The sequence below is a fragment of the Vibrio lentus genome, assembly GCF_002875945.1.
GTDB classification, from domain to species: Bacteria; Pseudomonadota; Gammaproteobacteria; order Enterobacterales; family Vibrionaceae; genus Vibrio; species Vibrio apostichopi.
The window spans coordinates 57,672-140,333 of sequence record NZ_MCZK01000090.1 but is presented as its reverse complement, the minus strand read 5'-3'; the positions used below and the strand labels follow the sequence as shown (position 1 = coordinate 140,333).

Genomic DNA, 82,662 nt, shown 5'->3' with positions numbered 1-82,662 from the left:
GTTTTACTTGACCACTTCAAAGAGTACAGTTACAATGCTTTGCTATCTGAGCCACTGTAAAACCCTCTGAGCTTACAAGTATGTCTAAGCTAAATTGTACTAACTCTAAAACTAAACCCTCTCTATCGTCCTCATACCAACGTTTTAGTACATTCAAATGGTAAAGTTGAAAACCCTTATTGATTTGAACGCTTGTCATTGCATCAGGGTGTTTTGTGGGCTTAGCCATTACTTACTACCTCCCATACGCTACATTTTGGATACTCGAATACGGAGGCGTACAGCTTGGCGAACAGTCAATAAAGGACAGTGATTGATAAATATTAAAGTCTCTTCTGGGCTTGCTGTGTGGGGTACAGGCTTTTGAGATTGCCTAATACCTTGGGTTTTAAGCATCGGGTACCTTCCTTGTTAATTACTAGGGATAGTTAAAACTATCGGAGGGGCAACTATACGATTAAGTCAAAGCCAAACGGGGTTTCCTTTTTTGTGACGTTTGAAATCAAGCCGATTAACGTTACAAAATAATGTTCATCAGGAACATCGCACCAAAGGCATTCAATACCGAAATCGCGATCATCACTGGGATGTAGCGACCTTCAGTACCGATTGGACCCATAATACGACCCATGTATTGCACCTGAGAGCCCATCAAGTAGATAGCAGGCGCCAAGATAGCAATATGAGTTCCGTTCAAGATACCTTGGTCAAACAGCGTAATAACCACACCAACCGCACCACCCATCGACATCCACGCGCCAATCAATACTGCTGCCGCTTCGCCCGGTAAACCAAATACCGCCATGATAGGTGCAAACACACTGCCCATCAGGTCAAGCGCACCCGTAATTTGTAATGCTTTGATGATGACGAATGCCATTAGAACATTAGGCACTGTAGAGGTTGTCGCAATGACCCAGCCTTTCTTAGCACCTTCAACGAAAATATCAGTAACCATTGGTTTCTTTGCTTTAACTTCGCTCATTATGCTACTTCCTCTTCCAGTTTTTGTTCTTTATCTGCTTTTGGTTTGTCTTCTTTGCCTTCAGTAATATTGAGGTAGATACGGAATAGGTTCGCACCAACAAATTTGAAAACAAACATCACTGCAACCGCTAAGCCAATAGACGAAGTCACAGCAAGTGAACCATCCATCGCCGTCAGCGTGAACAACACCGCGCCCGAAGAGAAAAAGTTAACGATAGCCGCGCCAGCAGTAAACTGAAACATAGTGAATACATCGGTTTCACGCTTAGTCAGGTGCCCTTCATCTTTGAGCTGCCTTGTCATCGCCGCGCCCGCATCGGTACTTTGCAGAGAAGCGATCAGTGCCAAGCCTGAGTTACCCGGAATGCCCATCAAAGGACGAAGTAGAGGGGTAAGCAGTTTACGAGCAGCATCCAGCGCGCCGTAATGCTCAAGAACGTTGATCATGCCTAGTGCAAACATCACGGTCGGAATAAGTGTCAAAGCAAAAATGAAACCGTCACGAGCACCACTACCACCTTTACCACGTAAAGAAGTAGTTGCTGCTTGAACGCCATCGGCTGTCTCACTGACATCGTAAGCGACTTGGCCAAACGAACCGTTGAGCGTCGTAAAATCTAATACGCCATACCATTCGTTGGACTGCATTAAGCCTGAAAAGAACACAATCGCGAAAGCGAGTGCGATGTAACTACCGATCGTGACTTTACGATCGGTTTTGGTTGGATTAGTCATAAGGACCCCTATACATCTCGTTTATGTGGAACAGAACACGTATAGATAGTGCAAACTAATGAGCAAAAGGTTACTGACCAAAATCAAATAGCGTATCGGTTTGAATAAAAGAACAACAGCAACATATAAAACTGTGACACTGCTTAAGATATAGAAATATCCACTGACAAAATCCGCATATTTCACATACAAAACTAATCAAAATTCACTTCAACAACACAACCGAAAACATACATAATCGCCACACAAATCAAGCTTCAGGAGAGAATCGCTCATGCAAGCCAATCTCTGATAATTACGTAAGAGATATCTCACAAGGGTTTATGCGCTCAGTTTTAATTCGATTATAATACAAATACTTAAAAGGTGATTTCGCTTCCAAAATGCAACCGTTTGCTTCTCGTTGATTAAGTTTTGAGCCAAGAGAAAACGATGAGCCATTTTATAAAGGATTTGAGCTTAATTCGAAATTCCGGCAAATAGAGGTGCTATAGACTTCGCGCTGCCAATATTGAAGGAGAGCAGTGGTTAATATGGAAATGAAAACACTTAAGTATCAAGTAATGGGTAAAGGTATGTGGATCACAGCAACGGTTTCTCGCGCAGTTGCGGACCAACTTGCGATGGAATACCAATCCTACGGCTGGCCTGTTGAGGTATGTGCTGTAGAGCAAACAATGACGTTCGCTCAAAATGCAGCATAGTGTTGGCGATTTAGAAGGGGCTCTATCGACATAGTGTTCGATAGGGCTTTTTCACTTCATCGCTATTTTCCAATGATCGACGCGTTTGGCTTTGTTTACGGTTTTCACTAGGTTTCCGGCTTTCGCCATGATCTACGCGTTTCACTTTAGTTTACGGCTTTCTCCCTGATCTAAGCTTTCCATCATAGTTTCTGCTTTTCGACATAATCTATTGAATTATTAAGATATCTATCACGCTCCACATGGTTATTTAGGTCTACGCTTTTACCCGTGTTAATGACTTATTAACTTCGGAGCGTAATCCATGCTAGGTATCCAGCTTTCAGTTGTTCTCTCTTTCTTGTTTTTTTCTACTGTGGCGGGCGCTGCTACTGCTCAGTTGGGAGAACCTCTCAAGCTCACCAATTCATTTGTTGGATATCTATCCCTCACCATTTTCGTTGTCGCCTACATAGTCGTGATGATGGAAGAATACCTGAAGCTCCGAAAATCCAAGCCGGTTTTACTTGCTGCTGGTCTCATCTGGATCATCATTGGCTTCACCTACCAAGAACACAACCTCACTGAGGTAGCGAAACAAGCACTCGAACACAACCTACTCGAATACGCTGAATTACTGCTTTTCCTATTGGTCGCGATGACGTACATCAGCGCTATGGAAGAGAGAAGACTGTTTGACGCGCTTCAGGCTTGGATGGTAGGTAAAGGCTTTAACTTCCGATCTCTATTCTGGTTAACCGGTATTCTGGCCTTCTTTATCTCGCCGATTGCCGACAACCTCACCACTGCTTTATTAATGTGTGCCGTGGTCCTCAAGGTAGCAGGATCCAATCCAAAATTCGTAAACCTTGCTTGTGTGAATATCGTGATTGCGGCCAATGCTGGCGGTGCATTCAGTCCATTCGGGGACATCACAACACTGATGGTATGGCAGGCAGGCTACGTGAGTTTTAGCGAATTTCTCCCCCTATTTATCCCTTCAGTCATGAACTACGTTGTTCCAGCCTTGATCATGTCTTACTTTGTTCCGACATCTCAACCCGATACGGTTCACCAACATATCGAGCTAAAACGCGGCGCGAGAAGGATCGTATTTTTGTTCATCATGACGATTGCCACAGCGGTCGCTTTCCACGCCGTGATTCACTTCCCTCCCGTGATGGGCATGATGATGGGGCTCGCCTACCTGCAGTTCTTTGGGTACTACTTGCGTAAGACCTTGCCCAACTCACTCGCTAAGAAAAAAGCGGTGGCGATTGCCAATAACGACGAGGGCGCGCTCAAGCGATTAGGCTCAGTGGTGCCATTTGATGTATTTAGAAGAGTGTCACATGCCGAGTGGGACACATTATTGTTCTTCTACGGGGTTGTAATGTGTGTGGGTGGTTTAAGTCTGCTTGGGTATTTGGAACTCGCTTCAGGGGTGATGTACAGCCAATGGGATCCAATTTGGGCCAACATCATGGTGGGGATCTTGTCTGCAATTGTCGATAACATTCCGGTTATGTTCGCGGTGTTATCAATGGAACCTCAAATGTCGATAGGTAACTGGTTGTTGATTACCTTAACGGCTGGTGTAGGCGGTAGCTTATTGTCGATTGGTAGTGCAGCAGGCGTGGCATTAATGGGGGCGGCGCACGGAAAATATACCTTCTTTGGTCACCTAAAATGGATGCCAGTGATCATGATTGGTTACGTTGTGAGTATTGCGGCACACCTTTGGTTGAACGGAGATCTTTTCTAATAAGAGTCTGTTTAAGGAGAGTCTGTTTAAAGAAAGTGTCTAGAAGGCCGTATCATCCAGCGGCTTCTCGACTCGTGTCCAGATATTGCTTAACTGCATGGCTGGACACTGATTGCACGTGAGCATCGCACCTTCTTGATGAATTCGCATGACCAACCCAGGCCCCTTACGACTATTGCCTGAATTAAGCTCAATGCTGATCAGGTCATCTTCGACATGATAGCTGCGGGTAACACTGCTGTTTACCGATTGATAAATGACTTGTCCCGACTCAAATTCGAGATAACTGTCATTGTCCGCGTTCTCGTACATGCCGCTGAATAAAACAAGCCGCGGGACTTCGAAGGGACGAGTGGTATCGGTTAAGCAACCCGTCAACAATAGTGCGCTACTGCAACCGATTATCAGAGAATGATGGCGATTCATTTGGGCATCCTTGCCTAGAGAGCATGCTTAAAGGATATGCAACCAAATAAATATTTTCCAGAAAGCGGCCGTTTTATTGCAAAGTCACACTTTAAGAACCGTTAACGTTGACCAGCCATTAATACGTAATCATCAACAAACATTCCGACAAAAGACTCTTTAATCTTCTTCTCTTCCCTCAATAACCAACAAGCGTTGTTTGCGTTCTACGCCGCCCGCATATCCAGTCAATTTGCCATTTTTACCAATAACTCGATGGCACGGCACAATCACTGATACCGGATTTTTACCATTGGCTAAACCAACGGCACGAACGGCCTTTGGATTACCAATCGCGTCCGCCAATTGCGCATAGCTCCATGTTTCTCCATAAGGAATCGTCATGAGCGCTTGCCAAACCGATTGCTGAAATGGCGTGCCCTTTGCGACGATCGGCACAGAAAACTGGATAACCTCACCAGAAAAATAGCGATTGAGCTGGTCGGCAACCAATTCAAAGATCGGAAAGCTATCATCTCGAACACCTAATTCTTCAGGCTTGGTGGTGTATATTTCAAACCAAAGACCTAGCAACCCTTCATCGTTCGCCTGTAAAGTCACCGTGCCCAACGGGCTCTCATAATAAGTAAAACGGTTAGCCATAATATCTCCTAGCTTAGCATTCCGATTAAGATTGATTCCAACAATGGAACGTTGCGTAGCTTCCCCAAGGTGAAACGCTCTCCGCATTAATGGCAGGTCGATGCTCAATGAACTTCTTCACCACCAAATCACCAACCAGTAAGTGGTTAGGCTCGCTTAACCCTCGAAGCAGCGCATATTGAATCGTCCAAGGTCCAATACCCTTTAGGTCAATCCACTTAGAAGGATGCTCGGATTCGTTATCGACCATGTACTCTGCAAAACGCTTTAAGGTTTCCTTACGGCTTCCCGGCATTCTTAAAAAGCTCACATCCGCCTCAGCTATCTGTTTTGGTGTTGGAAAGTAAAGTTTCTTATCTGTATCAGAAAGCTCACGAACCAATAAATTTAGCTGATTAATTGCCGCCGTTACCGAAACTTGTTGGCCGAGAATCGCTCTGACTCCGGCCTCCCAAGCACTCCACACACCCGGAATGCGAATGCCGCTTTTAGCGACCAAGTTAGGGTCAATGGTGGTAAAGAAAGCTTCAACCTTGCTGATGTCGACATCAAGGTCGAACATGCGTCGAATGTTGGCGGTCAAGCTTCTTAATTGGCTCATATCATCCAACTCAAATTCAATATCAAGGCTGTTTTCTTTGGTTAAAGTGGCCTTGAACCAGCCTTTTGAACCGTTCACGTTCACTGTGCGCTGGTAATAGTCTTCACCCACTTCTTCTAAGCCTTCAATCATTCGTCGTCGATAAAAACCCAACAAATGATTCCAATCCAACGGGCCATGAAAACTTAATTGGATATGATTACTTAGGTTGTTATTTGGCTTGGATCTTCGGATTTGGCTTGGCGAAAGCTGTAATTCTTTTAGGAAAGCATCGTTGAAGCGACGAGTGCTGTTAAACCCACTCGCAAAACCCACATCGGTAATGCTCATGCTGCTGGTGTGCAGTAACTGCTTGGCGAACATCAATTGGCTATAAAGGCTATATTGCTTCGGTGACACCCCGATGTAATTGTCGAATAGGGTTCGTAGATAACGATCTGAAATACCTAATCGAGTAGCAAGGTCGACAATCGAACCTGAATTCAGTGCGCCGTTATCGATTAATTGCATAGCTCGCAGAAAGGTGGTCTCAACCCCTTTCCATGCTGGAGAGAAAGGCGCGCTGTCTGGGCGACAACGTAAGCAAGGGCGATAACCCGCTTTCAAAGCCTGAGCTTGATGAGAAAAGTATTCGACATTTTCTTCTTTGGGCGGGCTTGCCGGGCAAATAGGTCGACAAAAAATACCCGTGGTTTTCACTGCGGTAAAAAACATCCCATCAAAACGAGCATCTCTTGCATAACGAGCTAGATGGCACTGTTCACTCGTTAATGTACTGTTGTGATGAATGTTTTTCGACATGTTGTGCTCTTCCCTTTGCTCATAACCTTCACTCTGATAACTAAAAGTTTACCGTGAACTTCCATTGTCGCTAGCCATTTTCGGAAGCGAAGGTCAGATAAATCACAAAAAAGGTTTTAATTTTATCCAATTCGACTAAATTTAACCTAGAGAAGGTATTCTTCTCACAACGTCAACGATAGGTACTTAGCACGCCAAGATGCAGAGACCTATTGAATAATAAGGAAAAAGGCTATGGTTTTACACACGTGTCGTATTGTTTTATCAAATCAACAAGTTCTCACCAGTCAATCAGTCGAACAATCTCTCAGCTTTCTTGAAGATAAAGCGAGCAACGGGATTTCTAAGATTGAAATAGACGCAACTGATGGGCATCAGATCCATTCCTATCTATCTCACTCTCTTGAAGAGTCCATTGAGAACTTAATGAACCTATAGCTTGTTGAAAGCATAACGCTTTGAAATAGCTTACAGATACCAGGCTTAAACTGGTTTAAAACAAAAATGGCTCCCGACTATATAAATAGTTAGGAGCCATTTTTTATCGAATCAACGTTTTAATTCATCAGTATGGTAACAGCGGATTCCACTACTCAGGAGCTTGTTCAGCGGCTTGTTGTAACGTGTAAGCGGTCGATGGGTCAATCTCGTTAACCAACTTCTCAACCTGCATGATAGCGTCAACCGAGGTGCTGCTTTTACGGTAGCTTAGGTAGATAGGACGATACCAGTCTTCGACCCCTTTCACCTTGTGCAGCTGACCAGAGTCGATAAAAGGCTCAACCATCGAAACAGGTAAATAAGCACTGCCCCCTTTCTCCAAGATAAAGTCTAAAGCGATACGAGCTGTTGAGGTACGTAGATACGGCGCAGGCACTTTTGGGTGACGCTCGGCATGTTCAGAACCAAAACGTGTTCCCCAGTCGACATAAACGTATTTATGTTGGAATACAGATTCCAAGTCATCTTGCTGGGTTGATACCAACACCAAAACCAAGTCAGCGACTTTTTTACAGTTCAGTTCTTCCGCTTTGATCTGATCGAAAGCGAACGCCATGTCTAAGGTTCGCTCTAGCAAATTACGGTTGAGTTGCTCGCGCCCCATCACCTCTGCCATGAAGCCGTAGCCGCCGAAGGAATCGGTCACCACACTCAAACAGTTTTGTAGATACGCATCCCAAATATTGGGAGTGCCGCCCAGTGTTAACTGCAGGGCTTTACCACTCTCTAACGACAGCTCAAATTTGGCCTGTTGTAAGGTAGACACCATCACTTCCGCATAACCAATCAAACGTTCACCGGAAGAGGTGAGCTTGATGTTATTACGATCACGAATGAAGAGCTGAGTATCAAAATAGCCTTCAAGCTGTTTAATTCGCGCACTCACCGCCGCTTGCGTTAAATACAAGTTTTCAGCTGCACGCCCAAAATGGCGCACCCTTGCAACCTCAAGAAAGGTTCTAAATACTTTCACATCCATCAAATACATCTCTGTAATAAATCTGCTAACTAGCCGATCTAGGATTGTTTATCGTAAAGGCAAAAACGTTTTGTTTCCTATTTTAGCCTTTTAACAATATTTTCGCGTGAGCAATAAACACTAATTTCTATCTAACCACATTACTGAGGCTGATATGTCTGAGACCGAATTCCGACACGGAAAAAAACGTTTTTATGACACCATTAAATTCCCACGAGGGTTCGCTAAGTCAGGTAATTTTACTCTGTCAGAAGAGGAAATCCTAACCTTGTTTGGTGACACTATGCTTGCACTTGAAACTGGTGAACTAACACCAATCAATGCAGAAGAAAGACACTTCATCAAAGTGTTGTCTCACCCTCATAAGGCAAAGTCCAAGTTAGACCTTGTTTGGTTGAAGTACATTCAACTAGCTCGTGGACGCCGTCGCTTTCATACCCTAAACGGCTGCAAACGCGGTGAAGTGCCAAGGGAAGAATACGAAAGCGAGTTAGTGTTAGAAGATTAGTAAAATAGCTCAAAGTGATACATCATTACTTTGGGCTTTTTTTTGCTTCAAACACACTTTACTTCGCCAGTTCTAAGTCTAGCTAAAGTACACCTTTTTACCAATATGTATATAAAATTCATAGCGATAGAATGTATGGCAATGACTAAAATGTGATTGCCTTGCTCTGCATCGACTCGCTGACACCGCTTCACCTATTAAGCCACTTCATCGTCTTTCTCTTCAGCTACACTTATTTAGCTCTAAATACATAGCCGAACCAAAGCTATAGCTACCTAAACATAACGCCCTTTCGGTAAACATCTCGTGATAACTCCAGTTCTCGACGCGTATAAGAGAACGCAAACCAGCAGGTTAGATTGTTGTTTTCTGCGGCTGTATTGGATTGACCTTAGGGTATATGACAAACGTATTAATCTTGTTTAACGACACCAAATATCCATACAAAAAATGTGCAATTTTGAGAGTTCTAGTCACAGGTATCATTAAAAAAGTAAAAACTTGACCTAAAACAATAGCGGAAGTGGATAGCTTATTTTATAATGCAAATTAATGTTTCAGAACACTATAAAATTTAATTTCTAGGGGCAAAATCAATGAGACTTATTCCTTTAAGCAACAAAGCAAAAGTAGGTAAATGGGCTGCTCGTCACATCGCAGATTCTATCAAAAAATTCGCTCCAACGGCTGAGCGTCCATTTGTTCTAGGTCTTCCTACTGGTAGCACACCTCTAACTACTTATGCTGAGCTGATTGAACTTTACAAAGCGGGCGAAGTAAGCTTCAAGCACGTTGTAACATTCAACATGGATGAGTACGTTGGTATCGACCCTAACCACCCAGAGTCTTACCGCACATTCATGCACGAGAACTTCTTCAACCACGTTGATATTCAAGCAGAAAACATCAACCTGCTAGACGGCAAAGCTGACGACATCGATGCTCACTGTGCAGCATACGAAGAGAAAATCCGTTCATACGGCAAAATCAACCTGTTCATGGGCGGCGTAGGCATCGACGGTCACATCGCATTCAATGAGCCAGGTTCTTCTCTATCTTCACGTACTCGTATCAAAACGTTGACTGAAGACACTCGTATCGCGAACTCTCGTTTCTTCGATGGCGACATCAACCAAGTTCCTAAATACGCACTAACTATCGGTGTTGCTACTCTTCTAGATTCTGAAGAAGTAATGATCCTTTCTCTAGGCCACAACAAAGCACAAGCGCTTCAAATGGCTATCGAAGGTTCTGTAAACCACATGTGGACTGTTACAGCTCTACAGATGCACCGTAAAGCTATCATCGTTGCTGATGAGCCAGCTCAACAAGAGCTTAAAGTTAAGACTCTACGCTACTTCCAAGAGCTAGAAGCTGAAAACATCCAAGACCTATAAACTCAGGTTTTGCTGAAACAAAGAGCCACTTTATGTGGCTTTTTTTGTGCCTGAAATTCACGGTCTCAATACAAAATAAACAACTGGTTAAAGCGAGAAGAACAGGCAGCAATCGGCAGAAGGGGAATGAAGCGTTTAATACTCAGATAAGAAGACATTGAGACTGAAAGCAATACAAAAAAGCGATTCCTCTAATAAGAGAAGCCGCAATAACTGTAAATTCTAGGATGGGTAAAACAGATTAAAACGAGATAGTTCGAGGGAAGTATTTAAGTAAAGCACTTCACGTAAGCTTTAAGCTCAACAGCGGTCGCTTTCACAAAAACTGAGAACTAAGAACTCAGGTCTAAGAACTAAAAACTAAGAGCTAAGTGCGTTATCTCGGCACAAGGTGTTGATGATGTCTGTGATAGCCAAAACGATCGTCGACTTCACTTTCTGATTGTGTCGCCCCAAGAACATTTGAAGCATTGGGCCAGACATGGTTTCCACCATCTCCGCATCATATTCGATAGGCATAATACGCTGAACCGCGTGCACCTTGTTAAGCTCAAATATAACGTCGACTTCAGTGAAGCTGGTGTCTTCACCCTGGATTTTCGCCCACTCTTTCAAGGTCACGAAAACCTCTAAATCATCATAGAGCTCTTTGCTGATCACACCAAGCCCCAATAGAAGCTTACCGCGAACCATAATCTCGCCTAAAGGCCCGCCACTGTTGAGAAGTGGCTCTACAACGAACTTAATCGCCGTATCATCTTTCTTGAAAATGTTTTTTAAAACCGCATCCACCGTGTCATCCAAAGCATCATAAGCAGCCATTAAGCAGGCGCTAGCACTCTCAGCTTCTGATAAGGCTTCGAGTAGTTCAGTTTCGTGACTAGGATGTATTGGCATAACGGCTCGGTAATAAGAAAGTGCCACAGGTGTGGCACTTTGATGGTTTATCATTTCAATGCTAGATAAGCTTGTTCCGCTAGTTTAACAACTTCTGAGTTACTATTCAGCTCAGAATAATGCGCTAATGTCTCAGCAAAACCTTTTTCTGCGAACATTGCCTGAAGTTCAACCGCTTGAGGGTCATCTTCATTCTTGTAATGGAACGCAGCTGCGATCGCTTTTACTAGGTGAGCATTTGGAAGACCGTATTCTAGCGTACCGTTCAATGGCTTGACTAGACGATCTTGTGGGCTCAGTTTACGAATAGGTTGACGACCAACACGGTCTACTTCATCACGTAGGAACGGGTTAGCAAAACGACCGAGAATTTTTTGGATGTAAGCCGCGTGCGCTTCAGGATCGAAGCCGTAACGCTTAATCAGAACCGCGCCACTCTCTTCCATCGTTGCGGTTACTTCAGCGCGGATTACGTCATCCTCGATAGAGTCTTTGATTGTCTCGTGACCCGCAAGCACACCAAGGTATGCCGTGACCAAGTGCCCCGTGTTTAGCGTGAACAGTTTACGCTCAACGAAAGCCATTAGGTTATCAGTACATTCCATACCTGGGATGTTTGGAATCTCACCTTTAAATTGTGTTTGGTCTACGATCCACTCGCTGAACGTTTCAACCGTTACCGCTAGAGGGTCTGTTTCGCCCGCTTCTGCCGGTGGAACAATACGGTCAACCGCTGAATCAACAAAGCCAATGTGCTCTTCAGTGAACGCTTTCATTTCATCAGAAAGGTGCTCTAAAACCGCTGCTTTCAATTGGCTAGTACCGCGAACCATGTTCTCTGCCGCGATGATGTTCATTGGCGCTGTGTTGTTTGCTGCAGCGCGCTTTTCAATGCCTTGAGCAATCGACTTAGAGATGATTTTAAGAACCGTCGGGCCTACTGCTGTCGTCACAATGTCAGACTCAGCAATGCAATCTACCACAGCGCTTGTTGCTGAGTTTACTGCTGTCACGTTCTTAACAACTTCAACAACACACTCTTCGCCAACAATCTTAACTGGGTATTCTTGGCGTTCAATTAACGCATTTACAACCGTTTCATTTACGTCAGCAAACGTAACCTTCATACCAGCGTCAGAAAGAAGCTTACCAATGAAACCACGACCGATATTACCTGCACCAAAATGTAACGCTTTCATAATTTTGACCTTATAAATATTTGAATCTAGATAGCTAACTGCTCAACAACATGCCTTGACGATGTGCCCTAGGCATTAAGCAGTAAGCTATTCAGACTGAATCTTCTTAGAGAGATTAAGACCGAAAATGAGGCCAGTAGGGGGATACCGGCCTCCTTCACTCAGGAGCTTGACTAGAGCTTTTTAGTTTCCGTTGAGAATACGTAGAACATCAGCAGGGTTTGTTGTGTTCTGTAGGCATTCCACAGCTTCTTCATCATCAAGTGAATTGGTAATAGCCATCAGCACCATGTTGTGCTCATCGCCTTGTGCGGCAATACCGATAACCATCTTAGCGATATCATCTTCATCTTCGCCCCACTGAATACCTTCAGGGTACTGACAGAAAACGATGCCGGTTTTTTGTACGTATTGTTTCGCTTCGATTGTGCCGTGTGGTACTGCGATAGACTCACCTAGGTAGGTAGACACAAGCTCTTCACGAGCAAACATGCCTGCTACGTATTCTGGAGATACGTTGCCCAGTTTGACCAGTTGCTCACCAGCGAACTTGATTGCGTCTTCTTTTTGAGTCGCTTTAAGGCCAAGGAAGATGCTGTCGTCAGTCAGTGCAAGCTTGTTGCCTTCTTGTGCTGGAGCCGCTGCAGGAGCCGGAGCTTCTACTTTTGCTTCACCACTTTGATCATTCGTAGCCTGAGCGTCGGTAAGCTCTGCAACTAGCTGGTCGTATACGCCGCCGTCTAGGAAGTTGCTTAGAGACATGTGCATTGCACCTGGTACGGTGTTACGAGCACGGTCTGTTAAGTCTTTATGCGTGATAACAATTTGCGAATCAGCTGGTAGGTTGTTGATTGCGTAGTTGGTTACCTCGATGTCTAGGCCTGCTGCTGCTACCTTTTTGCGAAGTAGACCAGCACCCATTGCACTCGAACCCATACCTGCATCACAAGCTACATAGACAGCTTTAACATCCGCTAGATTTACGCCAGCTTCTGATGCTGCACCTTTAGAAGACGCTTTCATGTCTTTCATTTGAGCAGAGGCTTTTTCTAGTGAATCTTCGTCATCACCTTGAGCTGAAGTCTTAAGTAGGTTGAAGCTACGATGAAAGACACAGCCGTTGCAGCGATAACAGAAAGAACCACACCGATGTAAGAGCCTTTAGGCGTCATCAATAAGATAGCGAAGATAGAACCCGGTGATGCTGGAGAGATAAGGCCAGAATCGAACACTACGTTAGTGAATACACCCGCCATTACAGCAAGGATTAGACGTGGGTTCATTAGAACGTAAGGGAAGTAAATTTCGTGGATACCACCTAGGAAGTGGATGATAGAAGCACCAGCAGCAGACTGCTTCGCGCTACCTTTACCAAACACCATGTAAGCAAGTAGAAGACCAAGACCAGGACCTGGGTTAGCTTCGATTAGGAAGAAGATTGAGCGACCAATCTCTTCAGATTGCTGGATACCTAGTGGAGAGAAGATACCGTGGTTGATTGCGTTATTTAGGAATAGGATTTTCGCAGGTTCAACAAAGATAGATGCAAGAGGTAGTGCACCCGCTTCAACCATTACGTTAACGCCAGCCGCTAAACCAGAAGACAGAACTTTAACTGCAGGACCAATTACGATGAACGCGATGATCGCACAGATCATGCCGATGATACCCGCAGAGAAGTTGTTCACTAGCATTTCGAAGCCACTCTTCACTTTACCGTGAACAGCTTCATCGAATTTCTTAATTGCGATACCACCTAGTGGACCTACAATCATTGCACCCATGAACATTGGGATATCAGTACCAACGATAACACCCATTGTTGTGATAGCGCCGACTACCGCACCGCGGTCACCACCAACCATTTTACCACCGGTGTAACCAATCAATAGTGGTAGTAGGTATGTAATCATAGGACCAACCATTGATGCTAACGTTTCGTTAGGCCACCAACCAGTTGGGATGAATAGTGCAGTAATGAAACCCCACGCAATGAATGCGCCGATGTTTGGCATTACCATATTAGATAAGAAACGACCAAAGTTTTGAACCTTGATCTTCGCTTCTGGTGATAACATAGGTAGAACCCCGTAGTGTATTGGTTGGTCAAATGACCGAAAGTGTGTGCTCAAAAGTTGATTAAAATGTATCACAACATTTCCAAAATGCACCCCAGCCCAACTTTCGTGACAAGAGTCACACACAAAAAACACTTTAGGGTTAACAAGAGCACTTTAGATCACAAAAACACCATGAATTTAAATTACAAAGATAAATTGGTGAGAATGACTCTCATTTAATGACGATCAAGATCACACTTTACATCGTGACCATAAAAAATAAATAGCGATCAAAATCACATTTAATAAAAGTTCGCTCCATAAAACTATAAGACAAGTATAAAAGAACGCCATACAAAGCGTGAAATATACGCACACCCTTGAGTACCAACCGGCATTGTGTAATTTAATTACAAAACCAGTGAGATATAGATCACATTCAAAATAATCCAATCACACCTTCTCGATTACACCATTAGCTTATGCATCATGAGCACCTTCATCATCGTCCCTTCACCACAAGCTAGAGGCAACGCACTGCGGTTAGCATCAAGAGATGTGCTATTGTATTGACCTATTCATATTCACCGTGTCCCCTACATAAATCAGCAGATCGCTCTGCTTTTGAGAAAAGACTATGTCAGACAAAATTTCCACCTCAGCACTCGCGAAACAAAAAGGTATAGAAGCTAAAGCGCTATTTAGCGATCTAAAGACCGCTGGCTATATTGTGCGTTCACAAGAGCGCTGGGTTCTGACAGAGCGAGGAGAAAGCTTTGGTGGAGAGTATGTAGAACACAAAAAGTTTGGTGTCTTTATAGTATGGCCAGAAAAACTGCTCATCGACTTAGACTCATTCTCAGGAAAAACGCTAACCGCGACTCAGCTGGGTAGTGCCTTTGAGCTCAGTGCAAAGAAAATCAATTTATTGCTCAATGAGCTTGGCTGGATAAAAAAAGAAGAAGACGGCTGGCACGTCACCTCAACAGGCTTAAAAGCCGGAGGTGAGCAGAGAGAAGATAAAGCGACTCAAAACTTATTCGTGGTATGGCACGATTCGTTAGTCCGCAATAAGCGATTAAAGCAATCTGTTGTCGAGTTTTTAGGACACGATGCTGAAAGCCACTCTACTGATGTGTCGTTTTCTAGCTTCCGTCAGAAGTTTGAGGCCAAACACCGAACCTTAGATGGGCACTATGTTCGTTCAAAAGGAGAGCTGATCATCGATAACTGGCTTTATATGGCGGGAGTCGTTCATGCGTACGAGCGTCCACTGCCAATATCCAAACAAGTGATTAGTGATTTTTATCTGCCAAGTGGCAAGGTGTACATCCAGTTTTGGGGAACCGATTCTGCCCCCATCGCTGAAGACAAACGCATTGAAACGAGAGAAACATACGATGAGCATGGCTTTAGCTTAATCGAACTAACTCCGGAAGATATCCCGAACCTCGATAGCGTACTTCCACCATTATTGCGTCAATATGGCATAAAGGCATACTAAGCCACTGATCTTGGCTTTCTACAGCATATCAAGATCACACTTAATCACTCATTATGGACATTAAACACCATAGTGATTTGATGTGCTCGCTATTTTTCCCAAGCCAATCTTCTATTATCTTACACCCATCGACTTGAGCTACCGCAGATACTCGATTTATTGGGGCATGTTCGATAACCATTTAAGCGTTCAGTCTTTTAGAGACTTACTGGTCTTCTATAGATATAGATATAGATATAGATATACAGCCTAAATGCGTTATCCGTTTATTGTTGACGTTACCGAACATAAAACCCTACAACATTTATATTGATAGATATTAGGATTCAACATGACTCATCCAATCATTACTGATCTAAACACTCGCTACACAGCTAAAAAATACGATGCAGAAAAACGCATCTCTGCGGAAGACATGGAAGTAATCAAAGAAGCACTTCGTTTGTCTGCTTCTTCAATTAACTCTCAGCCTTGGAAATTCATCATCATTGAGAGCGACGCAGCTAAACAGCGCTTCCACAACACTTTCGAGAACATGTTCCAGTTTAACCAACCACATGCGAAAGAAGCGTCACACACGATCCTATTTGCTCATGATCCTAAGTACACTAAAGAGAAATTTGCTAAGCGTGCTGATACAGAAGTAAGCTCTGGTCACCTACCAGCTGAAATGTACGAGCAATTCTTAGGTGCTTACGCATTCGCAGACATGAACACAGACGAAACAGGTTTCAACGGTAACTGGACTAAGTCTCAAGTTTACATCGCACTAGGTAACACACTGCACACACTAGCTCGTCTAGGCATCGCTTCAACTCCTATGGAAGGCGTAGACGCTGCTATGATCGGCGAAGAATTTGCTGACGAACTAGAAGGTCACGTTGTTGATGTAGCACTAGCTATCGGCTACCACAAAGACGGCGAAGACTACAACCACGGCAAACCAAAAGCGCGTCTAGCTCTTGATGAAGTAGTTACTACGTTATAACAGCTACTACGCTATAACAGTCACTACGCTGTAATAGCTAAAACGAACAAATCGCACTGCTTTATTTGGCCAGACTCTCGTCTGGCCTTTTTTATTCCTGCTGTTTAACGGCCTTAAGTCGCCTTAAAAATGCATAGTCATAAAGACTCTTAGAAATCATTTTGATTACACAAAACAAACAGTCATAAAGACACAAGCAATAGATTGAAATAAAAACAAAATCATATAATACAATCAGTTAAAAACATGGCACAACTAGTGCAATGATGACCTTAGATATTTAAATAAGGTATTATCATTATGACTATTCACGTTAAATCAAATGTTCATTGGGTTGGTGTCCACGACTGGGAAACCGAGCACTTCCACGGTAAGGAATACCACATGAACAAAGGTACCAGCTATAACTCGTACCTGATCCGTGAAGAGAAAACGGTGCTTGTCGATACCGTTGATCATCGCTTTACTGAGCAATTCCTTGCAAACCTTGAGATGGAAATCGATATTAATGACATCGACTACATCATTTGTCAGCACGCCGAAGAAGACCACTCTGGTGCCCTTTCTGCGCTATTAACCAAAATTCCAAACACACCTGTTTACTGCACAGAAGCTGGTGTTAACTCGATTGTTGGTCATCACCATCAACCAGACTGGAACTTCAGAACCGTTAAAACTGGCGATACGCTCGATGTGGGTAACGGCAAACAACTTATCTTTGTTGAGATGAAAATGCTGCACTGGCCAGACTCAATGGCGACCTACCTAACTGGCGATGAAATCCTGTTTAGTAATGATGCATTCGGCCAACACTACTGTGACGAAAACCTGTTCAACGATCAACTAGACCAAGTAGAACTGCACGATCAATGCCTGCGTTACTTCTCGAACATCCTGACGCCTTTCGCACCTTTGGTGAAAGCGAAAATAGAAGAAGTGTTGAGTTTAGGTGTGCCGATCGATGTGATTGCGACTTCTCACGGTTGCATTTGGCGCGACAACGCGACTCAGATCGTTGAGCAATACTACGAGTGGTCGAAAGCCTACAAAGAAGATCGCATCACTATTGTCTACGACACCATGTCAAACAACACTCGCATGATGGCCGATGCTATCGCTAAAGGGATCCGTAAAGGCAGCCCAGAAACGGCGATCAAGGTCTTCAACATCTCAAAGCACGATAAAAACGACATCCTTGCCAACATCTTCCGATCAAAGGGCGTACTTGTAGGCTCGTCGACCATGAACAATGTGATGATGCCGCAGATCGCAGCTTTGCTTGAAGAAATACATGGCCTACGTTTCGCAGAAAAAAGAGCCGCTGCATTCGGTTCTTCAGGTTGGACAGGTGGCGCAGTTAAACGTATCGATGCTCGCCTACGTGAAGCCAACTTCGAAGTCAGCGCACCACAACACATCCACTGGAAACCAGACACAGACGCCCTGCCAATGTATCGATTACGGCATGACACTGGCTGAGGTGTGGCGTGCAGAAGCCGATGAAGTGAGCACACCAAAACAAGTATCACGCAATGTAACACCGCTCGAAGCCACACCAGCACCGGAGAACACCATTACCGAGCTCAAAGACACGACAGAGCAGAAGTTAGAAGAAGCGCAAGACAAGTCAGTACACTGCGCAGACTGCACGTGCTGGCGTTGCACAGTATGCGAATGGGTGTACGACCCACAATTGGGTGAACCGTACCAAGGCGTTGAACCAGGAACACCTTGGGCGCAAGTACCTGATGATTTCCTTTGCCCTGAATGTCATTTAGGCAAAGAAGTGTTTGTGGAGAAGTAGCATGTCGAACATTGTTATTGTGGGTGGCGGTTTCGCTGCCCTACAAACCATCAAGATGGTACGTAAGCTTGACCAAGATATCGCAATTACCATGATCACCGCCGATGCCGGAGTTGAGTACAGTAAGCCAAATCTTTCACACGCGTTCAGTCAGGCGCAAACACCAGAAGCATTATCGATACATAATGCTCAACAGTTGGCTGAACAATACAACGTGGTCATCAAAACCAAAGCACTCGTGAGCGAGGTAGATACTGAGCAGCAGTGTGTTCATGTTGATGGCCAAATCATCCACTATTCAAAGTTGGTATTAGCGACAGGCGCAACGCCCTTCATACCACCAGCGGAAGGGTTAAAACGCAGCGCGACCATTACTCTCAATAGTTTGGAAGAGTTCGAGAAACACAAAGCTCAGGTTGATGACGCACAACGAATCACCGTGATTGGTGGAGGCTTGATCGGCGTTGAGCTCGCCTTCGACCTTCAAACCGCAGGCAAAGATGTCACCATCATCGAACCCGCGAGTTACTTGCTAAATAACTTGGTGCCACCTTTCGTGTCCCTAGAGTTAGAAAGAGAGTTAAGAAAAGCAGGCGTCACCTTTGAAACCGATTCTGCAGTGTGTCGCGCAACTTATCTCCCTGATGGGGTGAGGTTGCAAACCACTTCTTCTCGCTTGATACGAACCGATATCGTGATTGCCGCAGCAGGGCTAAGACCAAACACGCAGTTAGCCACACAAGCGGGAATAGAAGTAAATAAAGGGATTGTGGTCGATAACACCATGAGAACCAGTGCCGAGAATGTGTATGCGATTGGTGACTGCGCCGAAATCGAAGGTCGTGTGATGGCCTATCTGCAGCCCGCTATTTTGTCTGCAAACGTGTTGGCTAAGCAGCTGGCTATGGGTAAAGGAGAGATCAAAACGGGCGAAGTAAAGCTCAGCTTGCCTCACATCATCACTAAGGTAAAAACACCGAGTTACCCGATTCAACTGGCAGGGCGCGATATTCAAACCGCTCAGAGTTGGGAAACGCGATTCGACCCGAAAGGCATTATCGCTAAAGGCTTCAATGAAGATGATCAGTTGGTTGGATTCATTGTCACAGGAGAACACATCAAAGCCGCGTTCCCTCTGCTTAAAGAGCTACAAGCAAGCTCACCCGCATAAGTTCTAGATGCGTTAAAACAAAAAAAGCCAGTCAACTGACTGGCTTTCTTGTATTCATCTTAGTGCGATTAGTTTATCGCATTTAAGCATAGACGAACATTAACCGATATACGAGATGTACCCTTGCAGGATAATCAGGTTAACAATATCGATAAAGAACGCACCCACGATTGGCACAACCATGAAGGCTTGTGGCGACGGGCCGAATCGGTTCACCAAAGAACCCATGTTCATTACCGCTGTTGGTGTTGCACCTAGGCCGAAACCACAGTGACCACCCGCCATAACCGCTGCGTCGTAGTTAGAACCCATTACTTTAAAAGTCACAAAGTAAGAGAAGATACCTAACACCACCGCTTGAACGCCAAGGATAACCAAGAATGGAATCGCAAGGTCAAAGATGTTCCACAGTTTCAGGCTCATTAGCGCCATCGCTAGGAACAGTGACAATGACACCGTACCAAGAATATCGACCGTTTCGCTGTCGGTTTTATGCAGCTTAGTCACTTCAAAAACGTTGGTGATAAACACACCAATAAACAACGCGTAAACGAAGTCAGGAATCATCAACCAAGAAATTTCAAAGGTCGCAACCCATTGCTCTAAGTATCTCGCACCCGTGATACAAAGAAGAAGAATGAACAAGACTTCAATCACCTTCTTCGCCGTCACTTTGTCTTCTTCGTACTCGTTATAAGTAACGAGTTCAGGAAAACGTTCGTGCGTTTGTGTGCCAGTACCGTATTCAGATTCGAGCTTGTTCTTATCAATCAGCTTTTGCGCCACAGGGCTACCGATGATACCGCCAATAATCAAACCGAACGTGGCAGAAGCCATCGCGATTTCTAGGGTATTAGCAATGCCGAACGTGTCTGCGAAGGTTTGCGACCAAGCCGCACCCGTACCGTGACCGCCAGATAGCGTGATAGAACCAGCGATTAAACCCATCAAAGGCTCAAGGCCAAGGGCGGTAGCCAGTGTCACACCCACACCATTTTGAATAATGATGTAAACCGAAGCGACGCCTAAGAACAGAAATACCTTTGCGCCACCCTTGATAAGCTGGGTGTAGTTAGCAGCAAGGCCAACCGTCGCAAAGAACATCAACATGAATGTGTTCTGTAAGGGCAACGAGAACTCAAGGTCAACGCCGTTAAAGTGTAGGGCTGTAATAGCAAAAGCGACGATCAAGCCGCCGACGATGGGCTCTGGGATGTTGTACTTTTTGAGAACCGGTAGCTTTGCATTTACAAAATGCCCTAGAAACAAAACACTAATCGCGATTAGGAAGGATTCTAGTGGCCCTATTGAAATTAATTGATTCATATAACCTCTATTTTTTTACGTTCTCATCTTCCTTAATGAGTCTAGTTTTATCTGTAATTGTGTGTGCTGCTCTACCTGTGTTTATACAAATTGGTAAGAAATTGTGGATTAGAAAGCCGAACACATTACTGCGTCAACCTAGCGCCATGTTAGTGGCACGTTAACTTTTATAGGAGATAGAAGGTTTTGTGACAACAATCACCAACAAAAAAAGTTAAAGCTGACGTAAATATTATGGCCTTTCGCTCTCTTTTTGAATGCCTAAAAAAGCAAAAAGGAGCTATTGCTAGCTCCTCTTTTATCACCATCGCTGGCAATTAGAATTTTTTCGGGGCATACCCTGTCATAACCTCAATGCGAAGCTCTTTACCAATCTTCGTCATTGGGTGAACAATCACTAATCCTTTTACAGACTTTTTCAGTTTACCCATATCCGCTTGCTCAGCTTTTGTGATTTCACGGCTAAATGGCATATCAATCAGCGATTTACGCTCTTGATTCACATCAAAGCTTTCTTTGTGTTTAAGCTGGGCAATTTTCTTAGTAAGCTTCTTAATCTCGTCTTCAAATTGACGAACAACAGGACGATCATTACGAGTTTTAGCAGCCGCTAACTTGTTGCGACACTTGTCTAGACGGTTGTTAATTTGTTGAAGTTCGTTTTTAACACTCATAATAATTTCCTAAGATTTAACAAGCCAATTCGGATTGGGGCGCGGAGTATAGCATAAGGCTTTACCTGAACCGAAATTTATCTGACAAATAGCCCATCGAATGAAATATGGCCTAAACTGACTACCAATCACTCACCGCTCGACTGTTATTCATTCTAAGCGACATGGCTGACCATGGGATAGCTATTCACTCAATCATAAGGACATATGATGACATTATTGAAACAAGCACTGACTTACAGCCTAGTGATGGGCTCGGTGTTTGCCGCACCTTATGTATCCGCCGATGGAAACATTAATGAAATTGAAAACAATCTCATTATCGAGTACTCCACACCTCAAACTGAACAAGAAAAACAGCTAAAGCAAGAGATTGAACTCAGCGGTATCAATGACACGGTCGTCGACCTATCCAATCAGCTATTTCTGTTCAGGCAACCATTGGTCATTCAATACGGCGGAGATGAAGGCCCACTCTACGACCCACAAACGCATCACGTACTCATCCCATACAGTTTTTACGCTGAATCACTCAATTACTTTGAGAAGAACCAATACGAAAAAGAGTACGGGAAATCGGCACAAACTGGGGCCATCGATACCTTGCTGCATACGTTGTTGCACGAGGCAGGACACGCCTATATCGAAGACCAAAAGATCGCAATATTGGGTAAAGAAGAAGATGCGGTTGATAACCTAGCAACAATATTGCTGCTCAATTACGTAGAACATGGCGGAGATGCCGCAATCAGTGCAGCCGATATGTTTGCCTTCGAGTCAGAAGATCGACCTGAATATTACGATTTGGGCGAATACATTGATGAACATAGCTTCGATCTCCAACGCTACTTCTCAACGCTATGTCTGGTGTATGGCAGCGATCCTGAAGCCTATAAAAACTTACTTGATGAAGTGGAAAACGACTATTTAAAAGATAGGAAAGAATTCTGTATTGAGCATTTTGATGTCATCAATAGCAATTGGCACCTATACCTCAAAGACAATGAAGATAATCAAGAAAGCTAACCATCGTTATCGACTCTAATCAGAAATAGAGGCAGAGGCAGAGTCTGAAGTAGAAGTAACAGTCTGCCCGATACATAAGCTTCGAGTTTAGGGCTAAAAGCAGCGGCTCAGATACCATTCACTGCAGCCGCCATCAGGTAAATCAAATCTTCAGTCCTGAAGCTAAAATCTAGACCTTCACTTTGTACTTGAGGTCTTGGGCTTCATCACCGGTCATGCCTCGAAAGCCCCAACAGTGTGATGGCTGTTCTTTGATGGTGATCTCGATATCAATGGGAGAGATAGCTAACTGCTTCTCTATTTCAGAAAATATCTTCTTAATCAGGCGCTTTTTGGTGTTCACCGCTCGCCCTTCCATCATATTGATTTCTATAACGGTATAAGCTTCTGTTCGCCCTTCGGGATAAAAGAAATCATCTCTTTCTAATGGCACAAACCGATGTGCTCGTTTGTCATCGGGTAACCCCATCTCACTGTTCAAACATTGCTGTAAGACATTAGAAAGCTGTAACTTAATCGGATTTAAGCACTCTTTGATACCATAAATAACGATCATGACCATTCCTTTGATGTGATGTCAGATAAAGCAGAACTAAGAGATAAGCAACGTAAGATAAGCATGTCGCTTGTTATCTATCCATTGACTAATTCTTAACCTATATTACCTAATGACGTAAGTTAAAAAAGGTTAAACCGATTAAATTGCGAATAAACGCCACAAAAAACCATGCCTCGCCCTCTCTAACTTCCTGTTCAATATCATCACCCCACATTGATCGAACTTCAACGAGCACGCGTATACATCTCTGAATTACGTACGAATCAAATCCGTACAGACTCAACCATGTATGAACTAAGGAGTGCTATGTGCCGAATTCAGCTGAGAAGATCACACGGATAGAAACCGAATCAGAAACACCCGTAGAGACTTCTCACGAGCTTGCGGTGTTCCCTCTACCGTTATTCATTTTGCCAAGGGGCAGACAAAGACTGCGTATTTTTGAGCCCAAGTATTTGAAAATGGTTGCGCATGCGGCGCAGGGAGACGGCTTCATCATTGCGACTCAAGACGACACCAACTCCGAAAGACTGAGTTCTTGGGGGACAAAGGTGTCTATTGTTGATTTCAACATGTCCGATGACCAAATTCTGGAAATCGATGTTGAAGGTGAACAATTGGTGCAACTTCACTCGTCCTTCCGCGACACTGATGACCTCATCAAAAGTGATTTCCGCCCACTGCCGCACTGGCCACAACACAGCTATAAGGTGCCGAACGTGGTTACCGCGTTTCTCGTCGAGTTGTTTCGAGAACACGATTCAATCAGAACACTCTACCCATCTCCTGACTTTGAAAGCCCTCAATGGATCTGTGCTCGACTCCTCGAAATAATGCCTATCCCATTGGAAAAGAAAACCAAATTCACAGAACCCGCTAGTTTTCCTTCGTTAGTTCCCTTTTTGAATCAAATCATTACAGGGCAATAAGCACTTTTATTCACTATAATTTTGTATAGTAGAAATTAATTTAAAATAAAGTGATCCCCACCTTCACTCTCCACGTAGTGTCTATCAAATTCGCATGATGGTTAATTACTATGCAAGTGGAAAGCAGAAGAACAGGGAACGGCAAGGAGCATGTCATTATCCCCGACAACAAACTACCTACTGAAAGTAAGGTACCTACAGAGCTCTCAAGCTGGCTAATTTTGGTTGGTTCAGACAGAGATAAGCAAGCATTTACGTGTTTGTTTAAGTTCTTTGCTCCCAAAATTAAGCGTTTTGGCATCAGTAAGTTAGGCGGTGAAGCCGCTGCCAACGAGCTAGTCCAAGACACGATGACTAACGTTTGGAAGAAAGCGCATCTCTACAACGAAGAGAAAGGCGCAGCGACCACTTGGGTATACACCGTGATGCGAAACGCTGCTTTCGACATGTTAAGAAAGGTAAAAGCTAAAGCAGAGCAAACCATTGCTGACGATATTTGGCCGATTGACGCTATGGTAGCCGAATCACAAAGTGAGCAGCTTCCATTTGGCGATCATCTAATGAGCCGCCACGTCATGACTCAAATAGAAAAGCTACCTCTCGCTCAGAAAACCATTGTGAAAGGTGTCTATTTCCAAGAGTTATCGCAAGAACAGCTCGCCCAACAACTCGATGTCCCGCTTGGAACTGTTAAATCACGTCTAAGACTCGCACTCGCCAAACTAAAAGTTCACATGGGGGAACAAGACCATGATTAAACATCACCCAAATGCGGCAATCTTGAAAGATTTTGTCGATGGCAACCTAGCGGATTCGGTTTCACTGATTGTTTCTAGCCATGTAGAGCTTTGCGAACACTGTCAAAAACAAGTAAGCATGTTGACAGCGCAAGCCGCTGACACAGTCTTTGAAAGCGATACATCTGCCTTTGAAAATGACCCAGCAGGGCTAAAACTGTCTGACAGCGAAATGGATGCGTTCCTATCTGACGATGGGGAGTTCGATTTTGATGCTATTGACCAGATCACAGCTGATTTGTCTCAGGCTGTCGAAGTCGTTGTTGAAGCGCAACAAGAGACTGTATCTAACACAACATTCACGATTCCTCGCGCACTCAATTCAGTCGCAAGAAAAGACTGGTTGAACTTGGGCAAGATTTCTCGCGCACGTCTCGATTTTGATGACGAATCACACCACACCAGCTTGCTGCATATAGATAAGGATGGACAGGTGCCTTGTCACACTCACAAAGGCTTCGAGATCACGCTTCTTTTAGAAGGCAGCTTCGAAGACGAAATGGGTGTCTACAACAAAGGCGATTTCATCTGGTTAGATGGAGAACACACCCACCAACCTGCGACTAAAGAAGGCTGTGTGTGTTTAACCGTTTCAAGTGATGCCTTGTATTTCACTAAAGGGGTGAGCCAATTGTTCAACCCACTGGGTAAATACATTTATTAGTTTTAAAAGATTTATCGGGTACGTCACAAGACTCATAGAGTTGGCTAGTAAGAGAAGTAAAAACCGAACTAAAGTAATGTTTAATAGGCAACAAAACACACAATATAAGAATAACAAAGAGCAATGAGCGTAAGGAATTGACCAATGGATAAAAAAATAAAAATAGGCATTAGTGCATGTGTCGCCGGTCATAAAGTTCGGTTCGATACTGGCCATAAGCGTTCTCGTTTTTGCACAGACGATCTTGCAGACTACGTAGAGCTTGAGCCAGTTTGCCCAGAGATGGGGGTTGGACTTCCAACGCCTCGTCCTACAATCCGTCAAACAAGAATGTTAGACGACATTATTCATGTTTCTCGACCTGATGGTTCTGGCGATGTCACCGATGAACTGATTGAGTTTGGGCAAAACTATTCAAAGAATAACCAACACATCGCAGGGTTCATTGTGTGTCAGAAAAGTCCAACCTGTGGCATGGAGCGAGTAAAGGTTTATCACCACCATGGTCGTGGTTCTGAGTCGACAGGCGTTGGCTTGTTCACTCAGCAAGTAATGCAAGGCAATCCCCTCCTTCCAGTAGAAGAGAATGGTCGCCTCAACGATCCAATTCTGCGTGAAAACTTTATGACTCGTGTTTTCACATATCAAAAGTGGCTCGATCTTGTCGATGAAGGCGTAACCAAACACAAGCTGATTCAATTTCACAGCGCTCACAAATATCTAGTGATGTGTCACCACATTGAAGGCTACAAGAGCCTTGGCAAACTTTTAGCGAGTAACGATTTAGAGATCGATGAGTTGGCTGAAAAGTACATCGAAGGTCTGATGACGGCGCTAATGCATCATGCAAACCGCGGCAGTCATGCTAATACTCTGCATCACTTGCAAGGTTACTTTAAGAAACAACTGAGTAGCGCTCACAAACAAGAGCTCACCAATCAGATTTCATCATTCAGAGAAGGCCTAGTTCCTCTGTTAGTCCCACTAACGCTGATCAACCACTATCTGATGGAATACCCAAACGAATACCTAGAATCACAAGTTTATCTAAACCCGCACCCACAAGAACTTAAGCTGAGATACGGATATTGAGCGACATTCTATGGATAAGACGAGACCTGAGGATTCACGATAACCCAGCGCTCGTCTCTGCGGTTGAAAACGGCGTCTCTCTCGCCGTTTTTATTTCAACCCCGCAGCAATGGCAACAACATCACCTTGCACCGATAAAAGCGGATTTCATTTATCGCCACCTAAAACAGTTCGAATCACAACTCGCTGAATTCGGTATCACTCTGCTGCATCTCAAAGCTACTGATTTTAACGATCAAGCCACCCAGCTCATCGACTTGTGCAAACAGAGCGATGCGACATGTGTGTACGCCAATTCAGAGCCGGAAGTGGATGAGCAGTTAAGAGACAAACGCTTAATTGCTAGCGGCATCAAACTGAAGATAACCGACTGCGATACGATTCTGCCATTAGGTAGTGTGCTGAATAAACAAGGCGAGATGTTCAAGGTTTTCACACCTTTCAAAAATGCATGGTTAAAAGAAGTCCAAGCGAAAGGCATCATTTGCAGTCACGCTCCGGAGCATTCATCAGGATCGCCGCAAAAAGGTTCATCTGAAACAGATTCGCCTCAGAACCTATCACCTCAGAACCCGTCACCACTGAATCAATCGTTAAGTGGTTTTTCTAGCGAGTACGATTTCGACTTTCCGCGTACCGATTCAGAGCGTTGGCCACTAAGCCAAGACGTCCTTGAGAGCGTGATCCCCAATTTCTTAGCCAATAAAGTTAACGACTATTCTCGCCTTAGAGATATTCCATCGGTGAAGGGGACTTCTGGTCTTTCGCCGTACTTGGCTATTGGTGCAGTCAGCCCTCGTTGGTTAGCGATTCAATTGATTCAGCAACAGCCTGACTTGTTATTTGATACTCAGTTGCCAGCCTTTTCTTGGCTTAATGAATTGATTTGGCGAGATTTTTATAAGCATTTGATGTTCCATCATCCTAAACTGGTTAAAGGTGCGAACTTTCAACAGAAATACAACGGCTTAGATTGGTATCACGACAACCCGAGCTTCAAGGCATGGTGTGAAGGAAAAACGGGCTATCCCTTAGTTGATGCTGCGATGCGTCAATTGGTTGAGACAGGTTGGATGCACAACAGGCTAAGAATGGTGGTGGCGAGCTTCCTGACCAAACACCTGCTGATTGATTGGCGCTGGGGCGAACGCTTCTTTATGTCGCACCTTATCGATGGTGATTTCAGCGCGAATAATGGCGGTTGGCAGTGGGCTTCGAGTACCGGTTGTGATGCTCAACCTTACTTCCGAATTTTCAATCCAATCACCCAGAGTGAAAAGTTTGATCCGAAAGGAATTTTTATTCGTAAGTACATTCCAGAGCTGCAAAATATTCCTGACAAGCACGTGCATTTTCCACATGATTACATTGCAAAAAACGGAATTAACAGCGAATACTGGCAACCCATCGTTGAACACAAAGAAGCACGATTGAGAGCCTTAGCCTTTTTCAAATAATTAGAGTGAATATTATGGATAACTCTCTATGGCTTGATAACTTTCTCAACATGTATCGAGAACTCGGAACCGACAATTTCGACGTGCTAAAGACGGTTTATCACCCGGACATTGAATTCCAAGACCCACTGCATCATGTCAGTGGGATTGTCGCGTTAACGCATTACTTCGAGAACCTCTACACACAAGTCACTAGCTGTTACTTCCACATCGAACACACCTTTGAAGTGAAAGATGAAGCATCCGTTTATTGGACAATGCAATTCGCTCACAAGCAACTCAACGGACAAAAGCCGATTGAAGTTCAAGGGCACAGTCATATTAAAATGTTGGACAACCAAGTGGTTTATCACCGCGATTATCTGGATGTGGGTTCGATGTTGTACGAGCACATTCCCGTTTTAGGCTGCGCGATCAAATCCATCAAAAAAAGAGCGAGCCGATAATGCGTATTATGATCACAGGCGCGACCTCAGGTATCGGCCAATCACTCGCTATAGATTATGCTCAACAAGGGCATCAGGTGATTGCTTGCGGCCGCAATCAAGACAAGTTGCAAGCCTTAGTTGATTCTCACGAGACAGACTTATCACACTCGTCAATTGACCCACTCTGTTTTGATTTGACCGATTACCACAATTTCCCAGAACTCGACCAGGATAAGCCGCTCGACCTACTGATCTTGAACGCGGGTGATTGTGAGTACATCGATGATCCTGTCAATTTCGACGCAGAGTTGTTCGAGCGCGTCATCAACATCAATCTCATTTCAATTGGCTACGCCCTCAAAGCTTGGCTAAAAAACATCAAGCCCGGCGGACGCTTGGTTTTGGTAAGTTCAAGCGCGAGCTTTCTACCACTGCCAAGAGCTGAAGCTTATGGCGCTTCAAAGGCCGCTCTCACCTACTTGGGTAGAACACTGTCAGTTGATCTCGCCGAGCACAACATTCATGTCTCAATTGTGCATCCAGGCTTTGTTGAAACACCATTAACCGAGCGAAACTCCTTCGCTATGCCTATGATTATTAGTAGCGAGGCAGCAACTCAACGAATCGTAAATGGTATTGCTCAAGGAAAGAGCGAGATCGATTTCCCAAGACGATTCATATTAATAATGAAATTACTAAGAATGCTACCGACTCCAGTTTGGCAAAAACTCGCTTCAAGGATGGTATAACAATGAAAAAAATCGCCATTATAGGTTCAGGCATCTCTGGACTGACTTGCGCACATGTATTAGATAAGCACCACGACGTTACGGTATTCGAGAAAAATGACTACGTCGGCGGGCACACTGCTACGGTTGATATTGAACACCGAGGCACGGCGTTTTCAATTGATACTGGCTTCATCGTTTTCAACGACAGAACCTACCCAAACTTCAACAAACTGCTTGAGCAACTCGGTGTAGAAAGGCAACCCACCGAAATGAGCTTCAGCGTACACAACACCACGACTAAATTCGAATACAACGGCCACAGCATTAATTCGTTATTCGCTCAGAGGAGTAATATTTTCAAACCTCAGTTCTGGTCTTTAGTGTCTGACATTCTCAAGTTCAATAAGTTATGTAAGGCCCAGTTCGAAAGTAACGAATTCACACCAGATGTTACCCTTGGCAGCTTCCTAAACGACAACCAGTTTTCCGACTTCTTTAGTCAGCACTACATCTTGCCAATGGGCGCGGCTATTTGGTCGACAAGCCTAGAAGAGATGGAAGAGTTCGAACTTAAATTCTTTATTCAGTTCTTCTACAATCACGGCCTGTTAGACATTGCCAATCGACCTCAATGGTATGTGATTCCTAAAGGTTCACGCTCGTACGTTGAGATCATCCTTTCATGCTTAAATAAACCGGTCGCGTTAAACACCTCGATTAAACAAGTCATCCGTCAAGAGTCAGGCGTTACCATTGAATTCGAAGACGGCGCTACACAAAGCTTCGACGAAGTGATCTTTGCGTGTCACTCAGACCAAGCCCTGCGTTTGCTGGGCGACGCGACAGAGCAAGAACAACAAGTGTTAGGAGAGATCCCGTATAGCCGAAATGAGGTCGTTCTGCACACGGACACCAACCTGTTACCCGACCGTAAACTGGCTTGGGCAAGCTGGAACTACATGTTAGACGGCAACAGCCAAAGACCTGCTTGCGTCACTTACAACATGAATATCCTGCAAGGTATTGAAAGCCAAGATACCTTCTGCGTAACCCTAAACCAAAGTGACGCGATTGCGCCTGAGAAAATCATTCGCAGCTTCGTTTATCATCACCCGGTACTTAACTCGAACACGGTAGAAGCCCAGAATAAGCGCGAACAGATCTGCGGCAAAAACAACACCCACTTTGCAGGTGCTTATTGGTACAACGGATTTCATGAAGACGGTGTTCACAGTGCACTCGATGTCACGAAGCGCTTTGGCTTAGATTTGAGCACGAGTTCAGTACGATGAACACTCACACCATGACATCCGACATGGAGATCGCATCAGAAAAGAGTGAAGAACTCAGCGGCATTTACTGGGGCAACGTACGCCACCGCCGCTTTGGCGATATTACTCATGAATTCAGCTACCAGTTATACATGATGGGGTTGGATCTCGATGAAATCCCTCAAACAACAACTCGCAGCCGTTTGTTCGGTACTCAATGGTATAACCCGATTCGCTTTGTCGAATCGGATTATCTCGCTGAAAAAAAAGAAAATGTCACAACTGATGAACCTAAAACACTAAAGCAACGTATAGCTTCCAAAGTACAACAACTTGGTGGCGATTGGGCGGTAGAAAACCGCGTCACAATGTTGGCCCAGTGTCGTTGTTTAGGGGTTTATTTCAGCCCAATCAACTGTTTTTTCTGTTACGACGAGACTGGTGATTGTCGCTACATGTTGGCGGAAGTGAGTAATACGCCATGGCGGGAAAGACACTATTATCTCATCGACATGCACAAAGAATTGAAAGTAAAAAAAGAGTTTCACGTTTCACCGTTCATGGATTTAGACATGAACTACTTGTGGAAAATAAAACCACCAACGAAACGGACGTTAGTACACATCGAGAGTCATCGTAGCGACAAGATTTTTGATGCCACACTAGCACTCTCAAAGCAGTCGGTAACAAAAGTAAACATTAGGAAAACGGTACTGCGGATCCCAGCCATGACAATCAAGGTTGTAATGGGTATCTACTTTCAGGCTCTCAAATTATTTCTGAAAAAAGTACCGTTTGTGGCGCATCCAGATTCAGCGTCTAAAACGCCTTAAAGATATCAAAATTGAAGGTTTGGGTAGGCTTAACGAGACAAATAGTTCTAGCCCCAAGTCAGTAAAACTAAATTTAAAACAATTTCTCAGCGAGGTTTCCATGGAACAGCTTGCCAAACAAAACAACAACGTAGAACAACAAGCTAAAGCCGTTGCTGTTTCAAGCAACTGCAAATATCGAGCTCTGATTTTCAAGGTTCTAGAACGTCTGCAATTCGCAAAACTCGAAGTAATAGAACGCGACCAACATTCGGTGTTTGGAGACAGAGAAGCGACTTTAAGCGCTCAAATCGTTATCCATGACTCGAGCTTCTATCGAGATGTAGTAATGAGCGGCAGCATTGGGGCTTCGGAGGCCTACATTGATGGAAAATGGACCAGCCCCGATCTCACTCGCGTCATTCAAATCATGGCGCGAAACCAAGCCCAGCTGGATGAACTAGACGACAAAACACAGTGGATTTCTAAATTCAAAAACCTACTTCTTCGTCGTAAGAATTCCAACACCGAACAAGGTTCTAAAAGAAACATTCTTGCCCACTACGACATCGGCAACGAGTTGTATGAACGCTTTCTTGATTGCTCAATGCAATATTCATCTGCAATCTACAGTGAAGACGCATTAACCCTGTCGAAAGCACAGCAGAACAAGATGAAAACCATCTGTGAACGCTTAGAGCTTTCAGAATCGGACAGCGTAGTTGAAATCGGCACAGGCTGGGGCGGTTTAGCGATATTCATGGCACAGCACTACGGGTGCCACGTTACGACCACGACCATTTCAGATGCTCAGCACGAGCTAGCAGAACAGCGTGTCAAAGCGCTCGGTTTGACCGAAAAAATTACCCTACTTAAAGAAGATTACCGAAACCTGTCAGGCCAATACGACAAGTTGGTGTCTATCGAGATGATAGAAGCCGTTGGGCATGAATATCTGCAAACCTTCTTTGAGAAGTGTTCTTCTCTGTTGAAGCCTTCAGGAAAAATGCTGATTCAAGCGATTACTATTGCCGACAGCCGTTATGATAAATATCGCAAAGGCGTCGACTTTATTCAGAAGTACATATTCCCCGGTGGTTGTTTACCTTCGGTTGCCGTGATGACTCAACATCTTGCCACCAGCACTGACCTTGTGGTTCAAGAAATCGATGACATTGGCCTGCACTATGCTCGCACACTTAACGACTGGAACCTTGCCTTTGAAAACAGTTGGGAAGAGCTCGAATCATTGGGCTATTCAGAAGAGTTTAAACGCCTTTGGGTCTTCTACTTCTGTTACTGCGAAGGGGCATTCCTAGAGCGCGTGATCAGCACTCATCACCTTGTCGCAAGAAAACCTCGTTACTTTGGAGCAAAAGATGAAACGGTTTTGGATTATTAATCTCGTTCTGTTTCAAGCGACCTGGGTTTGCAGCGCATTCTTTACCGCGCAAGCCCCGTTCGTTACTCCACTGATCGTGATTATCCATTTCCTTCTTTCTCCGACTCGCAATAGTGATCTCAAAATCCTCTGTTTGTTACCTTTGGGTCTACTGCTCGATAGCTTGATGCTCCATTTTGGCGTGTTCGCTGTTGATCCTGATATCGCCAATCAAACCATATTCCCAGTGTGGCTTGTTTGCCTGTGGGTCATGTTTTTAATCAGCTTCAATCACAGCCTGAATTGGCTTTTAAAATGCTCGAAAGTGATCTTGTTTGTCATAGGGTTCGTAGCAGGTACTAGTAGTTATTGGGGAGGCATCAAAGCAGGTGCCCTTCTTACTACTTGGCCAGATGCATCGGTGTTAGCTGCCCTTGCAATAAGTTGGGGGATTTTGTTGCCCTTACTGGTGGCCGCCTACTCCAACTTAGTACAACCTAAAATGGCAACAACGAGGTGACTTATGGCTTTTCCACGCAACCCGGCGCAAGCGTTCAAACCTGAGAGCGACTGCATTCGTGCACGCACGCAGTCAAACGATCGTACGCATACAAGTTTTCATATCCAAACTAGCAAGCAAAGAACGACCAAACTTTTCAGCTTTATCACCCTATCCCTAATTTTTGCTGCACTCCTGTTCACCGGGAATGCGAAAGCTTCTGCCGTCGATGATCTCAACAAGCGCGGTCAAGGCGAAATGAGTTACCTGTTTTGGACACTCTACTCTGCGGAGTTCTACACCACGCCAACCAACTCTGAGCGCGCACTTAAGCTTGAGTATTACCGTTCTATCGATAGCAAAGACTTGGTGGACGCGACCAAAGATCAATGGAACAAGCTTGGTTATTCTAAAAACAACATCCAACGTTGGTTGAAACCTTTGTATGCGATGTGGCCTAACGTTGAAGAGGGAAGCACTCTCACCATTCATGTTGCTGAAGACAACGTGAGCCGTTTTTATTTCGACGAACAACCCATCGGCATTATTCAAGACAAACAGTTTGGTGAAGCCTTTTTAGCCATTTGGTTATCGGAAAACACATCCGAGCCCGGCCTACGCAAACAACTACTAGGTTTAAATAAATGAGTTCAAAAACAACAATATTAAAAGCCGCTCTAGCACTGCTTTCTCTCACTTGGCTGGCGGGTTGTGGCTCTGCCAATTTAGAGAACCACGTAGACACCACCCCAGAGCTTAAGTTGGAAAGCTTCTTTGATGGTGAACTGATGGCCTACGGCATGGTGCTTGACCGCTCTGGTAACCTATTGCGCCGCTTTGACGCCAAGCTTATTGCCACTTGGGACGGTAACAACGGAGAGATAAAAGAGTGGTTTACATTCGCAGACGGTGAGCGATCCACTCGGGTTTGGAACCTGATAAAAACGGGTGACAACACCTACACAGGAACGGCCAATGATGTAGTTGGCACCGCTTATGGTGAAACACAAGGCTCAGCTCTCTATTGGAAATACGACCTAGAAATCGAAGTGGATGGCAGCACTTATGAAGTAGTACTTGATGATTGGATGTTCCTAATGGACGACAAACGCTTGTTCAACAAAACCGAGATGTCTAAGTTCGGCTTTAAAGTCGGTGAAGTCATCTTATACATCGAGAAGATCTGATTTAGCGAGTCTTAGTTCGACCTTGTTTTGTTAGCGTTTCTTTTCATCACACAATCGGGGCTAAGTTCACAAGACAATCGCCATCCGCAACAACACAGTCCGTAGCAATACAGTCCATAACAACACAGCCCACAAGGTGAAATTGTGGGCTGTTTTGTTTAATCCCTCGAATAGCGTATCTGCAAGCTCCCCCCTCAGTGCTAAGATGCGCCACCAGCATACAAATGGGCTAAACTCAGTTGAGCGAACGAGATACACAGTTCCACCAATTAAGAGCACTTCCCCATTAGTTTCGCTAAGTGTAGATTCCCTACCATGATTAATTGAAAAGGCTTTAAAGCATGAGCAAGTTGACCTCAGCGGAGCGTAAAGCTCGCGACAATGAACGTTTCTCACAACGTGTAAACGACCGCAGAGAAAAAGGCGAAGACGTAGTTGCTTACGCACTGACCAACAAGAAAGCTGTAAAATTCCTGACTAAGTCGGAAAAGAAACGCTTCAATGAAGCAAAAGTCATTCGCCAAGAAGAACAGCGAGTGAAAGATCAAGAAGAGCTCAACAGAATCGAAGACTCATTCACGACCAAACAGTTCGACGAAGAGTAATCTGATTTCAAAAGCGCTGGCCCTGTGCCGGCGTTTTTACTTTTAGTTCTCCTTCTTTTCCCTCCCGACTTACATCACTTTCTCAATCCTCTGTTCTATCGTTCTAACTCATGGATCTTTGCATCTTGGTCTTAGATCTCAGCAAACAGGCATTCAAAGCCTTACTATCTCGATTCAATTCAACAATTCCGAGTCCCCATGATTTTAATTACCGGATCAAGCAGCGGTTTAGGCGCAGCTTTGGCTAAGCAATATGCGAACACATCGAACAACAGCCAGCGCTTGATGATCACTGGTCGTAACTCACAACGTTTAGCTGAATTAGCGAAAGACCTGCCAGCGAATACCGTTAGCCAAGCCTGTGACCTCTGTGACCCACAATCAGTGAGCGAGTTATTAGATGCGTTGCCAGAAACACCCAAACTGGTGATTCACAGTGCTGGCAGTGGATACTTCGGTAAGATAGAACAGCAAGACCCAGCGGCAATCAGTGACATGCTGAAAAACAACATCGAGTCCTCGATATTTCTGATTCGTGAGCTTGTTCAACGTTACAAGGATCAACCGGTCACCATTGCTGTCGTGATGTCGACTGCAGCCCAAGGTGCTAAAGCGGAAGAGTCCACCTACTGCGCAGCAAAATGGGCAGTAAAAGGCTTTATCGAATCGGTCAGGTTGGAGCTAAAAGGTCACCCGATGAAAATCGTTGCGGTTTATCCTGGCGGAATGGCGACCGAGTTTTGGGGAACGAGTGGCAAAGCGATGGATACCTCAAGCTTTATGACAGCTACAGAGGCAGCTCAGATGCTGCAACAGGCGTTAACCAGTACAGAGCATGGCTTTGTATCAGATATCACGATAAACCGCGGCTAACGCTTAAACAGAGCCACAAGGAAATAGAGTCGCGAGACAATTATTTGTGAGGGTGAGCATGAAAGTGTGCGACAATGCTCGGCGTAAATTCATATTCAAGGTTTATTATGAAACTTCTAGTTCGTAACCTATCGCGCTCTACTGCTGAGCAAGACATCCGTGTTCTATTTTCTGAGTTCGGCTCAGTAAAAGAGTGCAGCCTAGTTTTAGACCAAAACACTGGCGAATCTAAAGGCTTTGCTTTTGTTGAAATGCCAGAGCATGAAGAAGCTAAAGCGGCACTAAACAAGCTGAACATGTCAAAGCTTGGTAGCAACACGATTCGTGTAAAAGTAGCTAACTCTTAATTAGAGCAAGCACTTAGCAAAGGCTGGTTATTAGCTTATAGCTTAAGATTGGTTGTTAACATCAGATTGGTCGTTGGTAGCAGGTTGGTAGTTAATAGCAATCGTCAAATGACTGGCCTCTTTATCTAGCTTCACCGTAAGCTCAGATAATAAAGCCCGTAACGATATTCCGCTGAAAAAGCATAATATCGTTACGGGCTTTTTGCTGCTCGCGATTCCTTTTTACAATATTTCACAACACAACCTATTCACTTATAGTTTGCGCTTACAACCCTTCAGACTCATCAATAGCGCGCCTTGCTTCTGCCATTGAACACCCTGATTCCATCACTAACTGCGCGACCGTCATCGAGGGCGTAGCGGCTAACAACGATGCCAAACACACCACAGGCTTAGGCAATACTTTGTCTATTGCGGTTGCTATCCAATCGTCTTTTTCATGAATTAACATGGCTTTAAATTCAATAAGTTGATGATCTTGAGCCACCAACAACCAGTTGCGTGAACGACGCACTCGCTTCAACTGGCATCCACACTCAGTCGCATTCGCCATCACTTGGCTTTTATCACTCACACGATGTACAAAACTATTCAGTGGGACGCTAAACATAACTCTCTGCCAACCAACCTCTACCAATCATTCAAGTATTCTCGAACTACCACTCAACACTTCAACCACACCTCAATAAAATCATGCTTAGGATTACACAGACACAAAAAAACCGCCAGTCATGCACTAAGCAGCCTCGCGGTTTTTTGTTCTTTAGAGCCTAACGCTCGATATCAGCAACAGCTTTTTGAAGTGCCATTATCGCAGCAGTTTGAACTCACCTCAGCTCCTCGCTCAAAACCATCAATCGCGTCGGCTAAAGCAGTAAACGACTTCTCGATATTGTCACGTGATGTGGCGATGTTCATTCGCATGAAGTGATAACTCTCAGCGCCAAACCAACCGCCCGGCGTTAACCCCATTTTAGCCTGCTCAAACACCACGTTCTTTAGCTCTTCTTCCGAAAAGCCCAACTCTGAAAAATCAAACCACACTTGATAAGTCCCTTGTGGCTGGAAGACTTTCAATTGAGGAATGCGCTGCTCAGCAAACTCAGTGATCCACTTAACCGTGTCTTGCAGATAAACCAACATACCGTCTAGCCACTCTTCACCTTTTTCAAAGGCTGCAACCGTCGCAAAGGTCGTCAAGGCATTGCCATGGTCAAGATACATCGCTGCTACGTTGGTTTTGAACGCTTCAAATAGTTCATCATTGTTCGTGTACACATAGCCGTTTGAGATGCTGTGCATACCAAAGGTTTTTGCCGGAGAACCAATTAAGGTAATAACCTTGTCGTAATCAAAGCTGGTTAAGCTCGTGAAAGCGTGATCTTCAAAGATAATGTCTGAATGAATTTCATCGCTGATGATCAACACATCATGGCGCTTGGCGATCTCGATAACTTGTGTCACTTCTTGCTGCGTCCAAACGCGGCCTGTTGGGTTGTGTGGATTGCAGAAAATCATCGTCTTCACTTTTTGTTCGATGATCTGCTGCTCCATACCATCGAAATCAATGCGGTAACCTTGCTCATCATTGATAAGTGGGCTCTTCACGACCTGACGATTTGCTTTATTCACCAAGTTAGAAAACTGGTGATACGCCGGCGTATGGATAAGCACACCATCGCCTTCATTGGTGAATTGGCGCAGTAACAATGCAATGCCAGAAAGTACACCCGGCACCTGGACAAACTTGTCCGCAGAAAGGTTCAAACCATGACGCTTTGAGTACCACTGTGAAAGGGCTTCAAACACCGCTTGCTCATGAAACTCATAAGAGTACACACCGCGCTCAACCAAACGATTCAGCTCTTGAGTGATCGGTTCTGCTACCTGAAAATCCATATCAGCAACCCAATATGGGAATACATCTGTGGTGTTATAAATGTTCTGTAGCATCTGCGGTTTGCTTTTGATAAACGCATTCTCACCGTAGTTAGATGTACTCTTAAACGCTGTCATGGAGGAGCCCTCAAATAGGTTGTTCGGTCTTTTTTACAATCCACTGGATTGCATGAATACCCTTAAGACGATGGCATAATCAAAAAGACGAAGCTTTTAGAAAATAATCTGAAAAGTACAAACTAATTTCGTGTTTCTACCTTTATCTCAGTCTTGACCGAATTAGCGATAAAGCAGTTTTTGTGCGCCAAATGATGAAGCTTGTCGAGTTGTTTAGCGGTGGGTTGTTTAGTACCTAAAAAAACAATCTCAGGTCGTAGAGTCACCGTGGTAACCGATGAGCGGCCTGATTCATCTTCCTCAAGCACACCAATAGCATCATCCACATAAGAGTCGATCACGTACTTCTGCTTGGCGGCAATGCCCAAGAAAGTCAGCATATGACAGCTAGAAAGTGCCGCGATAAAGGCTTCTTCAGGGTCAACATTCGCTTCAACCGACAGTGGAAGTGGCACAACATGAGGAGAAGACGAAGCTGGCACCGTAACACCACCATCAAATTCCCATGTATGTCCGCGGCTGTACTGATTGTCGCTAAAGGTTTCGTTTTTCGCTTTTTCCCAGCGAATGACTGCTCCGTATTCAGACATAATTCCTTCCCTTTTTAATGCTCAATAAATTAACGGTCAGCTGGATGATTGACACCATCGTTAGTCACTACATCTCCAATATCAAAAGGGTTTACCCCTTCCAAACAACCGATATTAAAACCGTATTCATTTGGGCTTGATCGGCGTTGATGATGGGTATAGATACCACAGTTTGAGCAGAAGTAATGTTTAGCGGTATTAGTATTGAATTGATAAAGCTTAAGATGCTCAGCGCCTTTGAGGATCTTAATACCATCCAGCGCCACAGAGCCCGCAATCGCGCCTCTACGACGACAGATAGAACAATCACATCGGCGTGGCTTTTCTATTCCGTTAGGTAGGCTGAGTTCTAATTCGACTGCACCGCAGTGGCAGGTTGCCTTATGAAAAGGTTGGATAATAGTGTTACCGACGACTTTCATTTATATCTCCAATCACGTCCTTATGTTGCAGATATCATAACCAGATTGATGATATCTGTCCGTAAGCTGGCATTGAGTTCTAGAGATCCGTCATGGGTTGGGAAAGGTAACTCAAAATGACGTGGAGAGTTTGAGGTAAGTTAAACATCCACGTCATTCCATATTGAAAAAGGAACCAAGTTACTTAGAGTAAAACTCCCAGATAAGTAATAGCAACGACACCCAGAATCAGTCCAGAGAGCGACTTGCTAATTATTGGCAATTGAATAAAGTCGCTTAATCGATTTGATACAGCGAAATCCTTCCCTCCCCAATCTAAACGCTTAAAATCGAAACATAAGCTGAGAAACAGAAGGTGGCAGGCTGTCACGATACGAGCATGGAAAAAATCCTCCGCACCCATCGCTATCATAAAGGATGCAATATGGCAGATAGCGAGAGTAAGTTTCGGCAAAACTGAGCGATACTCTACCAACAGCAATTGAATTAACCAAAAGCCATAAATCACTTTTAATTGCCAAGGTACCACTTCACCAAATAAGAAAGTCTTACCCTCTCCTAACAGCAAGGTTTGTTCACCCATATAAACCCAATACCCGATTGTCGCCGCGAGCACCATCGAGATAAACATCGACAGGTAGGCCTGTTTTTTGAGCTGCACCAATACAAAACCAACAGACTGGAGAACAAAAAACACGACCAAACCTTTATCGACAGACTCGACACTCACCCACTGACTCATCGCCATAAAGCACAGTAGGTTAAACCCCATTTCGAGACCAAGAATTCGCTTTATCTCACTGGCGTTTTCGACTGGTTTGGTCAACGGCCAGAACAACACAGGCAAAACTAAAGTCAGAGCCAGTGCAAGCCAAATCGAGCTTTGCACAAGTAGATAGAAGCCACTGCCGTACACTAGGCAAAGAAGTAAAAACAGCCCAGATGATAAAGGAGAATAGACACTTGATTTCATCGACGCTCCTCACGTTCAGAAGAGACACGCTCAACCAGATCTACAGCACATAGATTGGCCGTTTCAATGCATCGCTCCAGCGTAACGGGGACTCGCCAGGTTTGTCTTGGATCAGACAGGTACTCACCGCTAAAAAAAACGTTAGAAAAGTTATTCATCGTTGTTGATAGCGAATTCTGAGCAGTCGGCTGAGTTAATGCGTGTTGCAGAACCCAATAGCGAGGTTGCCCACTCTCATTGGTCACCATATCGCCATAAAAGTAATCGGAATATAACGTTTCCAATTCTTGAGGTGTCACCATTTTCGCACCCAGACCAACCCTGAAACCTTGGTAGGCGGAATGTTCCAATAGATCTAATTGTCCAAAAAGCTGGAACAACAATTCATCCTTTACCTGCTCCTCTGTACAAGACAACATCGGCTTTTTGTAAAGTAGACCGATCGCATTATTAAGCTCAGTTGCTGTTACTGATAGACATGTTGTATCTCCTTGAGACGTACTTCGTGTCGTCACGTGATAACTCAAGCCCCAAGGAGAATCGAGAACTAATCCCACCGTCCTGTTCTTCAATACCGAAGGGACTTGAGAGAAATAGAACTGAAACCCGTGGCTCAGTACATACTCATAATTTAATACTGAACTGATCTCTGAGAATAAAGATTTGATAACGTGAGCGGGAAGCGCGAAGACGTAATAATCAGCTAAGACACGACAATCATTATGTAGCAGCACACTATCAATCCGAGTTCGTTTTTTATTGGGACAAATAGCTTTGGCTTTGTAGCCTAAGTGAAATTGAACGCCTTGCTTTTTAAGATGGTGAGTCAACGGATTAATAAGCGCATCACTAATCGGTTCTTTCATTCCCAAACTGTACGCGTCGGGGGCAGAGGCATGCAGCTCTCCATCTTTATTGTTGAGCAAATCCAAAATTGCCAACGCTGGCGTATCATCGGTTGCTCCAATCCAACCTAATAAGACCGAGCGAAGGAAATCGGCAAGTCCTGGCCGAGACTCATAAGCAAAAAACTCACTAACAGGAACCCCCAACAACTCCTCCATAGAATACGGTTTCTGTAACCTTTGCTTAAACCAAAGCGTGTCCTTTATGGGGACTTGAGCGTAAAGCATTGAATAAGCAGACTTTGCGTTGTCCCATAGCTTTTCAAAGCGGGAAAAGTATCCACGTTGAAACTGTATCGTTTTATTATTTTGTGCCCAAGAAAACTGAACCATATTCTGGGGATACAGTGAATCTAAACAATTGCCAGACTCACGAGGAACCTCTTTAAGGAAGTTTATCAAGTTGTAGTTTTTGGCGAAAAACTGTCGATGGGTAAGCTCATGAACCACGCCTCCCTCATCCACCGTTCCGACACATTTTCCTCCGGTGTAGAGTTCCTTATCGTAAACAGCCACATCGAAGCCTTGTTTTACACAATTATGAGCCACTGCTAAGCCAGAAATCCCAGCACCGAAAATGGCAACTTTGGGCCGCGTAGGGCCGGTGCTAACACCGACCTCACTTTCACTCTCATTGACATAATGACAGGTCATGTTTTCTCCTAAAACTATCGGTTCAAGATGACATGATTCGCGAGCTCTAAACGATATAGGTCGTGATTCGGAAGCTGATTCAATACTGGGTTGATGTCTAATTCAAACGGACTATTAGCCAGTGAACGACACATAATTAGGTCATCCCCAACAATCATCACTTTCGGTGTCGCCCCCTCCCAGACAAGTTGTGCCGATAGGTTTAGATCACTGATATTAATTCCACAATCGTAAGTGCGAGAATGCAAAATACCATTTTCTATTTCGTATCCACCAACTAACGCGATTGGATGCTGAACGGTCGGAAAGACAATCGCCTCATTCACCTCAGTAGCTGGTTGAGTTGGGAAAGTTATAGCGTCTTCGGCGTAAACAAAAGAAGCAGCAAGAAGGGTCACGAAGCCAAGAACGTTTTTCATTATATTTCTCCATTATTATATTTATTAGCGGGAATGTTCCCAAATGAGAATCTATCTCAAATTCAATGTCACAACTATTGGCTTATGTATTTTAATTCTGTGAGAGATACACCATTGATAGGGAAGGCGCCAAAAAAGAAAAAACTGATAAATATTAGATGGTTAAATAGATAAAAAAGACAACAAATGACCAATTGGGTAGAAAAAGAACTCTACGAGAGTTTCTTTGATGTCGTGATTTATTCAGGCTCTGGATGAAGAAATTAATAAACCTTAATAATTACATGAGCTTTAAATCATAAAAAACTCAAATAACAACTCAAAGGCTTCCTTACTAATATATTGATTATTAATATTTTATAAAACGGGACAATCTCTCACCTAAACTTGCGAGAAGACAGCTTGATCTTTCCTTCCGACATCTATTTTTAGCGGCATAAAGGGGATTACATAGACGGATATATTTCAATATGGATGAAGCACGAGCGTGTGACGAACAGAGAGGAATGGTGTCACCTTCGATGAAGAGGTCTTTTCACTGACAGACCTTTTCATCATAAACATTTTCCGCCTGAAAAAGCTGGTCAGCATTGAGGCTTCACTATTAATAAATTAACAATAATTGTTATCAGCCTGACCTCTCAACCAAACCATTAAAATTCTCAAGAAGATAATCTAAGAAGAGTCGAATACGCTTTGGCTGATATTTCTTGCTGATGTACACCACATTCAATTCGGCACTTGATACGGAAGTCGAGGTATTGAAGTTCTTCATGTAACCATTGAGCAAAGTCACAAGGCGTTGGTTATTGATGTCATCTTGCACATCCAGTACCGATTTAAGGGCAATACCCTCGCCTTTTAATGCCCAGTATCGAATCACTTCACCGTCATCTGAAAATCGCTTTGGAACAACGGTAATCGACTTCTTCATGTCGTGGTCTTGGAAATGCCATGTCTTAAGTTCTTCATTGCTGCGCAGCATCGCCAAACAATCATGTTCGACCAAATCTTGTGGCGTCAACGGCGTTCCATGCTTGGCAAGATATTCAGGCGAGGCACACAGTACACGTCGGCTTGGCGATAAGCGCCTGGATATCAAGCTGCTGTCGACCAATTCCCCATAGCGGATCACGATATCCATACCTGATTCCGCAATGTTCGACAGGTTATCGTTCAAATACAGATAAGGAATCACATCAGGATACTGCTGACAAAACTCCGACAAGATTGGCAGGATGTACTGCTTGCCGATGTCTTTCGGTGCTGCGATCTTTAATGGACCTTTAACTTCTTTGACACCATTTTGAATCAGGTTTTCAGCCTCGCTGACATTATCCAATATCTCCAGACACGCCTTGTGATACAGCTCGCCTGAGTCAGTCAAAGACACATGTCTTGTGCTTCGATTCAACAACTTCACACCATAACGCTCTTCCAACGCCTGAAGCCTTGCTGTCATGGTCGCAGGAGAAAGCCCTAACTCTCGTCCCGCCGCTGCTAACCCATGATGCTTAACGATACTGACGAACATCGCCATATCTGAAAACTTGTCCATTCACCTCTCCTACTATTCAGCCATTCATTATTCAGAAATTCCGAATAATGAATTTATATTTTAGACAATTATCAAAATTAGTCGAACAAATATAATGGCAACCATCAGCAGAACACGCAGGAATTCAGACAATGAACAACACACTAGCGAACCAAGAAAAGAGCACTTTCGTCATTATTGGTGGCACGTCAGGTATCGGTAAAGCACTAGCGATGCAATTGAGAAACGCAGACAACACAGTACACATTGCTAGCCGCCACACCGGTGTTGATATCAGCAATGAAAAGTCGATTTGCGAATACTTCGAACCCATTGGTCCATTCGATCACTTGGTGGTCACGGCAGGCTCATCCGCTCCGGCTGGAAAAGTGACAGACGTTGCTATCGATGACGCAAAGTCGGCATTTGATACCAAGTTTTGGGGCAGCCTAAACGTTGCTAAGCATGCTGCGCGTTACATGAAACCCAACAGTTCTATCACTCTCACCACAGGCATGTTGTCACGCAAAGTCGTCGCTGGCACTTACGTAAAAACCGCCATCAACGCTGCACTTGAAAGCGTAACTAAGGTGCTTGCAAAAGAACTCTCGCCAATTCGAGTGAACGCCGTAAGCCCGGGCTTAACCATGACGACAGCCTACAAAAACATGGACGACACCGCCCGCTCAGCCATGTACGACAACGCCAAAAATAACTTACCCGCAGGCAAGGTTGGCGAAGCTTCAGAGATCGCGATGGGTTATTTGTTCGCAATTAATAACCCATACGTGACTGGGTCAATCATCGACATCGATGGTGGCGCGCAGCTCGGCTAACACTCCGTAAAGAAGCAAAGAACAATCGTTAGGACGTGTATCTCAGCGTCCTAACAAACAAGAATTTAAATAGGTAACTCATCATGAAACAAGAACAGATCCCATTCCAAGTTTGGATACTGACACTCGCGGCTTTTGCGATTGGCACCGCTGAGTTTGTTATCGCAGGCATTCTTCCACAAATTGCGACCTCCCTTTCGATCACAGAAGGCCAAGCTGGCTACCTAATCAGTGCGTATGCGCTAGCTATCGTTATCGGCGGGCCAATCTTAACCATCTACCTTGCACGCTTTAACAAAAAGATGGTGCTGATTGGATTAATGGCGCTGTTCATTATTGGCAATGTCTTGTCTGCACTCGCACCAAGCTATCCGCTACTCCTCGCGAGCCGTGTTATCGCAGGCTTAGTTCAAGGTCCTTTCTATGGTATCGGAGCGGTTGTTGCGACCAATTTGGTATCGGAGAAAATGGCAGGTCGCGCCGTTGGTCAAATGTTCGCAGGCTTAACGCTCGCCAACGTTCTTGGAGTTCCAGCCGGTACTTGGGTGAGCTTGCAATTCGGTTGGCACACCACCTTCTTTACCGTTGCGGCACTTGGCACAGTTGCGATGATTTCAATCTTAACGTCAATCAAATCAACAGGTCACAGCGAAGCAAAAGACATCAAAACTCAGCTTATGGCTTTCAAAAATCCAATGCTGCTTATCAGCTTGGCGATCACCGCTTTTGCTTGGTCTGGCTTCATGACGCTCTACGGATACCTAGCACCTATCGCCATGCACATCACGGGTTACGGCCAAGAGTCTGTTACTTGGATCTTAGTAATTGTGGGTGTTGGTTTAATCATAGGTAACACCTTAGGTGGTCGCTCTTCAGATAAAAACCTCGGCAAAGCTTCAATGTTTTGGGCAGTCGCGATGATCGCTTCATTGGTTGTGGTTGGCCTTGTGGTAGACAACAAAATCCTATTCGTTGCAGCCGCATTTGTCTTTGGTATTGCATCATTTGCCAACGTTCCTGCCATGCAACTTCGAGTGATGAACCACGGTGGCGAAGGCCAAGAGCTAGCAGCAACAGCTAATATCTCAGCGTTTAACTTGGCCAATGCCTTTGGTGGATTCCTTGGTGGCATGGTGCTCGACAGCCAACTAGGCGCAGGAATGATTCCATTCGCAGCCGTTGTTGTCCCTGTCATTGGCTTACTGCTTATCGCCAAAGCCAACCGAGCTGACAAACCACAAAGCAACTCGATTTTCAGCCCAGCAGAAAGCAAGTAACGCGACTTGTAGCCCGAACACAAAACTAAAAGCACTGAATTCAAGAACACAAAATTAAAAAACACTGAATTAAAACAAGGTAGATACCATGAACAAATTATTCGAAACATCAGAACTGAAAGGCCTAGAACTGCAAAACCGCGTCGTTATGGCACCCATGACACGCGCTCGTACTAGCCAACCTGGAAACGTGCCAAACGACATGATGGCAACCTATTACCAACAACGCGCAAGTGCAGGTTTAATCATCACCGAAGCCACGCAAATATCCGACGACTCTCAAGGCTACTCATTCACACCCGGCGTTTATACCGATGCACAAATCGAAGGTTGGAAGTCAGTAACTACAGCAGCAAAAGACCAAGGCGCTGCGATATTCTGCCAGTTATGGCATGTCGGCCGCGTCTCTCACCCTACCTTTCAAAAGGGCGAACTGCCGATTGCACCGTCAGCTTTGGCTCCAATAGAAACTCAGGTTTGGATTTCTGACGAGAATGGTAATGGCAACATGGTCGATTGCATCCAGCCAAGAGAGATGACTCAAGCAGACATCGATCGTGTAGTTCAAGATTTTGCGAACTCAGCAAAGAAAGCTATCGAAGCAGGGTTCAACGGAGTAGAAATCCACGGTGGTAATGGCTACCTCATCGATCAATTCCTAAGAACCAATTCAAATAAGCGCACCGACAACTATGGTGGAAGCCGCGAGAACCGACTTCGCTTTCTAATCGAAGTAATGGATGCCGTGATTGACGCAATTGGTGCCGACAAAGTGGGCGTACGTTTAGCCCCATTCATCACATTCAAAGACATGAACTGCCCAGACATCGTGCCAACGATTTTAGAAGCCTCAAAGGCACTGCAAGCGCGTGATATCGCTTACCTACATCTTTCAGAAGCAGACTGGGATGACGCGCCAGTTATTCCTGAAAGCTTCCGTGTCGAGCTAAGAGCCTTGTTCTCCAACACCATCATCGTCGCTGGCAGCTACACACCACAACGCGCCGAAGAAGTATTGAGTGAAGGCTACGCGGATCTCGTCGCATTTGGCCGCCCATTCGTCTCTAACCCAGATTTGGTAACACGTCTACAAAACGGCAGCGAACTATCTGAACTCGACGGCGCGACTCTGTTTGGTGGTAATGAAAAAGGCTATACCGATTACCCTGCGTTGTAGTGGGTTTTGAAGTGCTAACAATGCCTTAAGTTTTCCTTCAGGCAAAAGAAAGGCTCGCATGACTAGTGCGAGCCTTATGCAGTTTAGGGGGTAAACCACAATCTGATATTAATTTGGGACTAATTATTTAACTTATGAGCCAGTATGCACTTGCGCGCATTGATATTCTATTTTTAAATGATTCACTGCAATTAATCAATCGATAAAAGTTAGCGTTTGGTCAATTTAAACCACATAAATAACAGTGATTTAGTGAGCGCTGTCTAGAAAATCATCATAATTCCCATATAAATCAGATTTATAGGCTTCTCATTTGCCAATAACCCTCACCATTGGTTGCGAGCTGACTATGTAAATAATCAAGCGTGTCAGCAACCTGTCCAGCAATGCCTTGTGGCGGATTAAACAATAATAAACCGCTGCCGATGAGGCGATCATCACCCTTGGGATCGCGCAGTCGTAATTCCGATTTAATCGGGCTTGGTAACAAGCCATCTTTCACTGCAGTCACGCAGTGGTTCAAAATCAGTGAGCTTTTGTCATCCGTGTAGAGCGGATACCAGATCAGAGCAGACACTTTCTCAGATTGCTGATAAGCCTTAACCAAGGCATCAATTACTGCGAGATATTCAGAATCGGTTTCGTAAGGTGGATCGATAACAATCAGGTGGTGGTTATCGTGCTTGGCCACATCATCAGGTAGCGCTTTAAGCCCGTCGCCTGCGGTAATGGTGAGCTTACTTGAAACATCAAGGTCGCGTTGCAGCTTCTCAATATTGGTTTGCAGTAAGTCGGCTTCGTCTTGCTGAATATCTGAAAAATAAAAGCTGTCTTGGCTGCGACCTTGTTGATATGCGATGGCAGCAGAGCCGGGATACAAAGAGATAAGCCGATCCGGATTGTAGTATTCCAGTACCGACATAAAAGAAGCGAATGACTCTGGAAGGTAAGCCTTATTTTGCCAAAGATACCCGACCCCTTCAGCAAACTCGCCCGCGTGATTACTTGGCGCGGTGTTTAGGTCGTAGCACCCTGTTCCTGAGTGCGTGTCGATAACATTGAGGCGTGAGTGTTGCTGCATTAATGATTTAACCAGTGCACTCAATACCGGATGCTTGAGTGCATCCCCATGATCGCCTACATGACATTGATGTCGATATTCCATTCCCTTGCCTCATTTCTACTGACGTCATCTAAACATACTTCATATCACACGCAGTTGCCTATTCAATCCATCGTTTTTTGAAATAGCTTCTCTTTTCGCTAACTGTCTGACTCTTATAAAAAATAAAGCCCTTCGTTTTATTACAAACGAAGGGCTTTATTGACGTTACTTGCTAACTTGTGCTGCTAACGAACAGACAACCTAAGGGTACTCGCCCTCAACTTCTACTGGAGCTTTTACTTTGTAGTGACAAGGCTGCAGGCCAAGCAACTTAGGCAGAGTGATGCCGACGGAAACGGAAGACCAAGTACCGCTGACAATGCCGACAACCAATGCAATCGCAAAACCTTGCAGCGCAGCGCCACCCAGTAGCCAAAGCGCCGATACCGTGATCAACGTGGTTCCGGATGTCACCATGGTGCGCGAGAAAGTCGCTTTAACCGATTCGTTAAGCAGGTTATCAGTGTCACCGTTAGGGTTGCCACGCAGCATCTCACGGACACGGTCGGCGATGATGATTGAGTCATTGAGTGAGTAACCCAAAATCGCTAGCACGGCCGCCAATACGGTCAGGTTGAACTCAAACTGAGTAAAAGCGAACAATCCCAAGATAAGCGTGACGTCATAGATGATCGCGGCAAGTGCACCCAGAGCCAAACGCCATTCAAATCGTACACTTAGGTACAGCATGATCATTAGGAAGCACACCAACACCGCCAAGCCACCTTGGTCAACCATGTCTTGACCTACTTGAGGGCCAACCACGCTGCTGTTAAGCACTTTCACTTGGTCGCTCACCGATGACAAAGCATCCACTAAGTTTGGTTGTGGAGCATCAGTCAGCTGGCTGTAACGAATCGTCCAGCGATCTTGTTCTGCCATACCAACCACTTGCACGTCTTGTTGGAAAGCCGTATCAAGCTTGGTTTTCAACGCGTCTTTTGTTACTTGATCAGAGAGCTGAACCTCGGCAACCACACCGCCAGTAAAGTCCAAGCCCCAGTTAAAACCTTTCACTGCCACCAGCATCACAGAGCTCATGAACAGCACAATAGAAATCACAGACATCACCTTACGAAGGCGAGTCATATTGCTGTCTGTAATATAGCGGTCTGAAACATAGCTGTTTGAATTAGTCATATTTGAAATACTCATGCTTAAATCCTTACGTCGTGGCGTTGGTCACGCCCCCAAACCAAATTGATGATCGCTCGCGAAGCAAAAATGCCCGTAAACATACTGGTTAGAAGACCTAAGCCCAGTGTCAAAGCGAAGCCCTGAATCGGGCCATTACCAATGGTGTATAGAGCCACAGCAACAATCATGGTAGTGACGTTGGCATCGAAAATAGAAGAGAACGCACTATCAAAGCCACGGTCGATGGAGCTAGCAAAGCTGCGTCCTTCTTTCATCTTGTCTCGAATACGTTCGAAGATAAGCACGTTGGTATCTACCGCCATACCGACGGTTAGTACCAAGCCCGCAATACCTGGCAAGGTTAAGACTGCACCCGGTAACAAGGCAATCAAACCAAACAATGTGGTCATGTTGACGACCAATGCAGCGTTCGCAACCCAACCAAGACGGCGATACCATAGCGCCATAAACGTTAGAGTTAGACCAAGGCCAAGTGCCAAAGCAGCAAAGCCGTTAGTGACGTTTTCAGCACCCAAAGATGGGCCAATGGTACGTTCTTCAATGATGGTCACGGGCGCAGTAAGTGAACCCGCACGCAGCAGTAACGCAAGCTCTTGCGCTTCTGCCAAGCTGCCAGCGCCAGTAATTCTGAAGCGGCTACCCAGTTGAGACTGAATGTTTGCCACACTGATCACTTCACTGTCTTGCTTGCTGTTGCCCGCTCTATCACGACTGTATTCGCTGTACACCGTTGCCATTGGCTTACCGATGTTATGACGTGAGAACTCAGACATTTTCTTACCACCAGAAGAATCTAGGGTAATGTTTACTTCTGCGCTGCCCATCTCACCAATGCCACTGCGAGCATCGATAATGTGTTCTCCGCTCAGTACCGCTTTACGGTCTACAACCACACGGTTGCCGTCTGAATCTTTGAGGGTTTGAGTGCTGCGCGTTGGGTTGTCGTAAACAGAGTAGAACGCCAAAGATGCGGTTGCACCAATCACGTCTTTCGCAGCTGCAGGGTCTTGTACACCCGGCAATTCAATACGAATACGGCTTTCACCTTGACGTTGGATCGATGCTTCCGTGATGCCTAACTCTTCAATACGGCTGCGCATGATTTGCAGGTTTTGTTGAACGGTAAGGTTGCGTAGCGTTCTTTGTTCTTCTTCAGACTGAGTTAACGTCAGTGATTTATCTGAACGATCACGTAGCCAATGTGGGAACTCTTCACGAATCAGCTTCTGAGCTTTTTCAAAATCAGCGTCGGTACGGAAATCAAACTGAACTTGGTTGTGCACCACTTTACCGCGGGCATAACGCACTTCGCTGGTGATCTCGTCGACCATCGCTTGTGCTTGCGCGTGATAAACCGGCTCCATATCCACTTCCAACAAGAACTGCACACCACCACGCAAATCAAGGCCTAGCTGAATCGGTGCAAAGCCCATGTCAGTCAGCCATTTTGGTGCTGCAGGCTCCATAGCAAGCGCAACCGTCGCGTTGTCGAGGAAGCGCTCATTAAGCACTTCTTTGGCTTTCGCTTGTTGCTCAGCATCTTCTAAGATCACCACTAAACGTTTGTCTTTTTGAAAGGCTGATTTGGCTTGAATGCCTTCGCTAGCAAGGTATTGCGTCACTTGAGTGGCGTCGATCGTCTGCTCAGAGCGGTTACTGATTTGAACCGAGGCGTCCTCACCAAACCAAGAAGGTAAGGCACTTAGAATCATGATGATGATGGTGGCGATAAGCACCACGTATTTCCACTTTGAGTAGTGGTTAATTTGTTTTCTTGGAATGCGTTTTTTCACAGTCAAGATCTCTTCTTTTTACCAATCACCGTAAATACGTGCTCAAAAATAGAGCCGGAAAAAAGCAGTGATCGAGCATTTTAACCAGCTTGGGTGACCAGTTATTTACTACGATTGGTATAACTAATGTTTTGCGAACACGAGCGATGACTAGTCACAACCAGAAAAAGCTGATTGAGTAATAGTGAGGCTAATAATTGTGTGTCGCTATATTGGGTTAATTGGTGCGCTCAACGGGCACAAGTGACCATCGATACGACCAATTTAAGGTCAAACGATTAGCTAAGAAGATCTCGGAAATGCGAGTATTGAATATTGCCCTCTTTCCACCCCGAAAGCCGGGAGGACGGGGAACTCACAATACTGGTCCAATGCTGTTTGGAATCCAACAGAGGTGTGTTGACCAACAGGGAGGCCAGCAAAGAGGGAGGTGCGAAGTCAATCAGCAGATGATAAGCCGGCTCAAGATCGGCCGAATTTTCTTGCTCATTGGTTAATATACGTCGAAAAGTAGCAGCTTGAAGGCTCGATTCAGAATCATGGTAGTTGGAGCTGTCACCTACAGACGAGGTGTCCAACTGAACCTTATCGCACTCTAAATAGGCTGATGGATTATCCGCAGTTGCCTGTTTACAAAGATTAGTCTGCGAAGACTGCTCTTGAGCCGAATGAATTTGAAATGGCTTAGAAGGAAACGAATAGCCGTTAGAATTCACTAAGCCAAAGCTCAGTAAAAATAACATTAAGACTAATCGAGTACCTAGTTTAAGCAATTAACAAGAATCCTGAATGGTAGAAACAGCGACAATATATAACAGCTATGAAAGTTACAATTGATTTAAAATCACAACCGCGCATATTTGACACTGCGCTGACAATCGCTCACCTCATCGCGCAGTGTTCATGCATCCACAATCGCCAGAAAACAAAAAGCCAAGCAATAACTGCTTGGCTTTGATTTGGTCGCGTGAACAGAGATTTAAGCTATCGTTTCACGTTCTACCCTAAGCCTTGGGCTTTAGGCTTTAGGCTTTAGGCTTTAGGCTTTAGGCTTTAGGACGCATGATGTTCTTAACCTTACGGCTATTTTTACCAAAGATGCGTTGAACTAACGCATTCATATCTTCCGCAGTGATCGACCTCGCAACACGCTCAACTTGAGATAAAGCTTCGATGTCGTAACCATGAAGCAGATAACGAGACACGTACCACGCTTGGTCAATAGAGCTCATCTCAAGAGGCGTGAAGTCAGCTTCAAACTGTTTCACAACCGCTCGCATTTCCTCTTCAGAGACACCTTGTAGAAGGTCTGCAATCACCTTATCGATCGCCACTTCCACTTTATCCACGTTCTCTGGCGCGATCATCGCACCAATAACCCACTCACCACTCAGCTCACTATCTGCGGATGCTGAATACGTATAAGGCGAGTAATCTAAGCTCAACTCTTCACGAATATAGGTATCTAAACGAGTCGCCAACAGACGTTCCAGTAACCCTTCCATGAAGATCTCTTTTGCCGTAAAGCCTTCTTCGGTTTCAGGCTCTGAGATGACTCGTAAGACGTACTCTGCACTATCCACATTATTGATGGCTAAATCAATGCGTGGTTCTGATGGCTGTTTGAAAGCCACCTTAAAGTCAGGCACAACTGCTTTTTCCAATGGAATCGAAGCCAAATATTGCTGAACCAAAGGCTTCAACACGCTTGGGTCGATGTCACCTACGATCACCAATTGGTTATGTCTCATTTGACCAAACAGCTGCTGATGAAGGTTAGCGATGTCTTCCACAGAAACCGCTTCAACACGCTCTTTATCTACAAAATGGTGACGACTCTCCTGACGATAGATATTCTGATTTATTGCGCGTTCAAACTGGCCAACAGGGCTACTCAAGAAAGATTCTTGACCCTGTACAAACTCCTGCCTCACCGCAGCTAATTGCTCGGGATTAATTTTAGGCGCAGTGATGAAGGTATAAAGCGCAGCAAACGTATCTTTAAGCCCATCTTTTTTGATATTAAATTCAATACCATGACGAGTATTACCAATGAAACTGTCTGCGCGAATATCTTCACGATCAAAATACGCTAAAAGTTCAGAACCCGTAAACTCACCGACGCCGCTTCGAGCGAAAGTGGGTAACGCAACCTCAACGGCGGGGTACAAGCTCGGATCCAACGCGGCTTTTCCGCCGAGGCTCATGTACATCACGCCAACATCATCACCTGCAACATAGTCACGCAAGTACCACATGTCGATACCATTGCTTAACGTCCACTTTTGGATGTATGGGTCTACGGACACTTGTTCAGCCAGTACAACCTCGCCCGTCGAACTCGGTACAGCAAAGGCACTCGCTGTTGCAATCGTGAGTGACTGTGTTCCAGTCTCACCGTACGTCGCTTTTAAGCTATCGAGGGAGTTAATGACAGCAGCTCTGTCTTCAGAATCGTCCAGTCCAATAACAAAGAAGTAATCATCAGAGAGCAGATTTTTGATGTTGTCGTTGATCGCTTCCAGGCTTAGGTTAGCAATGAAGGCTTCCAAACTGGCTTGATAGTCTTTCTGTGATTGAACGATTCGGTCAGTCACTAACGAACTTGCTTTGTAGTTCGCGTGTTCAACGCTGTCCATTTTATCCCAGTCATGCTCGATGTTATCTAGCAAGTCTTGGTAGTAGTGCTGCTCGCCGACGATATCCGTTTCCGAAACACCAAAATCACGCAGTGATGCCAAGGTAGAAAGCAGCTCTTGTTGGATGACTTCACGACCACCTGCGGGGAAACCAACGCTTGTTGATGAGTAATTCAGAGAGCCCATCTGATAGTTATCAGACGCTATCCATTGAGTCGGCAACGCTGCATCATTGAATACCGCTTCGAGTCGCTGGCGAATGAGTTGTTGCGAGGTTTCATCTAACCAACGTTGATGCTGTTGAGCATGATTTTCAATGCGGTATAAACCGCGATTAAACGTCAGAGTGATGCTCGGCGCTTCTCTTCCTGCGTATTCAACATAATCATCTTCATTGAACGAGGTCGTTTTCTGTTTTTCTGGTCTTGGTGTGTCACCACGCTCCCAGCTCGAAAATTTCTCTTCAATCAATGGGATCAAGGTTTTGATGTCTACATCACCTGAAATGACTAACTCAGCGATTTGAGGTTGGTACCAAGTTTGGTAGAAGTTAGATAGGCCTTGAGAGGTTGCATCGACAACCGACGTTTTGGTGCCCAATGCGTCTTGAGATTCGTACGGACCGCCTTCAATGAAGTGGTCATAAAATACCTCTCCGAATGACTTGTCATCAAGGCGAGCCATTCGAAACTCACCAAGAATCACGCCTTTCTCTTTTTCAACTTCTGAGCTTGCGATGTCTAGGCCGTCACCCACATCACGCATCCACGTCAGAGCAGACTGCAATTGAACGTTATCTGGCAAATCTAACTGGTATACCGTCTCTTCATAAGAGGTGTAAGCATTAATATCAGCACCAAAGCTAGCGCCTGCATCTTCAAACAGACGAATCACATCGTTCTGAGAAAAGTTTTTACTGCCATTGAATGCCATGTGCTCGACGAAGTGAGCATAACCTTCCTGTTGAGAAGTCTCCTGAATCGAACCCGCATGCACGACTAAACGTACAGAGACTGACTCTTCATGATCAGGGTAAACATGGTAGGTAAGACCGTTTTCCAGTTGACCTGAAGTCCACGCAGGATCCGGTTGGATTAAGTTTTCGGTAGTTTTTGATGTTGAGCTACAGCCAACCAAAGTTAGGCATAGTGCCGTCGCTAAATAATATGTTTTCATAACAACCTCTTAATGTCATTCATCGACAATATACAGATTGAGCTAATGATTATTATTTAATATTTAACCCGATGAATATCTTTGTGATCTGGATCTTTATTTTATAAATCACCATGCGCTATGTAAGATCGGCGGTGTTCATTTAAAGTGGCGTTTTAATAAGAGCCTATTACATCCATTTAAACTCGCTAACTACATCCATCTAAAATCAATAGCTACATACCCTTAAACAGGACTTGCGAGGCGCGGCTGATAGGTAACTTCTCGCCTGACACATACGCCGACATCTGGCCGGAAAGGCCTTTCTTGACCTTATCTATTGCGGAGACTTTCACCACTACGGAACGGTGGATCTGCCAAAACTCATCCGGATTGAGCTGAGCGATCAGCTCTTTTAGAGACGCGCGAAGAATAAACTCTTCTAGCACACCCCTTTGGCCCTTTTTAAATATAGACACGTACTTATCTTCTGCTTTGAAGTACGCCACATCATCGACGGCAATCAGGTGAATGTCTTCACCGACACTGGCTTTGAGCCATGTGAGGTGCTTTTGCTGCGGTCGATAGGGAGGTTGCTGCGAGGTTGACTGGGATAACTGTTGAAGCTGGTTCATTAGCGCCGCAATATCAGGCTGTTCCGGCGTGCTAGCTGATTGCGTTTGATTACTCGACAAGCGTGCTTGAACCTTCTCGCATGTGGCCAGTAAGCGCTCTTCGTTGATAGGTTTCAGCAGGTAATCCATCGCATTGTGTTCAAAGGCTTTAACTGCGTACTCGTCGTAAGCCGTAATGAAAACCACCAATGGCGGCGAATCTAGCTTGTTGAGTTGTTTCGCCAGCGAGATCCCATCCAGCTCAGGCATACGAATATCGAGAAACGCCACGTCGGGCTTAAGCTGCTGAATACTCTGCATCGCCTCCAAACCGTTTTGTGCCTTGCTGACGATTTCTAGCTCCGGCCAAACCTCAGCCAAGCTCTTGTCTAAGTGATGCCTTAACAGTGCTTCATCGTCTGCGATAATCGCCGTTACGCTCGGCTGGATTACTGAGTTGTTCATGGTTAGTCCTTTAAATTCACACTGTAAATCGTCTATTTTTCGTCACGGTTCTGTGCTTTCTGGTGTGTCGTTCTAGGCAGCTGCGTCAGTCAACGGTAACAAGATCGTCGACACTACCCCACCTTCAGCGTGTTCAGTAATCGTTAGACTCGCCTTATCGCCATAAAGGGTTTCGATTCTTTGACGAATATTGCTCAACCCAACACCGTGGCCCGTATTCGCAGAAGGTGTTTTCAACCCAGCACCACTGTCTGACACTTCAATCTTCAACTGCTCGGCTTGTTGAGTAATACGAATATTCACTTGGCCACCCGCTGCTTTGGGTTCGATGCCGTGCGTGAGTGCATTCTCGACCAAAGGTTGAATCAAGAACGGTGGAATCACCTGCAAATCGCTAATCTCGTGTGTTTCAATCGAGTACGCTAAGCGCTCCCCCAAACGTATCTTTTGGATATTAAGATAAGCATCTAACAAGTCGACCTCTTGTGCGATGGTCGATTGCTCGGTGCGGCTGTTTTTCAAAGTCACACGTAACAAGTCAGTCAGTTTTTCGAGCATCAGTTTGGCTTTAGCGCTATCACTCTCAATCAACACATTGATGGTCGCCAGCGTATTAAATAGGAAGTGCGGTTCGATTTGGCTTTGCAGCTGTTTAAGCTGACTGAGTACCACCACCTTCTCTTGATCGGCTTGACGGCGCTTAGCGACTTCTAATTCGTTGTCGGCACGCAGCTGTTGCTCTCGTGTATAGAAGTAGTAATAGCAAACGGAACAGAAGATCACACCGAGCAACACGACAGATTTAAGGTCCGAGATATTGGCTCCGAAATGTCCATTCAACCAATAGTGCGCGTTCAAGGTACCAAAGGTCATCGCGATCACCATTGAGATGCCCACTTCTAGCGTTCGGGATGTCCTCTTAAACAACTTAACCAAGATGAAAGAAGAACCCACCGCGCTGTAACCAAAACCAAAGCTTATCGCGAGATTGACCACAAGATCCCCGCCCCAAATAGTTTGAGTGGTGACGGCAATGATAAAACAAAATAAGGTCGTCAGCGTGAAGCTTTTAATCCATGAAAACCGACTGTTTGAAGAAGTGTTCATTAAAATCGTCCTTTGATATTTAAAAGAATCATATGACTATCCGGTAAGTTGGCGTAAGCAGAATCACTTTTACCGCCTAGAAAGCGTGCAGCAAGTTCCAAATCCAACGATGAATCGCCATTATCTAATGCCTGATAGTTGAGCCACTGAGTCACAATAAAACCGCCATCTTGGGGAGACAACATGACGTCGAATGTTGGCGTGATATCTTCAAGCCAACCATGTGTCGAATCCAAGGACCAGTGAAACATGATGTTGTGTTGAACCAAATTGGCGTGCTGATAGCCTTGCGCATAAGAACCTGCCAACGAAGCGGTCATTGGATTAACCGACAAAGACTCAGCACTTTCTATTGCGCTTTGCCATTCAGAGTTGCTCCAAGCACGACTATCAAACCAGTATTCCAATACCACATTATGGCCAGTGTCATTCGCCCATGTTAATCCAGCTAACGCTTGATAGGCCTCGCCCTGCTCTTCGAGATAAACCGGTTTAAACATTGAATTAGGCTGACTGTAGCCAAGGCTTTGTCGTTGATAGACCACAGAGCCATGAAACTCCCACGCGAGGTTTAATACTGAAACCAAACTCGCCCCAAGCAGGCCATGGCGCACATCGTCATAATAGGCGACCCATTGATATTCGTGATCGCCCACTAAATTGTAACGACGCAGCCCAACGCCTTGTTGCTGGTTCTGCTTTTCGAATTCATTTACGTCTTGGGAAGTCCATGACGAATCGCTATAAAGCAGTGTCCACTCGCCCGTCATATCGAACAGTGATGCCGATGCAACACCCGCGCCCTCTTCTGCGACAATGCCCACAGGGTTCTGGCGGTAAGGCTTGATGATGTCTAAAGGTCGATAGCCATAACCGACACCCCAATCCAAACGAACCTTGCCAAGCGTCACATCAAGATAATGGTCTCCGATTACTGAATTAGACAGCTCAACACCACCTTGCCAAAACAACTCACGCACGATGAATTCCGATTCAAAACTCGCGTCTTGTTCTTGAGGGGTATTGCTCAAAATATCATTGGCTTTCACTGCGAACAGACCAAGCCAATTGTTATATCCAACCTCTAGATCCAGCAAGCCATTTAAAGACTGACGATTATCAGACGCTAAAGGGCTGAATGGCGACCCTCGCGACTCAATCGCTTCTGCACTGAGTTGCCAGTCCCATGCCAAGCTCAGATCGTCCGCTTGAATCGTGTTACTCACACAAGACAAGGCAAGCAAAGTAGCGATTGAAGACTTTATATGGAATCGGCGATTGGGCACTCTCATAAGCTCACCTACAGCCCAGATACGCTGTTACGCGATAGGTAGGCAGGGTTGTAGTATTTGTCTTCCAAGCTTTGTTCAATCACTTCGCGATACTCAATCACAGTTTTCTTACTCGGCTGAATCTTATCGAGCAAGGTCATCGACACCACTGTGGGTAATCCATCTCGCACGCCTTCAGTAAACCACGCTTGCTTGGCTAGCTTTCCTGAGCGCAGATACAGATCCGCTTTAACTGGAAATGCACGGTCTGCCGTTAACCACAGGTCAATCGATTGATAACTGGCACCCTTGGTTTTCGCCGCTAGCTTTAGGTGATGGGTATCGAGTTTCTCGCCAGTCGGCATCTCAACCTGTTGTTCGGCAACCCACTCACCTTGGTAATCTTCACTCCAAGTGAGCGTCGAGATATCCCCTACTGAAGCTTCACCCAACAGCTTTTGCATCGGGGTGATACGAATTGGTCGGCGCGATTTCGGCATCAACAACCAATAGTTGTCTTCAATCATCAGCATCTTTTGCCCAGCCTCGACGGCTGATTCAAAGACCACTAACGACTCTCGGTTTGGCCTTGTGTAGACGTTGTATTCACGGGTTTTATCGAGTTGCTCGTCTTGGTAAAGCGCCACCAAAGACACTACCTTAGAGGCTTGTGCGCTGTTCAAGCGATAGCTGTCTGCCTTAGCGATCATCTCAGTGACTTGTTGTGAATCGACTGCCCAGCTTGGTATCGATGTTAAAGCTGATGCTAAAACAAAAACCGAACCCAACGTATTAATTGAACGAGTTAATTTAGACATAAACCAACGCCTCCGTGATTGGCTTATTCACGCCTTTGCGAGCAGAAAAATAAGCGGCTAGCAAACATATCGTCAGCACACCTAACGTGGCATAGCCAACCAATTCCAATGAGAAGTAAATGTTGAGTGGGTAACCTTCGGTTCGACCCGGAGGTGGTGGCATTTGTATATCAACCACCAGCAATAACACCGACACTAAGCCACTCACTAGCGCGCCAATCGCGCTGCCAATCAGTGCCAGTAATCCCGCTTCTTTTAAGAAACCCGCCACGATTTCAGAGGGGTAACTGCCGAGTGCCGACAAGGTGCCGATTTCACGAGTACGTTCGGTCACCGACATGGTCATGGTGTTAAACAGCGACACAAACACCACCAATGCCATCACTGCACCCATGATGCCGAAGATCCGGTCGTAAAGATCTTTAACCTTGGTGTAGAAAAACGCACGATCTTGCCATGGGGTGATCTCGATCTTTGTACCTTGATCGCTTTGGCGAGCGCTATTTCGATCTAAAGCAGTTTGGATACGCTGTTGAACGGTCGAGGTCTTGCTAGTTTCGAAAAGAAATACCGACAAGGTGCTCACTTTGTCTGAAGCTAGAAGCTCTTGAGCTGTGGTGATGTGTACGTACAACTGACGTTTATCCAACTCAGGAACACCAGTCGAGTAGATACCCTGCACCTTAAAATCAAAGGCATTCAAAGCGCCATCGCTAGTGGTGGCGAGCAATGTGACCCAATCGCCAACCGCAACTTTGAGGTTACGAGCAAGGTCGGTTCCCAGCATCACTTGTGGTTCTTGGCTGTCGTATCTTGGTGATTTCACATCTGAAAGGGTTTGCCCGCTGCGCACATCAAGAAACGGCCCTTTCATATCGAACTCACGCTCATTGACGCCCGTTCCCATAAAGATGGTCGACTTACTGCCGTTAGACACCAAACCGCTGAAGTAGACTCTTGGCTGAACGCCACGCACATCACTGTCACCAATAATGATCTTGGTTAGCGCTTGAACATTATCGAGGCCATTGCTTAGAGGCATGTCTTCGTCTTGTTCAAAATAGCCCAGAGTGCTCAAAGTAAGATGACCAGTATCTCGCGCAGTCGATTCACGTAGAGATTCGTAAGTGTAAAGCCCATAACCACCGGCACTGGTGAGTGCAAATACAGCAATGGCGATGATCAACACCGACAACAAACTGCGTCGACCATTCCTTAATAAGTTAAGCCAAGCCAAACGCACCGAGGTTGGAAGTAAAAACGTGCTCATTCTTTGTGTTAACTTGCCCATGAGATCGCCTCCGTTGCTGTGACTTGTGGTGCCAGTTGTCCATCGATAAGTTCAATCACTCGATCACAACGCTGCGCCATTCTTGGGTCGTGCGTTGCGACAATAAAGGTGGTTCCCATTTCGTGGCCAAGCTCTTTCATAATGTCGATCACAAGGTTCGCAGTGTGGCTGTCTAAGCTGGCTGTAGGCTCATCGGCAATCACTAGGCTTGGGTTATGGATCAGTGCTCTGGCTATCGCGACACGTTGTTGCTGGCCACCTGAAAGGTTGTCTGGTCGGTGATGAACGTAATCCCCTAGCCCAACACGCTCTAACATGTCTTGCGCTCTGCTCTGCTGTTCTTGTTTCGAATATTGGTTCAACATCAATGGGTATGCGACGTTTTCTAGCGCTGTCATTACAGGAACCAGATTGAAGCGCTGAAACACAAAACCCAACGACTGACGACGAAAACGCGCAGCAGCAATCTGCTCTGTTGGATACGCTTTTCCATCAATATGAATCTCGCCTCGATAGTCCATATCCAACAAACCAAGGATGTTCAACAGTGTGCTTTTTCCCGATCCCGACGGGCCGCACAGAGCCACCATTTCACCACGTTTAATCTGACCATTGACTCCCTTGAGTGCGTCTACACTTTGTCCACCCGTGAGATAAGACTTGCCGATTCCTTTAAATTCAATCATTCCGTTTTCCTCTGATTACTAACCAACTGTTTAGCTTCCATGCCCTTTATTTCGCTTTCGCAACTATTACTTGGCTTTCGCTATTAGGGCCTTTGCCGTCATGGTCTCGATGTTTCCGGCATCAGCCGTTTCCATTTTTTCAAGCCACACCTGTGCTTGCTCGAAGTCTTCAGCACGAATCGATGCGGTAATGGCATAACGGTAAATCCACGAGGTCGCAGCGAAATGTTGTTGTTGGAAAGCGTCTTCAGCCAGTAGCGAGAGGAACAGGTCATAACCACGATCAAAATGGTTAAACATGTCTGGAAGAGAGGTGTAAGTCACCGCAGCCATTGCGCGAGTCAGGTATGAATCAGGGAGCCCTTGAACACGAGGTTGTTCATGAATGGGTTGATCTTCGTCTTTAAGCAGAACCAGTGATTTATCAATGGTCGATAAGCCCTTCTCCACATACTTCATCTTGTTCCAAGGCAAGAACGCATCACGCCCCATCAGGGTTTCTGTGCTTCCTAGGTAAACCAAAGTCAGTGGCGTAGCGCCGTCTTGTTGCAGCGTTTCGTTAAGGCGTTCATAAGCCACCTCAACCAAATCTTCATTGCCTTGCGCGGCTTGGTTGTAGATTTCGAGCACGTCTGAACTCGGGTTGGCCTGAGCCAAAGTGGGAGCAAATGAAACAAGAGCAATCAGCAATGAACGCTTAAGCAGAGAAGTGGTAGAGCCTGAGTTTAATGAGTGTGAAGTAGTCATGATTTCTAATCCCTTTCAAATGTTGACGTTGAAAGGTTAACCACAAACTGTCACGCCGTTTTATCAATGCGACGAATGGTAATAATGAGGAATGAACGGTTGAGAGAGGGTGTGAGTGGAAAACGAAAAGCAAAGTAGCGAACTTTCCCCCATCCCAACCTGAGGCTATTATTACGGCTAAACATAAATAGGTTGCAGCACGAGAGGAACATATTCGCCATTCAAAAAGAGACTCCAATGAGTCCCTTTTCTATTTCAATTTATCTGAGATATTCGCTAGCTTTTTATAGCTCTACTTTGTTCTCTTTATCAAACTGGAACATGATGTTCTTCCACTTTGACTTTATGAAGATGGCTCATCTTATGATTGTTAACGAAGTCTTTTCCGTCCACAAATTTCGTTTTCGTACCATTAGTAATTGTTGCAATGGTATTACCAAAGACGGCGTCAGTATGACGGGCATATTCACTCATCGTGGTCTTAACGCCGCGCTCAGCAAACTTTTTCTCCATCATTCGAGAATACGTAACGAATTCAGCAGGTGTGATTTTTTCGTTCAGTTTCGCGTTGCTTACAACCTCGTTCACAACATCTGATCCCAATAACGATTCATCAAGGTTGTTTAAGATCTCCACTGCTTTCTTGGGATGTACCGTCGGTGCCCTTTCACAGGTATACAACCCATAAAGGAACTCGACAATCATCTCAATACTTTCTTTCTCGTGTCCCCCCATCAAATAACTACCGTTTCCTACTGAGCCTCCCTGATATTTGCTCTCGCCATTGAGGTGCTTAGCTAAGTTGCCATCCGGCTTTATGCCGACACCTATGTCGAAGAAGTAATCCCCTTTATTTAAAGCCAATAAAGAGACCATGTTCTTTGCAAAAGCTGGACTACCGTGATTGATACTCGCCTCATACAACTCAGTCATCTTCTGAGCAATTTCTGGCGTTGACATATTTTTCTTAGCTAGCAACTCATCAACGGAAACGAACTTAACATTCGCAGGAATCTCAACGCGTGAGTCGTAACATGTTCGCCCTTCAGTGCGTCTATCGACATAAATGATGTGTTTTACCTTCGGGGTGATTTTTGCATTACTAATCACATTTAACAGACCATGTTCCTTTTCAACACTCGGAATAATATTGTCTTCGCCACTTTCGGCTTTAGTGTTTACCCAACAATAAGCAATGGTCTTGGTTGGAAGTTTAGAAAAGGTCGGTTTCGCGCACAACAAAGAACTGAATCCACGCTTTTTCTTGTCTTCTTTTAATTGAGTTAATGTTATGTCGGTATTTTCGTTGTTGCGTTCAGCAATGACTCTTTCTCGATTTTCTGCCCAACGCTGATTATCGGCTTTAGTAACTGTAAGCTCTTCCTTTCGAGCCAAACGCTGTTGATTAGCTCGCTCTTGGGGAGATTGTTGTGTTTGTTCTGTGTGGGTACTTGGTGAAGATTGATATCGCATTAAATTGCCTCTAACCATCAAAATGTAAGCAATTGTAACAATATGATAAATCTATCAACCAAATAAAGAGTGGCGATAAAATAACCATTGAAATGGATGTTTTTACTAACAAAAAGCTCATCATGAAGGATTAGTGTGCGCACGTAAGTGAATGAGTTAGTTCCTCATTCTTACAATGAAACAAGTAAATCAATATTAGATGACTTTTTAGTCTCTTCTGCTTCATCCAAACTGAAGCCGGATCCATTGATACCTATTCCGCGTCAACGAACAAGCCCCATCCATACCTATAAAAAGCGCTCCAACTATAGTTGGAGCGCTTTTAACGACTTTTAAAAAAAGGGACTACTTAATCACGCCACAGACAATGCGTGCACCACCGCCGCCAAGTTTAGCTGGGTGGTCAGAATGGTTGTCACCGCCAGCATGGAGCATCAACGCTCTGCCTTTCACGTCATCTAATGTCACTCTTGGCGCCATTACTGGTTAGTCGGCTACGCCATGAGCATTAACGTAAAGCGACGGTAAATCACCAAGATGATTATCATCAGTCCAAGGGAAACCATGCTTACCCGTTTTCTCTGGGTCATAATGTCCGCCAGCGGCTCCACCGAGTATGATTTTGCCATCTTTGGTGAGGCTGTCGCATGAGCCATTGACGTGTACATGGAAGCCATGTGTACCAGCAGGTAAACCTTTCAATTCCGGCGTAAAAACAGCTCCGTATTCACTTGAGCTTATCATTACAGTTCCGGTTGACTGACCCGAGCCAAGATCGATCATTTCAACATTCACTACTTCAGCAAAAACAGGAGAAGAGATAAGGGCGAGTGCAGCAAGCCATGTTGTTTTGTTCATATTATTACGTCCTTTTTATTGTTATTAGCACACTTCATTTAGTGCGAAAGGGATTTCAGCACATTGGATTGACCATAGATTTCGGCAAATTCTTTCAAATTAAGTCCTGCTTTATTACGCAATTCTGGGGAACACTCCGCTTGGTACAAGTCTTTCGCAATACTGATTTCGCGTTTAATCAATGCTCCCATCAAAGCAGTGTTTCCACGTTTGTCTTGCAGGCATGCATTGGCACCCGAATCGAGTAAAAGCCCCACGGTTTCTCTGTTTCCTTGATAAGCGGCTACCATGAGTGCTGTATAACTTTGGTTATTGCGTTGATCAATAGGAAAACCTTGAGAAACAAATGCATCGATCACTTCATTGTTACCAATACGAGCGGCATCAAAGAACAACCCAACCAGAGATTGGTATTCCTCTTCCAGTTTGTCGTCAGCAGCCAATAAGCTGAGCGAGAAGATCAAAGAGAAAAAAACGGAGCTGAGTAAAAATACGATTTTCATTTATTCCCCCTAACTAACATGATTAGAGAATGGCCTACAGGAGCCCTGATTTTCGGGCAGAAAAGAGCAGATAAATCTCCCGCAGGCCAAAACTTTACGTCTTACATTGTTACTTAATTGTTCGCTTGCGAGAGTTTTTCCACTCGTGACATACTGGTGTCAGTTGCTTTAGCCAAACGCGTTCCATACTGTTTGTCTGCACGATAGAAGTAGCTCACCATCGTCGTTTTGATGTCTTTGTCCGTCACTTTATTCAAGTCACCAGCGAGGTTTGCAATCAAGTCACTTTTGTCTTGTTCATTCATGCTGCGGTACTGCATACCCGCTTGATAGAAGTTTCGTGGATTACTGATCGCTTTTTGTTGAACCGTACCAACAAGCTTGGTTTCTACAGCTTTGAATTGAGCATCTTCTGCTAACTCTAGTTTTCGACTTGGTTCATAGTTCACGGCACCATTAGTTAGCGATGCATTATTGCTCAACCCATTTTGGTTATGGCTGCTCACTGGCACTAACGGTCGGTTAACGGGCAGTTGGAATAAGTTTGCTCCTAAGCGGTAAAGCTGTGTATCGGCGTACGCAAACAAACGGCCTTGCAGCAAACGGTCTTCAGACGGCTCGATACCAGGAATCAGATTCGAAGGCGAAAATGCCGACTGTTCAGTGTCTAGAAAGAAGTTTTCAGGTAGACGGTTCAACGTCATAGTGCCGACTTTTTGATCTTTCACATTCAGCCATACTTTGGTTGCATCCAGCCCGTTGTAGTCAAGCTTGCTTAACGCCTCCGGAGACAAAACCTTCACGTAAAGATCCCACTTAGGGTAATTACGTCGGCCAATTTCAGCGTAAAGGTCATTGGTAAGATGGTTAAAATCTTTACCTTGCATCTCAGTGACTTGATCAGGGCGAAGGCTTTTGATGCCTTGCTGGCTCTTCCATTGGAACTTCACATAGTTCACATCGCCTTGCTTATTGATCCACTTATAGGCATGAACCCCGAAGCCATCCATGGTCCGATAACTCGCTGGCGTACCTAAATTGCTGTACACCCAAGTCAGCATGTTGGTCGCACCCGGCTCACTGCTAAAGAAGTCGAAGAATCGGTTTGGATCCTGAACGTTGGTGACTGGAGACGGTTTTAGAGAGTGCACCATATCCGGAAACTTAATCGAATCACGAATAAAGAACACAGGCAGATTATTCCCTACCAGATCCCAATTACCCTGTTCAGTATAAAATTTGGTGGCGAAACCACGCGGGTCGCGAAGTGTTTCTGGTGATCCTTTAGAGTGAATAACGGTCGAAAAACGAACGAAAACAGGAGTCACCTTACCTTTATTAGTAAAAGGGTCGGAAACCGTTAAATCACTAAAATTACCAGAAGCGACGAATTCACCATGTGCGCCCGTACCACGAGCATGAACAACACGCTCAGGAATACGTTCTCTGGCAAAACGCTGCAATTTTTGGATCAGATGGACGTCTTGCAGTAATACACTGCCATTCTCACCTGCTGTTATGGAGTTTTGGTTATCACCTACTGGTGCACCGTTGTCTCTGGTCAGGGTTTGAGCCTGTAGAGATGTGCTGGCTAAGCCAACTGTAATTAATAAAAAGCTTTTTGACATCTGCATGGTTGCTCTCCAATGCGTGCTAACCATTAAACCAGTCGAGTGGTTAATGGATATTCAAAAGCTCTTTTCTGCCCACCAAGAATATAACTTCAATGTTTACATTTGTTTAATGGGAAATAACGATAGATTCAATAGGTGAAAACGATGGAACGATGACATTTGATTAGGATGCGAGTATACCACTGGCCAATTGTGAGTTTCAAAACCCATGCTTCGCCTGTACTTCTATACAAATCAAACAAAAATAGCCGCTAATCAGCGGCTATTTTTAGTTATCTAAACGAAGCTTCAATTACTTCGATCTTTCTACTTCTTAGTTTCTTCAACGACAGCTTTCATCAATACTGACGTATCCATGCGGCCTTGTCCTTCAGCAGACAATGCCTTGTATGCGTTGTTGGTCTTTTCCGTCAATGGCAATTGGATACCTTGACGCTCTGCTTCATCTAGGCAGAAGCCTAAGTCTTTGATCATCCAATCAATTGCGAAGCCAAAGTCGAACTTGTCTTGCGCCATTGTGGTGGCGCGGTTTTCCATCTGCCATGAACCAGCAGCGCCGTTTTTAAGGCAATCAACCAAAGTTGGGATATCCAAACCTGATTTTTCAGCAAGTACCAAGCCTTCAGAAAGGCCGTTCAGTACGCCTGCGATACAGATCTGATTGACCATTTTCGCGCGTTGGCCTTGGCCGACTTTGCCCATTAGAACTGACGACTTACCGTAAGCTTCAAATACAGGTTGAAGGTCGTTGAATAGCTCTTGTTCGCCACCACACATGATGGTTAACACGCCGTTTTCTGCGCCTGCTTGGCCACCAGACACTGGTGCATCCATAAAGCGAACACCCGCTTGCTTCGCTGCCACTTCAAGCTCTTCAGACAGAACCGCAGACGTTGTGGTGTGATCGACAAGAATCGCGTTTGGCTTCATAGCTGCCAGTGCGCCTGTTTCGCTGGTCGTCATGCTGCGTACGTCGTCGTCGTTGCCGACACAAACCAATACTACGTCAGCTTCGGCTACACATTCAGCCACGCTCTCAGCAGCTTTACCTTGGTGTTGATCAGCCCAGTCTAATGCTTTGCTGTGAGTGCGGTTAAATACCGTCACTTCAAAACCGGCTTTGACTAGGTGGCCAGCCATTGGGAAACCCATTACGCCTAGCCCGATAAAACTTACTTTCATTTCTTACTCCTTTTTATTTAACTCAGCTCATCGTGATGGAATGACTGAACGCTCTCAATCAACGTATCGATAAGCAAAGTCAAAGCCTTCGGCTGATATTTTCTTTCTTTGTACACTAAATACGCTTGGCGATCACCCCGATGATACTCAGGGAGCACTTGAATCAGATTCATTTCCGGAGAAACATGGCGAAAAGGCAGTGAGGCGATACCCAACCCCTTTTGGGCCGCGGCCGCAACAGCATAAATATCATTAACGATGAACTTAGGTTTAATCGTCACCATCTGCGCTAAGCGATCGGATTTGTAGAGCGGTATATCAAACACATCATCGACATTAATCCACTCTTGATGCTCGAGATCGTCCGGATTTTTAATCTCATCACGAGAGTCCAAATACTCTTGGCTCGCAAAAAAACCGTGCTTGGCCTTAAACAGTGGCCGCGCAATCATGCCGTCCATGTCGGAAATTTGAAACGTGATCAACAAGTCACGATCGGTTTCAGGCACCACTTGCTGCTGACTCAGAATGAGATTGAGCTGCACGTTCGGATACTGAGTGAGGTATTGCTCAACCGTTGGCCGAAGAAAACCGCTATAGAAATTATGAGGCACCGCGAGCTTTATCTTGCCTTGAATCGCATCGCGCTCTTCAAGCAGGCTACTAAACCCTTGATGCAAAGATTCCATACCACTGCTCAGCGCTGCAAAGGCCGCCTCACCATCTTTCGTCGCCACCAGCTCTCTGCCTTTCTTTTCCAGAAGGCGGATGCTCAAGCGCTCTTCCAAGGCGGTTAACCGACGTGACATGGTCGACACAGGCAATTGAAGTCGCTTCGATGCCGACAACAAAGAGCCCTCTTCCACCACAGTACAAAACAGGAATAGATCATCAATGTTTCCGAATATGGAATTCATACTTCTATATGTGCCTATTTTTCTCATTTATGGATAAGAGTAACCTTAATGCATTCCAATAATAAAATCACTAAGGAGAAAGGATGAACAACAAACTGCATTGGGTTACAGCGATATTGTCTTCACTGGTCATGGCTATCATGATGTCGGGGATCATATCGGGGTATAAGATGGGTTTCAGCCAAGCATGGCCACCAATTTGGTTAAACAGCTTTTTGATTGCTTGGCCGTGTGCACTCACACTAAGCCTAACCCTATTGCCACAAGTCAGAAAAGTCGCGGAGTGGTTATGTCGCCCGAGACCAAAAACGATAACTAAAGTTAACTTATGCGAAGATTAAGAGCATGAATTCAAGGGTTATTAATAAAACCTCTGGAACAATGATCAAGGCATTTAATCATTGTTACCGACATAAAAAAACCGAGCACTAGGCTCGGTTTTTTAATAACTGTTGTTACTGTAAAGATTACAGCTCAGCGTTGTGGTAAACCTGCTGAACATCATCACAGTCGTCAAGCATGTCTAAGAATTTCTGGAACTTCTCAGAATCTTCTTCAGCTACTGGCGTAGTTGTTTGAGGAACGAAAGTGATTTCCTCAACGTCTAGAGTTAGCTCAGGGAACGCAGTGTGCAGTGCAGTCTTCGTTTTGAAGAACTCAGTCGTTGGAGCGAATACAGTGATAACACCGTCTTCTAGCTCAACGTCAGTCACGTCTACGTCTTCCATCATTAGCGTTTCTAGGATGATCTCGTCATCTTCGCCTGCAAACTGGAATACAGCTTGGTGAGCGAACATGTGAGAAACAGTACCTTCAACACCGATTTTCGCGCCAGTTTTAACGAAACATTGGCGAACGTCTTGGAAAGTACGGTTGCCGTTGTCAGTTAGACAGTCAACGATTACGCTTGTGCCACCAGGGCCAAAACCTTCGTAACGAGCTGGTTGGAAGTCTTCACCGCCGCCGCCGTTCGCTTTATCGATCGCTTTGTCGATAACGTGAGCTGGTACTTGGTCTTTCTTCGCTTTAGCAATCAGGTGCTTAAGAGGTAAGTTCATGTCTGGGTCAGAGCTGCCGTTCTTAGCCAGTACGTAAATCTCTTTACCGTATTTAGAATAAACTTTAATTTTTGCGCCTGCAGTTTTCGCCATTGAGGCCTTGCGCACTTCAAAACTTCTTCCCATCGGGATCTTCTCTCTGATTCAATTAACGGTGCAAATTCTAGCAAATTACTGTGTCATTTCAATTCAACAGCTTTGCTGGGTAAGGTTTATCTGCGTTTATGCGACACCCATTACCCGTTTGTATTTTTCAACAGACTGATCAAACCAAGCCTTTTCTTCTGGGTCACCTAGCTTCATTGCTTCTTCAACAATGGCTTCAGGGCCACATTTCGCTTGCTTCAATTTCCATACAAGAAACGATGCTTGCTTATCCAGTTCGATTTTATTTTTCTCACTGGGTGGAAGGAGTGAAAGGTTGATAGACATTATTAGCCTTCGTCTGTAATACGCTTGGCTGAGAAATATATCATAGAGCAGACTCATAAAACCAATACTATGAGCAATAGTGGGGGTTGTAGGACGAGAAACCAGCAAGTCACTGATGCACATCAAGCTAGTTTGGGAAAAGTGTGTTTGGCTGACAGTGCTGGAACAAGGTGAAAAGTAGAGTATCAATTCATCTATTAAAAAGAGCTAGAGCCATTGAACTGGATGTAAAAGGAACCCACTAGTGAATTTAGGAAGTCCTACTATTTACCACTTGAAAACAACATAGGATATGAAATCGTTTCAAATTCTAATGAATAGCGCTCGTTCAACATTTTCCCTCTTTTCACTACAAGGGAGTCGCAAAAGTTAGGGTTCTTTTTAATAGCTTCTAAAACAGAAAGAGCTTCCGCATCTGTAACTCTACAGCCTAAATATATCCCGCTAATCATACGTTCATGGACGGCATAGAGAAATATTGGATTGTTATCATTATGTGTAACTGAGCTGCATGTAATAATTCTCGAAAACTCTTGTTGTTCTGTTTTTGAAAAGGTTAGTTCACATCTAGCTGTTTGTTTTAAATAGTCATACTTAATGTTGCTTACAGTTAAATTTGGATATAGTTCTTCGCATTCTTTTATATCATTAGAATAAGAGGTTAGTATTTTGTCTGCGTACTCTAAAGGAAGTACTGATCGGTGCTCTTTTTCATAAATCCAACTGTCACCTTTACTGAAAAAATAACTGTCGAAAACTTTCGAATCACCTAAGTCATTTACTACATCTATTGCAAACTCAAAGTTAGGTCTATTTGATCGGTAAACAACTCGATCTGGCATCTCTCTTAAATATCCGAACGGGTTATCCTCAAAACAACGACAAAGAGCAGGACGTTCAGATTTCTTATGTTTGAGCCAAGATACCTCATTAGACAGTTCGACGACCATCCCTCGATGTTCATCAGCATAATGAGACCACATAAGTAAGTTACTGTAATCCTCAGTAAAACTAACAATACCAAATTGTTTTAATTCTGATGTAACACGCTTCAGCTCAGATGCGGCAAGTTCACGATGGTTACTATGAAAAAGTCGTTCTCTCTTCTCATGTTCAATGTACAAACCATCATCCGGTTGATAATCAAAAGTTGATAGTTCTCCTTCATCAAACTGATGAGTAAGTATATCCATCATTTGATAATGCTGGGCATCAGCTTCAAATGGATCGTTTAGCAAATGAATAGGTGTCGTTCTCAACATTGGATCTTCAAAAAAATTGAGACGTAAGGGCATATACTTGTATAACTTTCGAATCATTTTAGAAACCTTCGAGAATAGTCGTCTTTATTTTAGGTAAAACAATGAAGTCCAATAAGATTATCATCCTTTAAAGTCTGATTTTGAATCATAATTTAGAAATTTTAATAACGACAAGCCTCAGATAGGTAGCGAGACATTAAGCCAAAAAAGCTACCAACATTCAGTCTGAACGGTGGCAGCTTTTAAGTATAGAAATGAATGTGGGTATATAAGCCCTACTTCGGCAACAGATACCGCGTGCTTCGGCCGCCAGAACCAGATTTAACCAAGCAGCCATTGCTAAGTAAAGCGCTCAAATGACGTGTTGCAGTGGCACTGCTTACCTTTGCTACCTTTTTATATTGACTGGCATTAATGCCTTCTGAAAAATCCCCATCGAGCATCCTATTCAGCACTTTTACTTGCTCTACAGTAAGCTTGGTTTGATCAACACTTCGCCAATAATTGGTCTTATAAACGGTTTGGTCGACCTCAGAAAAAACACCGGTAAACGTCTCGTCTAAAGTATCTAAGAACCACATCAACCAATCGCTAATATCGAGTCCCCCTTTCTGGGTTTTCTCTAATATTTCGTAGTAATGTTTGCGGTTAGCAAGTATCCCCACCGACATAGCATAAAAACGTACCGACTGCTGCTCGGCTTGTGCTAATGCCAAGTCAGTCAACAATCGAGTAATACGGCCATTACCGTCATCTAACGGGTGTAAGGTGATAAACCACAGGTGAGTGATTGCGGCTCGCAATAGAGGATCAAGTGTGGCGTCGGTAAGTGAATCATTAAACCATGTGATAAACGCATCTAGCTCAGCATCAAGAATGTCTCGGCTAGGTGCTTCAAAGTGCACGGTAGGGCGGTCAATTCTTCCTGATACTACTTGCATCGGAGTGTCGCCTCTTAGCTGACCTCCGACTACAGGGTTAAACATGGTGTAACCTTGAGGAAACAGTCTATCGTGCCAATGTAAGATCCTATCAAGCGCTAATGGCTCAGTGAGATTTTGCACGGCATCCAACATAATTTCAGCTAGGCCATCAGTTTGTTCTGTCGTAGGGAAAGGTCGCTCTTCACTCACGCCGAGTTTGTTGGCTAAAGAAGAACGAACCGAGAAGGCGTTGAGTTTTTCTCCTTCGATCGCACTAGAATGGACAATGTTCGCTAGCAAAGTATCGAGCATTGTTTGCGTTTGGTCTGCGGATTGAGAGGTTATCTTGCCCAATAGGATGCCTTGATTAAGCCGTACTTCTCTTAACCTCACGCCTATTTTCTGATTATCCCAAACAAAGTTTGGCCAATTATCTTGTTGCCAAATCCACATATTACGCCTCATGATGCGAAAGTTACACTTATTCTAATCACATTATGAGCCGTTTAACCTCACTATTCAAATCACAATATGATTCGAATAGTGAGATATTCGAATCATTGAGGCTGGAGAAACACTTCTCCAGCCAAGAAAAACTATTCACTCACCGCAAACACATCGCAGCGTGAGGCGCAGATGAAATCATTTTTGTGTAGACCTTTGATTGAGTGGCTCCACCAGGTGACGGTGACTTTACCCCACTCCAATAAGATCGAAGGGTGATGAAATTCTTCTTCTGCCAACTCTGATACTTTGTTGCTGAATGCCCATGCTTGTTTGTAGTTCTTAAACTTGAACACCTTCTCAAGCTGTGGGATGCCGTCTCTTTCCATGATCTGCCAATCCGACAATTCCAACAGTAAAGATTGTTGATCATCTATACTTAGGGCAATCGCGTCGATACTGCAGGCTTCGCATTTTTGTTCATTCAACATGTGTTGGTTCCTTAGGTTCAAAAAGTGGTGGTAGTAATCCCTCGTCTATCGCGAGATCAGCTTGCTGCAATAGGTTTTCCTGACTGATTTTGAAGAGCTCAGACAGCTCATCAATCACATAATATTTCGGTTGTATAATATCGATACGATAAGGCGTTCTTAGCACGGTTTGCAGGTCGAACCGCTCACGAACGGCCAAGTCCCCTCCCAACGCATACATGGTTTCAGCGGGAGACGAAAGAATACCGCCGCCATAGATTTTCAGCCTATGACCTTCTTTTACTAAACCGAACTCGACTGTAAACCAATACAAACGGGCAAGATACGCGCGTTGCTTGGCTGTCGCTGCTTGGCCTAATTTTCCGTAATGCTCAGTGAATTTCGCAAAATCGGCATTAGTCAGCATGGCACAATGGCCGAAAATTTCATGAAAGAAATCAGGTTCTTGTAAGTAATCGAACTCGTCTCGCGTTCTCAGAAATGTCGCCACTGGGAATTTCTTATTGGCGAGTAAATCAAAGAAACGGTCAAAATCGATCAACGCAGGCACAGGCTGAACTTGCCAACCTGTTGTTTCCTTTAGCACTTTGTTTATCTCTGGAAGCTGGGGAACTCTGTCTAATGGCAGATCCAGCAGGGTCAAACCGTGTAAATAGGCATCGCATGCGCGGTCATTAATGACGTCCAGTTGCCTTTTCACTAAGTCATGCCAAATGGCGTCTTCTTCGAGGCTCCACTCAACCCATCCCTCTTGGCTCACGGGCTTAGAATGATATTGAGTCATTACACACCTCCTTTCGAATGTCTCCCTTTAAGCCTATCTCCACTCCTTATATCCGCCAATTTGCGCGATTTTTCGAAACAAGCGATCGTGTAACATTTTATTTACACAATTCCGTCGTGCCCTTATTTTGCTGATCTTTTGACTTTGTAAAACCTAAATACCAGACTGAAAACGTTAACTTTTTGTTAAAGGTAAAGGAATGCACGAAAGCACTAAGTCAGTTTGGCAGCCCAGCGAGCAGCGCATCGTAGACGCCAACTTAACCCAATTCATGAATCGCCTTGATCAGCAGGGCGTACTCGGACGGAAATTACAAAACTACACGGATCTCCATCAATGGTCAGTGGAACATCCAGAATCGTTTTGGCAGAACGTATGGCAGTTTTGTGGAATGGTCGGCTCGCAAGACTGTATTAATAAGGCACAAGGCGAGCGCATCAAAACTCAAGGTGAGAGCCGCTGGCAGCAGCCTAAATCGAATCGCGATGCGGTGTGGTTCCCGAATGCTCAAGTTAGCTACGCAGAAAACTTGCTGCGTTTAGCGCAGGAGATGCCGGATGAACGTGCGATTTGGTTTGAGAATGAGCGTGGCGAACAACAGAGTTATACATGGAAAACCTTGTGTGAAGCGGTCTCTAGCGTTCAGCAATGGCTTGTCGATAGCGGTGTTCAACAAGGTGATGTGGTTGCTGCATATACGCCCTATCTGCCACAAACCGTGATAGCAATGCTGGCAACCACCAGCTTGGGCGCGATTTGGACATCGACCTCGCCTGATTTCGGTGTCGAGAGTGTGATTGAGCGATTTGGCCAAGTGAAACCTAAGGTGCTATTCACCTGTGATGGCTACACCTTCAATGGCAAGACGTTCGACATGACGGACAAGAACAGTGAAATCATCAAACACTTAACCGAGCTAAAACAAGTGTGTCAGATCGGTTACTTGGGAAGGAATGACTTTGAAAATGATGTGTCGACCCGAAGCTGGCACAGCATCATCAATCATTATGAGCCACAACCTGTACGATTTGTGCGTATCGGCTTCAATGAACCATTGTTCGTACTCTACTCTTCCGGTACCACAGGAAAACCAAAGTGTATTGTCCATTCTGTAGGTGGTACTACCATCAACCACCTAAAAGAGCATCAACTTCATTGCGATATAAAGCCGAAAGATCGCGTGTTCTACTACACCACGTGTGGTTGGATGATGTGGAACTGGCACGTATCTGCGCTCGCCAGTGGGGCTTGTTTGGTGATCTTTGACGGCAGTCCAATTTACCCGCAACCCAATGTAATGTGGGACTTGGCACAGCGTGCCGATGTGTCTCTGTTTGGCACCTCAGCCAAGTACCTAGAAGCGATTGAGAAGGCAGAGCTATCACCTATCGAAAGCCACTCTCTGCCTCATTTAAGAACACTGTGCTCGACGGGGTCTGTGCTTTACCCTGAACAGTTTGATTACGTTTACAAACACATCAAACAAGATCTGCATTTAGCATCTATTTCCGGCGGAACGGATATTTGTGGCTGCTTCGTTTTGGGTAACCCAATCTCGCCGGTGTATCGCGGAGAGTGCCAACAGGCAGGGCTCGGCGTCGACATCAAGGTGTTCAATTCGTCGGGTCACAAGGTCAATCACGAACGTGGCGAACTGGTGTGTACAAATTCCCTACCCAACTTCCCTGTTGGCTTCTGGAATGACACCGGAGAGCGCTATCACAGCACTTATTGGGATAGGTTCGATAATGTGTGGCATCACGGTGACGAAGTCGCACAGAGTGTGCATGGCGGCTATCTGTTCTACGGGCGAGGCGACACCACACTCAACCCTGGAGGGGTAAGAATTGGTACTGCCGAGATCTATCAGCAAGTGAACACCATTGAGGGCATCATCGATTCCATCGCAGTCGGTAAAGATGTCGACCGCAATGAACAGATATGGCTATTCGTTCAACTACAGCAAGATGTGGATCTAGATGAGGGGCTACTGACAGCCATCAAGAGTAAGCTCAAATCATCTTGCTCACCGAGGCATGTACCAAGCCAGATATTTGCGATCAGCGATGTGCCAAAAACACGCTCAGGCAAACTTGTGGAGTTAGCTGTGAAACAGGTAGTGAATGGAAAGCCAGTCGAGAACATCGCCGCGATAGCCAATGCTGATGTGTTAGATGAAATAAAGCGCGTAATTTCGCTTTAATAGTTAGAACAGAACTATTAGATAAAGGGCCGGTTAAAGGTGCAAGTTCAAAAGCATTCAGCCCTTTGCTGTTCTTTCTAATATTTGCGTTTACTGCAAGTTACCCATCACCATGACAGAAAGTCAGTAGCAATTTTCTATTCCCTACTAAACCCAAAAGTTAGAAACTCAGTACAAGTTATTGGATAATCGTACAATTTTTCGTTTATGAAACAACCGTAACAGCGCTTTATAAGGGCTAGACGTTGGTCTAAAACTTGCTTAAAAGCAGGTAATATTAACCTTATCGATTTCGTGAGCCTATGAGCAACCCTCTTCCTCCCAAAACATCCATGCTGTGGAATGACCATCCTTACACGCTCGAAGAAGCCGTTGCTGCGTATGAAAGCGATGGTTCCTTATCTTCATTGACTGAAACTTCAGCAGCACCCTCAAATGATATTGCAGGCTCACCTCCTGAGCGCAGTATGTTTTGGGAAGGAGAAACCAAGAAAATAGACCCGCCCTCAAAACCTGAGCCAAGAACGATTGATATGACGCAGAGGAATGAACCCAAAGAAGTAGGGCCAGCCCATATCATTCCCGTCCGCTACGCTCTCGACCAACTCGATAATGAAGACGCTTCACCATTTGGTTTACCAACTAAATGGCAAGGCAAAGGGCCAGCAAAGCTCAATACTATTGACTATACACTTCGTCAGGTGCGCGATGGTTGGCTTTATGTTTATGATTCGGTTAGGAAGGTCCTTGATGAATATGAAGTGAAAGGGACACAATTCACGCTTCATAAACTCGGGGCAACTGAAGACCCGGAGTCAGAGGCAAGGGGAACACCGGAACCCTCTAGCACATTTCTTACATATACGGACGGTAGTCTTCTGTCCCTCTGCTTCTCTGAGCATCGGTGGACATGGAAAATGTTCCTTGCTGTGATAAATAACCCTAGTAGCCATATTGATCGCATGCAAACCATCGTATTAACGGAGAACGCGAAACAGCATCATATTGCCCCCATAACCCAGCTATCTGAAGTTGCTGACATCGAAGCGTCTGCTGTCGATGATGGGCGTTTTGCGGATTCTGGCATCACCACCAAAGCTGATGAAGATGGTTCTATCTTTAAACCTGTCGCAGCCGAGAGTGATTTAACCTCTGCAATTCCAGAAGAAGCATCGGGCTACTTCGTCGCGATAAAAGATTACGCCGCTGACATTCAAGATATATCGCTGCATTTTGTTGGTGCCGCCAGCCCCTACCGCCTTTTCGTCGACCAGTTCTCGAATCAATGGCATTTGATGCAAACCGCCATGCAGTTATCCATGTTTGGGGCGAGTGATGAAATAGACATGCCATGGAGAGTAAAACGCAATCACCAAGAGCTTGCCTTCTATGGTGACATGGCAGAATATTATGATGCATCGACCCACCTTAATTTAGCTGAAAAAAACAAAGGGGCGATTCAGTCAGGCTACCCTGCCCAATTTTCTTCGGGCGCTATTGAGTCCAGTCAAAATACACAGTCTGCTGTTGCTCAGTCTATCCAAGAGAAATACGGCATATCCGCCAGTCGTTTTGGCTACTACGAACAGTGGATTGCTAGCGACCGCTGGCGCAAGCAGCTCAATTGGAAACAAATGTTGCGCGAAATGCAGGCGCTATCAGAGCAAAAAGAAACCATGCTTGCTCAAGTGACTTCCGTAAAGCGTGACTTTATTTCGGTATTAGAAACGCTCACTCCTCATCATCTCGAACGAGTCTTCGACCTTTACAGCGAAGAAACGCAATATAGCCTCTATCAGCTTCATCTAGCGGCGGTAGAAGCATTTAGCCTTGTGATTGGAGAAGAAGACCGCATTTGGGCAGAAAGCCAATGGGAAAAACCGACCAGCTTATTATCACTCTATACCTCTGGGTTTAGTCGAAGTGTCTATAATGAGTTGAAAAAATCAATTCCCGCCCCCCTATCAACATCGTCAAGCGATGAAGATACATGGTTAGAGCATGTCTCTTCGGTGAGCAATAAAACGGGGATGTATGCGAAGGTCATGGACTTTATTACAAACCCAAACACCTCCGAAACCGACATTTTTAAAGACTTGGCAAAAGGCTTTAAAGAGCTCGATACTCTGTTCAAAGCCTCTATTAGCGCTGCTTTAAAGGGGACGTTAGAGCTGGGTGTGAGTTTTACCTCTCAAGCTTCTATTCTATTGATGCCAACGCTGGCTAAGCCATTGTCTCGAAATGGTTTTGTATGGCGAGCGAGTATAGCTGAGCGTATGGCGCAAACGATGCCAGTGAGTATTAACGACAATTATGCACAAGGATTTAAGGATTGGAAAACGCGCATTGAAGATAATCTTACTGAGCTAAAGAAAAACAACCTCATTATTGCTGAGGTAAATCAAAATCAGCGCAAGGCGACGGCTAAGTATAAAGAGGCGTTAAAGAATCAGCGTCGACTCAAAAAATCATTAGCGGTGGCGACTTTAGAATACCCACAACGCATTATACTCCCGGACGACCTAGCGAAGGCAACGGTAGAATTTAGGACAAGGGTAATCAGCGAGGCCGCAGGTGATTTACACAAACTGTTCGAAAACGCGGGTGGGTTGGGGTTTCTAGCTCTTCTGTTTAACAGCATTGCCTTGACCGATGCCATGAGCAGTATTGCCGATACAGGCTTGATGAATTCAGATGAATTCTTAGACATACAGCAAAAGCTGTTTTATACCGCCAGTGCGTGGACGGGGATTCGGACGGGGAAATTATGGGAGAGTGTAAAGGGGGAGCCTAAATTAAGAGCCTACTCATACAAAGTGTTAAAGAAGTTAGTGAGTAGAAGCGAAGATGGTTTGGAAAACCTGATCCTTGATGACTTAAAGGTCTTCAATAAATGGCTTGCTATCACAGGTGCTTTGGGGGCGCTGGCTTCGGGTATTGAGGCGTACCGTTCTTGGCAACGAGAAGATGAGTTGTATGGTCGCGAGTTAGTGTTTCAAAGGTTGAGTACAGCTAGTTTAGGCGTAACAAGTGCTATCGCTGCGTGGCAATTTGGTGGTGCATTAACAAGGTGGCTCTCACCTAACATAATATTTGGTGCTCCAGTTATGGCTGCTTTAGTTGTAGTAACGATTATTACTTTAGTTGCTAATCACGTCTTGAGTAAAGTAAAACAAGATGATTACCAAAAGTGGTTAGATAAACTGCCTTGGGGTTATCACCCTGCTCGAACTCAGTGGAGCCAATCTGCAAGCTTGCCTGAACGAGAGAAGCATAATTCAGCCTTAATACGTCAAGCGCTGTTTGACTTACAATCTATTATTCAGCAACCTACGGTATACCATCAGCCTATTGAAAAAGTCCAAGCCTATCCGGGTTACACTCATCGTGAATTAATTGGTTTGGACGTGCATATTCAACTGCCACGCCATACAGCAACGAATGGTATTACCGTGAGTACCAATACCAAGGCAACAGAAGATGAGTTGACGTCCGGCTCGTGGCATCAAAACGCAGATTTAGTCACGTTACAAACTCAAGACCAAGCTAGCGCCGAATTGGTGGTGTACAAGGTAACGTTACCGATTAAAGATGCCGATCAATACCTTGCCGTGCAAGTAGCGTATGATGTGGAAGATGATGCCCCAGCTAAGCGTGAGTATTGGTTCCAAAACGGCATAAAACAGAGTGCAACTTATGGCGTAATTTCAGACAATACTAAACAAAACATCATTAAAAAATCACTCACCCCCGTTGTTGGCACATTAGGTTTTCAGGAGTAACCCTTGGCATATTCACCATTTTATATCACCCCAGAAGAGTTGGCAGTTTATCAAGAAGCGCAAGAGCAAGAGACCCTCTCAGGGAAAAATTTAATAACATGGCGTAAATACGATATTGAAGAGCCAAGTCGATACCTTTATTTGTTCATTTCGATTGTGGCAATGTTGCCGATAATTGTATTTTTCTACTTTCTTGGCTTTTGGTCTGGAGGATGGGTTAATGATGCCATATCGGTGCTTGTCACATTTTTTATGTACTCGTTAAGCTACTACATGTATGGACGAGATTATCGCTATGACTATATTTTTTCTAGCAAAGGCTTTGTGATGAAAAAGCGTCGCAATATGCCTAAGTGGGTAAATACCGCCACGCAAGCTGTTGGTTGGATAGGCGCGGTGGTGTGTGTGACAATGGTAACGGTGGTTGGCCCAATGGCATTAGCGGGAGCTGGAGCCCTTATTTTACTCTCATTTGGTATGCTTAAACGCAAGCCTGATGAACCAACAGAAGTGAGAATCGGAGAGCGTGAAGATTGGCTGTTTGCTGACTACAACAAGAAAAGAAAAGTGGTCCAGCTCTACTTTAAACAGGATAGATGTGAATATATCGATATGGAACATGACACAATTTTCCGTTCACACAGTCGATCCGATTGCTACATATTCTTTAAAACTGAAGCGGATTTAGAATCCATGGTCACGCAACTGTCAAAAGTCTACAAACTGAATTGTACAGAGGTCGATGACCATAAAAAGCTGTTTGAAGCGAAGCCAGAAGCTAGACTATTTAGCATCCCCGTTTGTAATAGAGAATATCAAACCGATCAGGTATTTGATTTAAGGACTACGAAAGCTCCATTACCTGAGAGGAAGTACCTTTATAACGGTAAGTGGCAGACCGAGTCTGAGATTGAAAAATCTAAATCTGAACTAACAACAGCCAAGGAGTAACCCTTGGCATATTCACCATTTTATATCACCCCAGAAGAGTTGGCGGTTTATCAAGAGGCGCAAGAGCGAGAGATTCTTACCGGGGACAATTTAACAACATGGCACAAATATGATGTAGAGGAGCCGTTTCGTTACCATTACAAATTAACCGCGTTGCCATTTATGAGCTTCTTATTTGTAATTGTATTTTTGACACACACGAGTGAGACACTTGTCGTAACCTTTTTTGGTCTTATCTTGTCAGTGATGATGGCTGGCGTCTTTTATCTCACGATCGGCCTCGATTATCGGTATGACTACATTTTTTCTGACAAAGGCTTTGTGATGAAAAAGCGTCGCAATATGCCTAAGTGGGTAAATACCGCCACGTAAGCTGTTGGTTGGATAGGCGCAGTGGTGTGTGTGACGATGGTAGCGGTGGTTGGCCCAATGGCTTTAGCGGGTGCTGGCGCCCTTATTTTACTCTCATTTGGTATGTTAAAACGTCAACCCGATGAGAGAACCGAAATTAAAGTGGGTGAACGAGAAGATTGGCTGTTTGCTTACTACAATAAAAAAAGGAAAGTTATTGCTATTTACCATAAATATGACAGCAGTAACTATAGAGATATAGCGAAAACGACAGTAGGTCGATGTAATAATCGAGGTAGAAGTCTATTGTTTTTTAACTCCAACAGCGACTTAGAAAACACATTAGAAAAACTATCTATTGAATATCAAATTAAAATTACTGAGTTGGAAGATAAAAAAGTATTTTTTAACGCTTATTCACCAGATGAATTGCTCTCAGTACCAGCAAGAAGCCTAGAGTTTCCTGTGGGCGATACTTTTGAACTTAGAGCTCAAAACGCACCTACCCCTGATTGGGAATACCTTTACAACGGCAAATGGCAAACCGAGTCTGAGATTGAAAAATCTAAGTCAGAAGGTGCAAATAACCTAAGTAGCAATATCTGATTTCACCTTTGTCACTCGAGCTAGTTGTTAAAGTGTAGAAACCAAGAAGCCTCCAACATCGGAGGCTTCTTTTTACCCAGATAGCATTAAGAGACTAAGCTTCTGATCAAAGACAAAAGAATGCATTCGGACTCTTATTAGAGCAAGTTAAAGGTCTAGATACTCAGTCCAGACTTCTCCCCTCTTTTCAAAAAACATCCTCAATTTAGCAAAATAAATCTTTGTTTCCGTTCACATCGGTGCGTTCGCATCCGCTTGATTCTCTGGCATTGCCTCAATAAACGCGGGTAACTGGTTACACGCTTCGACAATCGAGTTAATGATCGGATAAGGCGACATATCAACGTCAAAGCGAAGCGCGTTGTAGACTTGCGGCACTAAGCAAATATCGACGATACAAGGCGACTCCGTGAGGCTATACACTGAGTCGCCGTGTACTTTTCTGTGCTTCGCCAACTTCTCTTCTAACGCCGAAAAACCTTGGCTCATCCAATAGTAAAGCCAGTCCATTTTCGCCTCTTGCTCGCACGACAATTCCCGCTCCAAATACTGCAACACGCGCAGATTATTAAGAGGGTGAATTTCCATCGCAATATCCTGCGCCATTGCCAACGCTTGATAGCGCAGTGGTGTTTGCTCAGGAATCAACAAGGAGTCTGGGCTGCTCTCACACAAATAGTTTTCATCCAAGTATTGCAAGATCGTCAGCGACTGATTGAGTTGAACTTCGCCATCCACCAGCACAGGCACTAATTCACTGGCGTTGAGCTCGCGATATTGTGGATCA

At 44.8% G+C, this 82,662-nt stretch carries 75 protein-coding genes and 4 pseudogenes (1 of these 79 cut by a window edge); 34 read left to right on the top strand and 45 right to left on the bottom strand.

Annotation, left to right across the window (positions count from 1 at the left end; all coding sequences use genetic code 11):
* Positions 1-517: 517 nt before the first annotated feature.
* Both BCT49_RS06350 and BCT49_RS06345 read right to left on the bottom strand, forming a co-directional pair.
* On the bottom strand, positions 518-985 hold the full coding sequence (locus BCT49_RS06350) for a YjiG family protein (RefSeq protein WP_004732741.1): 468 nt from the start codon (positions 983-985) through the stop codon (positions 518-520).
* Positions 985-1,722 carry a nucleoside recognition domain-containing protein gene (locus BCT49_RS06345; protein WP_102434586.1) on the bottom strand — a complete coding sequence of 246 codons (738 nt, stop codon included), beginning with the start codon at positions 1,720-1,722 and terminating at the stop codon, positions 985-987. Before BCT49_RS06345 ends, BCT49_RS06350 begins: the two co-directional genes overlap by 1 nt.
* Before the next feature lie 533 nt (positions 1,723-2,255).
* On the opposite strand from BCT49_RS06345, the gene BCT49_RS25785 reads away from it, so the two are divergent.
* Both BCT49_RS25785 and nhaD read left to right on the top strand, forming a co-directional pair.
* The gene (locus BCT49_RS25785; protein ID WP_198595829.1) at positions 2,256-2,426 is read left to right on the top strand and encodes a hypothetical protein; all 171 of its coding nucleotides are present in this window, start codon (positions 2,256-2,258) and stop codon (positions 2,424-2,426) included.
* A 304-nt stretch (positions 2,427-2,730) separates the two neighbouring features.
* Positions 2,731-4,170: a sodium:proton antiporter NhaD gene (nhaD, locus tag BCT49_RS06340; protein ID WP_102434585.1), complete on the top strand. Its 1,440-nt coding sequence runs from the start codon at positions 2,731-2,733 to the stop codon at positions 4,168-4,170.
* A gap of 39 nt (positions 4,171-4,209) precedes the next feature.
* Here the strand turns inward: nhaD and BCT49_RS06335 are convergent, their stop codons facing one another.
* The 3 genes from BCT49_RS06335 to BCT49_RS06325 all read right to left on the bottom strand — a co-directional run bounded on the left by BCT49_RS06335 (position 4,210) and on the right by BCT49_RS06325 (position 6,640).
* The gene (locus BCT49_RS06335; protein WP_102434584.1) at positions 4,210-4,596 is read right to left on the bottom strand and encodes a hypothetical protein; all 387 of its coding nucleotides are present in this window, start codon (positions 4,594-4,596) and stop codon (positions 4,210-4,212) included.
* 159 nt (positions 4,597-4,755) lie between these two features.
* Positions 4,756-5,238: a methylated-DNA--[protein]-cysteine S-methyltransferase gene (locus tag BCT49_RS06330; RefSeq protein ID WP_102434583.1), complete on the bottom strand. Its 483-nt coding sequence runs from the start codon at positions 5,236-5,238 to the stop codon at positions 4,756-4,758.
* Between the two features lie 25 nt (positions 5,239-5,263).
* Entirely contained in the window at positions 5,264-6,640 is a 1,377-nt protein-coding gene (locus BCT49_RS06325) for an AlkA N-terminal domain-containing protein (RefSeq protein WP_102434582.1), read from the bottom strand.
* Between the two features lie 234 nt (positions 6,641-6,874).
* Between BCT49_RS06325 and BCT49_RS06320 the strand changes: the two genes are divergently transcribed.
* Complete coding sequence (locus BCT49_RS06320) at positions 6,875-7,078, top strand: hypothetical protein (RefSeq protein WP_065111752.1); 204 nt, start codon at positions 6,875-6,877, stop codon at positions 7,076-7,078.
* 151 nt (positions 7,079-7,229) lie between these two features.
* Here the strand turns inward: BCT49_RS06320 and BCT49_RS06315 are convergent, their stop codons facing one another.
* Entirely contained in the window at positions 7,230-8,120 is an 891-nt protein-coding gene (locus tag BCT49_RS06315; RefSeq protein ID WP_004732733.1) for a LysR family transcriptional regulator, read from the bottom strand.
* A 154-nt stretch (positions 8,121-8,274) separates the two neighbouring features.
* On the opposite strand from BCT49_RS06315, the gene BCT49_RS06310 reads away from it, so the two are divergent.
* Positions 8,275-8,628 carry a DUF413 domain-containing protein gene (locus BCT49_RS06310; RefSeq protein WP_102434581.1) on the top strand — a complete coding sequence of 118 codons (354 nt, stop codon included), beginning with the start codon at positions 8,275-8,277 and terminating at the stop codon, positions 8,626-8,628.
* A gap of 596 nt (positions 8,629-9,224) precedes the next feature.
* The gene (nagB, locus tag BCT49_RS06305) at positions 9,225-10,025 is read left to right on the top strand and encodes a glucosamine-6-phosphate deaminase (RefSeq protein ID WP_102434580.1); all 801 of its coding nucleotides are present in this window, start codon (positions 9,225-9,227) and stop codon (positions 10,023-10,025) included.
* A 360-nt stretch (positions 10,026-10,385) separates the two neighbouring features.
* On the opposite strand, the gene BCT49_RS06300 is transcribed toward nagB, so the two are convergent.
* From BCT49_RS06300 to BCT49_RS06290, 3 genes and pseudogenes are all read right to left on the bottom strand, one after another.
* The gene (locus BCT49_RS06300) at positions 10,386-10,922 is read right to left on the bottom strand and encodes an MltR family transcriptional regulator (protein ID WP_198595828.1); all 537 of its coding nucleotides are present in this window, start codon (positions 10,920-10,922) and stop codon (positions 10,386-10,388) included.
* Positions 10,923-10,972: 50 nt separating this feature from the next.
* Positions 10,973-12,121 (bottom strand): mannitol-1-phosphate 5-dehydrogenase, encoded by a 1,149-nt coding sequence (locus tag BCT49_RS06295; RefSeq protein WP_102434578.1) that lies wholly within the window; start codon positions 12,119-12,121, stop codon positions 10,973-10,975.
* A 183-nt stretch (positions 12,122-12,304) separates the two neighbouring features.
* Positions 12,305-14,199: pseudogene (locus tag BCT49_RS06290) on the bottom strand (PTS mannitol transporter subunit IICBA).
* A gap of 619 nt (positions 14,200-14,818) precedes the next feature.
* Between BCT49_RS06290 and BCT49_RS06285 the strand changes: the two are divergent.
* From BCT49_RS06285 to norW, 4 genes and pseudogenes are all read left to right on the top strand, one after another.
* Complete coding sequence (locus BCT49_RS06285) at positions 14,819-15,685, top strand: glycerol kinase (RefSeq protein WP_102434577.1); 867 nt, start codon at positions 14,819-14,821, stop codon at positions 15,683-15,685.
* Between the two features lie 331 nt (positions 15,686-16,016).
* On the top strand, positions 16,017-16,673 hold the full coding sequence (locus BCT49_RS06280) for an NAD(P)H-dependent oxidoreductase (RefSeq protein WP_102434576.1): 657 nt from the start codon (positions 16,017-16,019) through the stop codon (positions 16,671-16,673).
* A 300-nt stretch (positions 16,674-16,973) separates the two neighbouring features.
* A pseudogene (gene norV / locus BCT49_RS06275) lies at positions 16,974-18,477 on the top strand (anaerobic nitric oxide reductase flavorubredoxin).
* A gap of 1 nt (position 18,478) precedes the next feature.
* A complete protein-coding gene (norW, locus tag BCT49_RS06270) occupies positions 18,479-19,648 on the top strand; it encodes an NADH:flavorubredoxin reductase NorW (RefSeq protein ID WP_102434575.1) in 1,170 nt (389 codons plus the stop codon).
* A gap of 99 nt (positions 19,649-19,747) precedes the next feature.
* On the opposite strand, the gene gltS is transcribed toward norW, so the two are convergent.
* Together gltS and BCT49_RS06260 are read right to left on the bottom strand one after the other, a co-directional pair.
* Positions 19,748-20,974, bottom strand: a complete 1,227-nt coding sequence (gene gltS, locus BCT49_RS06265; protein ID WP_102434574.1) for a sodium/glutamate symporter — start codon at positions 20,972-20,974, stop codon at positions 19,748-19,750.
* Between the two features lie 317 nt (positions 20,975-21,291).
* On the bottom strand, positions 21,292-21,648 hold the full coding sequence (locus BCT49_RS06260) for a YibL family ribosome-associated protein (RefSeq protein ID WP_010432454.1): 357 nt from the start codon (positions 21,646-21,648) through the stop codon (positions 21,292-21,294).
* 210 nt (positions 21,649-21,858) lie between these two features.
* Here BCT49_RS06260 and BCT49_RS06255 point away from each other — a divergent pair, with 210 nt between their 5' ends.
* Entirely contained in the window at positions 21,859-22,674 is an 816-nt protein-coding gene (locus BCT49_RS06255; protein ID WP_102434573.1) for a DUF4344 domain-containing metallopeptidase, read from the top strand.
* Between the two features lie 169 nt (positions 22,675-22,843).
* Here the strand turns inward: BCT49_RS06255 and BCT49_RS06250 are convergent, their stop codons facing one another.
* Complete coding sequence (locus BCT49_RS06250; protein WP_017070218.1) at positions 22,844-23,230, bottom strand: tautomerase family protein; 387 nt, start codon at positions 23,228-23,230, stop codon at positions 22,844-22,846.
* Positions 23,231-23,541: 311 nt separating this feature from the next.
* On the opposite strand from BCT49_RS06250, the gene BCT49_RS06245 reads away from it, so the two are divergent.
* From BCT49_RS06245 to BCT49_RS06165, 16 genes are all read left to right on the top strand, one after another.
* Positions 23,542-24,162 (top strand): LON peptidase substrate-binding domain-containing protein, encoded by a 621-nt coding sequence (locus BCT49_RS06245; RefSeq protein WP_102434572.1) that lies wholly within the window; start codon positions 23,542-23,544, stop codon positions 24,160-24,162.
* A gap of 110 nt (positions 24,163-24,272) precedes the next feature.
* Complete coding sequence (locus BCT49_RS06240) at positions 24,273-24,920, top strand: sigma-70 family RNA polymerase sigma factor (RefSeq protein ID WP_102434571.1); 648 nt, start codon at positions 24,273-24,275, stop codon at positions 24,918-24,920.
* Positions 24,913-25,623: a ChrR family anti-sigma-E factor gene (locus BCT49_RS06235; protein ID WP_102434570.1), complete on the top strand. Its 711-nt coding sequence runs from the start codon at positions 24,913-24,915 to the stop codon at positions 25,621-25,623. Before BCT49_RS06240 ends, BCT49_RS06235 begins: the two co-directional genes overlap by 8 nt.
* A 144-nt stretch (positions 25,624-25,767) precedes the next feature.
* Positions 25,768-26,715 (top strand): YbgA family protein, encoded by a 948-nt coding sequence (locus BCT49_RS06230; RefSeq protein ID WP_009846088.1) that lies wholly within the window; start codon positions 25,768-25,770, stop codon positions 26,713-26,715.
* Complete coding sequence (phrB, locus tag BCT49_RS06225; RefSeq protein WP_102434569.1) at positions 26,712-28,172, top strand: deoxyribodipyrimidine photo-lyase; 1,461 nt, start codon at positions 26,712-26,714, stop codon at positions 28,170-28,172. The genes BCT49_RS06230 and phrB overlap by 4 nt, the downstream gene beginning before the upstream one ends.
* Positions 28,173-28,186: 14 nt before the next feature.
* Positions 28,187-28,618 (top strand): nuclear transport factor 2 family protein, encoded by a 432-nt coding sequence (locus tag BCT49_RS06220; protein ID WP_017085002.1) that lies wholly within the window; start codon positions 28,187-28,189, stop codon positions 28,616-28,618.
* Positions 28,618-29,349, top strand: coding sequence for an SDR family NAD(P)-dependent oxidoreductase (locus BCT49_RS06215; protein WP_102434568.1), 732 nt, complete (start codon positions 28,618-28,620; stop codon positions 29,347-29,349). Before BCT49_RS06220 ends, BCT49_RS06215 begins: the two co-directional genes overlap by 1 nt.
* Before the next feature lie 2 nt (positions 29,350-29,351).
* Positions 29,352-30,623 carry an NAD(P)/FAD-dependent oxidoreductase gene (locus BCT49_RS06210; protein WP_102434567.1) on the top strand — a complete coding sequence of 424 codons (1,272 nt, stop codon included), beginning with the start codon at positions 29,352-29,354 and terminating at the stop codon, positions 30,621-30,623.
* The gene (locus tag BCT49_RS06205; RefSeq protein WP_102434566.1) at positions 30,620-31,435 is read left to right on the top strand and encodes a DUF1365 domain-containing protein; all 816 of its coding nucleotides are present in this window, start codon (positions 30,620-30,622) and stop codon (positions 31,433-31,435) included. Before BCT49_RS06210 ends, BCT49_RS06205 begins: the two co-directional genes overlap by 4 nt.
* Before the next feature lie 100 nt (positions 31,436-31,535).
* On the top strand, positions 31,536-32,816 hold the full coding sequence (locus BCT49_RS06200; protein ID WP_102434565.1) for an SAM-dependent methyltransferase: 1,281 nt from the start codon (positions 31,536-31,538) through the stop codon (positions 32,814-32,816).
* Positions 32,794-33,315 (top strand): DUF2878 domain-containing protein, encoded by a 522-nt coding sequence (locus BCT49_RS06195; RefSeq protein WP_102434564.1) that lies wholly within the window; start codon positions 32,794-32,796, stop codon positions 33,313-33,315. Before BCT49_RS06200 ends, BCT49_RS06195 begins: the two co-directional genes overlap by 23 nt.
* Positions 33,316-33,318: 3 nt before the next feature.
* The gene (locus tag BCT49_RS06190) at positions 33,319-33,942 is read left to right on the top strand and encodes a chalcone isomerase family protein (protein WP_102434563.1); all 624 of its coding nucleotides are present in this window, start codon (positions 33,319-33,321) and stop codon (positions 33,940-33,942) included.
* On the top strand, positions 33,939-34,481 hold the full coding sequence (locus BCT49_RS06185; protein ID WP_102434562.1) for a DUF3833 domain-containing protein: 543 nt from the start codon (positions 33,939-33,941) through the stop codon (positions 34,479-34,481). Before BCT49_RS06190 ends, BCT49_RS06185 begins: the two co-directional genes overlap by 4 nt.
* 341 nt (positions 34,482-34,822) lie before the next feature.
* Positions 34,823-35,086, top strand: a complete 264-nt coding sequence (locus tag BCT49_RS06175) for a hypothetical protein (RefSeq protein WP_004732701.1) — start codon at positions 34,823-34,825, stop codon at positions 35,084-35,086.
* A gap of 198 nt (positions 35,087-35,284) precedes the next feature.
* The gene (locus BCT49_RS06170) at positions 35,285-35,959 is read left to right on the top strand and encodes an SDR family NAD(P)-dependent oxidoreductase (protein WP_102434560.1); all 675 of its coding nucleotides are present in this window, start codon (positions 35,285-35,287) and stop codon (positions 35,957-35,959) included.
* Between the two features lie 107 nt (positions 35,960-36,066).
* Positions 36,067-36,306, top strand: a complete 240-nt coding sequence (locus BCT49_RS06165) for an RNA recognition motif domain-containing protein (RefSeq protein ID WP_009846076.1) — start codon at positions 36,067-36,069, stop codon at positions 36,304-36,306.
* Positions 36,307-36,571: 265 nt separating this feature from the next.
* Here BCT49_RS06165 and BCT49_RS06160 read toward each other — a convergent pair whose 3' ends face one another.
* The 8 genes from BCT49_RS06160 to BCT49_RS06125 form a co-directional block, all read right to left on the bottom strand.
* Positions 36,572-36,916: a ribosome recycling factor family protein gene (locus BCT49_RS06160; RefSeq protein WP_102434559.1), complete on the bottom strand. Its 345-nt coding sequence runs from the start codon at positions 36,914-36,916 to the stop codon at positions 36,572-36,574.
* 173 nt (positions 36,917-37,089) lie between these two features.
* Positions 37,090-38,322, bottom strand: a complete 1,233-nt coding sequence (locus tag BCT49_RS06155; protein ID WP_102434558.1) for a MalY/PatB family protein — start codon at positions 38,320-38,322, stop codon at positions 37,090-37,092.
* A gap of 122 nt (positions 38,323-38,444) precedes the next feature.
* Entirely contained in the window at positions 38,445-38,912 is a 468-nt protein-coding gene (locus tag BCT49_RS06150; protein WP_102434557.1) for an OsmC family protein, read from the bottom strand.
* 29 nt (positions 38,913-38,941) lie between these two features.
* The gene (locus BCT49_RS06145; RefSeq protein WP_102434556.1) at positions 38,942-39,334 is read right to left on the bottom strand and encodes a GFA family protein; all 393 of its coding nucleotides are present in this window, start codon (positions 39,332-39,334) and stop codon (positions 38,942-38,944) included.
* A 184-nt stretch (positions 39,335-39,518) separates the two neighbouring features.
* Positions 39,519-40,307: a hypothetical protein gene (locus tag BCT49_RS06140; protein ID WP_102434555.1), complete on the bottom strand. Its 789-nt coding sequence runs from the start codon at positions 40,305-40,307 to the stop codon at positions 39,519-39,521.
* Positions 40,304-41,866, bottom strand: a complete 1,563-nt coding sequence (locus BCT49_RS06135) for an NAD(P)-binding protein (protein WP_102434554.1) — start codon at positions 41,864-41,866, stop codon at positions 40,304-40,306. The genes BCT49_RS06140 and BCT49_RS06135 overlap by 4 nt, the downstream gene beginning before the upstream one ends.
* A gap of 14 nt (positions 41,867-41,880) precedes the next feature.
* Positions 41,881-42,285, bottom strand: a complete 405-nt coding sequence (locus BCT49_RS06130; RefSeq protein ID WP_102434553.1) for a hypothetical protein — start codon at positions 42,283-42,285, stop codon at positions 41,881-41,883.
* Positions 42,286-42,913: 628 nt separating this feature from the next.
* Positions 42,914-43,843 carry a LysR family transcriptional regulator gene (locus BCT49_RS06125; protein ID WP_102434552.1) on the bottom strand — a complete coding sequence of 310 codons (930 nt, stop codon included), beginning with the start codon at positions 43,841-43,843 and terminating at the stop codon, positions 42,914-42,916.
* Positions 43,844-43,974: 131 nt separating this feature from the next.
* Between BCT49_RS06125 and BCT49_RS06120 the strand changes: the two genes are divergently transcribed.
* From BCT49_RS06120 to BCT49_RS06110, 3 genes are all read left to right on the top strand, one after another.
* Complete coding sequence (locus BCT49_RS06120) at positions 43,975-44,658, top strand: SDR family oxidoreductase (RefSeq protein ID WP_102434551.1); 684 nt, start codon at positions 43,975-43,977, stop codon at positions 44,656-44,658.
* Between the two features lie 83 nt (positions 44,659-44,741).
* Positions 44,742-45,935, top strand: a complete 1,194-nt coding sequence (locus BCT49_RS06115; protein ID WP_102434550.1) for an MFS transporter — start codon at positions 44,742-44,744, stop codon at positions 45,933-45,935.
* 88 nt (positions 45,936-46,023) lie between these two features.
* Positions 46,024-47,112: an alkene reductase gene (locus BCT49_RS06110; protein ID WP_102434549.1), complete on the top strand. Its 1,089-nt coding sequence runs from the start codon at positions 46,024-46,026 to the stop codon at positions 47,110-47,112.
* A 298-nt stretch (positions 47,113-47,410) separates the two neighbouring features.
* Here the strand turns inward: BCT49_RS06110 and rlmJ are convergent, their stop codons facing one another.
* The 18 genes and pseudogenes from rlmJ to BCT49_RS06020 form a co-directional block, all read right to left on the bottom strand.
* A complete protein-coding gene (gene rlmJ / locus BCT49_RS06105) occupies positions 47,411-48,277 on the bottom strand; it encodes a 23S rRNA (adenine(2030)-N(6))-methyltransferase RlmJ (RefSeq protein ID WP_102434548.1) in 867 nt (288 codons plus the stop codon).
* 201 nt (positions 48,278-48,478) lie between these two features.
* Entirely contained in the window at positions 48,479-49,432 is a 954-nt protein-coding gene (secF, locus tag BCT49_RS06100) for a protein translocase subunit SecF (protein WP_102434547.1), read from the bottom strand.
* 2 nt (positions 49,433-49,434) lie between these two features.
* Complete coding sequence (gene secD / locus BCT49_RS06095; protein ID WP_102434546.1) at positions 49,435-51,234, bottom strand: protein translocase subunit SecD; 1,800 nt, start codon at positions 51,232-51,234, stop codon at positions 49,435-49,437.
* A gap of 272 nt (positions 51,235-51,506) precedes the next feature.
* Entirely contained in the window at positions 51,507-51,971 is a 465-nt protein-coding gene (locus BCT49_RS06090; RefSeq protein WP_102434545.1) for a hypothetical protein, read from the bottom strand.
* A 303-nt stretch (positions 51,972-52,274) separates the two neighbouring features.
* Positions 52,275-55,043, bottom strand: a complete 2,769-nt coding sequence (locus BCT49_RS06085) for a M16 family metallopeptidase (protein WP_102434544.1) — start codon at positions 55,041-55,043, stop codon at positions 52,275-52,277.
* 215 nt (positions 55,044-55,258) lie between these two features.
* Complete coding sequence (locus BCT49_RS06080) at positions 55,259-56,101, bottom strand: LytR/AlgR family response regulator transcription factor (protein WP_102434543.1); 843 nt, start codon at positions 56,099-56,101, stop codon at positions 55,259-55,261.
* 72 nt (positions 56,102-56,173) lie between these two features.
* Positions 56,174-57,208: a sensor histidine kinase gene (locus BCT49_RS06075; protein WP_102434542.1), complete on the bottom strand. Its 1,035-nt coding sequence runs from the start codon at positions 57,206-57,208 to the stop codon at positions 56,174-56,176.
* On the bottom strand, positions 57,208-58,500 hold the full coding sequence (locus BCT49_RS06070) for a hypothetical protein (RefSeq protein ID WP_102434541.1): 1,293 nt from the start codon (positions 58,498-58,500) through the stop codon (positions 57,208-57,210). Before BCT49_RS06070 ends, BCT49_RS06075 begins: the two co-directional genes overlap by 1 nt.
* Before the next feature lie 8 nt (positions 58,501-58,508).
* Positions 58,509-59,297, bottom strand: a complete 789-nt coding sequence (locus tag BCT49_RS06065; protein ID WP_102434540.1) for an outer membrane lipoprotein-sorting protein — start codon at positions 59,295-59,297, stop codon at positions 58,509-58,511.
* Positions 59,290-60,588, bottom strand: coding sequence for an ABC transporter permease (locus BCT49_RS06060; protein ID WP_102434539.1), 1,299 nt, complete (start codon positions 60,586-60,588; stop codon positions 59,290-59,292). The genes BCT49_RS06065 and BCT49_RS06060 overlap by 8 nt, the downstream gene beginning before the upstream one ends.
* Entirely contained in the window at positions 60,576-61,274 is a 699-nt protein-coding gene (locus BCT49_RS06055; protein ID WP_102434538.1) for an ABC transporter ATP-binding protein, read from the bottom strand. Before BCT49_RS06055 ends, BCT49_RS06060 begins: the two co-directional genes overlap by 13 nt.
* Before the next feature lie 66 nt (positions 61,275-61,340).
* Positions 61,341-62,021: a hypothetical protein gene (locus BCT49_RS06050; protein ID WP_102434537.1), complete on the bottom strand. Its 681-nt coding sequence runs from the start codon at positions 62,019-62,021 to the stop codon at positions 61,341-61,343.
* Positions 62,022-62,330: 309 nt separating this feature from the next.
* Complete coding sequence (locus tag BCT49_RS06045) at positions 62,331-63,494, bottom strand: hypothetical protein (protein ID WP_102434536.1); 1,164 nt, start codon at positions 63,492-63,494, stop codon at positions 62,331-62,333.
* A gap of 345 nt (positions 63,495-63,839) precedes the next feature.
* Positions 63,840-64,352, bottom strand: a pseudogene (gene sodC, locus BCT49_RS06040) (superoxide dismutase [Cu-Zn] SodC).
* Positions 64,353-64,390: 38 nt separating this feature from the next.
* Positions 64,391-64,855 carry an ankyrin repeat domain-containing protein gene (locus BCT49_RS06035; RefSeq protein WP_102434535.1) on the bottom strand — a complete coding sequence of 155 codons (465 nt, stop codon included), beginning with the start codon at positions 64,853-64,855 and terminating at the stop codon, positions 64,391-64,393.
* Between the two features lie 113 nt (positions 64,856-64,968).
* The gene (locus BCT49_RS06030) at positions 64,969-66,489 is read right to left on the bottom strand and encodes a catalase (RefSeq protein WP_198595827.1); all 1,521 of its coding nucleotides are present in this window, start codon (positions 66,487-66,489) and stop codon (positions 64,969-64,971) included.
* A 306-nt stretch (positions 66,490-66,795) separates the two neighbouring features.
* Positions 66,796-67,671: an NAD(P)-dependent oxidoreductase gene (locus BCT49_RS06025; protein ID WP_102434533.1), complete on the bottom strand. Its 876-nt coding sequence runs from the start codon at positions 67,669-67,671 to the stop codon at positions 66,796-66,798.
* Between the two features lie 17 nt (positions 67,672-67,688).
* Positions 67,689-68,588, bottom strand: a complete 900-nt coding sequence (locus BCT49_RS06020; protein WP_102434532.1) for a LysR family transcriptional regulator — start codon at positions 68,586-68,588, stop codon at positions 67,689-67,691.
* A gap of 83 nt (positions 68,589-68,671) precedes the next feature.
* Here BCT49_RS06020 and BCT49_RS06015 point away from each other — a divergent pair, with 83 nt between their 5' ends.
* The gene (locus BCT49_RS06015; protein ID WP_102434531.1) at positions 68,672-68,929 is read left to right on the top strand and encodes a DUF2798 domain-containing protein; all 258 of its coding nucleotides are present in this window, start codon (positions 68,672-68,674) and stop codon (positions 68,927-68,929) included.
* Positions 68,930-69,055: 126 nt separating this feature from the next.
* On the opposite strand, the gene BCT49_RS06010 is transcribed toward BCT49_RS06015, so the two are convergent.
* From BCT49_RS06010 to phhA, 6 genes are all read right to left on the bottom strand, one after another.
* Complete coding sequence (locus BCT49_RS06010) at positions 69,056-69,772, bottom strand: YebC/PmpR family DNA-binding transcriptional regulator (protein ID WP_004732617.1); 717 nt, start codon at positions 69,770-69,772, stop codon at positions 69,056-69,058.
* 96 nt (positions 69,773-69,868) lie between these two features.
* Positions 69,869-70,078, bottom strand: coding sequence for a DUF3283 family protein (locus BCT49_RS06005; RefSeq protein WP_004732615.1), 210 nt, complete (start codon positions 70,076-70,078; stop codon positions 69,869-69,871).
* 263 nt (positions 70,079-70,341) lie between these two features.
* A complete protein-coding gene (locus tag BCT49_RS06000) occupies positions 70,342-71,397 on the bottom strand; it encodes a DUF2971 domain-containing protein (protein WP_102434530.1) in 1,056 nt (351 codons plus the stop codon).
* 218 nt (positions 71,398-71,615) lie between these two features.
* Positions 71,616-72,716: a Fic family protein gene (locus tag BCT49_RS05995; RefSeq protein WP_102434529.1), complete on the bottom strand. Its 1,101-nt coding sequence runs from the start codon at positions 72,714-72,716 to the stop codon at positions 71,616-71,618.
* A gap of 143 nt (positions 72,717-72,859) precedes the next feature.
* Entirely contained in the window at positions 72,860-73,198 is a 339-nt protein-coding gene (locus BCT49_RS05990) for a 4a-hydroxytetrahydrobiopterin dehydratase (RefSeq protein ID WP_102434528.1), read from the bottom strand.
* Positions 73,188-73,982, bottom strand: a complete 795-nt coding sequence (gene phhA / locus BCT49_RS05985) for a phenylalanine 4-monooxygenase (RefSeq protein WP_102434527.1) — start codon at positions 73,980-73,982, stop codon at positions 73,188-73,190. The genes BCT49_RS05990 and phhA overlap by 11 nt, the downstream gene beginning before the upstream one ends.
* 199 nt (positions 73,983-74,181) lie before the next feature.
* Between phhA and BCT49_RS05980 the strand changes: the two genes are divergently transcribed.
* From BCT49_RS05980 to BCT49_RS05965, 4 genes and pseudogenes are all read left to right on the top strand, one after another.
* Positions 74,182-76,185, top strand: a complete 2,004-nt coding sequence (locus BCT49_RS05980) for an acetoacetate--CoA ligase (protein ID WP_102434526.1) — start codon at positions 74,182-74,184, stop codon at positions 76,183-76,185.
* Positions 76,186-76,487: 302 nt separating this feature from the next.
* On the top strand, positions 76,488-79,967 hold the full coding sequence (locus tag BCT49_RS05975; RefSeq protein ID WP_102434525.1) for a T6SS effector BTH_I2691 family protein: 3,480 nt from the start codon (positions 76,488-76,490) through the stop codon (positions 79,965-79,967).
* Between the two features lie 3 nt (positions 79,968-79,970).
* The gene (locus tag BCT49_RS05970; RefSeq protein WP_102434524.1) at positions 79,971-80,918 is read left to right on the top strand and encodes a hypothetical protein; all 948 of its coding nucleotides are present in this window, start codon (positions 79,971-79,973) and stop codon (positions 80,916-80,918) included.
* Positions 80,919-80,921: 3 nt separating this feature from the next.
* Positions 80,922-81,875: pseudogene (locus BCT49_RS05965) on the top strand (hypothetical protein).
* A 231-nt stretch (positions 81,876-82,106) separates the two neighbouring features.
* On the opposite strand, the gene maiA reads toward BCT49_RS05965, so the two are convergent.
* Positions 82,107-82,662: the 3' portion of a maleylacetoacetate isomerase gene (maiA, locus tag BCT49_RS05960; protein WP_102434523.1), read on the bottom strand. Its footprint extends 149 nt past the window's final position; 556 of the gene's 705 nt are visible here — the last part of the coding sequence; its start codon lies beyond the right edge, outside the window; it ends in the stop codon at positions 82,107-82,109.

Coding starts and splice junctions, on each gene's coding strand:
- BCT49_RS06325 (WP_102434582.1), bottom strand. CDS start 6,640: ATGTCGAAAAACATTCATCACAACAGTACATTAACGAGTGAACAGTGC.
- secF (WP_102434547.1), bottom strand. CDS start 49,432: ATGAGTATTTCAAATATGACTAATTCAAACAGCTATGTTTCAGACCGC.
- BCT49_RS06255 (WP_102434573.1), top strand. CDS start 21,859: ATGACATTATTGAAACAAGCACTGACTTACAGCCTAGTGATGGGCTCG.
- BCT49_RS06035 (WP_102434535.1), bottom strand. CDS start 64,855: ATGAAAATCGTATTTTTACTCAGCTCCGTTTTTTTCTCTTTGATCTTC.
- BCT49_RS06345 (WP_102434586.1), bottom strand. CDS start 1,722: ATGACTAATCCAACCAAAACCGATCGTAAAGTCACGATCGGTAGTTAC.
- BCT49_RS06230 (WP_009846088.1), top strand. CDS start 25,768: ATGGATAAAAAAATAAAAATAGGCATTAGTGCATGTGTCGCCGGTCAT.
- BCT49_RS06205 (WP_102434566.1), top strand. CDS start 30,620: ATGAACACTCACACCATGACATCCGACATGGAGATCGCATCAGAAAAG.
- BCT49_RS06045 (WP_102434536.1), bottom strand. CDS start 63,494: ATGCGATATCAATCTTCACCAAGTACCCACACAGAACAAACACAACAA.
- BCT49_RS06235 (WP_102434570.1), top strand. CDS start 24,913: ATGATTAAACATCACCCAAATGCGGCAATCTTGAAAGATTTTGTCGAT.
- BCT49_RS06145 (WP_102434556.1), bottom strand. CDS start 39,334: ATGAAAGTCGTCGGTAACACTATTATCCAACCTTTTCATAAGGCAACC.
- BCT49_RS05990 (WP_102434528.1), bottom strand. CDS start 73,198: ATGTTGAATGAACAAAAATGCGAAGCCTGCAGTATCGACGCGATTGCC.
- BCT49_RS06015 (WP_102434531.1), top strand. CDS start 68,672: ATGAACAACAAACTGCATTGGGTTACAGCGATATTGTCTTCACTGGTC.
- rlmJ (WP_102434548.1), bottom strand. CDS start 48,277: ATGGAATATCGACATCAATGTCATGTAGGCGATCATGGGGATGCACTC.
- BCT49_RS06140 (WP_102434555.1), bottom strand. CDS start 40,307: ATGAAATCAAGTGTCTATTCTCCTTTATCATCTGGGCTGTTTTTACTT.
- BCT49_RS06240 (WP_102434571.1), top strand. CDS start 24,273: ATGCAAGTGGAAAGCAGAAGAACAGGGAACGGCAAGGAGCATGTCATT.
- BCT49_RS06320 (WP_065111752.1), top strand. CDS start 6,875: ATGGTTTTACACACGTGTCGTATTGTTTTATCAAATCAACAAGTTCTC.
- BCT49_RS06155 (WP_102434558.1), bottom strand. CDS start 38,322: ATGACAGCGTTTAAGAGTACATCTAACTACGGTGAGAATGCGTTTATC.
- BCT49_RS06050 (WP_102434537.1), bottom strand. CDS start 62,021: ATGACTACTTCACACTCATTAAACTCAGGCTCTACCACTTCTCTGCTT.
- BCT49_RS06160 (WP_102434559.1), bottom strand. CDS start 36,916: ATGTTTAGCGTCCCACTGAATAGTTTTGTACATCGTGTGAGTGATAAA.
- BCT49_RS05980 (WP_102434526.1), top strand. CDS start 74,182: ATGCACGAAAGCACTAAGTCAGTTTGGCAGCCCAGCGAGCAGCGCATC.
- BCT49_RS06195 (WP_102434564.1), top strand. CDS start 32,794: ATGAAACGGTTTTGGATTATTAATCTCGTTCTGTTTCAAGCGACCTGG.
- BCT49_RS06085 (WP_102434544.1), bottom strand. CDS start 55,043: ATGAAAACATATTATTTAGCGACGGCACTATGCCTAACTTTGGTTGGC.
- gltS (WP_102434574.1), bottom strand. CDS start 20,974: ATGAATCAATTAATTTCAATAGGGCCACTAGAATCCTTCCTAATCGCG.
- BCT49_RS06280 (WP_102434576.1), top strand. CDS start 16,017: ATGACTCATCCAATCATTACTGATCTAAACACTCGCTACACAGCTAAA.
- nagB (WP_102434580.1), top strand. CDS start 9,225: ATGAGACTTATTCCTTTAAGCAACAAAGCAAAAGTAGGTAAATGGGCT.
- BCT49_RS06030 (WP_198595827.1), bottom strand. CDS start 66,489: ATGCAGATGTCAAAAAGCTTTTTATTAATTACAGTTGGCTTAGCCAGC.
- BCT49_RS06215 (WP_102434568.1), top strand. CDS start 28,618: ATGCGTATTATGATCACAGGCGCGACCTCAGGTATCGGCCAATCACTC.
- BCT49_RS06000 (WP_102434530.1), bottom strand. CDS start 71,397: ATGATTCGAAAGTTATACAAGTATATGCCCTTACGTCTCAATTTTTTT.
- BCT49_RS06310 (WP_102434581.1), top strand. CDS start 8,275: ATGTCTGAGACCGAATTCCGACACGGAAAAAAACGTTTTTATGACACC.
- BCT49_RS06070 (WP_102434541.1), bottom strand. CDS start 58,500: ATGAGAGTGCCCAATCGCCGATTCCATATAAAGTCTTCAATCGCTACT.
- BCT49_RS06335 (WP_102434584.1), bottom strand. CDS start 4,596: ATGAATCGCCATCATTCTCTGATAATCGGTTGCAGTAGCGCACTATTG.
- BCT49_RS06200 (WP_102434565.1), top strand. CDS start 31,536: ATGGAACAGCTTGCCAAACAAAACAACAACGTAGAACAACAAGCTAAA.
- phhA (WP_102434527.1), bottom strand. CDS start 73,982: ATGACTCAATATCATTCTAAGCCCGTGAGCCAAGAGGGATGGGTTGAG.
- BCT49_RS06090 (WP_102434545.1), bottom strand. CDS start 51,971: ATGTTATTTTTACTGAGCTTTGGCTTAGTGAATTCTAACGGCTATTCG.
- BCT49_RS06210 (WP_102434567.1), top strand. CDS start 29,352: ATGAAAAAAATCGCCATTATAGGTTCAGGCATCTCTGGACTGACTTGC.
- norW (WP_102434575.1), top strand. CDS start 18,479: ATGTCGAACATTGTTATTGTGGGTGGCGGTTTCGCTGCCCTACAAACC.
- BCT49_RS06020 (WP_102434532.1), bottom strand. CDS start 68,588: ATGAATTCCATATTCGGAAACATTGATGATCTATTCCTGTTTTGTACT.
- BCT49_RS06220 (WP_017085002.1), top strand. CDS start 28,187: ATGGATAACTCTCTATGGCTTGATAACTTTCTCAACATGTATCGAGAA.
- BCT49_RS06150 (WP_102434557.1), bottom strand. CDS start 38,912: ATGTCTGAATACGGAGCAGTCATTCGCTGGGAAAAAGCGAAAAACGAA.
- BCT49_RS06165 (WP_009846076.1), top strand. CDS start 36,067: ATGAAACTTCTAGTTCGTAACCTATCGCGCTCTACTGCTGAGCAAGAC.
- BCT49_RS06080 (WP_102434543.1), bottom strand. CDS start 56,101: ATGAACAACTCAGTAATCCAGCCGAGCGTAACGGCGATTATCGCAGAC.
- BCT49_RS06295 (WP_102434578.1), bottom strand. CDS start 12,121: ATGAAAGCGTTACATTTTGGTGCAGGTAATATCGGTCGTGGTTTCATT.
- BCT49_RS06010 (WP_004732617.1), bottom strand. CDS start 69,772: ATGGGAAGAAGTTTTGAAGTGCGCAAGGCCTCAATGGCGAAAACTGCA.
- BCT49_RS06135 (WP_102434554.1), bottom strand. CDS start 41,866: ATGACCTGTCATTATGTCAATGAGAGTGAAAGTGAGGTCGGTGTTAGC.
- nhaD (WP_102434585.1), top strand. CDS start 2,731: ATGCTAGGTATCCAGCTTTCAGTTGTTCTCTCTTTCTTGTTTTTTTCT.
- BCT49_RS05995 (WP_102434529.1), bottom strand. CDS start 72,716: ATGTGGATTTGGCAACAAGATAATTGGCCAAACTTTGTTTGGGATAAT.
- BCT49_RS06115 (WP_102434550.1), top strand. CDS start 44,742: ATGAAACAAGAACAGATCCCATTCCAAGTTTGGATACTGACACTCGCG.
- BCT49_RS06065 (WP_102434540.1), bottom strand. CDS start 59,297: ATGTCTAAATTAACTCGTTCAATTAATACGTTGGGTTCGGTTTTTGTT.
- BCT49_RS06060 (WP_102434539.1), bottom strand. CDS start 60,588: ATGGGCAAGTTAACACAAAGAATGAGCACGTTTTTACTTCCAACCTCG.
- BCT49_RS06025 (WP_102434533.1), bottom strand. CDS start 67,671: ATGAAAGTAAGTTTTATCGGGCTAGGCGTAATGGGTTTCCCAATGGCT.
- BCT49_RS06250 (WP_017070218.1), bottom strand. CDS start 23,230: ATGATCGTTATTTATGGTATCAAAGAGTGCTTAAATCCGATTAAGTTA.
- BCT49_RS06005 (WP_004732615.1), bottom strand. CDS start 70,078: ATGTCTATCAACCTTTCACTCCTTCCACCCAGTGAGAAAAATAAAATC.
- BCT49_RS06125 (WP_102434552.1), bottom strand. CDS start 43,843: ATGGACAAGTTTTCAGATATGGCGATGTTCGTCAGTATCGTTAAGCAT.
- BCT49_RS05975 (WP_102434525.1), top strand. CDS start 76,488: ATGAGCAACCCTCTTCCTCCCAAAACATCCATGCTGTGGAATGACCAT.
- BCT49_RS06330 (WP_102434583.1), bottom strand. CDS start 5,238: ATGGCTAACCGTTTTACTTATTATGAGAGCCCGTTGGGCACGGTGACT.
- BCT49_RS06185 (WP_102434562.1), top strand. CDS start 33,939: ATGAGTTCAAAAACAACAATATTAAAAGCCGCTCTAGCACTGCTTTCT.
- BCT49_RS06120 (WP_102434551.1), top strand. CDS start 43,975: ATGAACAACACACTAGCGAACCAAGAAAAGAGCACTTTCGTCATTATT.
- BCT49_RS06075 (WP_102434542.1), bottom strand. CDS start 57,208: ATGAACACTTCTTCAAACAGTCGGTTTTCATGGATTAAAAGCTTCACG.
- BCT49_RS06350 (WP_004732741.1), bottom strand. CDS start 985: ATGAGCGAAGTTAAAGCAAAGAAACCAATGGTTACTGATATTTTCGTT.
- BCT49_RS06300 (WP_198595828.1), bottom strand. CDS start 10,922: ATGCCAATACATCCTAGTCACGAAACTGAACTACTCGAAGCCTTATCA.
- BCT49_RS06170 (WP_102434560.1), top strand. CDS start 35,285: ATGATTTTAATTACCGGATCAAGCAGCGGTTTAGGCGCAGCTTTGGCT.
- BCT49_RS06315 (WP_004732733.1), bottom strand. CDS start 8,120: ATGGATGTGAAAGTATTTAGAACCTTTCTTGAGGTTGCAAGGGTGCGC.
- BCT49_RS06055 (WP_102434538.1), bottom strand. CDS start 61,274: ATGATTGAATTTAAAGGAATCGGCAAGTCTTATCTCACGGGTGGACAA.
- BCT49_RS06190 (WP_102434563.1), top strand. CDS start 33,319: ATGGCTTTTCCACGCAACCCGGCGCAAGCGTTCAAACCTGAGAGCGAC.
- BCT49_RS06110 (WP_102434549.1), top strand. CDS start 46,024: ATGAACAAATTATTCGAAACATCAGAACTGAAAGGCCTAGAACTGCAA.
- BCT49_RS06285 (WP_102434577.1), top strand. CDS start 14,819: ATGTCAGACAAAATTTCCACCTCAGCACTCGCGAAACAAAAAGGTATA.
- BCT49_RS06175 (WP_004732701.1), top strand. CDS start 34,823: ATGAGCAAGTTGACCTCAGCGGAGCGTAAAGCTCGCGACAATGAACGT.
- BCT49_RS06260 (WP_010432454.1), bottom strand. CDS start 21,648: ATGAGTGTTAAAAACGAACTTCAACAAATTAACAACCGTCTAGACAAG.
- BCT49_RS06130 (WP_102434553.1), bottom strand. CDS start 42,285: ATGAAAAACGTTCTTGGCTTCGTGACCCTTCTTGCTGCTTCTTTTGTT.
- BCT49_RS25785 (WP_198595829.1), top strand. CDS start 2,256: ATGGAAATGAAAACACTTAAGTATCAAGTAATGGGTAAAGGTATGTGG.